The sequence below is a fragment of the Pseudomonas sp. 06C 126 genome (genome assembly GCF_001855215.1).
GTDB classification, from domain to species: Bacteria; Pseudomonadota; Gammaproteobacteria; order Pseudomonadales; family Pseudomonadaceae; genus Aquipseudomonas; species Aquipseudomonas proteolytica.
On sequence record NZ_MIFU01000081.1, the window covers coordinates 1 to 84494 of the forward strand.

64 protein-coding genes and 1 pseudogene are annotated in these 84494 nt (G+C 59.1%); 18 read left to right on the top strand and 47 right to left on the bottom strand.

The features are described 5' to 3' along the window. Positions 1–45: 45 nt before the first annotated feature. From BHC62_RS12385 to kdpF, 6 genes are all read right to left on the bottom strand, one after another. Entirely contained in the window at positions 46–741 is a 696-nt protein-coding gene (locus tag BHC62_RS12385; RefSeq protein WP_070995179.1) for a response regulator, read from the bottom strand. Positions 742–790: 49 nt separating this feature from the next. Next, positions 791–3442: a sensor histidine kinase KdpD gene (locus BHC62_RS12390; RefSeq protein WP_070995180.1), complete on the bottom strand. Its 2652-nt coding sequence runs from the start codon at positions 3440–3442 to the stop codon at positions 791–793. A gap of 105 nt (positions 3443–3547) precedes the next feature. Further along, positions 3548–4093, bottom strand: a complete 546-nt coding sequence (gene kdpC / locus BHC62_RS12395) for a potassium-transporting ATPase subunit KdpC (protein ID WP_070995181.1) — start codon at positions 4091–4093, stop codon at positions 3548–3550. Positions 4094–4156: 63 nt separating this feature from the next. Continuing rightward, on the bottom strand, positions 4157–6220 hold the full coding sequence (gene kdpB, locus BHC62_RS12400) for a potassium-transporting ATPase subunit KdpB (protein WP_070995182.1): 2064 nt from the start codon (positions 6218–6220) through the stop codon (positions 4157–4159). A gap of 5 nt (positions 6221–6225) precedes the next feature. Beyond that, the gene (kdpA, locus tag BHC62_RS12405) at positions 6226–7920 is read right to left on the bottom strand and encodes a potassium-transporting ATPase subunit KdpA (protein WP_070995183.1); all 1695 of its coding nucleotides are present in this window, start codon (positions 7918–7920) and stop codon (positions 6226–6228) included. An 8-nt stretch (positions 7921–7928) separates the two neighbouring features. Next, on the bottom strand, positions 7929–8018 hold the full coding sequence (kdpF, locus tag BHC62_RS12410) for a K(+)-transporting ATPase subunit F (RefSeq protein ID WP_032863112.1): 90 nt from the start codon (positions 8016–8018) through the stop codon (positions 7929–7931). A 398-nt stretch (positions 8019–8416) separates the two neighbouring features. On the opposite strand from kdpF, the gene eat reads away from it, so the two are divergent. From eat to BHC62_RS12425, 3 genes are all read left to right on the top strand, one after another. Further along, positions 8417–9781: an ethanolamine permease gene (eat, locus tag BHC62_RS12415; protein WP_070995184.1), complete on the top strand. Its 1365-nt coding sequence runs from the start codon at positions 8417–8419 to the stop codon at positions 9779–9781. 111 nt (positions 9782–9892) lie between these two features. Next, positions 9893–10060 carry a DUF2897 family protein gene (locus BHC62_RS12420; protein ID WP_003172675.1) on the top strand — a complete coding sequence of 56 codons (168 nt, stop codon included), beginning with the start codon at positions 9893–9895 and terminating at the stop codon, positions 10058–10060. A gap of 134 nt (positions 10061–10194) precedes the next feature. Next, entirely contained in the window at positions 10195–10785 is a 591-nt protein-coding gene (locus BHC62_RS12425) for a TetR/AcrR family transcriptional regulator (RefSeq protein ID WP_070995185.1), read from the top strand. A gap of 17 nt (positions 10786–10802) precedes the next feature. Here the strand turns inward: BHC62_RS12425 and BHC62_RS12430 are convergent, their stop codons facing one another. Further along, on the bottom strand, positions 10803–11138 hold the full coding sequence (locus tag BHC62_RS12430) for a helix-hairpin-helix domain-containing protein (RefSeq protein ID WP_070995186.1): 336 nt from the start codon (positions 11136–11138) through the stop codon (positions 10803–10805). A gap of 315 nt (positions 11139–11453) precedes the next feature. Here BHC62_RS12430 and BHC62_RS12435 point away from each other — a divergent pair, with 315 nt between their 5' ends. Together BHC62_RS12435 and BHC62_RS12440 are read left to right on the top strand one after the other, a co-directional pair. Beyond that, complete coding sequence (locus BHC62_RS12435) at positions 11454–12314, top strand: 3-hydroxyacyl-CoA dehydrogenase family protein (protein ID WP_070995187.1); 861 nt, start codon at positions 11454–11456, stop codon at positions 12312–12314. Between the two features lie 55 nt (positions 12315–12369). Then, positions 12370–13110: an N-acetyltransferase gene (locus tag BHC62_RS12440; RefSeq protein ID WP_070995188.1), complete on the top strand. Its 741-nt coding sequence runs from the start codon at positions 12370–12372 to the stop codon at positions 13108–13110. Between the two features lie 63 nt (positions 13111–13173). Here BHC62_RS12440 and BHC62_RS12445 read toward each other — a convergent pair whose 3' ends face one another. The 14 genes from BHC62_RS12445 to BHC62_RS12510 form a co-directional block, all read right to left on the bottom strand. Beyond that, on the bottom strand, positions 13174–15168 hold the full coding sequence (locus BHC62_RS12445; RefSeq protein WP_070995189.1) for a nucleoside-diphosphate sugar epimerase/dehydratase: 1995 nt from the start codon (positions 15166–15168) through the stop codon (positions 13174–13176). 252 nt (positions 15169–15420) lie between these two features. Beyond that, complete coding sequence (locus tag BHC62_RS12450; protein ID WP_070995215.1) at positions 15421–17478, bottom strand: acyltransferase family protein; 2058 nt, start codon at positions 17476–17478, stop codon at positions 15421–15423. 87 nt (positions 17479–17565) lie between these two features. Beyond that, entirely contained in the window at positions 17566–18576 is a 1011-nt protein-coding gene (locus BHC62_RS12455; protein WP_070995190.1) for a glycosyltransferase family 4 protein, read from the bottom strand. Next, entirely contained in the window at positions 18573–19541 is a 969-nt protein-coding gene (locus tag BHC62_RS12460) for an SDR family oxidoreductase (protein ID WP_070995191.1), read from the bottom strand. Before BHC62_RS12460 ends, BHC62_RS12455 begins: the two co-directional genes overlap by 4 nt. After that, positions 19538–20449 (bottom strand): glycosyltransferase, encoded by a 912-nt coding sequence (locus BHC62_RS12465; protein WP_070995192.1) that lies wholly within the window; start codon positions 20447–20449, stop codon positions 19538–19540. Before BHC62_RS12465 ends, BHC62_RS12460 begins: the two co-directional genes overlap by 4 nt. Before the next feature lie 65 nt (positions 20450–20514). Beyond that, positions 20515–21420, bottom strand: a complete 906-nt coding sequence (locus BHC62_RS12470; protein WP_070995193.1) for a glycosyltransferase family 2 protein — start codon at positions 21418–21420, stop codon at positions 20515–20517. A 1-nt stretch (position 21421) separates the two neighbouring features. Beyond that, positions 21422–22609 (bottom strand): hypothetical protein, encoded by a 1188-nt coding sequence (locus BHC62_RS12475; RefSeq protein WP_143007532.1) that lies wholly within the window; start codon positions 22607–22609, stop codon positions 21422–21424. Next, entirely contained in the window at positions 22610–24037 is a 1428-nt protein-coding gene (locus tag BHC62_RS12480) for a hypothetical protein (protein WP_070995195.1), read from the bottom strand. Then, positions 24034–25311 (bottom strand): O-antigen translocase, encoded by a 1278-nt coding sequence (locus BHC62_RS12485; protein ID WP_070995196.1) that lies wholly within the window; start codon positions 25309–25311, stop codon positions 24034–24036. Before BHC62_RS12485 ends, BHC62_RS12480 begins: the two co-directional genes overlap by 4 nt. Beyond that, positions 25308–26435, bottom strand: coding sequence for a DegT/DnrJ/EryC1/StrS aminotransferase family protein (locus BHC62_RS12490; RefSeq protein WP_070995197.1), 1128 nt, complete (start codon positions 26433–26435; stop codon positions 25308–25310). Before BHC62_RS12490 ends, BHC62_RS12485 begins: the two co-directional genes overlap by 4 nt. A 108-nt stretch (positions 26436–26543) precedes the next feature. Then, the gene (locus tag BHC62_RS12495) at positions 26544–26948 is read right to left on the bottom strand and encodes an FdtA/QdtA family cupin domain-containing protein (protein ID WP_070995198.1); all 405 of its coding nucleotides are present in this window, start codon (positions 26946–26948) and stop codon (positions 26544–26546) included. After that, the gene (gene rfbC, locus BHC62_RS12500) at positions 26945–27511 is read right to left on the bottom strand and encodes a dTDP-4-dehydrorhamnose 3,5-epimerase (RefSeq protein WP_070995199.1); all 567 of its coding nucleotides are present in this window, start codon (positions 27509–27511) and stop codon (positions 26945–26947) included. Before rfbC ends, BHC62_RS12495 begins: the two co-directional genes overlap by 4 nt. After that, on the bottom strand, positions 27508–28401 hold the full coding sequence (rfbA, locus tag BHC62_RS12505) for a glucose-1-phosphate thymidylyltransferase RfbA (RefSeq protein ID WP_070995200.1): 894 nt from the start codon (positions 28399–28401) through the stop codon (positions 27508–27510). Before rfbA ends, rfbC begins: the two co-directional genes overlap by 4 nt. A gap of 480 nt (positions 28402–28881) precedes the next feature. Then, complete coding sequence (locus BHC62_RS12510) at positions 28882–30234, bottom strand: Wzz/FepE/Etk N-terminal domain-containing protein (RefSeq protein ID WP_083335442.1); 1353 nt, start codon at positions 30232–30234, stop codon at positions 28882–28884. 181 nt (positions 30235–30415) lie between these two features. On the opposite strand from BHC62_RS12510, the gene BHC62_RS28115 reads away from it, so the two are divergent. Further along, positions 30416–30595 (top strand): hypothetical protein, encoded by a 180-nt coding sequence (locus BHC62_RS28115; protein WP_143007533.1) that lies wholly within the window; start codon positions 30416–30418, stop codon positions 30593–30595. On the opposite strand, the gene BHC62_RS12515 is transcribed toward BHC62_RS28115, so the two are convergent. From BHC62_RS12515 to mtnA, 10 genes are all read right to left on the bottom strand, one after another. Beyond that, positions 30592–30825, bottom strand: coding sequence for a lipopolysaccharide assembly protein LapA domain-containing protein (locus tag BHC62_RS12515; RefSeq protein ID WP_070995201.1), 234 nt, complete (start codon positions 30823–30825; stop codon positions 30592–30594). The genes BHC62_RS28115 and BHC62_RS12515 overlap by 4 nt on opposite strands. Positions 30826–30849: 24 nt before the next feature. After that, a complete protein-coding gene (gene ihfB / locus BHC62_RS12520; protein WP_017848846.1) occupies positions 30850–31146 on the bottom strand; it encodes an integration host factor subunit beta in 297 nt (98 codons plus the stop codon). A 330-nt stretch (positions 31147–31476) separates the two neighbouring features. Further along, positions 31477–33171 (bottom strand): 30S ribosomal protein S1, encoded by a 1695-nt coding sequence (rpsA, locus tag BHC62_RS12525; protein WP_029298694.1) that lies wholly within the window; start codon positions 33169–33171, stop codon positions 31477–31479. 121 nt (positions 33172–33292) lie between these two features. Beyond that, on the bottom strand, positions 33293–33982 hold the full coding sequence (gene cmk, locus BHC62_RS12530) for a (d)CMP kinase (RefSeq protein WP_029298696.1): 690 nt from the start codon (positions 33980–33982) through the stop codon (positions 33293–33295). Beyond that, the gene (locus BHC62_RS12535) at positions 33979–36189 is read right to left on the bottom strand and encodes a bifunctional prephenate dehydrogenase/3-phosphoshikimate 1-carboxyvinyltransferase (protein ID WP_070995217.1); all 2211 of its coding nucleotides are present in this window, start codon (positions 36187–36189) and stop codon (positions 33979–33981) included. Before BHC62_RS12535 ends, cmk begins: the two co-directional genes overlap by 4 nt. A 28-nt stretch (positions 36190–36217) precedes the next feature. Beyond that, positions 36218–37330, bottom strand: coding sequence for a histidinol-phosphate transaminase (gene hisC, locus BHC62_RS12540; protein ID WP_070995202.1), 1113 nt, complete (start codon positions 37328–37330; stop codon positions 36218–36220). A gap of 9 nt (positions 37331–37339) precedes the next feature. Next, positions 37340–38434, bottom strand: a complete 1095-nt coding sequence (gene pheA / locus BHC62_RS12545; protein WP_029298704.1) for a prephenate dehydratase — start codon at positions 38432–38434, stop codon at positions 37340–37342. Continuing rightward, complete coding sequence (serC, locus tag BHC62_RS12550; protein ID WP_029298706.1) at positions 38434–39519, bottom strand: 3-phosphoserine/phosphohydroxythreonine transaminase; 1086 nt, start codon at positions 39517–39519, stop codon at positions 38434–38436. Before serC ends, pheA begins: the two co-directional genes overlap by 1 nt. Positions 39520–39745: 226 nt before the next feature. Next, positions 39746–42400: a DNA gyrase subunit A gene (gene gyrA / locus BHC62_RS12555; protein ID WP_029298707.1), complete on the bottom strand. Its 2655-nt coding sequence runs from the start codon at positions 42398–42400 to the stop codon at positions 39746–39748. A gap of 424 nt (positions 42401–42824) precedes the next feature. Next, entirely contained in the window at positions 42825–43901 is a 1077-nt protein-coding gene (gene mtnA, locus BHC62_RS12560; protein WP_070995203.1) for an S-methyl-5-thioribose-1-phosphate isomerase, read from the bottom strand. Positions 43902–44010: 109 nt separating this feature from the next. Between mtnA and BHC62_RS12565 the strand changes: the two genes are divergently transcribed. The 5 genes from BHC62_RS12565 (at position 44011) to BHC62_RS12585 (ending at position 49119) form a co-directional block, all read left to right on the top strand. Beyond that, positions 44011–45342 (top strand): TRZ/ATZ family hydrolase, encoded by a 1332-nt coding sequence (locus BHC62_RS12565; protein ID WP_070995204.1) that lies wholly within the window; start codon positions 44011–44013, stop codon positions 45340–45342. A gap of 62 nt (positions 45343–45404) precedes the next feature. Beyond that, entirely contained in the window at positions 45405–46103 is a 699-nt protein-coding gene (gene ubiG / locus BHC62_RS12570; RefSeq protein WP_003172645.1) for a bifunctional 2-polyprenyl-6-hydroxyphenol methylase/3-demethylubiquinol 3-O-methyltransferase UbiG, read from the top strand. Positions 46104–46107: 4 nt separating this feature from the next. Continuing rightward, positions 46108–46779 carry an N-acetylmuramic acid 6-phosphate phosphatase MupP gene (gene mupP / locus BHC62_RS12575; RefSeq protein ID WP_029298714.1) on the top strand — a complete coding sequence of 224 codons (672 nt, stop codon included), beginning with the start codon at positions 46108–46110 and terminating at the stop codon, positions 46777–46779. A gap of 154 nt (positions 46780–46933) precedes the next feature. Next, the gene (locus tag BHC62_RS12580) at positions 46934–47674 is read left to right on the top strand and encodes a YciK family oxidoreductase (protein WP_032863166.1); all 741 of its coding nucleotides are present in this window, start codon (positions 46934–46936) and stop codon (positions 47672–47674) included. Positions 47675–48192: 518 nt separating this feature from the next. Further along, entirely contained in the window at positions 48193–49119 is a 927-nt protein-coding gene (locus BHC62_RS12585) for a GGDEF domain-containing protein (protein ID WP_070995205.1), read from the top strand. A gap of 22 nt (positions 49120–49141) precedes the next feature. Here the strand turns inward: BHC62_RS12585 and BHC62_RS12590 are convergent, their stop codons facing one another. The 8 genes and pseudogenes from BHC62_RS12590 to BHC62_RS12620 form a co-directional block, all read right to left on the bottom strand. After that, positions 49142–49900, bottom strand: a complete 759-nt coding sequence (locus tag BHC62_RS12590; RefSeq protein ID WP_186350829.1) for a TenA family transcriptional regulator — start codon at positions 49898–49900, stop codon at positions 49142–49144. 79 nt (positions 49901–49979) lie between these two features. Next, positions 49980–52442, bottom strand: coding sequence for an EAL domain-containing protein (locus BHC62_RS12595; RefSeq protein ID WP_029298722.1), 2463 nt, complete (start codon positions 52440–52442; stop codon positions 49980–49982). 95 nt (positions 52443–52537) lie between these two features. Beyond that, positions 52538–54343, bottom strand: a complete 1806-nt coding sequence (locus tag BHC62_RS12600; RefSeq protein ID WP_070995207.1) for an ABC transporter ATP-binding protein — start codon at positions 54341–54343, stop codon at positions 52538–52540. Continuing rightward, a complete protein-coding gene (locus tag BHC62_RS12605; protein ID WP_070995208.1) occupies positions 54336–54971 on the bottom strand; it encodes a DsbA family protein in 636 nt (211 codons plus the stop codon). The genes BHC62_RS12600 and BHC62_RS12605 overlap by 8 nt, the downstream gene beginning before the upstream one ends. A 3-nt stretch (positions 54972–54974) precedes the next feature. After that, a complete protein-coding gene (locus BHC62_RS12610) occupies positions 54975–55916 on the bottom strand; it encodes a rhodanese-related sulfurtransferase (protein WP_029298728.1) in 942 nt (313 codons plus the stop codon). A gap of 103 nt (positions 55917–56019) precedes the next feature. Next, a pseudogene (locus BHC62_RS28955) lies at positions 56020–56109 on the bottom strand (outer membrane lipoprotein carrier protein LolA); the annotation flags it as partial. A gap of 31 nt (positions 56110–56140) precedes the next feature. Then, complete coding sequence (locus tag BHC62_RS12615; RefSeq protein WP_029298730.1) at positions 56141–56434, bottom strand: BolA family transcriptional regulator; 294 nt, start codon at positions 56432–56434, stop codon at positions 56141–56143. Between the two features lie 12 nt (positions 56435–56446). Then, positions 56447–56968, bottom strand: a complete 522-nt coding sequence (locus BHC62_RS12620; protein ID WP_029298732.1) for a DUF2059 domain-containing protein — start codon at positions 56966–56968, stop codon at positions 56447–56449. Positions 56969–57161: 193 nt separating this feature from the next. Here BHC62_RS12620 and BHC62_RS12625 point away from each other — a divergent pair, with 193 nt between their 5' ends. Continuing rightward, positions 57162–58550 (top strand): class II fumarate hydratase, encoded by a 1389-nt coding sequence (locus BHC62_RS12625; RefSeq protein WP_029298734.1) that lies wholly within the window; start codon positions 57162–57164, stop codon positions 58548–58550. Between the two features lie 9 nt (positions 58551–58559). On the opposite strand, the gene BHC62_RS12630 is transcribed toward BHC62_RS12625, so the two are convergent. The 4 genes from BHC62_RS12630 to BHC62_RS12645 form a co-directional block, all read right to left on the bottom strand. Next, positions 58560–59522 carry a DMT family transporter gene (locus BHC62_RS12630; protein WP_070995209.1) on the bottom strand — a complete coding sequence of 321 codons (963 nt, stop codon included), beginning with the start codon at positions 59520–59522 and terminating at the stop codon, positions 58560–58562. Positions 59523–59723: 201 nt separating this feature from the next. Further along, positions 59724–60908: a thiolase family protein gene (locus BHC62_RS12635; protein ID WP_070995210.1), complete on the bottom strand. Its 1185-nt coding sequence runs from the start codon at positions 60906–60908 to the stop codon at positions 59724–59726. A gap of 128 nt (positions 60909–61036) precedes the next feature. Next, positions 61037–62554 carry a polyphosphate:AMP phosphotransferase gene (gene pap, locus BHC62_RS12640; protein ID WP_029298740.1) on the bottom strand — a complete coding sequence of 506 codons (1518 nt, stop codon included), beginning with the start codon at positions 62552–62554 and terminating at the stop codon, positions 61037–61039. 102 nt (positions 62555–62656) lie between these two features. Beyond that, positions 62657–67483 (bottom strand): NEL-type E3 ubiquitin ligase domain-containing protein, encoded by a 4827-nt coding sequence (locus BHC62_RS12645; RefSeq protein WP_070995211.1) that lies wholly within the window; start codon positions 67481–67483, stop codon positions 62657–62659. A 208-nt stretch (positions 67484–67691) separates the two neighbouring features. Here BHC62_RS12645 and mnmC point away from each other — a divergent pair, with 208 nt between their 5' ends. Beyond that, on the top strand, positions 67692–69689 hold the full coding sequence (gene mnmC, locus BHC62_RS12650) for a bifunctional tRNA (5-methylaminomethyl-2-thiouridine)(34)-methyltransferase MnmD/FAD-dependent 5-carboxymethylaminomethyl-2-thiouridine(34) oxidoreductase MnmC (RefSeq protein WP_070995212.1): 1998 nt from the start codon (positions 67692–67694) through the stop codon (positions 69687–69689). Here mnmC and BHC62_RS12655 read toward each other — a convergent pair. Beyond that, positions 69681–74519, bottom strand: coding sequence for an NEL-type E3 ubiquitin ligase domain-containing protein (locus BHC62_RS12655; RefSeq protein WP_070995213.1), 4839 nt, complete (start codon positions 74517–74519; stop codon positions 69681–69683). The genes mnmC and BHC62_RS12655 overlap by 9 nt on opposite strands. 310 nt (positions 74520–74829) lie before the next feature. Here BHC62_RS12655 and BHC62_RS12660 point away from each other — a divergent pair, with 310 nt between their 5' ends. From BHC62_RS12660 to BHC62_RS12675, 4 genes are all read left to right on the top strand, one after another. After that, a complete protein-coding gene (locus BHC62_RS12660) occupies positions 74830–76602 on the top strand; it encodes an N-acetylglutaminylglutamine amidotransferase (protein WP_029298748.1) in 1773 nt (590 codons plus the stop codon). 3 nt (positions 76603–76605) lie between these two features. Then, positions 76606–78351, top strand: a complete 1746-nt coding sequence (gene ngg / locus BHC62_RS12665) for an N-acetylglutaminylglutamine synthetase (protein WP_070995214.1) — start codon at positions 76606–76608, stop codon at positions 78349–78351. 164 nt (positions 78352–78515) lie between these two features. Beyond that, complete coding sequence (locus BHC62_RS12670) at positions 78516–79700, top strand: osmoprotectant NAGGN system M42 family peptidase (RefSeq protein ID WP_029298753.1); 1185 nt, start codon at positions 78516–78518, stop codon at positions 79698–79700. A gap of 59 nt (positions 79701–79759) precedes the next feature. Then, positions 79760–79987: a YheU family protein gene (locus tag BHC62_RS12675; protein WP_003172962.1), complete on the top strand. Its 228-nt coding sequence runs from the start codon at positions 79760–79762 to the stop codon at positions 79985–79987. Here BHC62_RS12675 and csrA read toward each other — a convergent pair. Both csrA and BHC62_RS12685 read right to left on the bottom strand, forming a co-directional pair. Then, on the bottom strand, positions 79984–80193 hold the full coding sequence (gene csrA / locus BHC62_RS12680) for a carbon storage regulator CsrA (RefSeq protein WP_029298756.1): 210 nt from the start codon (positions 80191–80193) through the stop codon (positions 79984–79986). The two genes, BHC62_RS12675 and csrA, sit on opposite strands and share 4 nt — an antisense overlap. Positions 80194–80425: 232 nt before the next feature. Continuing rightward, positions 80426–81241: an SDR family oxidoreductase gene (locus tag BHC62_RS12685; protein WP_029298758.1), complete on the bottom strand. Its 816-nt coding sequence runs from the start codon at positions 81239–81241 to the stop codon at positions 80426–80428. A gap of 330 nt (positions 81242–81571) precedes the next feature. Between BHC62_RS12685 and BHC62_RS12690 the strand changes: the two genes are divergently transcribed. After that, positions 81572–81724 carry a DUF3309 family protein gene (locus tag BHC62_RS12690; RefSeq protein ID WP_032863216.1) on the top strand — a complete coding sequence of 51 codons (153 nt, stop codon included), beginning with the start codon at positions 81572–81574 and terminating at the stop codon, positions 81722–81724. A 174-nt stretch (positions 81725–81898) separates the two neighbouring features. On the opposite strand, the gene BHC62_RS12695 is transcribed toward BHC62_RS12690, so the two are convergent. Further along, positions 81899–83986, bottom strand: a complete 2088-nt coding sequence (locus BHC62_RS12695; protein WP_029298760.1) for an LTA synthase family protein — start codon at positions 83984–83986, stop codon at positions 81899–81901. Between the last annotated feature and the right edge of the window lie 508 nt (positions 83987–84494).

The following is an 84494-nucleotide window of genomic DNA, read 5'->3' on the forward strand; positions in this document are numbered from 1 at the left end:
GAGCGGGCTTGCCCGCGATGAGGCCGGTCCAGCCACCACAATCCCTCAGCCCTCAGCCCCCAACAACCGATACCCCACCCCCGCCTCGGTCACGATAAAGCGTGGCTGGGTCGGGTCATCCGCCAGCTTCTGGCGCAAGTGCCCCACCACAATGCGCAGGTAGTGGCTGTCTTCGGTATGGGTCGGGCCCCAGATGTCCTTGAGCAACTGTTGCTGGGTAATCACCCGGCCTGGATAACGCGCCAGTTGCGCCAGCACCGCGTATTCCTTGCGGGTCAGGGCCACGTCGACACCGTCCAGCAACACCCGCCGATAGGCCAGGTCGACCGTCAGCGGGCCAAACTGCAGCGCCGCCTGCTGGGCTTCTCCGACAGGCGCCTGGCGTAACAACGCACGGACCCGGGCCAGGAACTCCTGGATGCCAAACGGCTTGGTCACATAGTCATTGGCGCCACCGTCCAGCGCCTGGACCTTCTGCCCTTCGCTGGCCCGTACCGACAACACCAGCACCGGGGCCGTCGACCATTCGCGCAACTCACGCAGCACCTGCTGGCCGTCCATATCCGGCAGGCCCAGGTCCAGCACCAGCAGGTCCGGCTTGTTCAATGCCGCCTGGGCCAACCCTTCGGCGCCGGTTCCAGCCTCAATTACCTTATAGCCCTGGGACGCCAGGCTGATGCGCAAGAACTTGCGAATCTGCGGCTCGTCATCAATGACCAAAATCGTCGCAGTCTGGCTCATGGTGTTCCGTCACAATCGCTGAAAAAAAATAAGAGTAGCGCACCTGATATCACGCTTCACTTTCCAGGCTCGGCTGGGTCTGCAATGGCAGGAACAAGGTGATGCAAGTGCCCCGCCCGTCGATGCCCTCGGCCACGCTGATATGCCCGCCGTGGGCGCCGACCATGCCCTGGCAGATTGCCAGGCCGAGCCCGGTGCCCTGCCCGCCGCGGTCGCCGCGAGCGGCGGTGTAGAACATATCGAAAATCTTCGCCCGCTCCTCTTCAGGAATCCCCGGGCCTTCATCACTCACCGAGAAAAACAACGCCTGGTCCGCCACACCGGCACGCAGTTGCAAGCGACCATGGGGCGGTGAAAAACGCGCGGCGTTTTCCAGCACATTGACCAGGGCCTGCTCGATCAAGGCGGCATGCACATACAGCAGCGGCAACTCGGGCGGCACGTCAGTACTCACCTGCAACGGCGCCAGCACCGCGCGCAAACGGGCGAGGGAACTGCCGACGATATCGCCGGGCGACACCCAGTCGCGCGCCAGCTTCAAGGCGCCATGGCCCAGACGGGTCATGTCCAGCAGGTTCTGGATATAGCGGTCCAGGCGCTCGGCTTCATCGCGAGTGCCTTCGAGCAGCTCACGGCGATCTTCCAGGGGAATGGCTTCGCCCAGGGCCAGCAGGCTGTCGATGCTGCCGCGCATGGAGGTCAGCGGCGTGCGCAGATCATGGGACACCGAAGCCAGCAAGGCGCTGCGCAGTTGCTCGGTCTCGCCATGCAAACGGGCGGCCTCCAGATTCTGCGCCAGTTGGGCACGGGCCAGCGCCTGGGCCAATGGCTGGCTCAAGGCCGTGAGCAGGCGCCGACGTTGACCACTGAGTTCCAGGCCGGCCTTGGGGCTGACGCCGAGCAAACCCAATGGACCATTTTCAGCGGACAACGGCCACCACCACCAACGCCCAAACGGCAAGGTGCCAGTGCCCATGCCCGCCGGTTGGTCGTGCTGCCAGGCCCAGTCGGCGGCGGCACGTTCGGCTTCGGTGAAGGTGATCGGCCCACCGGTCTCGACTTTCCACTCACTGGGCCCGTCGCGATTGACCAGGCACAACTGCAAATCGCTCCAGCCCTGCAGATGATGGGCCGCTGCGCTGATCACCGCTTGGCGGTCGGTGGCGGCGGTGAGTTTGCGCGACAGGTCGAGGAGCTCGCTGGTTTCTTCCTGAGTGTCGCGCAGGGCTTGCAGTTGCCGACGCTGACGCGCAGCCAGGTTGCCGGTCAGCGCCGCCATCAGCAGGAAAAACAACAGCGTCAGCACATCTTCTTCACGCTGGATGGCGAAGGAAAAATTCGGCGGGATAAACAAAAAGTCATAGGTCATGAACGACAGCGCCGCACAGGCCAATGCCGGGCCCAGACTGCTGCGAACCGCCACCAGCAGCACAGCCGCGAGGAACACCAGGGAGATGTTGGGCAGCGGCAAGATACTCGACACCCCCCACGCCAATGCACTGGCCAGCACGGTTGCCAGCAGCGCCAGAGCGTAGTCGAACCACACCAGGCCCCGCACCTCGGGCAAGCGTGGCGGCACCGGCGTTTCATCGCTGTCGAGGACGTTGATTTCCAGGCCCCGGGCATTGCGCAGCAAGCGCGCCGCCAAACCGCCGCCGAACAGTCGGCGCCGCCAGCGTGGGCGCGACTGCCCCACCAGCACCAGGCTGGCACGGCGTTCGGCCGCGTGCTGGATCAGGGTCTTGGCCACTTCGCCGGCACGCAGCAACACCACTTCGCCACCCAGGCGCTCAGCCAACTGCTGGGCGTTTTGCAGGCGCAGCCGCGACTGCTCGTCGCGCATCCGGCCGTTGTCCACATGCACCAGGCTCCAGGGCAAATGCCGGCGCTGGGCCACACGGCTGGCGTGGCGCACCAGGCGCTCGGCCTCGGCATCGCCATCCACCCCCACCAACAGACGGCCGCGCACGGTCGGCGCGGCCTGGCCCAGTTGCCGGTAGCCCTGGGCCAGGTCGTCATCCACGTGAGCGGCGGCGGTCTGCATCGCCAACTCGCGCAGGGCCATGAGGTTGGTCTGGGTAAAGAATGCATCGATGGCGGCCCGCGCCTGCTCCGGCACGTAGACCTTGCCGTCGCGCAGGCGCTCCAGCAACTCGCGGGATGGCAGGTCGATCAGCAGCAGCTCATCGGCTTCCTGCAACACCCAGTCCGGCAGGGTTTCGCGCACTTGCACGCCGGTGATACCGCGCACCTGGTCGTTGAGGCTTTCCAGGTGCTGGACGTTGACTGTCGTAAACACGTTGATGCCGGCGGAGAGCAGTTCCTGGATGTCCTGCCAGCGCTTTTCGTGGCGGCTGCCGGGGGCGTTGCTGTGGGCCAGTTCGTCTACCAGCACCAGCCGGGGCTTGCTGGCGAGCAAGCCGTCGAGGTCCATCTCTTCAAGCATCACCCCACGGTACTCAGAACGCAGCAGCGGTTGCTGGGGCAAGCCACTGAGCAAGGCCTCGGTCTCGGCGCGACCGTGGGTCTCGACCACCCCGGCCACCACTTTGACGCCCTGGCGCAGTTGAGTGTGGGCCGCCTGGAGCATGGCGTAGGTCTTGCCCACGCCGGGGGCGGCACCGAGGAATACTTTGAGCCGGCCACGGCCGTGCTTGGGTAGGTCGGCTAGGAGGGCGTCGGCGCGGCCGGAGTCACTCATGGGAACAGTCTTCTTTCAGTTAGTGATGTGGGGAACATGCTGCCGCCATCGCGGGCAAGCCCGCTCCTACAGGGGCAGGCTTGCCCGCGATGGCGGCGCCACGGTTTACAGCTTTTCCAGCGCCATGTTCAGCGCCAGTACATTCACCACCGGCGGCCCCACCAGCGGCTGTTCGATATGCTCGTCCATCAAGCGCTCCAGGGTCGACACCGGCAACTGCCGTGCCGCCGCCACCCGCGCCAGTTGATAGGCAATTGCCTGCGGTGGCAAGTGTGGATCAAGACCACTGCCGGAGGTCGTCAACAGCGCCAGGGGCACGGGGCCCTGGCCTGGCACCTGAATTTTAGCGGCGTCGTCAAACACCCGCGTCGCCAGCGCCGGATTGCTCGGGCCAAGGTTGCTGGCGCTGCTGGAGACGGTGGCAAACGCGCCTGCCGAAGGCCGCGAGTGGAACCAGCGCTCGCCGGTAAATTCCTGGGCAATCAGGCTGGAGCCGCGCACCTTGCCTTCGGCATCGCGCACCAGGCTGCCATTGGCCTGGTCGGGAAAGGCCACCTGGGCGACGCCGGTCACCACCAGCGGATAGGCCACGCCAGTGATCAGGGTCATCAATACCAACAGGCTCAAGGCCGGACGGATCGTACTGGACATTTCATCTTCCTCAATTGATTCGTGACCTGTAGGAGCCAGCTTGTCGGCTCCTACAGGGCTGGGTTAGACCAGGTGCAGCGCGGTCAGCAGCATGTCGATCGCCTTGATCCCGGCGAACGGCACCAAAAGCCCGCCCACGCCATAGATCAACAGGTTGCGCCGCAGCAACGCCGCCGCACTCGCTGCCTGCACTCGCACACCGCGCAGGGCCAGGGGGATGAGCACCACGATGATCAGCGCGTTGAACACAATGGCCGACAGAATCGCGCTCTGCGGGCTGCTCAGGTGCATCACGTTGAGCACGCCCAATTGCGGGTAGATCGAGGCGAACAACGCCGGCAGGATCGCGAAGTACTTGGCCACGTCGTTGGCAATCGAAAAGGTGGTCAGCGCGCCCCGGGTCACCAGCAATTCCTTGCCGATCTGCACCACGTCCAGCAGCTTGGTCGGGTCGCTGTCGAGGTCGACCATGTTCGCCGCCTCGCGGGCCGCCTGGGTCCCGTCATTCATCGCCATGCCCACGTCCGCCTGGGCCAGGGCCGGGGCGTCGTTGGCGCCGTCACCACACATGGCCACCAGGCGCCCGTCGTTCTGCTCGTGGCGGATGCGCGCCAGTTTCTTCTCCGGCGTGGCTTCCGCCAGCACATCATCCACGCCGGCTTCAGCGGCAATCGCGGCGGCGGTCAGCGGGTTATCGCCGGTTACCATCACCGTGCGGATCCCCAGTTTGCGCAGCTCGGCAAAGCGCTCGCGAATGCCGGGCTTGACCACGTCCTTGAGGTGGATCGCGCCGAGCAGTTTACCGTCGGCACACACCAGCAACGGGGTGCCGCCGCTCTGGGCGATCTTGTCGATTTCCCGGGACAGCGCCGGCAACAGGTCCTGGCGTTTCTGGCCGATAAACGCCAGCAGCGAATCGACAGCGCCTTTACGGTAGACGCGGCCTTGATAGTCCACACCGGACAAGCGCGTTTCGGCACTGAACGGCACGCCCGTCAGCTCTTGCACCGAGGGCTCGGTGTACGGATGCAGGGCCCGCAGGTATTCGACGATGGATTTGCCCTCCGCCGTATCGTCTGCCAGCGAGGCCAACAGCGCGCCTTCGGCCAACTCCTTGCCGTTGACGCCGGGCGCGGCATAGATGCCAGCGCAGCGCCGGTTACCAAAGGTGATGGTGCCGGTCTTGTCCAGCAACAGCACATGCACGTCCCCCGCCGCTTCCACGGCGCGCCCGGACTTGGCGATCACATTGAGGCGCACCAGGCGATCCATGCCGGCGATGCCGATGGCCGATAACAGGCCACCGATGGTGGTAGGAATCAGCGTGACCAGCAGCGCCACCAGGAACACCAAGGGCAGGCTGCCATTGGCGAAATGGGCGAACGGCTGCAAGGTCACGACCACCAGCAGGAAGATCAGGGTCAGGCCGATCAGCAGGATATCCAACGCCACTTCGTTGGGGGTTTTCTGGCGCTTGGCGCCTTCGACCAGGGCGATCATGCGGTCCAGGGTCGACTCGCCGGGGTTGGCGGTGATGCGAATCACCAGCCAGTCCGAGACCAACCGGGTATTGCCGGTGACCGCCGAGCGGTCGCCGCCGGATTCGCGGATGACCGGCGCGGACTCACCGGTGATCGCCGCTTCGTTGACCGCCGCGATGCCTTCGATGACTTCGCCGTCGCCGGGGATCATTTCCCCGGCCGCTACCCGCACCACATCGCCTTTGCGCAGGCTGGTGGCGGGCACCACCTTGAAGCTGCCATCGGCCTCCTGGCGCCGCGCACTCAGGCCCTCACTGCCGGCCTTGAGGCTATCGGCGCGGGCCTTGCCACGGCCCTCGGCCAGGGCTTCGGCGAAGTTGGCGAACAGCACGGTGAACCACAGCCACAGGGCAATCTGCACCGCGACAAAGGTCGGCACGCTGCTGTCCGGCACCAGGCACAGCACCGTGGTGAGGATCGCGGTCAGCTCAACCACCAGCATCACCGGCGAACGCTTCAACTGGCGCGGGTCCAGCTTGACGAACGCCTGGACCAACGCAGGGCGCCACAGGGCCGAGATCGCAGTCTTGGCCGATTCCTGGGTCTTGACCGGAGCGGCATTGTTTACAGGCATATTCATGTTCATACCCCTTAGAAGCCCATGCTCAGGTGTTCAGCGATAGGGCCCAGTGCCAGCGTCGGCAGGAACGTCAGGCCGCCCACCAGCAAAATGGTCACGGTCAGCAACGTCACGAACAACGGGCCGTGGGTCGGGAAACTGTTCTGGCCAATCGGTGCGCTTTTCTTCATCGCCAGGCTGCCGGCCAGGGCCAACACCGGGAGGATGTAGCCAAAGCGCCCGATCAACATGCCCAACCCGAGCATCAGGTTGTGAAACGGCGTGTTGGCGCCAAGGCCAGCAAACGCCGAACCGTTGTTGGCACTGGCCGAGGTGTAGGCGTACAGCAACTGGCTGAAGCCATGGGGGCCGGGGTTGGTGATGGTCGCAGCGGTAGCCGGCACGCTGGCGGCAATCGCGCCGAGCACCAGCACGCCCACCGGCATTACCAGCAGGGTCACCACCAGCAGTTGCACTTCCCGGGCCTGGAGTTTCTTGCCCAGGTACTCCGGGGTGCGACCAATCATCAAGCCGGCGAGGAATACCGCGATCAGCACGTTAAGCAACATGCCGTACATGCCGGCACCGACGCCGCCGAAGATCACTTCGCCCACCATCATATTGACCAGCGCCACCATTCCGCTCAGGGGGCTGAGGCTGTCTTGCATGCCGTTGACCGAACCGTTGGACGCCGCCGTGGTGGTCACCGACCACAACACCGTACCGGTGGTGCCGAAGCGCGCTTCCTTGCCTTCCAGCGGCGCAGTCTGCTCGACGGCCGGATTGTTCAGGGTCGGGTTAGGCTGATACTCGGACCACAACGACACCGAGCCGCCGATCAGGAACAGCGCGAGCATGCAGCCAAGGATCGCGCGGCTCTGGCGCAGGTCCTTGACGTAGTGGCCAAAGGTGAACACCAGCGCCACCGGGATCATGATGATCGCCGCCACTTCAAACAGGTTGGCCCAGGCCGTCGGGTCTTCGAATGGGTGCGCCGAGTTGACACCGAAGAAGCCACCGCCGTTGGTCCCCAGTTGCTTGATCGCAATCTGGCTGGCGGCCGGGCCGAGCGGGATCACTTGGTCGACACCCTGCAGGGTCAGCGCATCAACGTAGTGGGCGAAGGTTTGCGGCACGCCCTGCCACACCAGGAACAACGCCAGCAGCAGGCACAACGGCAGCAGGCCATAGAGGGTGGCGCGGGTCATGTCCACCCAGAAATTGCCCAGGGTGCTGGCGGACTTGCGACCAATCCCACGGCAAAGGGCGACAAGGACGGCCAGGCCGGTGGCGGCACTGACAAAGTTCTGCACGGTCAGGCCGGCCATCTGGCTCAGGTAGCTGAGAGTCGCCTCACCGCTGTAGGACTGCCAGTTGGTGTTGGTCATGAAACTGACCGCGGTGTTGAACGCCTGCGTCCACTCCTGCCCGGGCAATTGCTGGGGGTTGAGGGGCAAGTAGTCCTGGAAGAGCAGGATCGAAAAGAGGAGTAAAAATCCGGCGAGGTTGAAGGCCAGCAAGGCCAACATGTACTTCTGCCAACTTTGCTCTTGCTGCGCATCGACCCCGGCCACGCGATAACAGACGCGCTCCACCGGCCCGAAAACCGGGGTCAGCCAGGTGCGCTGCCCTTCCATCACCTTGTAGTAGAACCGCCCCAGAAATGGCGCTGGAACCAGCACCACGGCGAAGAAGGCGATGACCAGCCAATAGTCATAACTGTGCATAGCCGCTCCTAGCCCCGGTCCGCGCGCAACAGCGCAACCAGCAGATAAATGAACAGCGCCACGGCCAGTAGCAGTGACACCCCGTCCAGAACACTCATGGAAGTTTCTCCGTCATACGGCGACTGCCGCGTGTGGGCATTGTCCGCAGGAGGGGTGTAAAGGAGCGAGGGCGAGGGGGTGGAGGGGGCGTAAAGATGGCGTAAAGAGTGGGGTGGACGTGAGGTTTGTGGGGCTGTTGAGACCGCTATCGCGGGCAAGCCCGACTCCCACAGTTGGCCGCATTCCAAATGACGTACCCGGTCAACTGTGGGAGTCGGGCTTGCCCGCGATAGCGTCAGCATATCCACCACCGCCCTACCCTGGTGCACGAAATAACGGTCTCAAACAACAGACTATCTCCCACACGACAGTTCCAGCCCTTTACGACACCCTTTTCCAAGCTGGCATGGCCGCTGCAACGTCCTGAAACATTCAAAACCGTTCAGGGAGCAGCGCAATGAACACACAACTCAAGCCCACCTTGGGCACTTTGCACCTGTGGGGCATCGCCGTCGGGCTGGTGATCTCGGGCGAGTACTTTGGCTGGAGCTATGGCTGGGGAGTGGCCGGGACGCTGGGCTTCCTGGTGACGTCATTGATGGTCGCCGCCATGTACACCTGTTTCATCTTCAGCTTCACCGAACTGACCACCGCGATTCCCCATGCCGGCGGGCCGTTTGCCTACAGCCGTCGGGCCTTCGGCGAGAAAGGTGGGTTGATCGCCGGGTTGGCCACCTTGATCGAGTTTGTCTTCGCGCCGCCGGCGATTGCCCTGGCCATTGGCGCCTATCTGAATGTGCAATTCCCGGCACTCGACCCGAAACACGCAGCGGTCGGGGCCTACTTCGTGTTCATGGGCTTGAATATTCTGGGAGTGAAACTCGCCGCGACCTTCGAGTTGGTGGTGTGCGTATTGGCCGTGGCCGAGTTGCTGGTATTTATGGGCGTGGTCGCACCGGCGTTCAGCTTCAGCAACTTCGCCCTCAACGGCTGGGCGGGTTCCGATACGTTTGGTGCGCCGGCGATTGCCGGAATCTTTGCCGCGATCCCCTTCGCCATCTGGTTCTTCCTCGCCATCGAAGGCGCCGCCATGGCCGCCGAAGAAGCCAAGGACCCGAAACGCACGATTCCCAAGGCTTATATCAGCGGCATCCTGACCCTGGTGTTTTTGGCCATGGGCGTGATGTTCTTTGCTGGCGGCGTGGGCGACTGGCGCACCCTGTCGAACATCAACGACCCATTGCCCCAGGCCATGAAGACCGTGGTGGGCGAAAGCTCCGGCTGGCTGCATATGCTGGTGTGGATTGGCCTGTTTGGCCTGGTCGCCAGCTTCCACGGCATCATCCTCGGCTACTCGCGCCAGTTCTTCGCCCTGGCCCGCGCCGGCTACCTGCCCTCCTCTCTGGCCAAGCTGTCACGTTTCCAGACACCCCACCGGGCAATCCTTGCCGGCGGCGTGGTGGGCATCGCCGCGATCTACAGCGACGGCCTGATCAACCTCGGCGGCATGACCCTTACCGCGGCGATGATCACCATGGCGGTGTTCGGCGCCATCGTCATGTACATCATGAGCATGCTCAGCCTGTTCAAGCTGCGTAAGAGCGAACCGCTGCTGGAACGCACTTTCCGCGCACCGGGCTACCCTATCGTACCGGCGATTGCACTGATCCTGGCGTTGGTCTGCCTGGTCGCCATGGCGTGGTTCAACCCCCTGATCGGCCTGATCTTCCTTGGGTTCATGGCCGCAGGCTTCATCTACTTCCAACTGACCGCCCAAGACCGCGCCGACGCACCGGCAGATGCCATGTTGACCGGGCTCTAAACCAGCGAGGCAGAACGGGCCTACAATGGAACGACTGACGAACGCCGTCACTCAAAGCTGATAGTGCCGTGGGGAATCTTCCCCATGGCAGTCAGCCTCAAGGAGAGCCCTATGCCCTGGTATGCCTGGTTGATCATGGTGGTCGCCATCGGTTCGATCGTTGGTGGCTTGATGATGCTGCGTGACAGCGCCAACAAAGTGGAACTGACCGACGAACAACGCAAACGCGTCGCCGAGCGCAATGCTCAGGCCGATGCCAAGGATGCGCAGGATCGCTGAAACCAACGCCTCGTGCTGACCCTTACCGGCAGCACGCCAGGCGAATCGATTGAGATTAGTGCAAATTTGTAATCGGGCCGAGAAACAGCGCCAAACCTTGGTTAATATGGCGCGATGTTACAGAGGGCCCTCTCATGCGCTACTCGCAAAATCACAAAGCTCAAACCCATCAGCGCATCATTAAAGAAGCGTCGGTGCGCTTTCGCCGCGACGGCATCGGCGCCACCGGCCTGCAGCCCCTGATGAAAGCCCTGAACCTGACCCATGGCGGGTTCTACGCCCACTTCAAATCCAAAGACGAACTGGTGGAAAAAGCCCTGCAAGCGGCCTCCGCCGAGCTGGACACCCATTGTGCGGCGATCTTCAGCCAGGAGCGACCGCTGGAAGCCTTCATCGATAGCTACTTGTCCGAATGGCACCACACCTCCCCCGACCAAGGCTGCCCGTTGCCCACCATGTCCTCGGAACTGGGGCAGCGCGGGCAACAAAGCCCCACCACCGATACAGTCCTCGACGCCCGACTCAAGCAAATCGAAACCGCATTGGGCAGCCCCAGTGCGGACGAACAAAGCCTGGTGATCATGTCGACACTGGTAGGCGCATTGGTACTGGCGCGTAGCGTCGAAAACCCGCAACTGGCGACACGCATACTCGACGTCGTGCGGCAAAACCTGAAAACCGGGATCAATACAGCCCCTGCTGACGCAAAAAAGGCCGGTCAATGACCGGCCTCCTGCTTTGATTACTTAACCTCCAGCCTGTCGCGATTCTTCTCCAGCAGCGACTTGCCAATCCCCTTCACCTCCAGCAACTCATCCACCGCCGTGAACGATCCATTGGACTCGCGATAAGCGATGATCGCCTTGGCCTTGGCGGCGCCAATACCGAACAGATCGCGGCGCAGGGTTTCAGCGTCTGCTGCGTTGAGGTTGATTTTTGGGGCTGGCTGTTCGCTTTTGTCTACCTGGGCCGCTACCGGCACTGGTGCTTCGGGCTTGGCCGATGGAGCGGCGAAGGCCGCGACTGACAGGCTGGTGAGGACGGCAAAAACCAGGGAGGATAAAACGGATTTACGCATTAGAGACGCTCCATGACATCAGTGGGAAAAGCAGCTTTCCGAAGCTGCTTTTCAAACTTAGGCGATGTGGGGGGATAGTCAAAAATGGGTGAGTTACAACATATGGCAGCCGAAAATGGGCGTTCCCTGCCTCTGCCTCCATCACCGGACAAAAACCTCTGTGGCAACGGGCTGAACGGGCGGGAGCACAATCAACCGAAATAGCAACGCCCATATAAACGCCCTATGTCGGAGCGCGCACTGATTGCTTCATCTTGCCAGGTGAATTGGATATCATGGTTTTTTCGAGAAGAAGCGAGCCGGGACGAAATGCGAATGTCGACAGACCTGTATTCTGTAGCGGTAATTGGAACAGGCACGATGGGTAAAGGAATAGTACAGATCCTCGCGCAGTCGAATAAAATCTCGACCGTACTCTGGAAAGGCCGCAGCCTTGCCTCTGTTAATGACTCTCTAGTTGAGTTGGAAAACCAGTGGAGTCGCCAAGTTAAAAAAGGCCGACTCGAAGAGTCACTCGCCCGCCAATACCGAGAAAAAATAGTTACTGTTGAACATTACTCTTCCTTGTCTGACGCTAAGCTGGTCATCGAAGCTATTGCAGAGAACATGGACGCCAAGCAAGCCATATTCAAAGAACTTTCGACCATATCCTCACCCGACATGGTGCTGGCTTCAAACACCTCCTCGCTCTCCATCACTGGCCTTGCGTCGCTGTGCTCCTACCCACAAAACGTAGTAGGCCTGCACTTTTTCAATCCGGCGCCAGTCATGAAGTTGACTGAAGTGATTGCTGGATTGGCCACTTCAAGCGCCACACTTGACTGGGCGGTTGATTTTTCCAAGGGATTGGGCAAAGAGCCTGTAATTGTTAACGAAGCTCCAGGATTCATCGTCAATCGGATGTTGATTCCTATGATCAACGAGGCCATTGGTATTCTCGCAGAAGGCGTTGCCACAGCAGAAGAAATAGATAAGGCGATGCGCTATGGCGCCAACCATCCAATAGGCCCGTTGGCACTTGCAGACTTGATCGGCAACGATGTGAATCTCTCGATTATGGAAACGCTGCACAATGAAACAGGCGATCCAAAATATCGCGCCCATGCCCTACTGAGAAAAATGGTTAGAGCTAACCATCTCGGTAGAAAAACAGGCCAGGGATTTTACAAATACTAATTAGTCAACAAGGCACTTGGTTAATTTCAAGTGCCTTGTCAGAAGGGAGACTTCAATGATACACGCAACGGCAATTATAGATGACGGTGCAAAGATCGGCAGCAATGTCAGTATTGGCCCCTACAGTATTGTTCATAAAAATGTCGTTATCGGTGATAACACCGAGATCGGTGCATACTGCGAAATAGGCTTGCCAACAAAACTTGCAAATGGGCGCCCACTGATCATTGGTAACGGGGCCGTCATCCGTTCGCACAGCGTATTCTATGAAGGTTCAACTTTTGGTGAGAAACTGGTTACAGGCCATCGAGTTACTATAAGAGAACTGACAACAGCCGGAAACGGTTTCCAGATTGGCACTTTGGGCGATATCCAAGGCCATTGCGAGATTGGCGACTATGTCAAATGCCATAGTAATGTTCACATTGGACAGCACTCGACGGTAGGCAACTACGTCTGGATCTTCCCCTACGTGGTACTGACCAACGACCCCCACCCGCCGAGCGAAGTGATGGCCGGTGTTACCATCGAAGACTTCGCTGTGATTGCCACCATGTCGGTCATATTGCCCGGTGTTACCGTCAAAAAAGGTGCACTGGTAGGTGCCCACAGCTCCGTGAACAAGGACGTCAATCCAGATGCCGTGGTTGCCGGCTCGCCCGCAAAATTCATTTGCGGCACGGAGAAGATCAAACTGAAGGATGGTTCGGGGAATCACGCCTATCCATGGCGCCGACATTTCCACCGCGGCTATCCAGAGAAAGCTGTCGCCGAGTGGATCAAGGAATTTTCGTAACCCCCCGTTGATGCTGGCTCATCAGTAAACCTTTTATAGGCTTCACTGATGAGCCAGCCCCCCTCAAGGCTCCAGGCGACGCTGCTGGTAGATCCAGTCCACGATCTCCCCATCCGGGGCATATCCACTGACTGTATCGCGTAGCAGCTGACGGACCCGGCTGTAGTCGTCCGCATCAACCGCCGCGAGAAGCTCTGTCAACTTCCCTTTGAGTATCTCCCAATCCAGATGATCCTCATTGGCACTCATGATCATCGGATGTTGGGTAGCCACGACGTTGTCGCCAATCAGCAGTTCCTCGTAGAGCTTCTCACCAGGACGCAATCCGGTGAACTCGATGGCGATATCTCCATGGGGATTTTTATCCGAGCGAACACTCAGGCCGGACAGGTGAATCATCTTCTCTGCCAGCTCGACAATTCTCACCGGTTCGCCCATATCAAGCACAAACACATCCCCGCCCTGCCCCATCGACCCTGCCTGGATCACTAGTTGAGCCGCTTCAGGAATAGTCATGAAGTAACGCGTGATCTTGGGGTGAGTGACCGTGAGCGGCCCGCCGGATTTGATCTGCTTGTGAAACAACGGAATGACTGACCCGGACGAGCCCAGTACATTGCCAAAGCGAACCATGGTGAAACGGGTTTTGTTGACGCGGGAAATGTTGGCCTTGTCGCCAAACAATACGGGGGCCAACTCGCGGCTCAATGCCTGCAAGGTCAACTCGGCCAAACGCTTGGTACTACCCATGACATTGGTTGGGCGGACAGCCTTGTCTGTGGAGATCAGTACAAAATTGGAAACCCCGGCCTGAAGCGCCGCCTGAGCAGTATTCAGTGTACCGATAACATTGTTCAGGACACCTTCGGCAATGTTGTGCTCAACCATCGGCACATGTTTGTAGGCGGCCGCGTGGTAGACCGTATCAACATGCCAGGTCTTCATCACGTCGAGCAATTTTGCCTGGTTGCGTACCGAGCCAAGGATCGGCAGCAACCGTACAGGCAGCGACTCACGGGTGACACGCTGCTCAAGCTCGGACAGGATGCTGTAAAGGTTGAACTCACTGTGTTCGAATAGCAGCAGGGTCGTTGGACGCAATGCCAGGATCTGCCGACATAGCTCGGAACCAATAGAACCGCCCGCCCCCGTCACCAATACGCTCTGCCCCTTGATGCAATGCTCCAGCAGGTCCCCCTGGGCAGGCACGGCATCACGCCCGAGCAAGTCGGCAATGTCTACTTCCTGAATGTCATCGACTTTCACCCGGCCACTAGCAAGGTCCATGAAACCCGGGACACTGCGTACGTGCAGTGGGAACCCTTCCAGCAGGCCGAGAATCTCGCGACGACGCGCACGATTGGACGACGGAATGGCCAACAGGACTTCCTGGGCCCCCGTGGCGTCGATCATCTGTTGAATATGCTTGGGCTTGAACACCTGAAGGCCCGAGATAACGCGATCAGAAATACTACTGTCATCGTCGATAAACGCCACCGGACGCATGACCCGTCCCATGCGAAGCGCAGCAACGAGTTGATTGCCGGCAGCACCTGCACCGTAGATCGCAACCTTGGTTAGCCCATCATAGCGACTGGTAAACGGTACATGTTGGGCAGCTGCAAACCAGTCACCCAAAAAGTACTGGCGCATGGCCAAGCGTAAACCACCAATCATGATCAGGCTGAGCCACCAGTAGTTGAACACGATAGAACGCGGCACCACATTCTCGTGATTGCTGTACCAATAGACGACAACCCCCAGAATCAACGCCGACAGGCTGACAGCCTTGATAATCGCGATGAGTGCATCGTTGCCGAAGTAGCGCATCACGGCGCGATACATGCCAAAACGGATAAACAGCGGGATGGAAACGATTGGCGCGCTGATGAACAGCCATGAATGCAGGACGACGGGGTTGACCAATTCATCGATCCCGAGACGAACAACAAACGCCATCCAGAGGGCGAGCCAGACCAGCACAATGTCGGCAATGACCTGGAGGATCCGTTTGCGTCTGCGAGGAAGGCTCAGCAAATATGCCCGTAATTTATCCATGTTGTTCCCGACTACCCCTTACTGCATACAATTGAAAAAACGCTCGACTGGTGGCTTCCAACGCTGCTCTGATGGGTAAAGACAAGCGTCTCGCCGTGGCTTTCAAGCCTAACCAGGGACTCTCACCCAACAAATCATACAGGCTTAAGTATCCAAGCAAAAAAATGACAATCAAAACTTCTGCCTGCTTGCCCATCTCGCCCTTGGCAGCCGGAAATTCCCGACTGCCTATACGTTGCCCAAACAGCCTACCTAGTTGGACGGGCCAGAGTTATATCCCGCTTCAATCAGTTTTTTGATAATCAACGGCCCCAAGCTTTGTTCGGAAAAAAATACCGAAGCCTTAGATGTCAAATGGCCATAATCGAACGTTATCAAACCGGTTTTCCGGTCATCTCCCAGGTAGGTGAGGCAACCGTCCTGATCACAAAACACATTGATCGCAGAAAGATATTCGAAGCCGCCCGCACCATTCTCGTATCGATGCGTCAAGAGCTTATCAGTCTCAAACGGCACAGGCAGAAGATTGCCGGATATCCGCCGTGGAGTTTGCGACCAATACTTGCGGATGACCAACTGATATAAATTTTGATCGAAACGGGGCACCGGCCCTACGATGATGACTTTCTTGACTCCGGACGCAGTTGCTACGTGTGCAAGTTCTTTCAGGTTATTGACCGAGTCATGACCTTCCATTTGCGCAATCACCAGCACATCCGGTTTTTCCTTACGCATCACTTCCAGTGCAAACTCGTTTGATCGATCACAATATTTTCGCCCGCCCGTTGCGCGCCCAGGCAGGTTTGCTTCACAACCCGAACTGGCAACTTGGAGGAGTGAGATATCTTTGGGTAATGCCTCTCTCAGCCCATAGGCAAACTGCTGAGCATGCGAGTCCCCCCATACCATTACCTTGGTATTGGTGACAGGGGTGTAGCAGCTTGCATCGATTTGTTGACGTGGCGTCATCGTCGCATTGCCTGCCCGATAACTGTCAACATCAAAGAAGTCGCACTCGAATCTATATTTCTCAAACAATCCGTGTTTACTGGAGTACGCCCAGCCGGGCAAGGAGTTCTCATAATATTGAGCATAACCTTCCCGCTCCTTGAGAGATGCAGGCAACCCAAAACGATCAACAAAGCCATTTTTTACATAGGTCACGCCTCCGAGTACTACCAGTGCGGCACCTGTGGCGAGTAGCAGCGATGCCTTGGGCACCCAAGGGCTGACCTTGCGTAGCGGCAACTCAAGAAACCTATACGTCACATAAGCCAACAACACACTGACGCCTACTGCAAAACCGCCGGAGAGAAGATTTAGCTCATCCCCCCCTATGATCCGGATAAAGGTAATAACAGGCCAATGCCACAGGTAAAGCGGATAGCTGATCAACCCAATCCATATCAACGGTTTGCTAGCGAGAAGCTTGCTATTGAGCCAGGCCTGAGGGCCCGCAAGAATCGTCAGCACAGCACCGCAGACCGGCATCAATGCCCAAAAGCCAGGAAACGCTTTGTATTTATCAATCAGGACAACCGAGGCGAACAAAAAAGCCAGCCCCAGTGCGGAGAGCACATTGCCTACGCGCAATAAACCTTTCGCCGCTCCGGGCACCGACTTACCGAACACCGAAAAGTAGGCAATCAGGCTACCAGCCAGAATTTCCCAAAATCGATATTGCGGCATGTAGAAAGCTGCGGAAGGATTTACCGACAACTTGTAAAGGCCAGCGCAGAATGAAATAACCACCATGCCGATCAATAGTGGGAGCACCAGAACCCGACGACGCCACAACACCCAGGCAGCCAGGGGAAACAGAATGTAGAACTGCTCTTCGACCCCCAGGGACCAGAGGTGAAGCAGGATCTTCAGCTCCGAAGAGGTATCGAAATAGCCCGATTCCTTATACAGGACCAGGTTTTGAATAAACCCGATACCTCCCAGGACATGCTTACCTAGAAACTTGAACTCCGCCGCCATCAGCGAAAACCAGCCAACGGCGTAACAGGTAAGCAAAACAAGGATCAGGGCCGGAAAAATACGATTGACCCGACGCTTGTAGAAGTCGAGAAAACTAAACTTACCCGCCTCAAGTCCTTTAAAAATAATGCTTGAAATCAAATAACCGGAGATAACGAAAAAAATATCAACCCCAATAAATCCGCCACGCATATAGGCAGGAAAGGCGTGATACAAAACAACTGAAATGATCGCGAATGCACGTAACCCATCGATATCGGGCCGGTAGCTCAAATGGGTTGCCAATGAGTCGGTTTTTTTCACTCCCTCATTGTTTCCTTGGATCATTGCCCTGCCACCCATCTAACCGAACTCCCGAGATAACCACTGTAAATACCGCATTGATGCGCTTGCCTCACTTCCACGCCAGCGGCGCTACTCTCTCTGTCCGGCCCGATATTTGACAGCCAGGAAGACCAGTGGAACATAGGCAATAACAGTACCCAGCCCTGCGTCCAACCCAAAAAGCGCTACAGCCAATGCCAGTGGAAACAGCCAAACCACATTGATGACAGCGACCGCTATCGTGACGGGCAAATGGCGGCCATATTGGCGGCTGGCAAATTGGTAAGCATGACTGCGATGAGCTTCATAGACCTTATCGCCTCGGGCAAGCCGCCGAATGAGGGTAAAGGTCGCATCCACGATAAAGACCCCCAGCATGATCAGCCAGGCGAAGAAAAACTCGGAGCCGGCCCAGGCAGCCTGAATGGAAAGGCCCCCCAGAATGATCCCCAGGAATCCACTGCCTGCGTCGCCCATGAAAATACGGGCCGGCGGAAAATTCCAATACAAGAAGCCAGCCACAGACACGCTCAACAACAAGGGGGCCCAGATCATCGACTGATGCCCGCCCAAAAAGTAAATCAGCGTCAGAGCGAGGCACGCACAGATGGCCTGCAGACTGGCAAGACCATCAATACCGTCCATGAAGTTGTAGAGATTGAGCATCCAGACCAGATAAAACACGGCCAGGACATGACCCGCCCAACCAAGGTCGAACGTAACACCAAAAGCTGTAATTGCCGGTAGACCCTGCATCCAGGACAAAGTCCAGATCGCGGCAAAGAAGTGCCCTAACAAGCGCCAACGAGCTGCGATATGGCCATGATCATCCATAAAGCCGATGACTGCGATCAGTAATCCGGCGCCCAGTAATGCAGCACTCTGAGCAACGGTTATCAACTCAACGTATGCCAGCCAAACGAGTGACGCCGCAAACGTCAGAACAATGGCCACGCCCCCGCCGCGAGGGGTCGGAACCGTATGCGAACTGCGGGCATTGGGAATATCAATGATGCTGCGATGCAACGCGTATTGACGCAGGAGCGCGGTCAGGGCCAGGGATACCAAGGCAACGATGGGGAAAATGTACCAATGCTTCATTCAGTTCGCTCGCTGAAATAATGTTGCGCAGTAACCTCAAGACCTTGCTCAAGTGTCAGTGGCGGATGCCAACCCAACACTTCTCGCGCCTTGGTAATATCGACTTGCAGCGAGCCGCAAAGACGTTGGGACAGCGCTTTTTTGCCTAACAACGTCGCTCCACAGGCCAACACCCACTGTGGAACCGGTATTAGCCTGGCAGGTGCGTCCAGGGCTGTTGCAAGTTTGCGTAGCAGTTCAGTAGTCGACACGTCGTCCCCATCACTCGCCAAAAAGGTTTGATTGGAGGCAGCCGGGTGAGTCGTACAGGTCAGGATAAGGCTTACGAGATTATCCAGCGCAACGAGGCTTCTTTGGTTGCTTATGGCACCAAATGGCAGTGGCACGCGTTTCACAAGCCACTTCATCATACTTTCAAAGTTCGCTTTGACGCCTGGCCCATACACTAATACTGGTCGGACTATCACCACCTCAAGCCCGGTCTCGAGCGCCAGTGCCTTCAGCGCCTCCTCCGCCTCCATCTTGGAAATACCATAAGGATCAACAGGTGCCGATGGATCTGTTTCGCGAAAAGGTCGGCCCGGGGCCGTTTGCTCGCCGTTGACCTTCACCGAACTGACAAACACAAATCGCCTGGCCCCAGCGGATGCCGCGCTGCGGGCCAACGCGAGGGTATGTCCGACATTCACCTGTCGAAACGCCGCAAGAGGATCCACCTCGGTGTCGTTCATGACATGAACTCGCGAGGCAAGGTGAACAACCACATCGACGCCCTGCACTGCAGGATGCTCTGGCGAGACCGCCGAGAAATCAGGAAGCACAACGTATTCGACATCCGACGCCGAAACATCCGGCAAACGACGAACAAGGGCACGCACCTGAAGGTGCGTGCTCCCTTGCAACTGTTGAATCAGATGACGGCCGACAAAACCGCTGCTACCGGTAACCAATAAGCGGGTTTTCATTTCTTTTGCCTCAAGACCGCCAATACCAAACACAAACCAGCGAATACCAGCTTATCCCGCGAGCGTCTGCGGCACTTAGCAGCACTGATCGCCAAGCGCAGCAAGTCCAGGCGCCCAAGCCCGATCCAGCGCCGAACGAAAGGTTCATCCGCCATACCGACCATGCTGGCAATGAGTGCAGCCTGATTCAGCCACCATCCGTCAAACACTTGGGACAAGCGCTTTTTGAACGCCTTCGAGCCGCTATTCACACCGACCTGGTTACCACCATGCTGGCGATAACGCATATAAGGCTGGGTATCGATCACCCACTTGAAGCCATGTGAACGGCTATACGCATAACAATACCAATCATGCAGTGTCACACCCCGAACTTGCGCATAACGGCTGTTGATATGCTGCTGAAGCTCAACAAACAGATGCCGGGAAAAAACGTACGTACACCCAGGCCCGGCAGCCTCAAACAGATGATCAAACGCAACCTGAGGCTGCGACTTGATAATGATGGACTCACGGCCGTCGGGCCAGAACGCCGTTACGTTGCCTGAGTAGCCATCAGCCCCGGTTTGGTTCATGTGCTGCGTGGCGCTGGCGAGCTTGTCCGCCAGCCATATATCGTCCTGATCGGCGAATGAAAAATAATCAAAGCCTTCAGTGGAAGCTTCATTGACTAGGCGGAAAAAATTTCGTGCAGCGCCGCCAAATTTTTCACCATGGGGCAAGCATTTGACTCTTGAATCTCTCAGACACAGTTGATCGACCCATTCTTCCGTACCGTCGCTGGAGCTGTCCACGCTGATCAGAATCGAAACGGATACGCCAACTTGACCCAAGATCGAATCAACTTGTTCGGCCATCCAACGCATGCCGTTGTAGGCAGCGAGTAGAACCAGAATTCGTGGCTGCATCAGAATCCACCCTCAGTACTTGACCCAAAAACAATCCGTGGAAGGTGACGTCCTGAAAACGACATTCAACGCACCCCGCCCAACTTCTTCTGCCAGCCATGGCTTACACCACGGATCATCATTTTCAGTGATTTGAGCTTACTGTCGTCTATCAACAGGTTAACGAAAAAACGCAATATCAGCGCAGACAGCAAACGCTTTTTCCAGCACGTCGGCGTATGTCGCATACGGCAAACAGCGACAGTATTACGAAAGAAAAAATAACGACGCACAGGGGAATATCTGAAAAAACTCAAGCCAAAAATTTTAACTGGAGGGGCATCAGACAATGCATGCCCCATTTCCACATTCAGGCAACCGTACAAGTTATAGCCCTTGTCACGAACCCGAAAACACCATTCCGTATCCGTGAAGTCAACAAACATCCCTTCGTCATAGCGAACACCTTCGATCCACGCGCGAGTACTGATGAACATACCCGAAGTAATCAGTGCATCCGCCTTCACGAGGCCGTGTTCATCATCAGAACTGAAAACCGGCTTGATAACGCCGTCGATGGAGCTGTAAAAAGGGAAATTGATTTTCTTTCCATCGCGGCGATCAAAAAACGCCGGACTGACAGCAATGCAGCTGGTGTCCTTTGCCTTGGCGCTGATCATCGCCTGATGCAACCGCGCAATTAGATCAGGTTCGGCGTGGCTGTCCTGGTCGAACGTCACGACGTATTGAATACCCGCCTCAATTGCCATTGCAAAGCCGGTATTGAGCGCGGCGCCCAATCCCTTGTTGCCATTTAGCGAGACATAGTTGACCCGCGCGCGCACTTCAGGCGCCTGCGCCAGGAATGATTCACTCCCGCCGTTATCGACTAATACCAGAAGCTCTACCTGAGCTGCGAGGGACGTCAGCAACTCGTCAAGAACCTCGATATCGGGATTATAACCGACAACTATTGCTGCAACAGTATCCAACTTACCTCCTGACTTCAGCGTTCAACGCCAAAGGTTCTTGATTTTTTATCACGACGGACCAGTACCACAATATCACTAGAAATCCGAATGAGTTGAAAAGAACGGGATTACTTAATGACATTAGCAGATACATTAATATTATCAGACGACTGGAGGAGCTTTGTGCACTTGCTATGTATCTACGATTAGGAAAAAGCAGAACGCAAAACAACAAAATCGATAATGGAAGCCCCACATACCGAACGGAATCCATCCAGGTAATTTCAGTCTGGGCCGCCAATTCGCCATAACCTTCGGTGTAGTAATACGACCCCAAACCATTACCGAACACTAGCATCTTCCAATCCGTCACACTCAGAAACGACAATATGTGACCAATTTTAATGTTATTCGACTGTTCATCAGAGCTAAACATGCTAGTTTCTGTTAGCAAGTAGCCCATACCCAGAATAATTACCGGCACCAAAACACACAACATCAGCAGCCGCGCAGACCAATTCTTATTATAAAAATAAAGTATCAGCATGGAAATAGCTGCCATTACTATCAACCCCCTAGAGGCAGACCAGATCACAGCCATTAAAATAACAGACACGAAAAACAGTGACCAAAAGCGCTTCACTTGTAGAAAGTCAAGATAAAACAGTGACAGCGGAAGTAATAGAAACGGAGAGGATCGATGATGAAGCATGAACATATCCAACCCGCCAAAACTACGTAACCCGTAGTAACCAAGTTCATTGGCATTGTAAAATTCAAGCAACATCCCGCCCAGCGACGAGCCCGGTTCAACCATCAACACAAAAGAAAAGGCACACATGATAAGTGCAAAGATAGCGCCTACTGCCTTGACAATCCCACCCATGTCCACGTCAAACTCGAAAATAGAGTAAATCAGAAAAAGTGAAACAGCCCCCAAAAGCATTTGCCGGGCATAATCAGCATCTGCATCACCTATTAAACCGAGAAAAAAACCGTATAAAAAAATCGTGAAGACGACAATGGGCGCAAATGTTTTAAGCGGCCGACTCAACAAAACATAAACCGCCATCAAAAAAAGCGGTATAAAAAACAACTTATTTAGTATAAACACCGGCAGCAGCACGGTCGACAGACAATAGAAGAACAAAAGCCAACTTATAATCCGACTAGTCATTGAAAACCCACGCTCGCGCAACAAAGTCAACAATCATCGGGTTCTCCCCGCCAAGATCATCTTCGCCAGCAATTTTATTTTTTTCCCCATAGATAACGCCATAAACAAGCGAAAGGCCAGATTGCGCTGAAGCTTGAACAATAGTAAAAATGTGTCTACGGCAATGTCAGCTCCCAAGGGATCTTTCTCTTCCTCGAAAAACGCAGTATCTCCAGGCCAGTCACCTTTTGTATCCAATAGGTTAGCGTAAACCTGTTCGTCGTACAGACAACTCAAATAGCGCGCCTTTACTGAGTCATAGGCATTGACTTTCTCAATAGCGCAAAACACCTCTTGATCGTACCGGTAGTCCGCTATAGAGCCCATAACAGTATTGATATCAGTTCGCTTAAGCCTGTCCGCTGGGGAATAGCCCTGGACCGGGGAGATCAATCCAACACATCGCTGCCCCCTGACGAACTGCTCCGCAAATGCGGTTCCTCCTGGCAATGGGTGGCTGTCGACATAAAAGTCTGCCCTACTGACCAGTTCGCTGTACGCCTGAAAATCTAGATGAGCCCTGATACTCAGCCGGGAACGATACTTAAATTTTAAGGGCCACCACCAGAATGCTTTTTTGACATCAGTGCCGATAACCATGAATGTCGAGGTGGGGTAGTCATCAAGAATACGCGCTACCAATTTGAAAATACTGAAGCCTTTACGAGGTTTGTACTTGATATCCGAGCCGGCAGAAATGAAAAGCAATGGGGCCTGCTTCGCCGGTTTGAAATCAACGGCCATCTTCCCGTTTGGGATGTTCAACGGGATACCTAAGAAGCTCTTGCGCCCCTGAATATGCTTGGTCAAATCAAAGCGGTAGCCGTGACCACTGAGCTCGAAGTAATAGTCTGCAACCGAACTCCCATAGGAGAAAACGTGATCGGCATGATTGACAAAAAACACCTCAAGCCCAGAAATCCGTTTTGCGACTCCGCATGCAATGACGACCAGAATATCGTCAGGATGGATATGCAGGACGGCCTTTTCATAGCTCGACAACAGGCACACCATCTCCGTCAGCGCGTCAACGGGAAACGTAGCACTAACGACTTTGGTATCAGCAAAAAATCTGCAAACCTGGGCCTTGGCATCTGGCGTCGCCTGGCGCGAGATCAACAGATCGACAGGCTCGGCATGCATGGAGGCCAGTTTCTCCATTAACCTCGTATGCCCACCAGTCATGAAGGGCTCGCTCACGACATGCAAAACCCCTCCACGTTCATTGGACGCAGCAACGGAGTTTGTATCCGCCATCGAGAGGCAGCGTTCAATCAGGTCAGCCTCGACAAGTGGTGCATCATGAATCCCTACATCCGCAAACCAGAGCAGGTTGCCGTAGGCACGCGCCAAAGTGAGTGCCTGATTCAGATCAGCCGTCTCACGGATGGCAACTTCAAAATCCTTAAATAGTTTTTTCAAGCGTGATGTTCCAGATTCTTATGAAAATAATCATCAAGCCTTAGGTAGACAAAAACATACATGACCAGACTATACACAGCGTAATTTACCGCATAAGCCCAGGTCGCTGCTTCGACCCCCCACCATTGCGTGAACGCCATGGTCAACAAATACAAGGAAATGCAAAATATAATTTCAGTGGTAATAAAAACTTTGACCATAGCCCGACTCAGCATGACATACGCCATAATCCAGCTGAATATCTTTAGGCAGTCACCCACTACTTGTCCGGCAAAGAACATTCGGACAGGATAAAAATCGGAGGTAAAGAGTACTGCCACGACAAAATCTCGTAGCACATACATCGCGGCAGCAGCTAACAAGGCAACCGGAAAAATCAGTTTATAACCCTGGATAATTTCGGTTTTAACCTCAGCCGCCGTTTTCAGCTCCGAAAGCTTGGGTAGGTAATAGACACTTAATGTAGTCGTTACCAGCAAAAGATAAGCGGCACTCAGACGCCACATGGCTTCCCAATAACCAGCCATCTCCCAGCCGTATGCTGTCCCAATATGATTCCGAACCAGCATCTGCGCCAAGGGCGCACATGCAGCAGAAACAACAGCCATCAAGAAAAAGGCAAACAGCTTTTTCACAATCTGTTTGTCGGGGCGCCCGAACAGGAAAGAAAGCTTAAACCACTGGGTTCTAAGGCATAACAATAGCGTCACGACAAAACTGATAGATTGATAAACTACCAAGGCTACCAGCGCACCGTACAGACCAAAACTGGTAGCCAAGTAAAACGTCACACCAAATGACAAGAAACTGCCGGCGATATTAGCCACGATATACAGTACGATTTCCTTTCGACCGTTCAGTATCGCCAGCAACAATATGTTCAGCGAGAAAAAAACCACGACACCGGCAAACCAAAGAAAAACACCGCCCAAGGCGGTATCTTTCAGGAATAACGACGCAAGCTCTTTATTAAACAGAGCAACAAGCAATGCAACGACAAGACTACCCAGAATCGCCACAAACCCTGCTGTTTTCCATAACTTAACCTGTTGCTCAGGCTGCTCATGGTATTGCGCAGTGTATTTGACGACGCCATTGGTAATGGCGCCACCGGTAAATATCGTGATCACCTGCAGCGCGTTTTGAAACTGCCCTATCGCGGCGTATCCAGCGGGCCCCACATAAATTGCCAAGACTTTGTTAAGACCTAGCAAGGTAAGCATTTTAATGGCAACAGCAATACCATTTAATAGGCTGGTCCGAACCAGATTCATACGGTGTCCGGTTTAAAGCTATTGCAGGCTTCAATGACAATCCGAGCCTCCTCTACCGATAGCGTGGGGCCGATTGGCAAACTGAGAATCTGCTCATGTATCTGAGTCGATACCGGTAGCTGTTGATCCTTCAGTTCAGCATATGCCTGCTGGAGATGAGGCGGGATCGGATAATGGATGAGCGTCTGAATACCTTGAGCCGCAAGGTGGGCTTGGAGATCATCTCGCTGAGCACAGAGTACTGTGTAGACATGCCATACATGGCATTCATTGGTTGAGGCTTTGAATGCTACATCCACAGGTAGGGTAATCGCCGGATTGGTGATCGAATTGCTATACAGCTCGGCAATCTCACGACGATAGGCGGTTTGTTGGTCCAAGTGTTTTAACTTCACAGACAAACATGCGGCCTGCATTTCATCCAGCCGGCTATTCACGCCACGATATACGTTTTTGTATTTTTCATGGGATCCGTAGTTGCCCAGCGCACGAACCGTCTTGGCCAAAACTTCATCGCTGGTCGTGACCGCCCCAGCATCACCCAGTGCGCCGAGATTTTTTCCAGGATAGAAGCTGAATCCAGACGCATCGCCCCAGCTACCGGCCTTCTTCCCATCGATCATCGCACCATGCGCTTGCGCCGAATCTTCCAGAACCAGCAAGTCATGGGCACGAGCAAAGTCCATGATTTTTGGCATATCAGCCAGTCGCCCATACAGGTGAACCGGCAAGATCATCCGGGTTTTTGGTGTTATCGCGGCTTTTGCATTCTCCACGCAAATATTGAAAGTTTTCGGATCAGGCTCGACCAATACCGGAACCAATCCGTTTTCCGAAATGGCCAGGATACTGGCGATGTAAGTATTGGAGGGAACAAGAACCTCATCACCGTCACTGAGGCGGCCCAGCTCCTTCCAGGCACGAATGACCAGTACCAGAGCATCCAGGCCGTTGGCAACGCCAATGCAGTGCTCAGCGCCGCAATAGTGGGCGAAGTCATGCTCGAATGTTTGGAGCTCTTTCCCACCGATATACCAACCGGAATCGACCACACGCGTACAAGCGCCAACCAGCTCATCGCGGCAAAGATCATTTATAGCTTTCAAATCGAGAAATTTTATCATTTACCAAGCACTCGGTTACTTTGACAGAGCCAGAGACAGGGCCCACTTAAACTATCGTCTTAATTAGCCGGCCATTTTCACTAGAAAACTGGCGCATCCACTGTAACTCTAGGATTGACTAACCAGGCTTTTGAACACCGAATAGTCCCTTATATAGTCACGCTCGTCATAAACGGCACTTGCCAATACCAGCAATACACAGTCCGGACTGAAGTGATGCATTTCTCGCCAGATCATACGGTCAATAATAATAGCCTTGTCAGGAGCATCCAACCAAACCTCCTCCTTATTCACACCATCATCAAGCTTCATCAGGCAACGTCCAGACACGCATACCGCCACCTGCATCAGTTCCTTGTGCGCATGAAAACCTCGTGGAACACCCTCTTTTGTTTCGGTGAGGTAATAAACGCGCTTAATTTCAAACGGAATATCATTTTCATATTCCAGCGCGACCAACTGGCCTCGCTCATCACCTTTGGATGTGATATCCAGAAACTTGATCAAACTCATGCTTGCTTCTCCGAGAGGCTATCGGATGTCGGAGCCTTGTCATCTTTATCGCTAACGTTAAAGCCGCCGATAGCAGGCCATTTTATCCCAAGCCTTGCATCACTCCAGTGCAGCGCCCCTTCAGAGTCTTTATCGTAATAATCTGTCGTTTTATACAAGAAGTGCGTGTCATCTTCCAAAGCAGCAAAACCGTGGGCAAAACCCTCAGGAATCCATAGCATCAAGTTATTTTGGGTGTTTAGTTCCACACCGACCCATTGCAGGTAAGTACTGGACTCAGGCCGAATATCCACCGCCACATCAAAGGCAGCACCCCTTACCACACGCACCAGCTTACCCTGGGCATGAGGAGCGCGCTGAAAGTGCAGGCCTCTCAGCACGCCCTTTGCCGAGCAGGAGTGATTGTCCTGAACAAACGCTCGAGGAATAGGCAGCCCCAGCTCTTTAAGTGCTATATGAAACCGCTCTTCGTTAAAGCTTTCCATAAACCAGCCGCGATCATCGCCAAAAACCTTTGGTTCAATGATTACAACGTCAGGAATAGCAGTCTGAATCAGTTTCATGCCTTGGAAGCCTCTTCCAGGAGTTTTTGCAAGTACTGACCATAACCGGTCTTCTTCAGTTTCTCTGCCTGAGCACCAAGCTGCTCTGGTGTGATCCAGCCTTTGTGAAACGCAATCTCTTCCAGACAGGCGACTTTCAGCCCCTGGCGGTGCTCGATCGTATGGACGAAATGACTCGCCTCCAGAAGCGACTCGTGGGTACCGGTGTCCAGCCAGGCGAAGCCTCGGCCCAGCATCTCGACGGTCAACGACTTATCATGCAGGTAGGCACGGTTAACGTCAGTGATTTCAAGCTCTCCACGCGGGGACGGCTTGATGCTCTTCGCAATATCCACCACTCGGTTGTCGTAGAAGTACAAACCCGTTACTGCGTAGTTGGACTTAGGCTGCGCAGGTTTTTCTTCGATGCTCAACGCCCGACCAGTTGCATCAAACTCAACCACACCAAAACGCTCAGGATCCGATACGTGATAGCCGAAGACTGTCGCACCAGATGTCTGGGACATGGCGCAGCGCAAATTGTCGGAAAAGTGCTGACCGTAGAAAATATTGTCGCCAAGGATCAGGCAGCAAGGATCGTCACCAATAAATTCCTCGCCAATCAGGAAAGCCTGGGCCAGGCCATCCGGACTGGGCTGCTCGGCATAGCTGAGCTGGATGCCGTACTGACTGCCGTCTCCCAGAAGCTTTTTAAAGCAAGGCAGATCTTCAGGTGTCGAGATGATCAAGATTTCGCGCATGCCCGCTAGCATCAACACCGACAACGGATAAAAAATCATCGGTTTGTCGAAAATAGGCAACATTTGCTTGGATACACCCAGAGTCAGGGGGTGCAAACGCGTACCGGAGCCGCCAGCGAGGATGATGCCTTTGCGTTTGATGTCCGCCATATCTTTAGAACTTCCTTAAATATCTGCATTACACCAAGCCAACACACGGGTTGGCGGGTGAAAAATAGCTCGCAGCTTCTCGGTATTGAGCCACATTTTCAATGCCTGTGGCCGGCAATCCGAAATCGCCAATATAAAAATCTCGTTGTTTTCTGGACGGAGCGCTCCCCTGCGACGGCCTCCTGCGCAACGTAGACAACGCTCTACGCCGGGAAATAACCGCCCTGGCAAGGTTGATCGACTCGCGTGATTATGGTCCATCCACCGCAAGACGCTGCCGTTTTTTTACATGACATAACCCGACGAGCAGGAAGACCGCCCCACAAATGCCAGTCACGCTGACCGACTCCAGGTATCACGCGAGACCCGAAGCCGAAAAACACCTATCGGGTGCGCTATAGACAGTAAGTTGCGAACTAGTTTCCAAATGAAATCAAATACCGCACTGCCTGGAGAGCACAGCGCGGATCGTGCAGGCAGCTATTGCGGCTTGTTCAAACCTGCATCGCTACCCACCATCGTCGGCGAGTTGGGCAGCACGGATAATGCTGCCGATTGCAGCTGAGACTGACGGGTTTTGACGAGATGACGTATCACAGCAATAAACGCCCCGAAAAAGCCACCCAAAATCAGACCAAGCAGGATAATCAACGCCTTTTGAGGCTTGACCGGGCGTAAAGGTTCAAGCGCCTGCTCATCGATAGTTACCAGCTTCAGCCGGCTCATATCAATGCTTAATTTACGCAAACGAGCCTCTTCCGCGCGCACCGGCTGAACACCTGCCAGGAACAGATCCTCGTTTTCACGACGATTCAGCACCTCAATCTCACGGTTTGACTGGAGCAATTGAAGCTCTTTGGCAATCTGCGCGATACGCCCCTCAGTAAAGTCATCGGACTTACGCTGCATCAACACAGCACGTTCAGCCTCGAGCGCCTCGACGCCCATGAAGTACAGAGGGATTTGCTGATTATTTATTTCGGTACGCATCACACTTGATGAGCCATTACGCTCTGACTCACCCAGAGCGGAAGGCGTGCTAGGTTTTCTGATCCCCAGGGACTTGGCGATTCCAATGGCTTCGTTCAACTGTGCCACACGGTCGGCCCGCCCAGTCTTCAACTGTGTTCGCAACGCCTTGAGCTCATCCTGCAACTGCGCACGTCGCAAGCTGTCGGTTTCTCGCAGCGATGCTATCCGCGCCTCTTTATCAACCTCGTAACTGGAGCGGGCAGCATCAATTTTGCCCTTGAGCTCGCTCAATCGGTTTTTTACGATGACGCCCAGATCCGCTGCAATTTGCTCACGCTCCTTGGCAATCGCGTAATCGACGAAGCCATTGAGAATGGCCACTCCATCCACGCCTTTGGGATAACTCAACTCTAGTTTGATATAGGCACTGAGAGAATTAACGTGCTTCGGATCAGGCAGAATGAGCTCAATAGAGTTACGGTTGAACTCTTCGAAACTCTGCTCCAAGGTCCTGCCAGGCTGCTCAAATGCCTTGAACAGCTTCTGGTTTGAGCGGAAAAAACCCAAGCGGGTATCGTAAGACTCCAATAATGCGCCCACTCTGACAAGAGCATCACCAGGAGGAAGCGTATAGATCTCAGAGCGATTTAAAGCATCCAGCTCGTTGATTGCGGCCGGGCGTAGCACACTGCTGACTTCGTACTGGGGAGGCGTGAGGAACGCATAAATCGCAGCAATCAGCCCGGCGCTTGCGGTAGCAGCCAAGACTAACTTTTTCTGCTTCCAGATAGCCTGAAAAAGCGCAATAAGATCAATATCATCGGACGAAGGAATCGGGGGCGCACGGAAGCTACTACTCACAACAAAAACCTGCCTTCAAAGAGAAACTGCGGGCTCGTTATGCCGACGATCTTGTGGTTTTTTGTATTTATAAGAGTCGACCAAAAGCCCGGCGTCGCTGCCAAGCCCTGGACACACAAAATGACTGGAATCGAGAACAGTCTGCATTTTGCCATCTCGCGATAACATTGCAAGACCTGACATGACTGTAGGTCAATTCCTATTTGTTGAGGATATTGCAGGAAAAATGCTTCAGCGCAGCCCCAAGGTCATTATTTCCTCAAGAAAGAGAAGCGCTTACGCATCGCAGTTAGAAGATTCAACACCGAACGAAAGGTTTGCATCTGCAATACAAGCGACAAACGGTATGCGCCAACCCTAAAGTGCGGACTTTGGGCGCGCCTTACGGCGAACCAGCAAACTCAGGAACGGCCCCACCAACATCCCCACAATCAACGCCAACGTCACAAACACCGAAACCGGCAGCTGTGGCGTAGACCACCCCAGGAACGCCAGGGCGACGTCTTGCTGGTTTTCCAGTACGAATACCAGGATCGCCAAGGCGGCGATCAGCACAATCAGTACCAGGGCGACGCGCTTTACACCGCGCATAAACTTCTCCTATCCCAAAAAAACTCAGACGTTTTCTTCTTCGTCTTCGTTCACTCGATCCCGCAATTCCTTGCCCGGCTTGAAATGAGGCACGAATTTGCCGTCGAGGCTGACGGACTGGCCGGTTTTCGGGTTACGGCCCACGCGTGGAGCGCGGTAGTGCAGCGAGAAGCTGCCAAAGCCGCGGATCTCGATCCGATCACCAGTGGCCAGGCACTGGGACATTTGCTCAAGCATGGTCTTGATGGCCAACTCCACATCTTTGGATGAGAGCAGCCCTTGATGGGTGACAATTCGTTCGATCAACTCCGACTTCGTCATATTTTTCCCTTCTTTTTCAAGCAGCTAGGAAAAGCGCTCCGAAGGTTTTAGCATGACCAGATGAATTTGAACAGCCTGTGGCTTGACTTATCTTGCGCAAACTATGGCAACCCTCACAGAATCCGCGATAACAGCAGATAGCCCCCAGGAAGCCACAGCAGACGCCTTACCGACAAAGCGCTGTCAATGCCGGAATCAGAAACCCTCAGCCCGTATGCAGCCTCAGGCCGCGCCCAATTGCGCAGACCAATCGCACCCAAGGGCAAAACCCAAATCCCAGGCACAAAAAAGGACGACCGAAGTCGCCCTTTTTCTATGGTCTGACAGAACTTAGTTCTGTTTTTCCATTTGTGCACGCAACAGGTCGCCCAGAGTGGTCGGACCCGAAGCAATGTCAGAGGTAGCTGGCTTGTCGCGCAGGCTCTGGATTGCTTCTTTCTCTTCGATCTCGTCTTTCGACTTGATGGAGAGTTGGATTACGCGGCTCTTGCGGTCAACGCTGATGATCTTGGCTTCTACTTCCTGGCCTTCTTTCAGAACGTTACGAGCGTCTTCAACGCGATCACGGCTGATTTCGGAGGCTTTCAGAGTCGCTTCGATATCGTCACCCAAAGTGATGATGGCGCCTTTAGCGTCAACTTCCTTCACGATGCCTTTAACGATTGCACCCTTGTCGTTCTCTTGAACGTACTCGGAGAACGGATCGCTTTCCAGTTGCTTGATACCCAGGGAGATGCGCTCGCGCTCTGGGTCAACCGACAGGATAACGGTGTCCAGCTCGTCGCCCTTCTTGAAACGACGAACAGCTTCTTCGCCAACTTCGTTCCACGAGATGTCGGACAGGTGAACCAGGCCGTCGATGCCGCCGTCCAGACCAATGAAGATACCGAAATCGGTGATCGACTTGATGGTGCCGGAGATTTTATCGCCCTTGTTGAACTGGCCAGAGAAATCTTCCCATGGGTTAGATTTGCACTGCTTGATGCCCAGGGAGATACGACGACGCTCTTCGTCGATGTCCAGAACCATAACTTCCACTTCGTCGCCGACTTGTACGACTTTCGAAGGGTGGATGTTCTTGTTGGTCCAGTCCATTTCGGAAACGTGTACCAGGCCTTCCACGCCTTCTTCCAGCTCTGCGAAGCAGCCGTAGTCGGTCAGGTTGGTAACACGCGCAGTTACGCGAGTGCTTTCTGGGTAACGGGCTTTGATAGCAACCCATGGATCTTCACCCAGTTGCTTCAGGCCCAGTGAAACACGGTTGCGCTCGCGATCGTATTTCAGAACCTTGACATCGATCTCGTCGCCAACGTTGACGATTTCGGAAGGATGCTTGATACGCTTCCAAGCCATGTCGGTAATGTGCAGCAGGCCATCGACGCCACCCAGATCGACGAATGCGCCGTAATCGGTGAGGTTCTTGACGATACCTTTGACTTGTTGGCCTTCCTGCAGGGATTCCAGCAGAGCTTCACGCTCGGCGGAGTTCTCTGCTTCCAGCACGCTGCGACGGGAAACGACAACGTTGTTGCGCTTCTGGTCGAGCTTGATGACCTTGAATTCGAGTTCTTTGCCTTCCAGGTGCGTGGTGTCGCGCACTGGACGAACGTCGACCAAAGAACCTGGCAGGAACGCACGGATGCCGTTAACGTCGACAGTGAAGCCGCCTTTAACCTTACCGTTGATAACGCCCTTGACCACTTCTTCAGCTGCGAAGGCTGCTTCGAGAACAATCCAGCATTCAGCGCGCTTGGCTTTTTCACGGGACAGCTTGGTTTCACCGAAACCGTCTTCAACCGAGTCCAGAGCAACGTGAACTTCGTCACCGACATTGATAGTCAGGTCACCAGCGTCGTTGTAGAACTGCTCAAGCGGGATGAGTGCTTCAGACTTCAGACCAGCGTGAACGGTTACCCAGCGAGCTTGGTAATCGATATCAACGATAACACCGGTGATGATGGAGCCAGCCTGAAGGTTCAGGGTTTTTAGGCTTTCTTCAAAGAGTTCCGCAAAGCTTTCGCTCATTTTAATTCCTGTTGATAAGGGCGAAGAATACGCCCATCTGCCACACCCCAGACGGTGTGGGTTACGTTCATATAAGAGAAGAAGCGCAGGTCTAGGACTGGTCCCCTGCACTTCCTCTGAGTCATCCGGCGATATCGCGAAGGGCGATTTCACTCAAGATGCGTTCCAGCACCTGCTCGATGGACAATTCCGTGGAATCCAGCTGTATGGCGTCAGCCGCCGGTTTGAGCGGGGCTACCGCACGCTGGGTGTCACGCTCATCGCGCGCACGAATCTCATCTAGCAGACTCGACAGACTAACACCATCCACCTTGCCCTTCAACTGCAAGTAACGGCGGCGCGCCCGCTCCTCGGCACTGGCTGTCAGGAAAATCTTCAGCGGCGCCTCAGGGAACACCACGGTCCCCATATCACGGCCATCGGCCACAAGGCCTGGTGGCTCCTGGAAAGCCCGTTGACGCTGGAGCAAGGCATCACGCACGGCCGGCAAGGCGGCCACCTGGGAAGCCCAGGAGCCAACCTGCTCGTTACGCAGATCATCGGTTACGTCATCCCCTTCCAGGATAATGCGCAGCGAATGACCTTCGGTCGCGCCGACGAACTGCACGTCAAGGTGAGCCGCCAGCAATACCAACGATGCTTCATTGGTCAGGTCGACGCCATGATTACGTGCGGCAAAAGCCAGCAGGCGATACAACGCCCCGGAGTCCAGCAGACACCACCCCAGACGCTTGGCCAACAAGCCTGCGACGGTGCCTTTGCCAGAGCCGCTCGGCCCGTCGATGGTAATCACCGGTGCTTTGATATTCACAATTGAGCCTCTTGGGCTACACGAATGCCGACTTGGGCAGACAGTGTAAGAAAATTCGGAAAAGATGTAGCTACGTTGGCACAGTCATGGATACGAATCGGCCCAGTGGCACGCAGGGACGCCACACTGAACGCCATGGCGATCCGATGATCACCGTGGGCATGCACTTCACCCCCGGCCATGCCGCCGCCATCAATGATAATCCCATCAGGGGTTGGCACACACTTCACACCCAGCGCCAACAGACCGTCGGCCATTACCTGGATGCGGTCAGACTCCTTGACCCGCAACTCTTCGGCACCACGCAATACCGTGCGCCCCTGGGCGCAAGCGGCGGCGACAAACAGCACTGGGAATTCGTCGATAGCCAGGGGAACCAGCGCTTCGGGAATCTCGATACCCTTGAGCGGTGCCGCGCGTACACGCAGGTCCGCAACCGGTTCACCGCCCACTTCACGCAGGTTTTCCAGGGTGATATCGGCCCCCATGAGACGCAGGATATCGATCACCCCGGTGCGGGTAGGATTGATTCCCACATGCTCCAGCAACAATTCGGCCCCCTCGGCAATCGAGGCGGCCACCAGGAAGAATGCCGCGGAAGAGATATCACCCGGCACTTCGATGCGCGTGGCCAACAGTGCATGACCCGACTCAACCGCCACCGTTGCGTCAACGACCTCCACCGGACAGCCAAAACCGCGCAACATCCGCTCGGTATGATCACGGGTGGGCGCAGGCTCGGTCACCGCCGTCCGGCCTTCGGCGTACAAGCCAGCCAGCAACAGACTGGACTTGACCTGGGCGCTGGCCATCGGCAGCGTGTAATTCAACCCCTTGAGCGACTGCCCGCCACGAATAGTCAGCGGTGGCTGGCCTTCCGGCCCGGTTTCGATCACCGCGCCCATCGCCCGTAACGGCTTGGCCACGCGATTCATCGGCCGCTTGGACAGCGAAGCATCGCCGGTCAGCACACTGTCAAAACGCTGCGCTGCCAACAAGCCTGACAGCAGGCGCATGGACGTGCCCGAATTGCCGAGATAGATCGGCCCCGGGGCCGGCTTCAAGCCATGCAGGCCCACACCATGGATGGTCACTCGCCCATGATGGGGACCTTCGATCACCACCCCCATGTCGCGGAACGCCTGCAGGGTCGCCAGGGCATCCTCACCCTCAAGGAACCCCTCGACTTCGGTAATACCGTCCGCCAGCGACCCGAGCATGATCGAGCGATGGGAAATGGATTTATCCCCCGGCACCCGGATCTTGCCACTCAATTGCCCACCGGGGCTGGCGACAAACACCACATCGTCAGCGTTGACGGCGGCGTCCATATAGGCACGCCGCGCCAGGATCTTGCTGAAGTGCTCGCGCGCCACCCGTGCACGAGTGAAAACACCCAGCAACTGGTGCCCATCCCCCGCATCGACCGCATCGCGCAAGGCATCCAAGTCACTGCGGAAGGTGTCCAGGGTGCGCAGCACGGCCTCGCGATTGGCGAGAAATATGTCGTGCCACATCACCGGGTCGCTACCGGCAATCCGCGTGAAATCGCGAAACCCGCCGGCGGCGTAACGGAAAATCTCCAGATTTTCGTTGCGCTTGGCCAGGGAGTCGACCAGGCCAAAGGCCAGCAAATGCGGCAGATGACTGGTCGCCGCCAGCACTTCGTCATGGCGCTCGACCTGCATATGTTCGACATCCGCCCCCAGCTCGCGCCACAGCCGATCCACCACCGCCAAGGCGGCGGGATCGGTTTCTGGCAACGGCGTGAGGATCACCTTGTGCCGACGGAACAGTTGGCCGTTGGAGGCTTCCACCCCGCTCTGCTCGGAGCCAGCGATCGGGTGCCCCGGCACGAACCGCGCCGGCATGCCGCCAAACGCCAGCCGCGCCGCGCGTACAACATTGCCTTTGGCACTGCCGACATCCGTGAGGATCGCCTGGCCCAGGTCCATGCCAGCCAGCAGCCCCAGCAGTTTTTCCATGGCCAGGATCGGTACCGCCAACTGAATGACATCGGCGCCCTGACATGCCAGGGCCAAGTCCGCCTCACAGCGGTCCACCACCCCCAGCTCAACCGCCAACCGACGCGATTGCGGGTCCAGATCCACACCGACCACTTCGCCACACAGGCCGCTTTCACGCAGGCCCTTGGCAAAGGAGCCGCCAATCAAGCCCAGGCCGACCACCACCAGGCGACCGATCACAGGCACAACAGGTTGCATTGCAATCACATCAACCACGGACCAGGACCTTGGCCAGCGCCTCAAGGAAGCGACTGTTTTCAGCCGGCAAACCGATGGTGATACGCAAATGGTTGGGCATGCCGTAATTGGCCACCGGACGCACGATCACGCCTTCGCGCAGCAGGCCCTGGAATACCGGAGCGGCGTCCTGGGCGAGATCTACGCAGACAAAGTTGCCCTTGGACTCAATCCAGCCCAGGCCCAACTCACGAAAGCCTTGCTGCAGCTGCTGCATACCGCTTTCGTTGATCCGTCGCCCTTCTTCCAGGTACTCGACATCCTTGAGCGCCGCACAGGCCGCCGCCAGCGCCAGGCTGTTGACGTTGAATGGCTGGCGCACGCGGTTCAGCACATCCGCGACAACGGCTGTGGATAACCCGTAGCCAACCCGCAGCGACGCCAGGCCGTAAGCCTTGGAGAACGTGCGCGATACCAGCAGGTTCGGGTAGGCCGCGAGAAAGTCCAGGCCGTCGGGCAAGTCACTGCCTTCGGCGTATTCGATGTAGGCCTCGTCCAGCACCACCAACACGTGCCCAGGCACATCCTGCAGGAACTCGTTCAGCGCGCCGGCACCGAACCAGGTACCGGTCGGGTTGTTCGGGTTGGCGATAAACACTACGCGGGTCTGGGCATCGATGGCCGCCAGCATGGCCGGGAGGTCATGCCCCCAGTCCTTGGCCGCAATCACCCGCGCCTCGGCGCCGACAGCCTGGGTGACAATCGGATACACCGCAAACGCGTGCTCACTGAACACCGCATTCAGGCCCGGGGCCAGATAGGCACGCGCCACCAGCTCCAGGATGTCATTGGAACCGTTGCCCAGGGTCACCTGGCTCAACTCGACCCGGCAGCTCTCGGCCAGCAGGGACTTGAGGGCAAAGCCGTTGCCGTCGGGATAACGGGTCAGTTCCGCCAACTCTTCGCGGATCGCCGCCAGCACTTTGGGGCTTGGCCCCAAGGGGTTTTCATTGCTGGCCAGCTTGACGATCTTCGCCGGGTCCAGATTCAACTCGCGCGCCAACTCGTCCACAGGCTTGCCTGGAACGTAAGGCGACAGTTGTTGCACGCCCGGCTGCGCCAGGGCGAGGAAGTTGCCACTCATGTCAAAGCCTCACAAAACCGCTTTCGGGTAGGAACCCAGCACCTTGAGTGCCACGGCTTCCTGACTGATTTTCTCGAGCACACCCTTGACCAGCGGATCACGGTGGTGGCCGACGAAGTCGATAAAGAACACATAGGTCCATTTACCGCTGCGCGAAGGACGGGTCTCGATGCGCGTCAGGTCAATCCCGTTGTCATGGAACGGCACCAGCAGCTCATGCAGCGCCCCCGGCTTGTTGCTCATGGAGACGATGATCGACGTCTTGTCGTCGCCGGTCGGCGGCACTTCCTGGCTGCCGATCATCAAGAAGCGCGTGGAGTTGTCCGGGCGATCCTCGATTTTCTCGGCCAGGCGCGTCAGGCCGTACAGGCCCGCAGCCATATCCCCGGCAATCGCCGCAGAATTCCACTCACCCTTGACCCGCTTGGCCGCCTCGGCGTTGCTGGAGACCGCGACGCGCTCGACATTCGGGTAATGAGCGTCCAGCCACTTGCGGCACTGGGCCAGGGACTGAGCGTGGGAGTAAATGCGGCTGATGCTGTCGGTCTTGGTGTTTTCGCCCACCAGCAAGTGGTGGTGAATACGCAGCTCGACTTCGCCACAGATCACCATGTCGTGCTCAAGGAAGCTGTCAAGCGTATGGTTGACCGCGCCTTCGGTGGAGTTTTCCACCGGCACTACGCCGAAGTTCACCGCACCGGCAGCCACTTCGCGGAACACCTCATCGATGGCCGCCATCGGCTTGCTGATCACCGCGTGGCCGAAATGCTTCATCGCCGCCGCCTGGGTGAAGGTGCCTTCGGGGCCGAGGTACGCCACTTTCAATGGCTGCTCGAGGGCCAGGCACGAAGACATGATTTCGCGGAACAACCGCGCCATCTCTTCATTGCCCAGCGGCCCCTGGTTACGCTCCATCACCCGCTTGAGCACTTGGGCTTCGCGCTCTGGACGATAGAACACCGGCACTTCGCCTTCGGCCAGGGAAGCCATCTTGACCCGCGCCACTTCCTGGGCACACCGCGCCCGCTCACTGATCAGCTCCAGGACCTTGGTGTCCAGGGCGTCAATGCGTACACGCAGGGCCTTGAGTTCTTGCTCAGACATTAGCCGTGTTCCTTTTCGAACTCTGCCATGTAGGCCACCAGTGCCTTGATGGCATTGATGTCGACGGCGTTGTAGATGGACGCGCGCATGCCGCCTACCGAACGATGCCCCTTGAGGTTGAGCAGGCCACGCTCGTCGGCACCCGCCAGGAATGGCTTGTCCAGGCGGTCATCGGCCAGGCGGAACGGCACGTTCATCCACGAACGGGCGCTCAGGCTGATCGGGTTGCTGTACAGGCCGCTGGCGTCGATGAAGTCGTACAGGGTGCGCTTCTTCTCTTCGTTGAGCTTGCCCATGGCTGCCACGCCGCCCTGCTCCTTGAGCCACTCGAACACCAGGCCCGACAGGTACCAGGCAAAAGCCGGCGGAGTGTTGTACATCGAGCCGTTGTCGGCCGCGACCTTGTAGTTGAGCATGGTCGGGCACACCGAGCGGGCACGACCGAGCAGGTCTTCACGGATGATGTTGACCAGGATGCCGCTCGGGCCGATGTTCTTCTGCGCGCCGGCGTAGATCATGCCGTAGCGGGACACATCCATCGGGCGCGAGAGGATGTCCGAGGACATGTCGCACACCAACGGGACATCACCGACTTCAGGTACCCAGTCGAATTCCAGGCCGCCGATGGTTTCGTTCTGGACGTAGTGAACATAGGACGCGTCCTTGGACAACTTCCACTCGTTCTGACCTGGAATAGCGAAATAATCGTAGGGCTTGGCAGTACCGGCCACGTTGATGTTGCCGTAGCGCGAGGCCTCTTCAATGGCCTTCTGCCCCCAGATACCGGTATCGATATAGTCGGCAGTGCCGTCTTCCGGCAGCAGGTTCAGCGGGATCTGGGCGAATTGCTGGCTGGCGCCGCCTTGCAGGAACAGCACCTTGTAGTCCGACGGGATGTCCAGCAGGTCACGCAGATCCTGCTCGGCCTTGGTAGCAATGGACACGAACTCATCACTGCGATGGCTCATTTCCATCACGGAGAGGCCTTTGCCATGCCAGTCGAGGAGTTCACCCTGCGCACGCTGCAGGACTGCTTCAGGAAGTGCCGCGGGACCAGCACAGAAGTTATAGGCTCTCTTGCTCACATCCAATCTCGCTCTGATCTGTTGGTCACATAATTCGTGTTCGACACATAACCCCTGTGGGAGCGGGCTTGCTCGCGAAAGCGGTGTGTCAGCCCGCCTATGCGCTGACTGATACGCCGCTTTCGCGAGCAAGCCCGCTCCCACAGGGGAATGCGCAGTATTGCAAACTTTCAAAAGGGACAAATAACAAGGGGGCGAATCTTCATCCGCCCCCTTGGTTGTCCGCTTATTCCTGCGGTTCTTCTTCGTCTGCGGCAGCATCGAGGGTTGGCTCGTCGACGCTGTCATCGCCGGCTGCGATCACCTCGCCATCGAACTCCTCACCTTCCAGCTCCTCGCCTTCGACTTCCGATGGCTCCTGGACACGCTCCAGGCCCACCAGGGTCTCGTCGCTGGCCAGCTTGATCAAGGTCACGCCCTGGGTGTTACGGCCCAGGCTCGACACTTCATCAACACGGGTACGTACCAGGGTGCCCTGGTCGGAAATCAGCATGATTTCCTCGCCATCCAGCACCTGGACCGCGCCGACCAGACGGCCGTTGCGATCATTGCTGACCATGGCGATCACACCCTGGCCGCCACGCTTGTACTCGGGGAACTCGCTGATAGCGGTGCGCTTGCCATAACCACGGGCCGAAGCTGTGAGGATCTGGCTGCCTTCTTCCGGAATCAGCATGGAAATCAGCTTCTGCCCTTCCGGCAGGCGCATACCGCGCACACCACGGGCGGTACGGCCCATCGCACGCACGTCGGACTCTTTGAAGCGCGTCACCTTGCCACCGTCGGAGAACAGCATGACCTCACGCTCGCCATCGGTAATGGCCGCAGAGATCAGCACGTCGCCTTCGTCCAGCTCCAGGGCGATCAGGCCCACGCTGCGCTGGCGGCTGAAGGATTCCAGCGGGGTCTTCTTCACGGTGCCTTTGGCGGTTGCCATGAAGATGAAGTGACCCTCGGTGTATTCCTCGACCGGCAGCATGGTGGTGATGTATTCATCGGTGTCCAGCGGCAACAGGTTGACCAGCGGACGGCCACGGGCAGCGCGGGACGCTTCCGGGATTTCATAGGTCTTGAGCCAGTACACCTTGCCCTTGCTGGAGAACAGCAACAGCGTGGTGTGGCTGTTGGCAACGAGCAGGTGAGCGATGTAGTCCTCATCCTTCACGCCGGTAGCCGATTTACCTTTACCACCGCGGCGCTGGGCCTGGTACGCAGCCAAAGGCTGGGTCTTGGCATAGCCACCGTGGGAAATGGTCACCACGCGCTCTTCTTCCGGGATCATGTCACCCAGGGTCAGATCGAGGCGCGCATCGAGAATTTCGGTGCGGCGCACGTCGCCGTATTCGGCGCGGATCACTTCCAGTTCTTCGCGGATCACTTCCATCAGGCGCACGGCGCTGTTGAGGATGCGGATCAGCTCGCCGATCTGGTTGAGGATCTCCTGGTACTCGGCCAGCAGCTTCTCGTGCTCCAGACCGGTCAAACGGTGCAGGCGCAGTTCCAGGATGGCCTGGGCCTGTTCCGGCGACAGGAAGTATTTGCCATCACGCAGGCCGTATTGCGGGTCCAGGGTCTCCGGACGGCACGAATCGGCACCGGCACGTTCAACCATCGCCACGACGGCGCTGGATTCCCACGGCATCTTGATCAGCGCTTCCTTGGCTTCCGACGGGGTCGGCGAAGCCTTGATCAGGGCGATAACCGGGTCGATGTTCGACAGCGCAACCGCCTGGCCTTCCAGGATGTGCCCGCGCTCGCGGGCCTTGCGCAGTTCGAACACGGTGCGGCGGGTCACCACTTCACGACGGTGACGCACGAAGGCTTCCAGCAGATCCTTGAGGTTCAGGATGCGCGGGCGACCGTCGATCAGGGCCACGACGTTGATACCAAACACGCTTTGCAGCTGGGTCTGGGCGTAGAGGTTGTTGAGGATCACCTCAGGCACTTCGCCACGACGCAGCTCGATCACCACGCGCATACCGTCTTTGTCAGACTCGTCGCGCAGTTCGGTGATGCCTTCGAGCTTCTTCTCTTTAACCAGCTCGGCGATCTTCTCGATCAGACGTGCCTTGTTCAACTGGTACGGGAGTTCGGTGATGACGATCTGCTGGCGGCCACCGACCTTGTCGATGTCTTCGATCATCGAGCGGGCGCGCATATAAATGCGGCCACGGCCGGTGCGATAGGCTTCGATGATGCCGGCGCGGCCGTTGATGATCGCGGCGGTCGGGAAGTCCGGGCCGGGGATGTATTGCATCAGCTCATCGACGGTCAGCTCGGGGTTGTCGATAAGCGCCAGGCAACCGTCGATGACTTCACCGAGGTTGTGTGGCGGGATGTTGGTGGCCATGCCCACGGCGATACCGCTGGAACCGTTGACCAACAGGTTGGGAATACGGGTCGGCATGACCGCCGGGATCATTTCGGTGCCGTCGTAGTTCGGCACCCAGTCCACGGTTTCTTTGTGCAGGTCGGCCAGCAGCTCGTGTGCCAGCTTGGTCATGCGCACTTCGGTGTATCGCATGGCCGCGGCGTTGTCGCCGTCCACCGAACCGAAGTTGCCCTGGCCGTCTACCAGCAGGTAGCGCAGGGAAAACGGCTGGGCCATCCGAACGATGGTGTCGTACACCGCAGTGTCGCCGTGAGGGTGATACTTACCGATCACGTCACCGACAACACGGGCAGATTTCTTGTACGGCTTGTTCCAGTCGTTACCCAGCTCGCTCATCGCGAACAGCACACGCCGGTGCACGGGCTTCAAGCCATCGCGCGCATCAGGCAGTGCCCGCCCGACAATTACGCTCATCGCATAGTCGAGGTAGGACTGTTTCAGCTCGTCTTCGATATTGACCGGGAGGATTTCTTTGGCCAGTTCGCCCATGAGAAGCCTGATTCCTTTTTCGGGTGAAACCTCGTCACATCCATATGGGACGAACGAAGCTCGCCGCCGCCGGCATGATGCCTGGCAACGACTTACGACAAATCAACGAGTTATGACACGGATCTGCGCATTAAAGGTCGCCCCTTGGGGTGACCTTGGAAACCGCCGAATGGTATCACAATCGCCGCCACGCACCTATCCCCCAGATGCGCATGGAGCGTAGTAAGTTGACGGATGACAGGCTTGAGGGCGACGAGAGGGGCTCAGAGCTGAATAGAGGCTAGGATTTGCCTGTGGATCCGAGGGTTTTGCTGGCTTTTCGGGCTAATCGCGGGCAAGCCTGCTCCCACCGTTGTTTTATGAAGGCACTCATAATGTGGGAGCGGGCTTGCACGCGATTGCAATCTGCGAGACACCAAAGCCCTCAATGCAGGCGCTTACGGCACATCAATTTGGCGATCTTGGCGGTATCAGGCCGCTCGACGATGCCTTTTTCGGTGACGATCACGTCGATCAGGTCCGCCGGCGTGACGTCAAACACCGGGTTAAAGGCCGCAACATCGGCAGCAAAGCGCTGCCCGGCAACCTCCAGCAACTCGCCGGCATCGCGTTCTTCCAGGGTGACGTCATCACCAGTAGCCATCATCAGGTCCAGGGTCGAACTCGCCGCCACCACCATAAAGCGTACGCCATGGTGCATGGCGCACACGGCCAACTGGTAGGTGCCGATCTTGCTGATCACATCGCCATTGGCGGCGATGCAGTCAGCCCCCACAATCACCCAGGTCACCCCCTTGGTCTTGAGGATATGCGCGCCAGCCGAGTCGGCATTCACCGTGACCGGAATGCCCGCGCCCGCCAGTTCCCAGGCGGTCAACCGCGAGCCTTGCAGCCAGGGGCGGGTTTCGTTGGCATAGACCTGCTCGACCATGCCCTCCAGAAACGCCGCACGGATCACCCCCAGCGCAGTGCCCACACCACCGCTCGCCAAGGCCCCGGCGTTGCCATGGGTCAGGATCGCCTGGGCATTGCCCTGATGCTTGCGGATCAATTCGACGCCCAATTGCGCCATGGTGAGGTTGGCTTCACGGTCGCTTTCATGGATCGCGATGGCTTCAGCCTCCAGCACCGCCAGCGGATCGGCGTGCTTTTTGAGGCGATCGAGGCGATCACGCATGCGCTTGATGGCCCAGAACAGGTTCGACGCGGTGGGACGGGAATCGGCCAACAGCGCGTAGTCCTCCTCCCATGAAGCCTGCCAGTCACCGCCCTCGGCGATCCGCGCGCGCGCGGCCAGCACCAGCCCATAGGCGGCGCTGATGCCGATGGCCGGTGCGCCCCGCACCACCATCGCACGAATGGCCGCGGCCACTTCGTCGACCGTCGCGCAGGTCACCCAGTTTTCCCGGGAGGGCAGCGCACGCTGATCGAGCAGGTGCAGTGCGCCATCACGCCAATCGATGGCCTTCACTTTCTCCGCTGCCAACAGTCGATCGCGCATCCCTCACCCCGTACTCATCAACAAAAGCCGCGGATTATAGCGATCCGCCAGCCAGGACGCTCGGGTATACTTCGCCCTCTTTATATGACCGCCCTGGACGATGCCCGCTATGACGCCACCTGCCGCCCCGCTCGACTTACTGCTACTGCCAAGCTGGCTGGTACCGGTCGAGCCTGCGGGCGTGGTGCTCAAGGCGCATGGCCTGGGCATCCGCGACGGGCGCATCGCGTTTATCGGCCCGCGCGCCCAGGCGCTGAAACTGGCAGCCCATGAAGTGCGCGAGTTGCCCGGAGTGCTGCTCAGCCCGGGCCTGGTAAACGCCCATGGCCACGCGGCGATGACCCTGTTTCGCGGCCTGGCCGACGACCTGCCACTGATGACCTGGCTGCAACAACATATCTGGCCGGCCGAAGCCAAGTGGGTCGATGAGGCGTTTGTACGTGATGGCACCGACCTGGCGATTGCCGAGCAGATCAAGGGCGGCATCAGTTGCTTCTCAGACATGTACTTCTTCCCCAAGGTCGCCAGCGAACGCGTACACAACAGCGGCCTGCGGGCACAGATTGCCATTCCGATCCTCGACTTCCCGATACCCGGCGCAGCCAATGCCGACGAGGCGATCCGCCAAGGCGTGGAGCTGTTTGGCGACCTCAAGCATCACCCACGGATCAAAATCGCCTTTGGCCCCCATGCGCCTTATACCGTCAGCGATGCAAACCTGGAAAAAGTCCGGGTGATCGCCGAGGAGCTGGACGCCGCCATTCATATGCATGTCCACGAAACCGCCTTTGAAGTGCAGCAGTCCGTGGAACAGTATGGCGAACGCCCCCTGGCCCGACTCGCGCGCCTGGGCCTGCTCGGCCCGCGCTTGCAGGCCGTTCATATGACCCAAATCAGCGAAGACGACCTGGCGTTGCTGGTAGAAAGCAACAGCAGCGTGATCCATTGCCCGGAATCCAACCTGAAACTGGCCAGTGGCTTCTGCCCGGTGGAACGCTTGTGGCAGGCCGGCGTCAATGTGGCAGTAGGCACCGATGGCGCAGCAAGCAACAATGACCTGGACCTGTTGGGCGAAACCCGCACCGCCGCGCTGCTGGCCAAGGCCGTCGCCGGCTCGGCCAGCGCCCTGGATGCCCACCGTGCGCTGCGCATGGCCACCCTCAACGGTGCGCGAGCCATGGGCCTGGAGGCTGAAATCGGCTCGCTGGAAGTGGGCAAGGCCGCAGATATCGTGGCCTTCGACCTTTCAGGACTGGCCCAGCAACCGATCTACGATCCGGTCTCGCAGCTTATATATGCCACCGGACGCGATTGTGTGAAACACCTTTGGGTCGGCGGCAAGCAACTGCTCGACGACCGGCAACTGACCCGTATGGATGAGCAGCAACTGAGCGCCATGGCCGCCGCCTGGGGCCAGCGCATCAGTGGACACCACGAATAACGCCGGCCCAGGATCAATATTCCGGCCAGGCACACCGTTTTATCGGATTTAGAGGACTACCCATGAGTAACGTCGACCACGCCGAAATCGCCAAATTCGAAGCCCTGGCCCACCGCTGGTGGGACCGCGAGAGCGAGTTCAAGCCCCTGCACGACATCAACCCGCTGCGGGTCAACTGGATCGACGAGCGCGTCAATCTGGCCGGCAAGAAAGTCCTCGACGTGGGCTGCGGCGGCGGCATCCTCAGCGAGGCCATGGCCCAGCGCGGCGCCACAGTGATGGGCATCGATATGGGCGAGGCGCCTCTGGCCGTGGCCCAGTTGCATCAGTTGGAGTCGGGCGTGAGCGTGGAGTACCGCCAGATCACCGCCGAAGCCCTGGCCGAGGAAATGCCCGAGCAGTTCGACGTGGTGACCTGCCTGGAGATGCTGGAGCACGTGCCCGACCCATCGTCGGTGATCCGCGCGTGTTTTCGTATGGTCAAGCCCGGCGGCCAGGTGTTCTTCTCCACCATCAACCGCAACCCCAAGGCTTACCTGTTCGCGATCATCGGCGCCGAATACATCATGAAGCTGCTGCCGCGCGGCACCCATGACTTCAAGAAATTCATCCGTCCTTCCGAACTGGGTGCCTGGAGCCGCCAGGCCGGGCTGACCGTCAAGGACATCATCGGCTTGACCTACAACCCGCTGACCAAGCACTACAAGCTGGCCAGCGACGTCGACGTCAACTACATGATCCAGACCCTGCGAGAGGAATAAACCTGTGAAGTTGAAAGCGGTTCTTTTCGACATGGACGGTACGCTGCTCGATACCGCGCCGGACTTTATCGCCATCTGCCAGGCCATGCGTGCCGAGCGCGGGCTTGCGCCGATCAACGATCAGCATATCCGCGATGAAGTCTCCGGCGGCGCCCGGGCCATGGTTGCCGTGACGTTTGCCATGGACCCCGAGTCCCCAGGCTTCGAAGCGTTACGCCTGGAGTTCCTCGAACGCTACCTCAAGGGCTGCGCGATCCATAGCAAGCTGTTTGATGGCATGGCCGAACTGCTGGAAGACATCGAACGGTCCAAGCTGATCTGGGGCGTGGTCACCAACAAGCCGCTGCGCTTTGCCGAGCCGATCATGGAGCAACTGGGCCTGGCCCAACGCTCGGCGCTACTGATCTGCCCGGACCACGTGAAGAACAGCAAGCCTGACCCGGAACCACTGATCCTGGCCTGCAAGATGCTCGACCTGGACCCGGCCAGCGTACTGTTCGTGGGCGACGACCTGCGGGATATCGAGTCAGGGCGCGACGCCGGCACCCGCACCGCCGCCGTCACCTATGGCTACATCCACCCCGACGACAACGCCCGCAACTGGGGTGCCGACGTTGTGGTCGATCATCCGCTGGAACTGCGCAAAGTGCTCGATAGCGCACTCTGCAGCTGCTGAATGGCTAACCAATGAAGCTCTAATGTGGGAGCGGGCCTGCTCGCGAAGGCGGTGGGTCATCTGATAGAGAGTTGACTGACACTACGCTTTCGCGAGCAAGCCCGCTCCCACATTCAGATATGTGTTGCCCCACTGAATTTTGTTGAGGTCGATTATGTTTGATTACTCCGCACGCCCAGAATTGCTCAAGGACCGGGTCATCCTGGTCACCGGCGCCGGTCGCGGGATTGGTGCTGCTGCGGCCAAGACCTACGCCGCCCACGGCGCCACCGTGCTGTTGCTGGGCAAGACCGAAGCCAACCTGGCCCAGGTCTACGATGAAATCGAAGCCGCCGGCCACCCGCAACCGGTGGTGATTCCGTTCAACCTGGAAACCGCCCTGCCCCATCAATACGATGAGCTGGCGGCAATGATCGAAAAAGAATTCGGCCATCTCGACGGGTTGCTGCACAACGCCTCGATCATCGGCCCGCGCACCCCGATCGAACAGCTGTCGGGCGAGAATTTCATGCGCGTCATGCATATCAACGTCAACGCCATGTTTATGCTGACTGCCACGCTGCTGCCGCTGCTCAAGCTGTCCCAGGACGCGTCGGTGGTGTTTACCTCCAGCAGCGTGGGGCGCAAAGGGCGCGCTTACTGGGGCGCCTATGGCGTATCGAAATTCGCCACCGAAGGCCTAATGCAGACCCTGGCGGACGAACTCGACACCGTTGCCGCAGTGCGCGCCAACAGCATCAACCCAGGCGCCACCCGCACCAGCATGCGGGCCCAGGCTTATCCTGGAGAAAACCCGGCCAACAACCCGCTGCCGGAAGAAATCATGCCGGTGTACCTGTACCTGATGGGCCCGGATAGCTCGGGGATCAATGGGCAGGCATTCGACGCGCAGTAATCCCCACAATGCGGGAGCGGGCTGGCCTGGGATAACCCTACGTCTCTAACTGACGACTTACCCTGTGGCGAGCGGGCTTGCCCCGCGCTGGGCTGCGTAGCAGCCCCACCCCAGACACCGCAGTTGTTTCAGACATACCGAGTCGGCAGGTTTTGGGGCGGCTACGCCACCCAACGCGGGCGATGCGGCGTTCCGACAAGCCCGCTCGCCACAACAAGCCCCCCACAGGGGCTGGCGCCAAATTCCCAGCGCTGTGCATACGCACTAAATCCCATCCCCTTGTTTTATAAGCAATAAAAAATATTGCACGAAATGGCACGCTTTTCGCTCCAATTTGCTTCAAACAGGCGGCACGACGTAAAGACGTGTGGCATGGGATCAGGGGTTATAACCCCCGGCAAAGCGGACTAGACTGTTACCTATGTTTTACAGAACTGAAGGAACAGTAAGGCGCCCGCCAGCGGCCGCTCCCATTGAGCCTGTAAGACAGCATTAAGTGCTTAGAGGCCTACCCGCTTATGAAAACACCGACCCAGACCAACGCAATTGACTTCGACAGTGCCAAATTGCAACGCCTGGGCTTTGGCCAGCCTTCCCTTATCGCACGGCGCCCCATCAGCCTCGGGCAACTGCGCCAGCAACTGAACCTGCAATTGCAGACCAGCCTGGAGGCGGAGCGAATCCTTGGCCTGTTCTTTCGCGAAGTGCAACGCCTTGTGCCCCTGGATGCCCTGCAATACCGCCATGAAGCCAGCGACCTGCGCCTGGAATACGGCCAGCGTGGCCATCACTCCGTGAGCTACAGCCTCAGCCACGAGGGCGAGCACCTGGGAGAGTTGGTGTTTCGCCGCAACCAGCGTTTCACGGAGGAGGAACAGGGCAATCTGGAGTCGCTGCTGGCCAGCCTGCTCTACCCCATGCGCAACGCCTTGCTGTATCGCTGCGCGACCCGCACCGCCCTGCGCGATCCACTGACCGAGACCGGCAACCGCGTCGCCATGGACCAGACCCTGGGCCGCGAGATCGAAATGGCCAGGCGGCACCTGCATCCGCTGTCCTTGCTGATGCTCGACATCGATCACTTCAAGCACATCAACGACAGCCACGGCCACGCCACCGGCGACAAAGTGCTCAAGGCCGTCGCTGCCTCGATCAAAAGCCAGTTGCGCAATGTGGATATGGTGTTTCGGTTTGGTGGGGACGAGTTCCTGATCCTGCTTTCCAACACCAGCCGCGAGGCCGCCACCCTGGTCGGCGAACGCCTGCGCCAGGCAGCGCAGGCCCGGGACTACTGGGCAGACGCTACGCGTATCGAATTGACGGTGAGCCTGGGTTGCGCGACGTTGCTGGCGGGCGAGTCGGCCGAGAGCCTGCTGCGCCGCGCCGACAATGCCTTGTACGTGGCCAAGCGCGAAGGCCGTAACCGCCTGGCAATGGCGGGGTAAACGCTACCCCGCCATGCCCGGGTCAGGCTTCGCTGGTCGCCAGGACTTGACGCTCGCGGGTCACCGGAGTTTTCTCCAACTGCATGCAGCGCTCCAGGAACAGGTACATATAGTCGTAGCTTTTGCACACAGCCTGGCGCAACTCCACTTGCAACGCCTTGCTCGGGTTCATCCCCGCCAGGGTGCAAATAATCTCCAGCGCTTCCCACGGGTGGGCGTCGTCATACTGGGCATGCATCTTCAGCCACTTCATGGCGCGCTTGCGGTCTTCTTCAGGGAAAGCAGCGGCATACACGCCCGTTGAACACACCAGCGCAGACCACTCCCCAGTGGCGCCTTCGATGGCGTAGTTGGTGGCGGCAATGGCAACGATCAACGAATCGGCCGAACTGGTGTGCCAGCACCAATGACTCAGCGCATGCAACTCTGGCGGTACGTGTTGCGCCTGCAGCTCTTCCAGGCCGACGCCATGGGCGCGCGCCCAGTGCATCCAATAATCGGCATGGTTCAGTTCCACACGAATATTGCGCATCAACCAACGTCGCGCCATATCCTCCCCAGGATGACGGGCAAACTTGGTCTTGGTCAGGTTTTGTGCCATGTACAACGCGAACTGTTCCACCACTGGCCAGCCACCGATCAGGTAGTGGCGCATGGTCTTGGCGCTGAGCTTGTTATCGCGCATGCGCTGGTACAGTTCGTGTTCGACAACGCGGCGCTTGCTCTCGCTACAGTCCTGGATCAATTGCTGAGCCCAGGCGGGGTAACTTGAGGCTTCCATAAGCGGGCCGGTTCTGCTGAATGTGTCGATCACTGTCGGGCTCCTTTTGATTTGTGATGTGTACAGACCAGCAGATGTTTCAGCGGAACGTGCCGGGCGCCCTGAATAACAGAGGCTGCGGGCGCGCAGGTCGACATTGCAAACTATCGAAGGTAAACAATTGCGGGCGCTCAATCAGGTAGCCCTGAGCGTAGTCCACGCCGATCTCAAGCAGTGCCTGCTCGATGTGCGGTGTTTCGACAAACTCGGCAATCGTGCGTTTACCCATGACATGGCCGATGTGATTGATCACTTCGACCATGGCGCGGTTAATCGGGTCGTCCAGCATATCCTTTACGAAACTTCCATCGATCTTCAGGAAGTCTACAGGTAAATGTTTGAGGTAGGCGAATGAGGACATTCCGGCACAAAAGTCATCCAGGGAGAAGCAGCAACCCAACGCCTTGAGCTCATTGATAAAACGAATCGCGCTACCCAGGTTGGAAATGGCGCTGGTTTCGGTGATTTCAAAACAGATCATGCCCGGTGGAATCCCATAGGCACTGAACTTCTCCCGCAGGAAACGCAGGAAATCGTCATCGCCGATGGTGATGCCCGACAGGTTGATCGCACACATTGCCATGGGCCTGCCAGGTCGCTCGAGCATGCAACGGGCGATCAGCTTGAACACGTTCTCTACCACCCAGCGGTCCAGCGAGGTCATCAACCCGTAGCGTTCGGCGGCCGGGATAAAGCTGTCAGGCAAGATGATCCGCCCCGCTTCATCGTGCAGGCGCAGCAGGATCTCGATATGCCCGGCCCCCGCCTCGGTGTGGCCCAAGGGCGCGATTTCCTGGGCATACAGGCAGAAGCGGTCCTCTTCCAGGGCCATGTGCAGGCGCTGGATCCAGGCCATTTCGCCAAAGCGCAACGACAGCTCGGTGTCGTCGGCATGATAGACCTGCACCCGGTTGCGCCCCTTCTCCTTGGCCATGTAGCAGGCCATATCCGCGGCACGCAATGACGTCTCCAGGGTGGTCGGGGTGTGCGAGATATGCACCAGGCCGATACTGACCGTGGTGACAAACGGTCGGCCTTTCCAGACGAAGTGCAGGTTTTGCACGGTATGTCGCAGGCTCTCGGCGATCTTCTCGGCCACCGGCGCCGGGCAGTTCTCCAGCAGGATGCCAAACTCATCCCCACCCAGGCGGGCCAGGGTATCGCCTTCGCGCAGGTCCGATTGCAGCAAGGCGCAGATATGCCGCAACAGTTCATCGCCCGCCGCATGGCCACAGGTGTCGTTGACCAGCTTGAACTGGTCCAGGTCGAGGAACATCAAGGCATGGCGCGCCGACTGCTGGCGCCCGACGCCATGCAGCACCTGCTCCAGGCGATATTCAAATTCACGCCGATTGGCCAGCCCGGTCAAGGCATCATGGGTCGCCTGCCAGGACAGATTGGCAATGTACTGGCGCTCCTGGGTCATGTCGTGCAACACCAACACCGCGCCACTGACCTTGCCGGCACTGCGGATCGGTGCCCCCACCAGGGTCACGGAGACGGTACTGCCATCCAGGCGCTGGATCAGCTTGGAATGCTCGCTGCCACCGCTGAGTTGGCCGTCAAGAATATGGTCGATCAGGGTAAACCCGTCGGCCTGGGCGTGTTCATCCAGCAGATTGAACAACGCAGCCAACGGCAGGCCCTGGGCCTGGGCCGCGTTCCAGTGGGTCAGGGATTCCGCCGCCGGGTTCATGTAGGCGATAGCCCCATCGACATCGGTAGTGATCACCCCATCGCCGATGGACTCCAGGGTGATCTGCGCCCGCTCCTTCTCCAATTGCAAGGCATCGGCAAACGCATGGCGCTGGGCCAATAGCTTGCGCGTGCGCAGCAACGCCAAGGCGATCAGCCCCAAGGCAGTGGCCAGGTTGGTGATCAGCAACAGGCGCAGAATCACCCTGGAGCCTTCACCCAAGGCATCGCTGAAGGCCTTGGCCGCCGGCGTCACCCCCTCGTTGATCGCGATGATACGGTTTTTCCAGGCATGGATATCGGCACTGCTGACCCGATCGGCGATGATTTGCCGGTGCATCTCCTGCGCCAGCTCATCAAGTTGCACCAGGTAGCTGTCACCGACGGTCCACAGCTCGATGGCTTTTTCCAGGTAGCTGAAATGGCGGAAGTTGAGGTACAGCCAGATCAGGCTCGACACGTCGTCAGGATGATTGCCGCCTTTAAGGATCCCCTGGCGCGCCGCCGCCAGGTCAGGACTGGAGCGATCCAGGGCGATACGCAGCTCGTGCCCGCCCTGGGGGACGGCAATGGCGTTCTGGTATTTGAGAAAGGTCGCCTGGTCGCGGTTGTCGGCGTACAGGGTCAGGTAGTAGATGGCGTCTTTCTGGCCCTTGGACCACAGGCTCTCGCCCGCCACATAGCCGCGCACGGCCGACAGCACGTAAAGACTGACGCAGCCCAGCAGCGCCTGGAACAGCACGACGGCAATAAAGGGCCAGACAATACCGAGCAACCGGGGTGTTCCGAGAGTTCGCTTCTGCTTCATGAGATCCCTTGCATCAGCACAGGCGAGTAAAAACTGCTCCTGACAGCACAGCCGAGGCCAAACACGACCCCTTAAGGGCCGGAGCCGGGATCGATTCAGCGAACTTGTTGCAAGTGTCCATAAAGCTTGGCGTACAAGCCGCCATCGGCTATCAGTTGCTGGTGGTCGCCATCTTCGGCGATGTGTCCACCGTCAAACACCAATACCCTATCAGCCTGCTTCACCGCCGACAAACGGTGAGCAATGATCAGTGTAGTACGCCCACTGAGAAACCGCGCCAGAGCCTGGTGCAGGTTGTACTCGGTAGCCGCATCCAGGGCCGAGGTGGCTTCGTCGAGAATTACCACTTTTGGCTCGGCCAGCACCATCCGGGCAATCGCCAGGCGTTGGCGCTGGCCACCGGACAAACGCACGCCCGAGCGCCCGACAATACTGTCCAGACCTTGAGGCAACCCTTTGACCGTAGCATCCAACTGGGCAATTTCAAGGGCCTGCCAACAGGCCTGGTCAGTGCGCTCGCGGCCCATGGTGAGGTTGGCGCGCACGGTGTCGTTGAACAACGCCGGATGCTGCAGCACCACCGCGACATGCTCGCGAATGGTTTCCAGGCCAATGGCCTGCTGGGTCGCGCCGCCGAAGCGGATCGTCCCCGCTTGTGGGGTGTAGAGCCCCAACAGCAGTTGCACCAGGGTGCTTTTACCGCCGCCACTGGCACCGACGATCGCGACCTTTTCCCCGGGGGCAATCGCCAGGTTCAACTGGTTGAGCACCAGGTCTTCGCCATAGCCGAAGTCCAGGCCCCGCACTTCGATGCCCACGGTCTGGTGTCCGGTAAATGGATCTTCGCCCCCGGCATATTGCGGCTCGTCGGCACGGGCCAGCAGTTCGTTGATGCGCGTCAGCGCACCGCCGGCGGCGTAGTAGGCGTACTGCAGGTTCAGCAGTTGTTCCACCGGGCCGATCATGAACCACAGGTAGCTGAACACCGCGAGCATCTGGCCGATGGACAGGTCGGAAAACAGCACCGTGAGCATCGCTGCCGCACGGAAGATATCGATCCCGAACTGGAACAGCAGGCCGCTGGCGCGGCTGGATGCATCGCTTTTCCACTGGGAGTTGATGGCAAAGTCACGTACTTCCTGGGCGCGCTGCCCCAGGCGCCCGAGGAAAAAGCCCTGGCGATTGCCCGCGCGCACTTCCTGGATGGCGTCCAGGGTTTCCGTGAGGGCCTGGGTGAACCGCGAGGTGCTGTCGTTTTCCAGCTTCTTCAGGTGTTTGACCCGCTTGCCCAACTGCACCGTGGCGTAGATCACCAATGGGTTGAACAACAGGATCAACAGCGCCAGCTTCCAGTGCATCCACATCAGGATGCCGGAGGTGCCGACCAGGGTCAGCATCGCCACCAGGAAGCGGCTCAAGGTTTCACCGACAAACTTGTCCACGGTGTCCAGGTCGGTCACCAGGTGCGTGGTCACGGTACCGCCGCCCAGGCTTTCGTATTCACTCAGGGAGATGCGCTTGAGCCGTTCGATCAGGCGCACGCGGATGCGATAGACAATGTCCTTGGCCAGCCCGGCAAACAGGCGCGCCTGGACCACGTTGAACACCAGCGCCGCGCAACGCAGCACCAGGGTGATCAGCAGCATCAGGCCGATATAGCCTGCGGCCTGCTGCCAGGGTGCTGGCAACGCGTGGTTCATCACCTTCAGTGCGGCATCGCCATTGCCCAGCAACACCTCGTCCACCAGCAATGGCAGGAGCAGGGGAATCGGTACGCTGCACAGGGTCGCCAGAACGGCGACACCATTGGCGATCCACAGGGCTTTTTTATGACGCAGGGCCAGGCGGCGGATTTCTGCCCAGGTCAGCCGATCAACGCGTACGGCGGGTTGTTCAGCCACAGGCGGCTCGCTCCAGCCAGCGACCGAGCAACGGCGACAGCTCGGACAGCGGCTGGTAGCCGTTGGTCAACAAGGCCAATTGGCCATTGCGCTCGGCCAACAAGGTGGGAAAACCGGCGATGCCCAGGTCCTGAACCCAGGTGAAATCAGCGGCCGTGGCGGCATGCTGTTCGGCGCGGTCAAAAGCCTCGGCAAACTCGATACGCGGCACCCCGGCGGTCTCGGCCAGCTCCACCAACACACTGGCGCGGGTCACATCGCGACCCTCGACGTAAAATGCCTGCTGGATCAGCCCGAGCAAGGTCCAGGCGCAATCCGGCGCCAGTCCGCGCGCGGTGACCAGGGCCCGGCATGCCGGCTCCGTGTCATACACAAACCCGTCAGGCAAGGCGCCCTCCAGGCGGAACGGCTGGCCAGTGGCTTCAGTCACCGCCTGCCAGTGTTCCAGGATATAGCGCCGGGTGGCCGGCTCCAGCGCCGAACCACTGCCGGTGCGCAAACCGCCGACCACCAGGTGCAATTCCACGCCAGCCGCCTGAGCCTGCTCAACCAGGGCCTTGACCACCGGGGCAAAACCCCAGCACCAGGAACACATCGGGTCCATTACATAGAGCAGGCGCGCGGACATGGTTCAAGCCTCGGTGGATGGTTGCTTGTAGTTGTAACCAATCGGGTGCGGCATATTGCGGGCCTTGGCCAGTTCGATCTGCTTCTGGCGGTCGATCGCACTGCGACGGGTCTTCTCGGACAGCTTATCCCAGCAATGCGGGCAACTGATGCCGGCCACGTAATGCTCGGATGCGCGGTCCTCTACGCTAACCGGTGTGCGGCAGGCATGACATTGATCGTAGTCACCTTCGCTCAAGTCGTGGCGCACGGTCACGCGGTTATCGAACACGAAGCAGTCACCCTGCCACTTGGTTTGTTCCTGGGGCACCTCTTCGAGGTATTTGAGGATGCCGCCCTTGAGGTGATAGACCTCATCGAACCCTTCGCTGAGCATGTAGCTGGAGGCCTTTTCACAGCGAATGCCGCCGGTGCAGAACATGGCGACTTTCTTGTGCTTGGCCGGATCGAAGTTGGCTTTGATATAGTCGGGAAATTCGCGAAAACTCGTGGTTTTCGGGTCGATCGCCCCTTCAAAGGTGCCGATCGACACTTCATAGTCGTTACGGGTGTCGATCAACAGCACTTCTGGGTCGCTGATCAGGGCGTTCCAGTCTTGTGGATCAACATAGGTGCCGACTTTCTTGTTGGGGTCGACGCCTTCGACGCCCAGGGTCACGATCTCTTTTTTCAGCTTGACCTTGGTGCGGTAGAACGGCTGCTCGTCGCAGTACGACTCTTTGTGGTCGATGTCGACCATGCGCGGGTCGTTCTTCAGCCAGGTCATCAGGCCATCAATGCCTTCGCGGCTCCCGGAAACGGTGCCGTTGATGCCTTCTTCGGCGATCAGCAAGGTGCCCTTGATGCCGTTGTCGACCATGGCTTGCAGCAGCGGCTCGCGCAGGGCGACGTAATCTTCGAGGGTGACGAACTTATACAGTGCCGCCACGACGATGGGTTGTGTCATGGGTGTTCTCTCCAGGTGGCTACCCTCGCAAAGGGTGAACCGGATGCAAAAAAAACGCGCCGACTGAGCGGCGCGTTGCGGATTCTATCAGGGATAAACCCTGAACTGTAGGAGCGAGCTTGCTCGCGAAAAACCTGAGAACGCCGCGTGCTTTCAGAATGCGCGCGTCATCGTTAACGATCTTCGCGAGCAAGCTCGCGCCTACAGAGGCTGACCGTTACCGATCAATGTCCGCCAGCGCAGGTCGGCGAGGCCGGGGCTGCGTCGATTTTCGCCCATTCTTCAGGCGTGTAGGTATGCAGTGCCAGCGCATGGAACTCGCCCATCAGGTCGCCCAACGTGGCGTAGACCTTCTGGTGGCGCTTGACGCGGTTGAGTCCGTCGAACTGCTGGCTGACCAGCACGGCCTTGAAGTGCGTCTGCAATCCACGGCTGTGCATATGGCTTTCGTCCAGCACACTCACGTGTTCCGGGCTCAGGGCGGCAAGTGCCGTCTCGATGCGCTGTTGCATGGTCATTCCTGGCTCCACTTACTTCTTGGCAGGCGCGGCGGCTTTTTTCGCCGGAGCCAATTCGTTGGTCATGTCTTCCAACAGCTTGTTCACGACCGGTACGGCGCTTTCCAGTTTGGCCTGGGTCAATTGGGCCGATTGCTGGGTCAGTTGCGGCATTTTCTCCAGGACTTTCTTGCCCAGTGGCGATTTGTAGAAGGCAACCAGGTCCTTGAGTTCTGACTCACTGAAGTTGCTGGTGTACAGCTTGACCATGTCCGGCTTGAGCTTGTTCCAGCCAATGGCCTGGTCCAGGGCGGCGTTGGCCTTGGCCTGGTAGGTATCCAGAACGGTTTGCTTGGCGGCAGGCGCCTTGGTCTGCTCGAAACGCTGGGCAAACATTTGCTGCACTTGCATGTACACCGGGGTGCCGAGCTTGTCTGCGTGAGCCAGGGTCAGGAAGGCTTCGGCACTGGCGTTGTGGCTGGCGGTATCGGCAAGAACCTGGCCGCTGGCACATACCAGGGCAACCGCGGTACAGATGGCACGAAGACGAGTCATCGAGTTTCCTTTCTAGCTGGCGAGGTAAGACCCCAAGGGCGACCATTCTGCGCCTAAAAAACGCCGGTACTCAACCCCACGCCTTGTAGGGCCTGGTTTTGCGGGGGATTGCCCGATGAAATGGCTTTTATGGAACCCAAGCGTGCCTCCAGGGCCTAAACTGCGCAAACCGACTACAAGGAGAGTCACCGCGATGAGCCGTATCGAAACCGACAGCCTGGGCGAAGTACAAGTCCCGGATGACGCTTACTGGGGCGCACAGACCCAGCGTTCACTGGTCAATTTCGCCATCGGCGAGCAACGCATGCCACTGGCGGTCCTGCACGCCCTGGCGCTGATCAAGAAGGCCGCGGCGCGGGTCAACGATCGCAATGGCGACCTGCCCGCCGACATCGCCCGCCTGATCGAACAGGCCGCTGACGAAGTGCTCGACGGCAAGCACGATGACCAGTTCCCGCTGGTGGTCTGGCAGACCGGCAGTGGCACCCAGAGCAACATGAACGCCAATGAGGTGATCGCCGGCCGCGCCAATGAGCTGTCGGGCAAGCCCCGTGGCGGCAAGAGCCCGGTGCACCCCAACGATCACGTCAACCGTTCCCAGAGTTCCAACGACTGCTTCCCCACTGCCATGAGCATTGCCACCGTACAAGCGGTGCATGAGCAGTTGCTGCCAGCGCTGCGTGAGCTGTCCGGTGGGCTGGCCGAGTTGTCGGCGCGCCATATGAAGCTGGTCAAGACCGGCCGCACCCACATGATGGACGCCACGCCCATCACCTTTGGCCAGGAAGTCTCGGCGTTTATCGCGCAACTCGATTATGCCGAGCGCGCCATTCGCAGTGCCCTGCCCGCCGTCTACGAACTGGCACAAGGCGGCACGGCGGTCGGCACCGGCCTGAACTCGCCCCATGGCTTTGGCGAGGCCATTGCCGCAGAAATCGCCGCGTTGTCCGGGCTGCCGTTTGTCACCGCCCCCAACAAGTTCGCCGCGCTGTCGGGCCATGAGCCGCTGACGACTTTGTCCGGCGCCTTGAAAACCCTGGCCGTGGCCTTGATGAAAATCGCCAACGACCTGCGCCTGCTAGGCTCGGGCCCACGCGCCGGGCTGGCTGAAGTGCGCCTGCCGGCCAATGAGCCGGGCAGTTCGATCATGCCCGGCAAGGTCAACCCGACCCAGTGCGAAGCGCTGTCGATGCTGGCCTGCCAGGTGCTGGGCAATGACGTGACCATCGGCATTGCCGCAAGCCAGGGGCATTTGCAGTTGAACGTGTACAAGCCGGTGATTATCCACAACCTGCTGGAGTCGATCCGCCTGCTCGCCGACGGCTGCCGCAACTTCCAGGAACATTGCATCGCCGGCCTTGAACCCGACGCCGAGCAAATGGCCGAGCACCTGGAGCGCGGGCTGATGCTGGTGACGGCGCTGAACCCGCATATCGGCTATGACAAGTCGGCAGAGATTGCCAAGAAAGCCTATGCCCAAGGGCTGACCCTGCGCGAAGCGGCGCTGGAGTTGGGCTACCTCACCGATGCCGAATTCGACCAGTGGGTACGCCCGGAAAACATGCTCGAAGCCGGGCACTGATCCCCTCTCCTACAGAGGTTGTATCAACCTTGCGCGCCGGGCCTTGAGCCCGGCGATCAAGGACGGGGCCAACGCCACCGATGCCGATCCCAGCACCACCAGCACCGCGCCACCGTAGCCCAGGCCATTGATCTGCTCGGCGTGCACATAGTCGGGCCACAGCCATGCCGCAATCGCCACCGCCACGAACGTCACCAACGGCGTGATCGCCAGGGTCGCGCTGACCCGCGAAGCCTCCCAGTGGGCCAAGGCCTCGGCAAAGGCGCCGTAGGCAATCAGGGTATTGAAACAGCACGCCAGCAGCAGCCAGCCTTGCAACGGGCTCAGTTGCAGCGCCTCCATGGGATGCACCCAGGGCAGCAGCAGAAATGCGCAGCTCAGGTAGATCACCATCATGACCTGCAGGGAATTCCACACCGTCAACAATTGCTTCTGGCCCAGGGCGTAGAACACCCAGATGGTGGTTGCCAGCAGAATCGTCAGCACCCCGGCGGTGTAAGTGCCCAGGGACGTCAACAGCTCTGCCAGGCGCTGGTTGAAGAACAGCGCAAAACCGATGATCAATACCAGCAGGCCTACGCCCTGCCCCAGGCTGAAACGCTCCTTGAACAGGAACACGCTGGCAATCATCAGGAAGATCGGCCCCATCTGCACCACCAGTTGCGCGGTGCCGGGGCTCAACATCTTCAGCCCGACCAGATAGAGCACGTAGTTGCCCACCAGTCCGCATACCGCCATCGCCACTAGCCAGCCACCGCGCTTGCCCAGGACTTTGGGGCTGGGCAGACGCTTGACGGCGGCCAGGTAAATGAACAGGCAAGTGCCGGACACCATCAGGCGAAACCAGGTCACGGTGATCGGGTCCATCACCTGCAGGACCTGCTTGAGCTTGATCGGCAAAATGCCCCAGAGCAGCGCGGTCAGCAGGGTCAGGGATAAACCGTAGACCCAGCGGCCGGAAGAGATGTGCATGAGTGCCCCAAGAGCCAGAGGTAGAGGAACCTGCATTCTAGGGGGATGTGGGTAGACCTTGGCGAAGTTTTTTATCAGACACACCACAAATCAACGGTGGGCTTGCTCGCGAATGCGGTGTGTCAGTCGATATATCCATCACTGCCCCACCGCATTCGCGGGCAAGCCCGCTCCCACATTTGATCTTCGGTGTTTTATAGATCAGCGCACAGCTTCGAACAGCCCGGTTGCCCCCATCCCACCCCCGACGCACATGGTGACGATGCCGTAGCGCAAATCACGCCGCTGCAGTTCACGCACCAGATGCCCCACCTGCCGCGAGCCGGTCATGCCGAACGGATGGCCAATGGAGATCGAACCACCGTTGACGTTGTACCTGGCATTGTCGATTTCCAGGCGATTACGCGCATACAGGCACTGCGAAGCAAATGCCTCGTTGAGTTCCCACAGATCAATGTCCGCCACCTGCAGGCCACGGGCCTTGAGCAATTTGGGCACCGAGAACACCGGGCCGATACCCATCTCGTCCGGCTCGCAACCGGCAACGGTAAACCCGCGGAAAAACGCCTTGGGCTTAAGCCCCAGTTCCAGGGCTTTTTCCAGGCTCATCACCAGGGTCATCGATGCGCCGTCGGACAGTTGCGAAGAGTTGCCTGCCGTCACCGAGCCATCCTCGGCAAACACCGGCTTGAGCCCGCTGAGGCTGGCCAGGGTGGTGTCTGGGCGGTTGCAATCGTCGCGATCGACCACGCCATCAAGAATCTGTACCTCGCCGGTGTTTTTATCCTCGACCTTGTACTTGACCGCCATGGCTACGATTTCATCATCGAACAGCCCGTCAGCCTGGGCCTGGGCGGTGCGCTGCTGGCTTTGCAGGGCGTACAGGTCCTGCTCCTCGCGGCTGACGTTATAGCGCCGGGCGACAATTTCGGCGGTCTGGCCCATGGGGAAATAGATGCCCGGCACCTGCTCCTTGAGCAAGGGGTTGATCAGGTTGTCGGTATTCACGCTTTTCATGGTCAGGCTGATGGATTCGACGCCACCGGCAACAATGATGTCGCTGCAACCCGAGGCAATCTGGTTCGCCGCGATGGCAATCGCCTGCAGCCCCGAAGAACAGAAACGGTTGAGGGTCATGCCCGCGGTGCCGGTGCCAAGGCGCGACAGCACTGCCACGTTGCGGCCGATGTTGTAGCCCTGGGCTCCTTCGTTGGAACCGGCGCCGACGATGCAATCCTCGACACTGGCCGGGTCGATGCCGTTGCGGGTGAGCAAGGCGTTGACGCAATGCGCGGCCATGTCATCGGGGCGGGTCTGGTTGAACTTGCCGCGAAAGGACTTGGCCAGGCCGGTTCGCACGCTGTCGACGATCACTACTTCACGCATGGGCTACCTCAATCTTGTCGTTGTTGGGAGACAGATCGAGGATAGATCCAGCGCCAGGCGATCGCGACGATCATTCACCTGGCGTATGCAAAAGCATGGCGCTAACCCTGTAGGAGCCAAGCTCGCGCCTACTTATGCTTCTTCTTTTTGTCGTGTTTATCGGACTTGGCGAACGCCTCTTCCAGCGCCAGGTTGATGGTGCGCAATACCTTGACCCGCGCCCAGCGCTTGTCGTTGGCCTCCACCAGGGTCCAGGGGGCGATCTCGGTGCTGGTGCGGTCCACCATGTCGCCCACCGCTGCCCGGTAGGCATCCCACTTGTCGCGGTTGCGCCAGTCGTCTTCGGTGATTTTGAAGCGTTTGAAGGGGATTTCTTCGCGCGCCTGGAAGCGCTCCAGTTGGGTGTCCTTGTCAATGGCCAGCCAGAACTTGACCACGATCACCCCGGCGTCGCGCAGTTGCTCCTCGAAATCGTTGATCTCGGCGTAGGCGCGCATCCAGTCCGCAGTGCTGCAAAAGCCTTCGATCCGCTCCACCAGCACGCGGCCATACCAGGAGCGGTCAAACACGGTGAACATGCCCCGCGCCGGGATCTGCCGCCAAAAACGCCACAGGTACGGCTGGGCCCGTTCGTCTTCGGTGGGCGCAGCAATCGGTACGATGCGGTATTGGCGCGGGTCCAGCGCCGCCGCCACCCGGCGGATCGCCCCGCCCTTGCCCGCCGCGTCGTTACCTTCGAAAACCGTGACCAGCGCGTGCTTGCGCATGCGTTTGTCGCGCATCAGGCCCGAAAGCCGCGCCTGTTCGGTAATCAGTTGTTCCTCGTAGTCGTCCTTCTCCAGGCGCTGGGTCATGTCCAGGCTATCGAGCAGGTTCATCTGGTCCACGGATGATGGCAATGGCGCCGGCTGGATACCGCTGGCCTTGGTTTTGGGCACCTTCAGGGCATTTTGCAGGCTTTCCAGCAGGATCTTGCCCACTGTCAGCCCACGGTAATTGGCGTCGACGCCTTCGATCACATGCCAGGGCGCGTAGTCCCGGCTGGTGCGGCGCAGCACGCGCTCGCCAAAATGCACAAACTTGTCGTAGGTCTCGGACTGCTGCCAGTCCAGCGGGCTGATGCGCCAGCTGTGCAGCGGGTCGTCCTGCAAGGCCTTGAGCCGTGCCTTCATTTGCTTCTTGGACAGATGGAACCAGAACTTGAAGATCAGCGCCCCTTCATCGCAGAGCATCTGCTCCAGGCGTTCGGCCCCAGCGATGGCCTGGTCCAGCCGCGCATCCTTGATCTGCCCATGAACCCGCGCCTGCAACATCTGGCTGTACCAGTTGCCGAAGAACACCCCCATGCGCCCCTTGCCCGGCAATTGCCGCCAATAGCGCCAGGCCGGCGGGCGCGCCAGTTCTTCGTCGGTCTGCTGGTCGAAGGTGCGCACTTCGATCAGGCGCGGGTCCATCCATTCGTTGAGCAGCTTGACCGTCTCGCCCTTGCCGGCGCCTTCGACGCCATTGATCAGGACGATTACCGGGAAGCGTCCCTGCTGGTGCAACTCGAACTGCGCCTCCAGCAAGGCTTCACGCAATGCCGGAACTTGCGCGTCGTAAGTGTCTTTATCGACGGCGTGACCAATTTCTGCGGATTCGAACATGGGCGACTCCCTTCCAAGATGGATCAAGACTAGCGGATTGGGCTGCAAGGCGGGCAAGCAATTCCATAGGGCTTGCCGTGGATCAATCCGCAACCCTGGCGGCTAGTCTTCCGGCAGATGGCAGATGTTCAGGTCCTGATACTTCATCATCTGCTGGGTCAGGCGTTCCATCACCTCGTTGATCGCCTGCCTGCGCGGCGCGCGCAGGCCTTCCATTTGCGCCAGGTATTCGCCATCGGTGAGGTTCTGACTGTTCTCGAAAAGCGCCTGCTGCTGCCCATCAAATGGCTCGGTCGCACGCCTGAACGTCTCGGGAAACTGCTGCTTGAGATGGGCCTTCCAGAACGACAGTTGGGCAATAAACCGCAAAAACACCGGCGACAGTTCGGCGATCAGGACTTGCTCATGCGCACGCTCCAGGTTCTCGCTGGTCAAGTCAGCCAATGACCCGAAGCGCATGTGCTTGGGTTGCCCCGGCAACTGCAGGATCTTCGCCAGGCCGACCCGATACGCCAGGCTCACCTCCAGCGGGTCTTCGCTGGCATGTTCGGTGGCGTAAGTCGCCGCAATCTTTTCCAGTTCACTGAGGCGAAACAGGCCGCGCCCCAGGCTCAGCAGCACCCCAGAGTTGCCTTGCCCACGACTGGCCTGGCGCGTGGCGTTCGCCACGGCCTTGAGCACTTCGACCTGGCTGAAAATCTCTGTCGCGCCATCGACACAGTTCGCCGGATGGGCCACCAGTTGGAACACCCGCTCGCGCAACTCGACGCTGTCATGGGTCGCCTGCAAGACCTCCCAGACTCGCCGGGTCATGTCCTCGCGCACGTAACGGCTGTCGGCGGCGCCAGAGAGCTGCGCCAACAATGCCATCAGCGGCATCGATTCCGGGTCATCGCGCAGGTTGGCCCAAATCGCCCGCTTGCTGGCATCGGCCGCCGCCACCTCGTCTGGCAGCCAGGTGCGCCTGGCCTTCAGCTCAGTGAATCGTGACGAATCGTCCTCCACATAGCCCATACCGATTCCCACTGCATCGCGGTAACTGATCAGGGCGCTCATCGTCGTCGAGGACAAGGGGTTGCCCCCCAGATTGATCGCCTGGCTGAACCTGCGTGTGGAGGTGAACAACCAGTCGGGCAGCACCGTGATCCAGTTACTGCGCAGGTCGACCTGTTCCAGATGGGCCAGACGTGCGATCCCGCTGGGCAGGTCCACCAGCTTGGCATCCTCCAGTAACAGGGTCTGCAAGTCGCGCATGTTGCTTACGTCCAGATGCGACTCGATGGGGTTGTGGCTCAAGTCCAACAGACACAACGTGCTCATGTCGGCCAGCTTGCGCCGGGTGTACTCAGTCAGCGCCAACTGATTGTGGGGCAAGGCCAGGCTGTTGAGTTCGGGCATGCGCGACAGGTACTCGGGCAGGCGGGTCAGCCGGTTGCGGTCCAGGTTCAGGCGCCGCACGCCCTTGAAGCACTTCAGAAAATAAGCCACGTCATCGCCCAGGCGCATGTTTTTCAGGGACAGTTGCCGCACATGGTCGAAGCGGATCTCGGGGGGCAGGTTCGGCAATGCCCCCACGCGCATGCCATCCAGTGTCAGCCCCGGCACGGGCACTTGGTGATCATCGAGCACAAAGCTCTGGCGGCGCCAACAGGCTTCGATCCGCTCGGCCACTTGCTGGCGGCTGTGACGAATATCAGCCATGCCCGGCTGCGCCGCCAGGTCGCCGAGGTTGTTCTTCCAGTGCTTGAGGATCGAGCGCAGAAGCGTCAGGTCAGCCTGCAGGCGCGCGACGGCCTTGGCTTGGGCCAGGGCGTCAGTCCCCAGGCTTTGCAATAACTCGGCTGCCTGGACATCACTGAACAAGGGATAAATTTTCTGTACCTTGCCCACCAGCGGCCGCGGGCTGGCCGGTGAATCAGACATGCGACAGGGAACCTCCAGGGCCAGGGGCTCGCTCGCCTGATCGGAGAAAGCTTCCCCCGCCACCACACGTTCGCTTTGCGCCCGGGCAGCCAGGCGGCGGCGCAGCCTCCAAGCGTTTTCGCCAGGATGCAACGGCAACTCCAGAGCGCTGCGCTGGGTAGCCGAGAGCGTTTGCATGATCGCCTCGAACAACCCGTCGGAACCGGCCTGGGCCGCCCCCATGCTCACCCCGTGGGCATCGAACGGCGTGAATCCCGCGCCCGAGCTGACCACCACCCGACACACGCTCGCGCCCTCCTTCGCCCCCAGGGCCAACAACGGCCCGGCGGGTGAACCCTGGCGCAACTCCACTTGCAGTGCGCTGTCCCAGCCGTCGAGGTGCGGCAGCATGCGTACCGCCACGCACTGGGTGTCCAGACCGGCCAACTCCGGCTGCTCGAAACCGGCCAGGGCACGGTCCAAGCGCTGTGCCTCCAGGCTCACGCGCACCGACTCTGCCAGGGCCATGGGCACCCGCTGGTTGTCCCGCAGGGCTTGAAGCTCCACGGAGGACGCCTGAGCCATCAACTCGCGCATCACGCGGGTGGGCAATGGCGGGTAGGCCTCGCGCAACGGCGCGCCGCCCTCGGGCACCGGCCCGTCGTAGGCCTGGTACAGCTGCTCAAACAACGGTTTGCGATCAGCCTTGAGGTGCGCGAGCAATTGACGCGCCAATGCCGCGTGCTCGTCATTGGCGGGCACCCCTTCGCCCAACAGACCGGCCTTGCGTGGCGCATCCAGGCCAGACAGCAACACATCAAACACCTGCCCCTGCGCCACGGCCTGCTCGCAGAGGCTCAAGCGCCCGGCGGCATCAAACGGACCAGCGGCGGGATAACGCGCCGTAACGCTACCCTGGGCATCCAGCACCTCGAAATAATGGCCCTCGGGCCAGCCCGGCAGCAGCGGCAACGCGTGCATCTGGGTGGTCGCACTTGGCCCATTGAGGTAAGCGCCACGCTCCAATAGCCAGACCAGGTCGCGAATCGACTGCTCCAGCCTGAAGCGCTCGTACAGATCACGAAAGCGCGCCGGAAAAGGCAAGCACTCCTGCGCCAGGTGATACCCCCAGCGGTGGGGCTTGTCCATGATGTCCTTGACCAGCCGCAGCTTGCGCGATTCCAGCGCAGGGTGGCGACTGCTCGGCTCCAGGCGGGAAAACAGATAGTCCTGGTCTTCCCACTCCTCGGGATCCTCGAACGAAAACCGCCAGGCCCCCTCGCCGTTGTGCACCATCGGCGGCCGATAGGCCGCCTGCCGCGTACGGTGGCTGGCCCGCCACACACCCTGCTGCGGCTCGTAGCTCACCTGATGCAGGTTGTCGCCGACTTTGACGTAAGAGCCAGCGCCCACCTTGTACACGCCCTGGGCGTCGGCAGGCACATCGTCGCTCAGGTGTTGATCGTGGGAATACTGCCCGATGTCAGGGTGCCACAGCCGTGGCTGTCCATCCGTCGAACGCACCGCTTCCAGCGACTTGAAGTAACCGGCATAGCTTTGCCGGGTGCGCTTGAGTACGTTGCCCACGACCTTGGTCCCCGCAGCGAACAACACCATTGAGGTAATGTCCTGCGCCACGGCTACCAACTGCTTGAGCGCCTCCTCCTTGTCGCCACGGCGCCAATCCTCAATGCCCTCATACACCTCGCCGAGCATCTGCCCCACCGCCACGCTCGTCATCAACAGGCCCAATGCCGGGACCACAAAGCCGGCGAGATTGAGCAGCGTCAGCCCCGCGTCCAGGTAGTCCAGCAGACGCTGTTTGCGCACCTGCTCATCCACATCCGCCACCGGGACCGCCAGGGTCCGGGCGTCGATCTGCAATTTGCCCGCGTAGGTGGCAAAAAAGTGCTGCCCCAGGCTGGTGGTGATGGGCTTGGCCTCCAACACGCCCAGGGTACGGTGCTGGTCAAAGCGACGGAAAAAATCGACCCGGTCTATTTCCCCCAGGTACCCCGTGAAAAAGGTGCGGTAGGCGCTGACTTCCAGCTTCAGATCCAGATAGAGCTTGAAGTCGTTGAGCGATGGGTACTCAAAAAAAGGTCGCCCCGGCTCATTGGGCATGTACACCACACAGGGCTCCTGCGGGTAATCGGCAATCGGCCGGCCAGAAAACACCAGCACACTCCACAGGCAGCAATCCAGCGCATTCAAGCCCTGCCAGATGACCTGGCGCCCTTGAAACATCAGGCCCCTGGCCTGCACGGGGTCCATCTTGCGATCCAGCAGGGTGCATAACAGGCCATAGGTAGCGGCGGTGATATCGCCGCGCATGCAGGCAATGTGCGCGTCGATTTTCAGATCCAGGGTTTTCATCCAACCGATATCGAGCGCCACGCCATTGAAATAGGCGTCATCGCCGGGTTCGCCAACGTCGAGGTTGAACACGTCACTGATGTGCTGCTGATACAGGCTGCCGACATCAAGATCCCGGCAGCCCTTGGCAAATGCCTGCACGGAGACAGGGATCACCCCACCCAGACCTGAACCCGATTGCAGCCGCGACGGCGGCGCAAAATGCGCCTCTTGCGCTTGCTCCTCGGTAAAGTTCTGCAGGGCCATGTGCAACAGGGTCTGCTGCTCCAGCTTGACACTGCGGACATATTCCAGCGGCAGCACGTCTTTCTGGTATTCGTAGAAAGCCCGCACAAACAGGTCCTTGTGCGGCTCGACCGTGACCTGCCATTGCCTCTGGCAGTAGGCCTTTAACTGCGCACTGCAAAACTCATCCAGTGAGCGCAATGGGCGCAAGCGTCCTGCGACGGCGGCCCTTGCCTCGTCAAGCTGCGCGGCCTCCCGTTCCAGCGCCTCCAGTACCCCTTTGGGGGCGTTCAACATCCAGCCCGGCAGGCGCTTTTGCAGGACCTCGGCCTTGGACAGGTCGCGGGTGATTTCCAGCAACGCCGCTTGTAGCTGGCGCTGCGTCAATTGAGTACATGTCTTGGTCAAATCATCCTGGTCCGGCATGCGCAATGTCCTTTATTGCCCGTTAATCAGCCATTCACCATAACCCGACGCAAGCCTTTGAATTTACGCAGATAGTTGATCGTTAGCGGGTGCTTTACAGAGATTTTTTGCGTGCAACCATCAGCGGGCTACCACCACAGGCCGGCGCGGATCGGCCGGCGCTCCCGCGATCGGCTAGAATGGCCGCCTTGTCTTTGCCGAGTTGCCCATGAACCCCGTATCGCCAAATGCCCAGCTTGACTGGGACGACCAGGGACGCCCGCGCTCGCGGGTCTTCGACGACGTGTACTTCTCCGACCAGTCGGGCCTGGACGAAACCCGTTATGTGTTCCTTGAACAGAACCACCTGCAGCAGCGCTTTGCCGCGCTGCCCGAAGGTGGGCGGCTGGTGATCGGCGAGACCGGCTTTGGTACCGGGTTGAATTTGCTGTGCGCCTGGCAGCTGTTTGACCAGCACGCAGCGCCCGGCGCCCGCCTGCATTTTGTCAGTGTCGAAAAGTACCCCCTGAGCCGTGCCGACCTGCAACGTGCCCTGGCCCTGTGGCCGGAACTCAAGCCGTGGGCCGACCAACTGCTGGCGCAATACGTGGCCATTCACCAGGGCTTCCAGCGCCTGGTGCTGGACGCAGGACGCGTGACCCTGACGCTGTTGATTGGCGATGCCCTGGAACAACTGCCGCAACTGGACGCGCAGGTCGATGCGTGGTTTCTCGACGGCTTTGCCCCGGCGAAAAACCCCGACATGTGGACCGCCGAACTGTTTGCCGAACTGGCCCGACTCGCGGCACCGGGCTCGACGATCAGTACCTTCACCAGCACCGGCTGGGTACGGCGCCTGCTCAATGGCGCCGGGTTCAAGATGAAGCGCACGCCGGGCATCGGTCACAAGTGGGAAATCCTGCGTGGCGAATTCCTCGGCTGGCCGTCGCAAACACCCGCGCCGCCAGCGATCAAGCCCTGGTTCGCCCGCCCGCCGGCGCACCGCGGTGAACGCCGGGCCTTGGTCATCGGCGGCGGCATGGCCGGATGCACCACCGCGGCCAGCCTTGCGGCGCGGGGTTGGCAGGTCAGCCTGCTGGAGCGCCATGACGGCCTGGCGCAAGAAGCCTCAGGCAATCCTCAGGGTGTGCTGTACCTCAAGTTGTCCGCCCATGGCACCGCGCTGTCGCAGATGATTGTCAGTGGTTTTGGTCATACCCGCCGCCTGCTCCAGCATTTGCAGCGCGGGCTCGACTGGGACAATTGCGGGGTCTTGCAACTGGCCTTCAATTCCAAGGAAGCCGCACGCCAGGCGCAATTGGCAGCAGCCTTCGATCCGCAGTTGGTCCATCAACTGGATCAGCAGCAGGCGCAGGCGCAGGCCGGTATCGGCCTTGAGTCAGGCGGTTTGTTCTACCCCGAGGGCGGCTGGGTCCACCCGCCCGCATTGTGCGAATGGCAGGCGCGTCAGCCGGGCATCGAGATCCTGACCCTTCATGATGCCCTGGACCTGCGCAAGGTCGATGACCAATGGCAAGCCTTTGACGGCGAGCGGTTGCTGGCCAGCGCACCGGTGGTGGTGCTGGCCGGGGCGGCCGAGGTCAAGCGCTTTGCGGCGAGTGCCCAATTGCCCCTCAAACGGATCCGCGGGCAAATCACCCGCGTGCCACAGACCGGCAGCAGTCAAAGCCTGGCCACCGTGGTTTGCGCCGAAGGCTACGTGGCCCCGCCTCGCCTGGGTGAACACACGCTGGGGGCCAGCTTCGATTTCAAGAGCGACGACTTGACTGCCACCACCGCCGACCACGCGGGCAACCTGGCACTGCTTGCGGCCATCTCGCCCGACCTGGCCGCACGCCTGCAAGCCTCCAGCCTCGCCCCGGACACCCTGCAAGGCCGTGCCGCGTTCCGCTGTACCAGCCCGGACTACCTGCCGATTGTCGGGCCGTTGGCCGACAGCCCGGCCTTCGCCGAGGCCTACGCGGCCCTGCGCAAGGATGCGCGCCAGACGCCCGACATAGCCTGCCCCTGGCTGGACGGCCTGTACGTCAACAGCGGCCATGGCTCCCGTGGGCTGATCACCGCACCGTTGAGCGCCGAGCTACTCGCCGCCTGGCTCGACAACGAGCCACTGCCCTTGCCCCGAAGCGTGGCCGAAGCCTGCCACCCGAATCGTTTTGCCCTGCGCACGTTGGTGCGCAGCAATGTGACCGGGCATTCAAGCTAACGGCAAACCGCAGCCGACCAACTCTTGGTATTTCAACGCCTCCTCGGTGAGGCGTTCCAGCTCTGCTTGTTCGGCCAGCCTCTGCTCCCTGAGCACCTCATTCATCTGGTCGCGATAGGAAGCGTCATCCAGGGTCAGGCCCTGATCGAACACCGCTTGCAGGCGCTGGTCGTAGGGCTCGTTCACCTGCTCGAAGCCGCGACTGAAGGTGCGCTTGAGATAGCCGACCCAGAATGGCAGCTCCACCAGAAACTTCTGCAGCGCCGGCGACAACTCGGCTGCCCGCAACCGAGACTCGGCAGCGCGCAACGCCTGCGGCGTGACCCCGCCCAATCGGGAAAAGCGCATGTGCCGGGGTTGGCCCGGCAAGTAAAACTGATCGACCAGCCCGGTACGGTACGCAAGGCTGACCTCCAGCGGGTCCGACAGCGGATACTCGTTGCTATGGGCGCGGGCCATGCCCTCCAGTTGCTCAAGGCGGAACAGGCCCTTGCCCAGGCGCAACAACGATTTGGCATTCATCTGCCCGCCTTCCAACAGCCTGGTTGCTTCGTTGACCTCAACCAATACTTCCAGATTGCTGAAACTCACTGCGGCGGCGTCGTCACAATTCAACGGTGTGCCGGCACGCTCAAAAATCTCTTCGCGCACTTTCACATCGGCGGCAGCGGCATCCAGTACCCGCCATACCCGACGCGCCATATCTTCACGCACCTGCATCGAATCGGCCGTACCCCCCAGCTCGGCCAGCAGCTTGAACAGGCCGTCGGAACCGGGTTCATCATTGAGTCCCTTCCAGGCCAGCTCCTTCTCGGCCACCCCCCTGGCCCCATCCTGCGTCAACCATAGCTCCCGGGCGCGCTGCTCGTTGAGCCGGGCGATATCGTCCTCGATAAACCCCATGCCCACCCCCACGCTGTTGCGAAAGTTGCTCAACAACAGTTGACTGCGCGAATCCAGCGGGTTGTGGCGCAAGTTAATCATCTCGGCCCTTTGCCGCGTCTGGGTGAAGAGCCAGCCGGGCAACTGGGCGATGTCATTGTCACGCAGGTCAACACTTTCCAGATTAGGAATGCGCAGCAGACCACTGGGCAAATCCTTGAGTCGGCAATTGCTCAGGACCAGATGGCGCAACTCAAACATCCGACTGACCAGCGGCGGATCGATCAACGGGTTGTCGCTGAGGTTCAAGACCCTGAGCCCGCGCATATCCGCGAGCTTGGCCCGCGTGTATTCGGTGAGTTGCAAGCGGTTGCCGTTCAAGTACAAGCGTTGCAGTTCAGGCATCTGGGACAGCGCTTCGGGCAAAAGCGTCAGCTCGTTACCGGTCAGCTCCAGCGAACGTAGACCTTTGAAGTGCTTGAGAAAGTAGGCAACGTCATCGTTGAGTCCCATGCGCTTGAGCGACAGTTGCTCGATGGCGTCAAATCGGATGCTCGCCGGCAATGTCGGCAAGGGGCCAACGGCCATACCATCGAGGCTCAGGCTGGGAACCTTTTCACCGTATGCATCGGCCAGCAGCATCGCCGATTGCCAGCAGCGCTTGATCGTCTGCGCCGATTGCAGGCGGCTCCAGCGATAGTCCGCCACGGGGTTGGGTAGTTTCTCCAGCGAAGCCGTCTCGCTGCACCACAGCTTGAGCGCACGGCGCAGGGCCTCGTACTGCTGTTCAAGCGCGCGAACCGCCTTGGCCCGGGCCAGGTGATCCGGCCCCAGCCCCTGGAGGAAGGTCGCGATGCGCGCCTCATCAAACAACGGGTAGAGCTTGCGCACCTTGCGCACCAGTTCCAGCGGATGCTTGACCTGCTCCTTCCTCATCGCCTGCACGCAGGCCACCGGTTGCTCGGGCAGCGCCGCCCGTTCAGGCCAGAGGTAACGGGAAAGCTGGCCGCGTTCATCCCGCGCCTTGAATATGACTTTATTACGCAACTGAACGTCGGCGCTGCTCCCCTCCAGTTGCAACCTTGCGCGCTGTGCGGGCGCCAGGCTCTCGAGAACGGCCTGATAGAAACCCTGTGGGCCGCCGAATGCCTTGCCCGCCACGACGCCCTGTGAGTCGAGGGTTTCAAAACCCTTGGCCGAATGAATCAACGTCCGTCTAAATACAGCGGCCTGGTTGCCCGCCTGCCCCAGCACCCGCCCCGTCGCTGACGCTTGGCGCAATTGCAGAAAAACATCTTCGGGCCAGCCCGGCAGCCCGTCGAACAACCCCAGCGCCAGGCGCCACGTAGCCTCATCCGCCAACTCCGGCAGATGCAAGCCGAGCACGGCCTGATCTTCATACAGCGTTTCCAGGGTTTCCCGCGCCCGCTGCGCCACCAGCAGCGGGATCCGCCCGGTGCGCCGCAATGCCCAGCGTTGTTCGGTCGGGATGCCAGTCATGACCTCCCACGCCAGGCGGGTCGGTAACTGCGAGTAGTGCTGCTTGAGCAGGCCATGATCACCCAGGTCGAGCCTGTCGTAATCCTCGTACAGCTTTTCGTACACCCGCCGATGATTGGGCCTGAGGGCGGCAGCCAAACGCCGCCTCAATACCGCGGGCGCCGCCTGCGCCGAATACACCCCGCCCAGCAATTGCTGGCTCTCATCGGCGTCCAGTGCCGCCAGCGTCGTGGAGATGACCTTGCCTTCGTGCAACTGCTGTTCGGTAATGTGAATACTCAGGTCTTCATAGTCGAACGGTGCCGTGTCAGGGTAGCGCTCAAGCAATACACCCTCTTGGTCCAGCACCTCGAAAAACCTTCCCTGGGGCCAGCCTTCGACCATGGGCAGCGCCAGCAACTGGGTATGCGCCGTGCTCGGATCCGGGGACGGCTGGTGCTCCAGTTGCCAGAGCAGATCCCGGACCTTTTGATTGAGGTTGAACCGCATTGCACACTCACGAAAGCGCTCCGGCAGCGGTAGGCTTTCCAGGGCCAGTTGTTGCAGGCGGGGCGTGGTCATGTCGGTGATGCTGGCAATATCTTTCAGATGGCCGTCGGGCAGGTCTGCGAGGCTGGGGTCCAGGCGTTTGAGCAGGTACTCGGGGTCACGCCATTCGTGCAAATGCTCAAAGGTGAACTGCCAGCCGCCCTGACGATTGTGGGTCAGGAACGGGCGATATGCCGACTCGCGCAGCGGGTGCAAGGCCCGCCAGTAACCGGTGCGCTCATCAAAGGCAATGGCGTACAGCGAGCCCTCGACCTTGACATAGGACTGCCCAAGGATCTGATAGATACCCCTGGGGCTGGCCACCGTTCCTGTAATGTCCAGCGCCTGGCGATAAGGCATCGTTCGACCGCGCCACAAGCGCGAACTGCGGTCCCCTAGCTTGACGGCTTCCATCCCGTCGAAGAACCGCTGCGCATTGGCCTGCGTCTGTCGCAGTCGCCCCACTACGCTGGCACCGGCGGCGAACAACGCCATGGTGGCGAGGTTTTCTGCGACATTGACCAAATGCTTCAGCGCTTCCTGACGGTCATTGTGGCGCCAGTCCTCAACCCCCTCGAACACCTCGCCCAGCAGTTGGCCGACCGCCACGCCCATCATCAACTGGCCCAACAGCGGCACCACCAGGCCGGCCACGTTCAATACGGTCAGGCCGACATCCATGTAGTCCTGCAAGCGCTGCTGGCGGGCCTCTTCGTCGACTTGCGCCTTGGGCACCGCCAGGACCTGCGCGTCCAGTTGCAACTTAGTCACATAGGCACTGAAAAAAAACGCCGACAAGTTACCGATGACCGGCAACGGTTCTACGGCGTAAAGGGTGCGGGTGCGGTCGAACCGCTGGAAAAAATCGAAGCGCTGCGCCTCGTCGAGGTAGCCGTTAAAAAAAAGGCGGTAGCTTTTCACCTGAAGCTTGAGGGTCAGGTAGAGCTTGAAATCCTCCAGCGACGCATACCGGTACCACGGCCTGACCGGCTCGTTGGGCATGTACACCAGAAACGGCCCGCTGGCAAAAGCGTCGTAGGTGTGATGGGAAAATATCAACACGCTCCAGATGCAAACCTCATTGATACTCACCCCATGCCAGGCCAATGGTTTGCCATCGAGCAACATTGATGTGACCTCGCTCGCGGGAAAATCCGCGCAGATCAGTTGCTGCAACAGCCGGTAAGTGGCCTCGTCGAGATCGCGCCTGGCGTAGGCAATGTGCAGATCAACCTGCATGTCCATGCACCGCGATTGACCAATCGCGGCGAGTGCCGGGTTGTAACCGCGAGTGGGGTCGACCGGCCCTTCTTCGGGCGCGGGCAGATTGAAGATCTCGCGAATATGCGCCTGGTAGGCGGCCCCCAGGTCCAGCTCACGGCAATACTGCACAAACTGCGCAGCGGTCAACGTCGGCGATGCCAGCCGTTTCGCGCCGACACGTACCACGGCGGCCTGCGGCAGGCCACCGGGTGCGGCACTGGCCGCCGCAAAGTTCTGCATGGCGGCCTGCAACAGGCTGTGCTTTTGCAGGTTCACGGTTTCTATCAGCAGGCCGCCCAGATCCGGGCCGACTCCATTGAGGTTGCGTGTGGGTACCTCCAGTGTGTCGTGGTGGATATCCAGGGTGTTCAGCGCCTTGGTGGCCAAAAAGGCTGTGAGTTGCTCGGCGCAAAACGTATCCAGGGGCTTGACGCGGTTGAGTAACCGGCGCGCTCGCTGGCGGGGTGCCTCACTTTCCGCGTGGGCCTTTTCCAGGGCTTCAAGAGCGCCGGGCGTGGCCGCCTCCAACCACGTCGGCAACGTCTCGATCAGGGTCTGCGCCTTGTCCAGGTGGCCGGTGATATCCAGCAGGGCCCGCAACCGCTCCTCTGGCGCCACAACGCGGGGGGCCTGTTTTTGCTCGGGTGTTTGTGTCATCTACCACGTCCCTTATGACGTTGAACATGGCTCCACACCCTAAGCCCATCGCGCCTGAAAACCGATTCGAATAGCGGGGCGTTCAGCCCGCTGAACCGCCCACTATTTGTATGTCATTGCCTATCTATATACCGCCCTTCAACGCCAGGCCACGGCGTGCGATACCCGCTGCAAAAACAGCGCAGGCCATTTGCCTTATAACGCATTGTTCTAAAACTCCCGCAACACGGATGGGGTCAGTCTCTGGGTACCCGCCGTATTGACGGGTGCGTTTTTATCCCTCCCCAACGGAAAAACCGGTAAGGAATTTATGTGCGGATTAGCTGGCGAGTTACGTTTCGATGCCCAACCTGCCGACCTGGCAGCCATTGAGCGCATCACCCATCACTTGGCCCCTCGCGGCCCCGACGCGTGGGGTTTCCATGCCCAAGGGCCGATTGCCCTGGGCCATCGGCGCCTGAAAATCATGGACCTGTCGGATGGCTCCGCCCAACCGATGGTCGATGCCCAGTTGGGCCTGTCCCTGGCCTTCAACGGCGCGATCTATAACTTCCCCGAATTGCGCAGTGAACTCGAAGCCCTGGGTTACGCGTTTTATTCCGGTGGCGATACCGAAGTGCTGCTCAAGGGCTACCACGCCTGGGGCGAAGCACTGCTGCCCAAGCTCAACGGCATGTTCGCCTTCGCGATCTGGGAGCGCGACAGCCAGCGCCTGTTCATCGCCCGTGACCGCCTGGGCGTGAAGCCCTTGTACCTGTCGCGCACCGGCCAGCGCCTGCGTTTTGCCTCGGCGTTGCCAGCGCTGCTCAAGGGCGGCGATATCAACCCGATCCTCGACCCGGTGGCGCTCAACCACTACCTGAATTTCCATGCCGTGGTGCCCGCGCCGCGCACGTTGCTCGCGGGTATCGAAAAACTGCCGCCTGCCAGCTGGATGCGTATCGATGCCAACGGCACCACCGAGCAGAAAACCTGGTGGACCCTGCCCTACGGCCCCCATGAGGATGAAAAAAACCTGACCCTGGAAGACTGGACCGACCGCGTGCTCGACAGCACCCGCGAAGCCGTGGCGATCCGTCAACGCGCCGCAGTGGATGTGGGCGTGCTGCTCTCGGGCGGGGTGGATTCGAGCATGCTCGTGGGCCTGTTGCGGGAAGTGGGCGTGCAGGACTTGTCGACCTTCTCCATTGGTTTTGAAGATGCCGGCGGCGAACGTGGCGACGAATTCCAATATTCGGACCTGATCGCCAAACACTACGGCACCCAGCATCACCAATTGCGCATCGCCGAAAGCGAGATCATCGAGCAACTGCCGGCTGCGTTCCGCGCCATGAGCGAACCGATGGTCAGCCATGACTGCATCGCCTTCTACCTGCTGTCCCGGGAAGTGGCCAAGCATTGCAAGGTAGTGCAAAGCGGCCAGGGAGCCGATGAGTTGTTTGCCGGCTATCACTGGTACCCGCAGGTGGACGGGGCCAGCGACCCTTACGCCGCTTACCGCGATGCGTTTTTTGATCGCAGCTACGACGATTACGCCGCCACTGTCGCGCCGCAATGGCTGACCGCCAATGACGCCGCCGGCGACTTCGTGCGCGAACATTTCGCACAGCCGGGGGCCGATGCCGCGGTGGATAAGGCCCTGCGCCTGGACAGCACGGTGATGCTGGTGGACGACCCGGTCAAGCGCGTGGACAACATGACCATGGCCTGGGGCCTGGAAGCCCGTACGCCGTTCCTCGACTACCGCCTGGTGGAGTTGTCGGCCCGGGTGCCGGGTAAATTCAAGCTGCCGGACGGCGGCAAGCAAGTGCTCAAGGAAGCGGCGCGCCGGGTCATCCCCAGTGAGGTCATCGACCGCAAGAAAGGCTACTTCCCGGTGCCCGGCCTCAAGCACTTGCAGGGTGACACCTTGAACTGGGTGCGTGACCTGCTGCTGGACCCAAGCCAGGATCGCGGCCTGTTCAACCCGGCGATGCTCGACCGCCTGCTCACCGATCCACAAGGCCAACTGACCCCGCTGCGCGGCTCCAAGCTATGGCAATTGGCAGCGCTGAACCTGTGGCTCAGCGAACAAGGACTCTGATTGATGAAACCTCACGCCACGGCCTACAGCCAACGCCTGCTGCGCGGCCAGGCGCCTTCCTACGAGCGCTTGCAAGCGCGCCTGGCCGAAGACGGCAGCGAACCCAGCGCGCAACCCATCGCCGTGCATTGCGGCTGGGGCCGGTTGTTGATTGGCCATACCTTCCCTGACCCGGCGAGCCTGGCCCTGGAGTTGCTCAATGAGCAGCCGGGGGAACGGGATATCGCCCTGTATGTGGCCGCTCCCCAGCAGATCCTCGGGATCGATCCGCAACAGTTGTTCCTTGATCCGTCCGACACCCTGCGCCTGTGGTTCACCGACTACCGCCCGGCGACCCGGGTGTTTCGTGGCTTCCGCATTCGTCGGGTACAGAGCGAAGCCGACTGGCAGGCCGTCAATCGCCTGTACCAGGGCCGCGGCATGTTGCCGGTGGATGCCAACCTGTTGACCCCGCGCCATCAAGGTGGCCCGGTGTACTGGCTGGCCGAGGACGAAGACAGCGGCGCGGTGATCGGCAGCGTCATGGGCCTCAATCATCAAAAGGCCTTCCACGATCCGGAAAGCGGCAGCAGCCTCTGGTGCCTGGCCGTAGACCCGCAATGCTCGCGGCCGGGGGTCGGTGAAGTGCTGGTGCGCCATCTGATCGAGCACTTTATGAGCCGTGGCCTGAGTTACCTGGACCTGTCGGTATTGCATGACAATCGCCAGGCGAAAAGCCTCTACGCCAAGCTCGGCTTTCGTGCCCTCACCACCTTCGCGATCAAGCGCAAGAATGGCATCAACCAACCGCTGTTCCTCGGCCCGGGGCCTCAGGCGGGGTTCAATCCCTATGCGCGGATCATTGTCGAAGAAGCCCACCGACGCGGGATCGACGTGCAGGTAGATGACGCCGATGCCGGGCTGTTTACCCTCAGCCATGGCGGGCGGCGGGTGCGCTGCCGCGAGTCGTTGAGCGACCTGACCAGCGCCATCAGCATGACCCTGTGCCAGGACAAAAGCCTGACCCACAAGACCCTGAGCGCCGCCGGTTTGAAATTGCCGTCTCAGCAACTGGCCGCCAGCGCCGACGATAACCTGGAGTTCCTCGACGAACACCAGCGCATCGTGGTCAAGCCGCTGGACGGGGAACAGGGCCAGGGCGTGGCCGTGGACTTGCAGACCATCGAAGAAGTGCAAAGCGCTATCGAGGCGGCGCGCCCGTTTGACTCGCGGGTATTGCTGGAGAGCTTCCACGAAGGCCTGGACCTGCGCATCCTGGTCATTGGTTTTGAAGTGGTGGCCGCCGCCATCCGCCGCCCGGCCCAGGTGATCGGTGACGGCAAGCACAGCGTCGGTGCGTTGATCGAAGTGCAAAGCCGCCGACGCCAGGCGGCCACCGATGGCGAAAGCCGCATCCCCATGGACGACGAAACCCTGCGCACCTTGAAAGCGGCGGGTTACGGCTACGACAGCATTTTGCCTTCCGGCGAAGTGCTGGCCGTGCGGCGCACCGCCAACCTGCACACCGGCGGTTGCCTGGAAGATGTCACGGCGATCCTGCACCCGACCCTGGCGGACGCTGCCGTGCGTGCCGCGCGCGCCCTCGACATTCCCATGGTGGGCCTGGACCTGATGGTGCCGGCCGCCGACCAGCCGGAATATGTATTTATCGAAGCCAATGAACGCGCCGGCTTGGCCAATCATGAACCGCAACCGACTGCGGAGAAATTCGTGGATCTGTTGTTTCCCCATAGTCAGTCCACGGCTTGAGATAGGCGTTGACTGGTCGGCCCTCATCGCGGGCAAGCCCGCTCCCACAGTGGTACGCGATCAACTGTAGGAGCGGGCTTGCCCGCGATGAGACCAGCCCAGGCACCAATACCCTCAGCCCCCTCATCGAAACCATCGATGCCCTCAACTCATCAGGAGTTTCCATGACCCGAACCATCCCCGAACCGGATCTCAACTACCTGCAGAAAGTGCTGCTGGAAATGCTCGCCATCCCCAGCCCCACCGGCTTTACCGACACCATCGTGCGTTACGTCGCCGAGCGTCTCGAAGAACTGGGCATCCCCTTTGAAATGACCCGTCGCGGAACCATCCGCGCCACCCTCAAGGGCCAGCAAAACAGCCCGGACCGCGCGGTTTCCGCGCACCTGGACACCATCGGCGCTGCCGTGCGGGCGATCAAAGACAATGGCCGCCTGACCCTGGCCCCCGTGGGCTGCTGGTCCAGCCGCTTTGCCGAAGGCAGCCGCGTGAGCCTGTTCACCGACAATGGCGTGATCCGTGGCAGCGTCCTGCCGCTGATGGCTTCCGGGCACGCGTTCAATACCGCCGTGGATGAAATGCCGATCAGTTGGGACCATATCGAGCTGCGCCTGGACGCCTACTGCACCACCCGTGCCGATTGCGACTCCCTAGGGATCAGTGTCGGCGACTTCGTGGCCTTCGACCCGCTGCCGGAGTTCACCGAAAGCGGCCATATCAGCGCCCGCCACCTGGATGACAAAGCCGGGGTCGCCGCCTTGCTGGCGGCGCTCAAGGCGATCGTCGACAGCGGTGAACCGTTACTGATCGACTGCCACCCGCTGTTCACCATCACCGAAGAAACCGGCAGTGGCGCGGCGGCGGCATTACCCTGGGATGTCAGCGAATTCGTCGGCATCGACATTGCACCGGTCGCCCCCGGCCAGCACTCCAGCGAGCATGCCGTGAGCGTCGCGATGCAGGATTCCGGCGGGCCCTACGACTATCATTTGTCCCGTCACCTGCTGCGCCTGGCCGCCGACCATGAATTGCCGGTACGCCGCGATCTGTTTCGCTATTACTTCAGCGATGCCCACTCGGCCGTGACGGCCGGGCACGATATCCGCACGGCGCTGCTGGCCTTTGGCTGCGATGCGACCCACGGTTACGAGCGGACCCATATCGACAGCCTGGCGGCATTGAGTCGCCTGCTTGGCGCCTACATCCTCAGCCCGCCGGTATTTGCCAGCGATGCCCAGCCCGCCCAGGGTTCCCTGGACCGCTTCAGCCATCAACTGGAGCACGAGACGCAAATGGAGAGCGACACCCGCGTGCCGTCAGTGGATAGCCTGGTCGGGCAGAAATCCTGAAGCTGGCAACAATGATCCCGGCACAGTAGGATCGCCGGGATCAACCATTTGAGGCTTGTATGCTGATTCCCCACGATGCACTTGAAGTCGACACCCTGACCCGCCTCATTGAAGACTTCGTCACCCGCGACGGCACCGATAACGGCGACGACACGCCCCTGGAAACCCGCGTACTGCGTGTACGCCAGGCGTTGACCAAGGGCCAGGCGCTGATCGTTTTCGATCCGGAAAGTGAACAGTGCCAACTGATGCTCAAGCACGACGTGCCCAAGCATCTGTTCGACTAAGGGTTGGGCACGGGCACCGGATGGGTCGCCCGCGGCGGCCCCTGCTGGTTGCGGATTTTTTCGTAGACCTCCGCCCGATGCACATTGACCCCTGCCGGCGCTTCCACGCCGAGTTTCACCTGGAAGTTGTTGACCTCCAGGATCCGCAGGGTGATGTGATCGCCGATGGAAATGATTTCGCCTACGGTGCGGCTAAGTACCAGCATGGCGTTTGTCCTTTGAAAGTTACCGGACATCGACCATGCGCCCTCCCCCATGCCCCATCAATGCCTTGCCAGCTAAACAGACCTCCCCTACAAGCCCTGGTTAACGTTACTGACAGACAAATATAAAAAACGCCGCAAAAGAGCAAAAAACCAAACGCACCGTTTACTCTGTGGCGAGGGGGCTTGTCCCTAGCCACAACAAGCGCCTGAACCACACTTGCCCCTGCGCCCGTTAACTTTTGACCGACTGGGCCTTGGCGCGCATTTTTTCCGACATGCTGGTCATTTCGTCATACAGCAACTGCGGGTTTTTCTGCTTCAAGGCCCAGGCCATCCGCCCTTGTTCATGGGGCAGGATCATGAACTCACCGGCCGCCACGCGCTGGTAGATGTAATCGGCGATGTCCGCCGCCGTGATCGGTGAGCTTTCCAGCAGCTTCCCGACCTGGGCCTTCATCGCCGGGGTGGGGCCGCGGAACGAGTCGAGTAGGTTAGTCTGGAAGAACGACGGGCAAACCACATGTACCCCGACTTCCTGCTGCTTGAGTTCCACCAACAAGCTTTCCGAAAGCGCCACCACACCAGCCTTGGCCACGTTGTAGTTGCTCATGGCCGGGCCTTGCATCAGCGCCGCCATCGAGGCGATGTTGATGATCCGGCCCTTGCTTTTTTCCAGCAGCGGCAGGAAGGCCTTGCAGCCCTTGACCACGCCCATCAGGTTGATTGCGATCTGCCAGTCCCAATCCTCCAGGGACAATTCACTGAAGAACCCACCGGAGGCGACCCCGGCGTTGTTGACGATCACATCGATACCGCCCAGCTTGACTTCGCAGGCCTGGGCAAAGGCAGTGAGCTGGCTGTAGTCACGCACGTCGCAGCGCTGGATAAAGCCATCGCCACCGGCCTGGCGCACCAGCGCGAGGGTTTCCTGCAAACCCGGCTCACTGACATCCGACAAGGCCAGTTGCCAACCTTCGCGGGCCCAGCGCAGAGCGATTTCGCGACCCAGGCCGGATCCGGCGCCAGTGATCATCATGCGATTTTGCATAGGAAGTAGCCTTGTGGTTCAGGGAAGAAGTACGCGCCAGTGTAGCGAAGGTTATTCACCGCCCCATGCACCATCAAGTTGCTGAATGCCGCGGGCAAACCAAGGGCCCGGTCGGATGCCAGGGCCTGAGGTTAGTTCAATCTTTTTAAACTAAGTGCGAAGCCGCACTGCAATTAAAAAGGAAATAAGCCGGTGGCCAAATCGCTTTAAAAAAACAGGGAATTTTCTGCAAAGTGCAGGAGTCGGATTGGTTAAGGCAGCCGTTTTAGATGTGCGGCTCTGACAATTAACAATCAGGTCTTTTCAGAAGACGAATAAGGAAAACAACCTATGAGCCTCATTCTTATCATTGTTCTGATCCTCCTGCTGGTCGGCGGCCTGCCGGTGTTCCCGCACTCGCGCAACTGGGGTTATGGGCCATCGGGTATTCTCGGTACGGTGCTGGTGGTGCTGTTGATTCTGTTGTTGCTGGGCAAGATATAACGGCGTTGATTGCATAACTGTAGGAGCGAGCTTGCTCGCGAAGAACTCAGCCGCACTGCGGTTATCCAGAACAAACGTGTTGCCTGGGCATTTTTCGCGAGCAAGCTCGCTCCTACAAAAAAAAGATGCAAAAAAAGAGGCCTTGAAGAAGGCCTCTTTTTTATTGCCTGGCGATTAGTCCGGCTTACCGTCTACCACGCCTGCGGTGTTATCCAGCAGGCTCTTGGTAGCGGTCTGCAGGAACGACTCAAGTTTCTGCTTGAGTTGTGCCTCATCCGCCGACTCAGGGATTACCTTGCCGGTAGGGTTGGCGCCCAGTTCGTATTGCCACAGTTTCGGTGGCATCTCCTTGGGCAATACCAACACACGGTCAGCCGTGAGCAAGGCCACGGTCTGGTCGCTGCCCGATGGCTTGATCACGCCAAAGCCCTTGTCGCCTTCCGGCAGGTTGAGCAGGTCACGGCCCCAGCACTGGTGACGGGTTTCGCCGCCCAGGCGGCCCATGATGGTCGGCACGATGTCGATCTGCGTACCCACGGTGTGGTCGCGCACGCCGAACTTGTCCTGCATGCCCGGGGCAATCAGCAGCAGTGGCACGTTGAAGCGGCCCAGGTCCATTTCGGTGATCTGTTGCTCGTTACCAAAACCATGGTCGCCGACGATCACAAACAGGGTGTCCTTGAAGTACGGCTCTTTGCGGGCCTTCTCGAAGAACTGGCCCAGGGCCCAGTCGGAGTAGCGCATGGCCGTCAAATGTTCGTTGAGGCGGCCACGATCAGTCACCGGCTCGACCGGCAACGGCGTCGGCAAGGCGTACGGCGTATGGTTGGACAGGGTCTGCAGCAGTGCGTAGAACGGCTTGCCGCCCTCGCGCGCCTTCAACTCTTGCAGGCCACGGTCGAACATGTCCTGGTCGGACACGCCCCAGGTCGGATCGGAGAACACCGGGTCGACGAAGTCATTGCGGCCGATGAAGTTGGTCATGCCCTGGTTGCTGAAGAAGCCCGACTGGTTATCCCAGGCGAAGTCGCCGTTGTAGACATACACATCGTCGAAATCACGGGCACTGAGCAATTGCGGCAAGCCCGACAACTTGTGGCTACCTTCCGGGGTCTGCATCAGGTATTCGAAGCCTGGCAGGTTCGGGAAGCACGCCATGGTGGCGAACATGCCCTGGTGGGTGTGGGTGCCGTTGGAGAAGAAACGGTCGAACAGCAGGCCTTCCTTGGTCAACTCATCGAAGTACGGCGTGATCTTGCCGTTGCTGCCCAACGCGCCCACCGAGTGACCGGCGAAGCTTTCCATCAGGATCACCACGACGTTCTTGATCGGCAGGGTCTTCTCGGCCGGTGGCGTGAAGTCACGGCGCACGGCGGCGGTGTCGGTATCCACCAGTTTTTCGTCAGGCAACACCAGCATGTCACGCACGGTCTGGGTGGCCAGCGGTTGCTCCAGGGTGGCTTTCCAGACGTTCTCGCGATGCTCGGAGAAACGCGCCTTGGCCGCACCGATCAGTGACAGCGTACCGTTGAGGCCCAGGTGGTTGGCGAAGTTGGAGTCGGTGGTGTAAACGTCACCCCAACGCAGCGGCGGGCCCTGGCGCAGGGTGCCACGCGCGGCGACCACGGCAATCAGCAAGCACACCACGAACACGGCGATGCGGCTGTACCACGGGGCAACCTGGCGGGTGCCGACGGTGCCACCGCTGAACGGGCCACGGGGCCGCGTTGCACGATCAGCGCCTTTGAAGGCGATGCTCAGGATAAACGTACCCACGGCCCAGCCCAGCAGGTAGCGCACCACCGGGAAGCCGTACCAGAGCATGCTCATCACGGTTTTCGGATCTTCCTTGACGTACTGGAAGACCAGGCCGTTGAGGCGCTGGTGGAACTCGCGGTAGAAGTCCATCTCCATCAGGCCAAGGAACAGCGCGATGCTGGAAACCACGGTCAGCCACAACCGGAAGAACCCGCGGGCGGCCATGGCGCGCACGCTGAACAGCGCCAGGATCAGCGGGATGCTCAGGTACACCACCAGGCGCAAGTCCAGGCGCAGGCCGTTGACGAACGCTTCAAGGAAGGTCGAGGCCGGGGTGTCGAGCATCATGTCGCTGTTGTAGACCAACAGCCCGAGTCGCAGCAGGGAGAGCATCACCATCATGACCAGCGCGCAAAGCAGCGTGTAGGCCAGGTGGGATTTGACGGTGGGTTGCAGCAGGCGATTAGAAGCTCGCTGCTGATTCAGGGCGTCCGGGTTTGCCATGTTGTTTGAGGACCCATTGGAAGTTTAAGTGGCGAAATAATGCAGCGGCGTCCTGCCCAGGCCAGTAAAGGCACAGGGTCCAGGGTATTACGCGGTGGGCAGATGGTGCCCGATCAACGTCGGCAACGCTATTGATTACTCATCGCGCAGGGCTCCTGGCGGCACAGAGGGACCGTGGCAGGAAAATAAAGCGGGGGAATTGTCTTGGATGAAGTGTGAAAATTTTGTGCAGCGAATATCCAGACACACAAATCTAATGGATGTGGGGTACAAAAATGAGGGGGGCATTAGGATCTACACAAGTTGCTCTTTGGGGGTGTGTACATATCCGTTGCTGCGGTCACGGCGGCTATTGGTTCCGCTCTTACAGCGGGTCACTTTCGAAGAGCGCGAAAGTAACCAAAGCGCTCATGCCCCACCACTCGGTGCCTCGCCTAGGCTCGGCATGCCCGCAGTCAGGCATTGCTCCGTGGGCCCGCCGCGATCGGCCATCCATGGCCGTGTCGCG

Bases quoted from the DNA above. Each gene is read 5' to 3' on its own strand.
- BHC62_RS12385 (WP_070995179.1), bottom strand. From the start codon at position 741: ATGAGCCAGACTGCGACGATTTTGGTCATTGATGACGAGCCGCAGATT.
- BHC62_RS12390 (WP_070995180.1), bottom strand. From the start codon at position 3,442: ATGAGTGACTCCGGCCGCGCCGACGCCCTCCTAGCCGACCTACCCAAG.
- kdpC (WP_070995181.1), bottom strand. From the start codon at position 4,093: ATGTCCAGTACGATCCGTCCGGCCTTGAGCCTGTTGGTATTGATGACC.
- kdpB (WP_070995182.1), bottom strand. From the start codon at position 6,220: ATGAACATGAATATGCCTGTAAACAATGCCGCTCCGGTCAAGACCCAG.
- kdpA (WP_070995183.1), bottom strand. From the start codon at position 7,920: ATGCACAGTTATGACTATTGGCTGGTCATCGCCTTCTTCGCCGTGGTG.
- kdpF (WP_032863112.1), bottom strand. From the start codon at position 8,018: ATGAGTGTTCTGGACGGGGTGTCACTGCTACTGGCCGTGGCGCTGTTC.
- eat (WP_070995184.1), top strand. From the start codon at position 8,417: ATGAACACACAACTCAAGCCCACCTTGGGCACTTTGCACCTGTGGGGC.
- BHC62_RS12420 (WP_003172675.1), top strand. From the start codon at position 9,893: ATGCCCTGGTATGCCTGGTTGATCATGGTGGTCGCCATCGGTTCGATC.
- BHC62_RS12425 (WP_070995185.1), top strand. From the start codon at position 10,195: ATGCGCTACTCGCAAAATCACAAAGCTCAAACCCATCAGCGCATCATT.
- BHC62_RS12430 (WP_070995186.1), bottom strand. From the start codon at position 11,138: ATGCGTAAATCCGTTTTATCCTCCCTGGTTTTTGCCGTCCTCACCAGC.
- BHC62_RS12435 (WP_070995187.1), top strand. From the start codon at position 11,454: ATGTCGACAGACCTGTATTCTGTAGCGGTAATTGGAACAGGCACGATG.
- BHC62_RS12440 (WP_070995188.1), top strand. From the start codon at position 12,370: ATGATACACGCAACGGCAATTATAGATGACGGTGCAAAGATCGGCAGC.
- BHC62_RS12445 (WP_070995189.1), bottom strand. From the start codon at position 15,168: ATGGATAAATTACGGGCATATTTGCTGAGCCTTCCTCGCAGACGCAAA.
- BHC62_RS12450 (WP_070995215.1), bottom strand. From the start codon at position 17,478: ATGATCCAAGGAAACAATGAGGGAGTGAAAAAAACCGACTCATTGGCA.
- BHC62_RS12455 (WP_070995190.1), bottom strand. From the start codon at position 18,576: ATGAAGCATTGGTACATTTTCCCCATCGTTGCCTTGGTATCCCTGGCC.
- BHC62_RS12460 (WP_070995191.1), bottom strand. From the start codon at position 19,541: ATGAAAACCCGCTTATTGGTTACCGGTAGCAGCGGTTTTGTCGGCCGT.
- BHC62_RS12465 (WP_070995192.1), bottom strand. From the start codon at position 20,449: ATGCAGCCACGAATTCTGGTTCTACTCGCTGCCTACAACGGCATGCGT.
- BHC62_RS12485 (WP_070995196.1), bottom strand. From the start codon at position 25,311: ATGAATCTGGTTCGGACCAGCCTATTAAATGGTATTGCTGTTGCCATT.
- BHC62_RS12490 (WP_070995197.1), bottom strand. From the start codon at position 26,435: ATGATAAAATTTCTCGATTTGAAAGCTATAAATGATCTTTGCCGCGAT.
- BHC62_RS12495 (WP_070995198.1), bottom strand. From the start codon at position 26,948: ATGAGTTTGATCAAGTTTCTGGATATCACATCCAAAGGTGATGAGCGA.
- rfbC (WP_070995199.1), bottom strand. From the start codon at position 27,511: ATGAAACTGATTCAGACTGCTATTCCTGACGTTGTAATCATTGAACCA.
- rfbA (WP_070995200.1), bottom strand. From the start codon at position 28,401: ATGGCGGACATCAAACGCAAAGGCATCATCCTCGCTGGCGGCTCCGGT.
- BHC62_RS28115 (WP_143007533.1), top strand. From the start codon at position 30,416: ATGACTGTAGGTCAATTCCTATTTGTTGAGGATATTGCAGGAAAAATG.
- BHC62_RS12515 (WP_070995201.1), bottom strand. From the start codon at position 30,825: ATGCGCGGTGTAAAGCGCGTCGCCCTGGTACTGATTGTGCTGATCGCC.
- ihfB (WP_017848846.1), bottom strand. From the start codon at position 31,146: ATGACGAAGTCGGAGTTGATCGAACGAATTGTCACCCATCAAGGGCTG.
- rpsA (WP_029298694.1), bottom strand. From the start codon at position 33,171: ATGAGCGAAAGCTTTGCGGAACTCTTTGAAGAAAGCCTAAAAACCCTG.
- hisC (WP_070995202.1), bottom strand. From the start codon at position 37,330: ATGAGTGGCAACTTCCTCGCCCTGGCGCAGCCGGGCGTGCAACAACTG.
- pheA (WP_029298704.1), bottom strand. From the start codon at position 38,434: ATGTCTGAGCAAGAACTCAAGGCCCTGCGTGTACGCATTGACGCCCTG.
- gyrA (WP_029298707.1), bottom strand. From the start codon at position 42,400: ATGGGCGAACTGGCCAAAGAAATCCTCCCGGTCAATATCGAAGACGAG.
- mtnA (WP_070995203.1), bottom strand. From the start codon at position 43,901: ATGCGCGATCGACTGTTGGCAGCGGAGAAAGTGAAGGCCATCGATTGG.
- BHC62_RS12565 (WP_070995204.1), top strand. From the start codon at position 44,011: ATGACGCCACCTGCCGCCCCGCTCGACTTACTGCTACTGCCAAGCTGG.
- ubiG (WP_003172645.1), top strand. From the start codon at position 45,405: ATGAGTAACGTCGACCACGCCGAAATCGCCAAATTCGAAGCCCTGGCC.
- BHC62_RS12580 (WP_032863166.1), top strand. From the start codon at position 46,934: ATGTTTGATTACTCCGCACGCCCAGAATTGCTCAAGGACCGGGTCATC.
- BHC62_RS12585 (WP_070995205.1), top strand. From the start codon at position 48,193: ATGAAAACACCGACCCAGACCAACGCAATTGACTTCGACAGTGCCAAA.
- BHC62_RS12590 (WP_186350829.1), bottom strand. From the start codon at position 49,900: ATGGAAGCCTCAAGTTACCCCGCCTGGGCTCAGCAATTGATCCAGGAC.
- BHC62_RS12595 (WP_029298722.1), bottom strand. From the start codon at position 52,442: ATGAAGCAGAAGCGAACTCTCGGAACACCCCGGTTGCTCGGTATTGTC.
- BHC62_RS12605 (WP_070995208.1), bottom strand. From the start codon at position 54,971: ATGTCCGCGCGCCTGCTCTATGTAATGGACCCGATGTGTTCCTGGTGC.
- BHC62_RS12610 (WP_029298728.1), bottom strand. From the start codon at position 55,916: ATGACACAACCCATCGTCGTGGCGGCACTGTATAAGTTCGTCACCCTC.
- BHC62_RS12615 (WP_029298730.1), bottom strand. From the start codon at position 56,434: ATGACCATGCAACAGCGCATCGAGACGGCACTTGCCGCCCTGAGCCCG.
- BHC62_RS12620 (WP_029298732.1), bottom strand. From the start codon at position 56,968: ATGACTCGTCTTCGTGCCATCTGTACCGCGGTTGCCCTGGTATGTGCC.
- BHC62_RS12625 (WP_029298734.1), top strand. From the start codon at position 57,162: ATGAGCCGTATCGAAACCGACAGCCTGGGCGAAGTACAAGTCCCGGAT.
- BHC62_RS12630 (WP_070995209.1), bottom strand. From the start codon at position 59,522: ATGCACATCTCTTCCGGCCGCTGGGTCTACGGTTTATCCCTGACCCTG.
- BHC62_RS12635 (WP_070995210.1), bottom strand. From the start codon at position 60,908: ATGCGTGAAGTAGTGATCGTCGACAGCGTGCGAACCGGCCTGGCCAAG.
- pap (WP_029298740.1), bottom strand. From the start codon at position 62,554: ATGTTCGAATCCGCAGAAATTGGTCACGCCGTCGATAAAGACACTTAC.
- BHC62_RS12645 (WP_070995211.1), bottom strand. From the start codon at position 67,483: ATGCCGGACCAGGATGATTTGACCAAGACATGTACTCAATTGACGCAG.
- mnmC (WP_070995212.1), top strand. From the start codon at position 67,692: ATGAACCCCGTATCGCCAAATGCCCAGCTTGACTGGGACGACCAGGGA.
- BHC62_RS12655 (WP_070995213.1), bottom strand. From the start codon at position 74,519: ATGACACAAACACCCGAGCAAAAACAGGCCCCCCGCGTTGTGGCGCCA.
- BHC62_RS12660 (WP_029298748.1), top strand. From the start codon at position 74,830: ATGTGCGGATTAGCTGGCGAGTTACGTTTCGATGCCCAACCTGCCGAC.
- ngg (WP_070995214.1), top strand. From the start codon at position 76,606: ATGAAACCTCACGCCACGGCCTACAGCCAACGCCTGCTGCGCGGCCAG.
- BHC62_RS12670 (WP_029298753.1), top strand. From the start codon at position 78,516: ATGACCCGAACCATCCCCGAACCGGATCTCAACTACCTGCAGAAAGTG.
- BHC62_RS12675 (WP_003172962.1), top strand. From the start codon at position 79,760: ATGCTGATTCCCCACGATGCACTTGAAGTCGACACCCTGACCCGCCTC.
- csrA (WP_029298756.1), bottom strand. From the start codon at position 80,193: ATGCTGGTACTTAGCCGCACCGTAGGCGAAATCATTTCCATCGGCGAT.
- BHC62_RS12685 (WP_029298758.1), bottom strand. From the start codon at position 81,241: ATGCAAAATCGCATGATGATCACTGGCGCCGGATCCGGCCTGGGTCGC.
- BHC62_RS12690 (WP_032863216.1), top strand. From the start codon at position 81,572: ATGAGCCTCATTCTTATCATTGTTCTGATCCTCCTGCTGGTCGGCGGC.
- BHC62_RS12695 (WP_029298760.1), bottom strand. From the start codon at position 83,986: ATGGCAAACCCGGACGCCCTGAATCAGCAGCGAGCTTCTAATCGCCTG.